Origin of the sequence: Hathewaya massiliensis, from assembly GCF_902143515.1 — a bacterium.
In the GTDB taxonomy this organism is placed as follows: Bacteria; Bacillota; Clostridia; order Clostridiales; family Clostridiaceae; genus Hathewaya; species Hathewaya massiliensis.
Map to the genome: position 1 here is coordinate 1 of NZ_CABFVD010000002.1, position 115343 is coordinate 115343.

At 28.7% G+C, this 115343-nt stretch carries 110 protein-coding genes, 1 tRNA gene, 1 rRNA gene and 1 riboswitch (1 of these 113 running past the window's edge); of the genes, 96 read left to right on the plus strand and 16 right to left on the minus strand.

Translation table 11 applies throughout. From position 1 onward, the window contains the following. Positions 1–8 precede the first annotated feature (8 nt). The 11 genes from rrf (at position 9) to FNZ64_RS05265 (ending at position 12306) form a co-directional block, all read left to right on the plus strand. A 5S ribosomal RNA gene (gene rrf, locus FNZ64_RS05215) occupies positions 9–125 on the plus strand. Between the two features lie 5 nt (positions 126–130). Further along, positions 131–206 (plus strand) — tRNA-Lys (locus tag FNZ64_RS05220). A 406-nt stretch (positions 207–612) separates the two neighbouring features. Continuing rightward, a complete protein-coding gene (locus tag FNZ64_RS05225) occupies positions 613–1509 on the plus strand; it encodes an ABC transporter ATP-binding protein (RefSeq protein WP_142413808.1) in 897 nt (298 codons plus the stop codon). Positions 1510–1520: 11 nt separating this feature from the next. Continuing rightward, positions 1521–3104, plus strand: coding sequence for a putative ABC exporter domain-containing protein (locus FNZ64_RS05230; RefSeq protein WP_142413809.1), 1584 nt, complete (start codon positions 1521–1523; stop codon positions 3102–3104). Between the two features lie 423 nt (positions 3105–3527). Further along, positions 3528–4382, plus strand: a complete 855-nt coding sequence (locus FNZ64_RS05235) for a DMT family transporter (protein ID WP_142413810.1) — start codon at positions 3528–3530, stop codon at positions 4380–4382. A gap of 74 nt (positions 4383–4456) precedes the next feature. Further along, entirely contained in the window at positions 4457–5644 is a 1188-nt protein-coding gene (locus tag FNZ64_RS05240; RefSeq protein ID WP_142413811.1) for a mechanosensitive ion channel family protein, read from the plus strand. Positions 5645–5991: 347 nt separating this feature from the next. Next, positions 5992–6088, plus strand: a riboswitch (glycine riboswitch). 290 nt (positions 6089–6378) lie between these two features. Then, positions 6379–7122: a trimeric intracellular cation channel family protein gene (locus FNZ64_RS05245; protein ID WP_142413812.1), complete on the plus strand. Its 744-nt coding sequence runs from the start codon at positions 6379–6381 to the stop codon at positions 7120–7122. A gap of 227 nt (positions 7123–7349) precedes the next feature. After that, entirely contained in the window at positions 7350–7787 is a 438-nt protein-coding gene (locus tag FNZ64_RS05250) for a hypothetical protein (protein ID WP_142413813.1), read from the plus strand. Positions 7788–8116: 329 nt separating this feature from the next. Beyond that, the gene (locus FNZ64_RS05255; RefSeq protein ID WP_142413814.1) at positions 8117–9775 is read left to right on the plus strand and encodes a LytS/YhcK type 5TM receptor domain-containing protein; all 1659 of its coding nucleotides are present in this window, start codon (positions 8117–8119) and stop codon (positions 9773–9775) included. A 27-nt stretch (positions 9776–9802) separates the two neighbouring features. Then, the gene (locus tag FNZ64_RS05260; protein WP_142413815.1) at positions 9803–10720 is read left to right on the plus strand and encodes a LytR/AlgR family response regulator transcription factor; all 918 of its coding nucleotides are present in this window, start codon (positions 9803–9805) and stop codon (positions 10718–10720) included. A 155-nt stretch (positions 10721–10875) separates the two neighbouring features. Continuing rightward, positions 10876–12306 carry a carbon starvation CstA family protein gene (locus FNZ64_RS05265; protein ID WP_142413816.1) on the plus strand — a complete coding sequence of 477 codons (1431 nt, stop codon included), beginning with the start codon at positions 10876–10878 and terminating at the stop codon, positions 12304–12306. A gap of 181 nt (positions 12307–12487) precedes the next feature. Here the strand turns inward: FNZ64_RS05265 and FNZ64_RS05270 are convergent, their stop codons facing one another. From FNZ64_RS05270 to FNZ64_RS05290, 5 genes are all read right to left on the minus strand, one after another. Next, on the minus strand, positions 12488–13876 hold the full coding sequence (locus FNZ64_RS05270; protein ID WP_185903686.1) for an ABC transporter permease: 1389 nt from the start codon (positions 13874–13876) through the stop codon (positions 12488–12490). Beyond that, the gene (locus FNZ64_RS05275; RefSeq protein ID WP_142413818.1) at positions 13866–14549 is read right to left on the minus strand and encodes an ABC transporter ATP-binding protein; all 684 of its coding nucleotides are present in this window, start codon (positions 14547–14549) and stop codon (positions 13866–13868) included. The genes FNZ64_RS05270 and FNZ64_RS05275 overlap by 11 nt, the downstream gene beginning before the upstream one ends. A gap of 760 nt (positions 14550–15309) precedes the next feature. Next, positions 15310–16167, minus strand: coding sequence for a DegV family protein (locus FNZ64_RS05280; protein ID WP_142413819.1), 858 nt, complete (start codon positions 16165–16167; stop codon positions 15310–15312). Between the two features lie 445 nt (positions 16168–16612). Next, the gene (locus tag FNZ64_RS05285) at positions 16613–17812 is read right to left on the minus strand and encodes an iron-containing alcohol dehydrogenase (protein WP_142413820.1); all 1200 of its coding nucleotides are present in this window, start codon (positions 17810–17812) and stop codon (positions 16613–16615) included. 257 nt (positions 17813–18069) lie between these two features. After that, positions 18070–18729: a DUF2971 domain-containing protein gene (locus FNZ64_RS05290; protein ID WP_142413821.1), complete on the minus strand. Its 660-nt coding sequence runs from the start codon at positions 18727–18729 to the stop codon at positions 18070–18072. Positions 18730–19297: 568 nt separating this feature from the next. On the opposite strand from FNZ64_RS05290, the gene adhE reads away from it, so the two are divergent. The 5 genes from adhE to FNZ64_RS05315 all read left to right on the plus strand — a co-directional run bounded on the left by adhE (position 19298) and on the right by FNZ64_RS05315 (position 26586). Continuing rightward, positions 19298–21856, plus strand: coding sequence for a bifunctional acetaldehyde-CoA/alcohol dehydrogenase (gene adhE, locus FNZ64_RS05295; protein ID WP_142413822.1), 2559 nt, complete (start codon positions 19298–19300; stop codon positions 21854–21856). A gap of 370 nt (positions 21857–22226) precedes the next feature. After that, positions 22227–23111, plus strand: a complete 885-nt coding sequence (locus FNZ64_RS05300; protein WP_142413823.1) for a hypothetical protein — start codon at positions 22227–22229, stop codon at positions 23109–23111. Between the two features lie 127 nt (positions 23112–23238). Beyond that, positions 23239–24291: a uroporphyrinogen decarboxylase family protein gene (locus FNZ64_RS05305; RefSeq protein ID WP_142413824.1), complete on the plus strand. Its 1053-nt coding sequence runs from the start codon at positions 23239–23241 to the stop codon at positions 24289–24291. Positions 24292–24483: 192 nt separating this feature from the next. After that, positions 24484–25224, plus strand: coding sequence for a LytR/AlgR family response regulator transcription factor (locus FNZ64_RS05310; RefSeq protein ID WP_142413825.1), 741 nt, complete (start codon positions 24484–24486; stop codon positions 25222–25224). 18 nt (positions 25225–25242) lie between these two features. Next, complete coding sequence (locus FNZ64_RS05315) at positions 25243–26586, plus strand: sensor histidine kinase (protein ID WP_142413826.1); 1344 nt, start codon at positions 25243–25245, stop codon at positions 26584–26586. Positions 26587–26639: 53 nt separating this feature from the next. On the opposite strand, the gene FNZ64_RS05320 is transcribed toward FNZ64_RS05315, so the two are convergent. From FNZ64_RS05320 to FNZ64_RS05330, 3 genes are all read right to left on the minus strand, one after another. Continuing rightward, positions 26640–27206, minus strand: a complete 567-nt coding sequence (locus tag FNZ64_RS05320) for an accessory gene regulator ArgB-like protein (RefSeq protein WP_142413827.1) — start codon at positions 27204–27206, stop codon at positions 26640–26642. A gap of 880 nt (positions 27207–28086) precedes the next feature. After that, a complete protein-coding gene (locus tag FNZ64_RS05325) occupies positions 28087–28266 on the minus strand; it encodes a YjfB family protein (RefSeq protein WP_142413828.1) in 180 nt (59 codons plus the stop codon). A gap of 152 nt (positions 28267–28418) precedes the next feature. Then, positions 28419–28628 (minus strand): hypothetical protein, encoded by a 210-nt coding sequence (locus FNZ64_RS05330; RefSeq protein WP_142413829.1) that lies wholly within the window; start codon positions 28626–28628, stop codon positions 28419–28421. A 235-nt stretch (positions 28629–28863) separates the two neighbouring features. Here FNZ64_RS05330 and FNZ64_RS15010 point away from each other — a divergent pair, with 235 nt between their 5' ends. The 12 genes from FNZ64_RS15010 (at position 28864) to FNZ64_RS14885 (ending at position 41355) form a co-directional block, all read left to right on the plus strand. Next, positions 28864–29202, plus strand: coding sequence for an SPASM domain-containing protein (locus FNZ64_RS15010; RefSeq protein WP_185903687.1), 339 nt, complete (start codon positions 28864–28866; stop codon positions 29200–29202). Between the two features lie 38 nt (positions 29203–29240). Beyond that, a complete protein-coding gene (locus FNZ64_RS05340; protein WP_142413831.1) occupies positions 29241–29849 on the plus strand; it encodes a hypothetical protein in 609 nt (202 codons plus the stop codon). Between the two features lie 530 nt (positions 29850–30379). Then, positions 30380–31072, plus strand: coding sequence for an ABC transporter ATP-binding protein (locus FNZ64_RS05345; protein WP_142413832.1), 693 nt, complete (start codon positions 30380–30382; stop codon positions 31070–31072). Then, entirely contained in the window at positions 31056–33656 is a 2601-nt protein-coding gene (locus FNZ64_RS05350) for an ABC transporter permease (RefSeq protein ID WP_243129202.1), read from the plus strand. Before FNZ64_RS05345 ends, FNZ64_RS05350 begins: the two co-directional genes overlap by 17 nt. Positions 33657–34175: 519 nt before the next feature. Beyond that, entirely contained in the window at positions 34176–35288 is a 1113-nt protein-coding gene (locus tag FNZ64_RS05355) for a hypothetical protein (protein ID WP_142413833.1), read from the plus strand. Further along, positions 35288–36082: a hypothetical protein gene (locus FNZ64_RS05360; protein WP_142413834.1), complete on the plus strand. Its 795-nt coding sequence runs from the start codon at positions 35288–35290 to the stop codon at positions 36080–36082. The genes FNZ64_RS05355 and FNZ64_RS05360 overlap by 1 nt, the downstream gene beginning before the upstream one ends. Next, on the plus strand, positions 36075–36938 hold the full coding sequence (locus FNZ64_RS05365) for a hypothetical protein (protein ID WP_142413835.1): 864 nt from the start codon (positions 36075–36077) through the stop codon (positions 36936–36938). The genes FNZ64_RS05360 and FNZ64_RS05365 overlap by 8 nt, the downstream gene beginning before the upstream one ends. Further along, positions 36938–37621, plus strand: coding sequence for an ATP-binding cassette domain-containing protein (locus tag FNZ64_RS05370; protein ID WP_142413836.1), 684 nt, complete (start codon positions 36938–36940; stop codon positions 37619–37621). Before FNZ64_RS05365 ends, FNZ64_RS05370 begins: the two co-directional genes overlap by 1 nt. A 116-nt stretch (positions 37622–37737) precedes the next feature. Beyond that, on the plus strand, positions 37738–37884 hold the full coding sequence (locus tag FNZ64_RS14625) for a hypothetical protein (protein WP_185903688.1): 147 nt from the start codon (positions 37738–37740) through the stop codon (positions 37882–37884). Between the two features lie 557 nt (positions 37885–38441). Beyond that, the gene (locus FNZ64_RS05375; protein WP_142413837.1) at positions 38442–39149 is read left to right on the plus strand and encodes a response regulator transcription factor; all 708 of its coding nucleotides are present in this window, start codon (positions 38442–38444) and stop codon (positions 39147–39149) included. A 139-nt stretch (positions 39150–39288) separates the two neighbouring features. Beyond that, entirely contained in the window at positions 39289–40527 is a 1239-nt protein-coding gene (locus FNZ64_RS05380; protein WP_142413838.1) for a sensor histidine kinase, read from the plus strand. Positions 40528–40713: 186 nt separating this feature from the next. Beyond that, positions 40714–41355 (plus strand): hypothetical protein, encoded by a 642-nt coding sequence (locus FNZ64_RS14885; protein ID WP_142413839.1) that lies wholly within the window; start codon positions 40714–40716, stop codon positions 41353–41355. A 205-nt stretch (positions 41356–41560) separates the two neighbouring features. Here the strand turns inward: FNZ64_RS14885 and FNZ64_RS05390 are convergent, their stop codons facing one another. Next, entirely contained in the window at positions 41561–41992 is a 432-nt protein-coding gene (locus tag FNZ64_RS05390) for a hypothetical protein (RefSeq protein WP_142413840.1), read from the minus strand. Between the two features lie 515 nt (positions 41993–42507). Between FNZ64_RS05390 and FNZ64_RS05395 the strand changes: the two genes are divergently transcribed. The 6 genes from FNZ64_RS05395 to FNZ64_RS05420 all read left to right on the plus strand — a co-directional run bounded on the left by FNZ64_RS05395 (position 42508) and on the right by FNZ64_RS05420 (position 49143). Further along, positions 42508–43638, plus strand: a complete 1131-nt coding sequence (locus tag FNZ64_RS05395) for a zinc metalloprotease (protein ID WP_142413841.1) — start codon at positions 42508–42510, stop codon at positions 43636–43638. Positions 43639–43712: 74 nt separating this feature from the next. Then, positions 43713–44915: a hypothetical protein gene (locus tag FNZ64_RS05400; RefSeq protein ID WP_142413842.1), complete on the plus strand. Its 1203-nt coding sequence runs from the start codon at positions 43713–43715 to the stop codon at positions 44913–44915. Continuing rightward, a complete protein-coding gene (locus FNZ64_RS05405; protein WP_142413843.1) occupies positions 44869–45696 on the plus strand; it encodes an ATP-binding protein in 828 nt (275 codons plus the stop codon). Before FNZ64_RS05400 ends, FNZ64_RS05405 begins: the two co-directional genes overlap by 47 nt. Before the next feature lie 183 nt (positions 45697–45879). Next, the gene (locus FNZ64_RS05410) at positions 45880–46341 is read left to right on the plus strand and encodes a helix-turn-helix transcriptional regulator (protein ID WP_142413844.1); all 462 of its coding nucleotides are present in this window, start codon (positions 45880–45882) and stop codon (positions 46339–46341) included. A gap of 134 nt (positions 46342–46475) precedes the next feature. Next, a complete protein-coding gene (locus FNZ64_RS05415) occupies positions 46476–46862 on the plus strand; it encodes a hypothetical protein (RefSeq protein ID WP_142413845.1) in 387 nt (128 codons plus the stop codon). Between the two features lie 208 nt (positions 46863–47070). Further along, the gene (locus FNZ64_RS05420) at positions 47071–49143 is read left to right on the plus strand and encodes a methyl-accepting chemotaxis protein (protein ID WP_142413846.1); all 2073 of its coding nucleotides are present in this window, start codon (positions 47071–47073) and stop codon (positions 49141–49143) included. A gap of 235 nt (positions 49144–49378) precedes the next feature. Here the strand turns inward: FNZ64_RS05420 and hcp are convergent, their stop codons facing one another. Then, positions 49379–51031 (minus strand): hydroxylamine reductase, encoded by a 1653-nt coding sequence (gene hcp, locus FNZ64_RS05425; protein WP_142413847.1) that lies wholly within the window; start codon positions 51029–51031, stop codon positions 49379–49381. 375 nt (positions 51032–51406) lie between these two features. Here hcp and FNZ64_RS05430 point away from each other — a divergent pair, with 375 nt between their 5' ends. The 20 genes from FNZ64_RS05430 (at position 51407) to FNZ64_RS05525 (ending at position 72327) form a co-directional block, all read left to right on the plus strand. Beyond that, the gene (locus tag FNZ64_RS05430) at positions 51407–53101 is read left to right on the plus strand and encodes an ATP-binding protein (RefSeq protein WP_142413848.1); all 1695 of its coding nucleotides are present in this window, start codon (positions 51407–51409) and stop codon (positions 53099–53101) included. A 33-nt stretch (positions 53102–53134) separates the two neighbouring features. Further along, positions 53135–53776: a lactate utilization protein gene (locus FNZ64_RS05435; protein WP_142413849.1), complete on the plus strand. Its 642-nt coding sequence runs from the start codon at positions 53135–53137 to the stop codon at positions 53774–53776. A 360-nt stretch (positions 53777–54136) separates the two neighbouring features. After that, positions 54137–55210, plus strand: coding sequence for an ABC transporter ATP-binding protein (locus FNZ64_RS05440; protein ID WP_142413850.1), 1074 nt, complete (start codon positions 54137–54139; stop codon positions 55208–55210). Positions 55211–55303: 93 nt separating this feature from the next. Further along, complete coding sequence (locus FNZ64_RS05445; RefSeq protein ID WP_243129203.1) at positions 55304–56083, plus strand: carbohydrate ABC transporter permease; 780 nt, start codon at positions 55304–55306, stop codon at positions 56081–56083. A gap of 11 nt (positions 56084–56094) precedes the next feature. After that, positions 56095–56919, plus strand: coding sequence for a carbohydrate ABC transporter permease (locus FNZ64_RS05450; RefSeq protein ID WP_142413852.1), 825 nt, complete (start codon positions 56095–56097; stop codon positions 56917–56919). A gap of 209 nt (positions 56920–57128) precedes the next feature. After that, a complete protein-coding gene (locus FNZ64_RS05455; protein WP_142413853.1) occupies positions 57129–58487 on the plus strand; it encodes an ABC transporter substrate-binding protein in 1359 nt (452 codons plus the stop codon). 28 nt (positions 58488–58515) lie between these two features. Beyond that, on the plus strand, positions 58516–59067 hold the full coding sequence (locus FNZ64_RS05460; RefSeq protein ID WP_142413854.1) for a CD3072 family TudS-related putative desulfidase: 552 nt from the start codon (positions 58516–58518) through the stop codon (positions 59065–59067). 324 nt (positions 59068–59391) lie between these two features. Continuing rightward, a complete protein-coding gene (locus tag FNZ64_RS05465) occupies positions 59392–59829 on the plus strand; it encodes a MarR family winged helix-turn-helix transcriptional regulator (protein WP_142413855.1) in 438 nt (145 codons plus the stop codon). Next, positions 59829–60308, plus strand: a complete 480-nt coding sequence (locus tag FNZ64_RS05470) for a glutathione peroxidase (protein WP_142413856.1) — start codon at positions 59829–59831, stop codon at positions 60306–60308. The genes FNZ64_RS05465 and FNZ64_RS05470 overlap by 1 nt, the downstream gene beginning before the upstream one ends. A gap of 396 nt (positions 60309–60704) precedes the next feature. Then, positions 60705–61148, plus strand: coding sequence for a hypothetical protein (locus FNZ64_RS05475; protein ID WP_142413857.1), 444 nt, complete (start codon positions 60705–60707; stop codon positions 61146–61148). Between the two features lie 81 nt (positions 61149–61229). Next, a complete protein-coding gene (locus FNZ64_RS05480; protein WP_142413858.1) occupies positions 61230–61559 on the plus strand; it encodes a hypothetical protein in 330 nt (109 codons plus the stop codon). Beyond that, the gene (locus tag FNZ64_RS05485) at positions 61523–61843 is read left to right on the plus strand and encodes a DUF3267 domain-containing protein (RefSeq protein WP_142413859.1); all 321 of its coding nucleotides are present in this window, start codon (positions 61523–61525) and stop codon (positions 61841–61843) included. The genes FNZ64_RS05480 and FNZ64_RS05485 overlap by 37 nt, the downstream gene beginning before the upstream one ends. Before the next feature lie 179 nt (positions 61844–62022). Then, positions 62023–62544, plus strand: a complete 522-nt coding sequence (locus FNZ64_RS05490; RefSeq protein WP_243129204.1) for a hypothetical protein — start codon at positions 62023–62025, stop codon at positions 62542–62544. 98 nt (positions 62545–62642) lie between these two features. Then, positions 62643–63563, plus strand: coding sequence for a YobI family P-loop NTPase (locus FNZ64_RS05495; RefSeq protein ID WP_142413860.1), 921 nt, complete (start codon positions 62643–62645; stop codon positions 63561–63563). Positions 63564–63677: 114 nt separating this feature from the next. Beyond that, positions 63678–64895, plus strand: a complete 1218-nt coding sequence (locus tag FNZ64_RS05500; RefSeq protein WP_142413083.1) for a transposase — start codon at positions 63678–63680, stop codon at positions 64893–64895. Positions 64896–65021: 126 nt separating this feature from the next. Then, positions 65022–68015, plus strand: a complete 2994-nt coding sequence (locus FNZ64_RS05505; protein WP_341472629.1) for a YobI family P-loop NTPase — start codon at positions 65022–65024, stop codon at positions 68013–68015. A gap of 233 nt (positions 68016–68248) precedes the next feature. Further along, a complete protein-coding gene (locus FNZ64_RS05510; protein ID WP_142413862.1) occupies positions 68249–69736 on the plus strand; it encodes a type I restriction-modification system subunit M in 1488 nt (495 codons plus the stop codon). An 8-nt stretch (positions 69737–69744) separates the two neighbouring features. After that, positions 69745–70935, plus strand: a complete 1191-nt coding sequence (locus tag FNZ64_RS05515) for a restriction endonuclease subunit S (protein ID WP_142413863.1) — start codon at positions 69745–69747, stop codon at positions 70933–70935. 192 nt (positions 70936–71127) lie between these two features. Next, positions 71128–71841, plus strand: a complete 714-nt coding sequence (locus FNZ64_RS05520; protein ID WP_185903689.1) for a DUF3800 domain-containing protein — start codon at positions 71128–71130, stop codon at positions 71839–71841. Next, a complete protein-coding gene (locus FNZ64_RS05525) occupies positions 71842–72327 on the plus strand; it encodes a hypothetical protein (protein WP_142413865.1) in 486 nt (161 codons plus the stop codon). A 189-nt stretch (positions 72328–72516) separates the two neighbouring features. Here FNZ64_RS05525 and FNZ64_RS15095 read toward each other — a convergent pair whose 3' ends face one another. Further along, the gene (locus tag FNZ64_RS15095; RefSeq protein ID WP_142414127.1) at positions 72517–72594 is read right to left on the minus strand and encodes a helix-turn-helix domain-containing protein; all 78 of its coding nucleotides are present in this window, start codon (positions 72592–72594) and stop codon (positions 72517–72519) included. 167 nt (positions 72595–72761) lie between these two features. Between FNZ64_RS15095 and FNZ64_RS05535 the strand changes: the two genes are divergently transcribed. From FNZ64_RS05535 to FNZ64_RS05605, 15 genes are all read left to right on the plus strand, one after another. Then, complete coding sequence (locus FNZ64_RS05535) at positions 72762–75857, plus strand: type I restriction endonuclease subunit R (RefSeq protein ID WP_142413866.1); 3096 nt, start codon at positions 72762–72764, stop codon at positions 75855–75857. A gap of 73 nt (positions 75858–75930) precedes the next feature. Continuing rightward, entirely contained in the window at positions 75931–76596 is a 666-nt protein-coding gene (locus FNZ64_RS05540) for a M48 family metallopeptidase (protein ID WP_142413867.1), read from the plus strand. Between the two features lie 204 nt (positions 76597–76800). Continuing rightward, positions 76801–77127: a PadR family transcriptional regulator gene (locus tag FNZ64_RS05545; RefSeq protein ID WP_142413868.1), complete on the plus strand. Its 327-nt coding sequence runs from the start codon at positions 76801–76803 to the stop codon at positions 77125–77127. After that, on the plus strand, positions 77127–78359 hold the full coding sequence (locus FNZ64_RS05550; RefSeq protein WP_142413869.1) for a DUF2812 domain-containing protein: 1233 nt from the start codon (positions 77127–77129) through the stop codon (positions 78357–78359). The genes FNZ64_RS05545 and FNZ64_RS05550 overlap by 1 nt, the downstream gene beginning before the upstream one ends. A gap of 353 nt (positions 78360–78712) precedes the next feature. Further along, positions 78713–79237, plus strand: a complete 525-nt coding sequence (locus FNZ64_RS05555) for an ABC transporter transmembrane domain-containing protein (protein WP_142413870.1) — start codon at positions 78713–78715, stop codon at positions 79235–79237. Further along, positions 79215–79646 carry an ATP-binding cassette domain-containing protein gene (locus tag FNZ64_RS05560; RefSeq protein ID WP_142413871.1) on the plus strand — a complete coding sequence of 144 codons (432 nt, stop codon included), beginning with the start codon at positions 79215–79217 and terminating at the stop codon, positions 79644–79646. The genes FNZ64_RS05555 and FNZ64_RS05560 overlap by 23 nt, the downstream gene beginning before the upstream one ends. A gap of 1 nt (position 79647) precedes the next feature. Next, positions 79648–80754, plus strand: coding sequence for an ABC transporter transmembrane domain-containing protein (locus tag FNZ64_RS05565; protein WP_142413872.1), 1107 nt, complete (start codon positions 79648–79650; stop codon positions 80752–80754). Further along, positions 80751–80933 (plus strand): ATP-binding cassette domain-containing protein, encoded by a 183-nt coding sequence (locus FNZ64_RS05570; RefSeq protein WP_142413873.1) that lies wholly within the window; start codon positions 80751–80753, stop codon positions 80931–80933. Before FNZ64_RS05565 ends, FNZ64_RS05570 begins: the two co-directional genes overlap by 4 nt. 160 nt (positions 80934–81093) lie before the next feature. Then, entirely contained in the window at positions 81094–82239 is a 1146-nt protein-coding gene (locus FNZ64_RS05575) for a 4Fe-4S binding protein (RefSeq protein WP_142413874.1), read from the plus strand. A 182-nt stretch (positions 82240–82421) separates the two neighbouring features. After that, positions 82422–82781: a type VII toxin-antitoxin system MntA family adenylyltransferase antitoxin gene (gene mntA, locus FNZ64_RS05580; RefSeq protein WP_142413875.1), complete on the plus strand. Its 360-nt coding sequence runs from the start codon at positions 82422–82424 to the stop codon at positions 82779–82781. A gap of 10 nt (positions 82782–82791) precedes the next feature. Continuing rightward, positions 82792–83256 carry a hypothetical protein gene (locus FNZ64_RS05585; protein ID WP_243129205.1) on the plus strand — a complete coding sequence of 155 codons (465 nt, stop codon included), beginning with the start codon at positions 82792–82794 and terminating at the stop codon, positions 83254–83256. Positions 83257–83284: 28 nt separating this feature from the next. Further along, entirely contained in the window at positions 83285–83689 is a 405-nt protein-coding gene (locus FNZ64_RS05590) for a VOC family protein (protein ID WP_142413877.1), read from the plus strand. A 140-nt stretch (positions 83690–83829) separates the two neighbouring features. Further along, the gene (locus FNZ64_RS05595) at positions 83830–84393 is read left to right on the plus strand and encodes a histidine phosphatase family protein (protein WP_142413878.1); all 564 of its coding nucleotides are present in this window, start codon (positions 83830–83832) and stop codon (positions 84391–84393) included. 16 nt (positions 84394–84409) lie between these two features. Further along, the gene (locus tag FNZ64_RS05600; protein WP_142413879.1) at positions 84410–84988 is read left to right on the plus strand and encodes a GrpB family protein; all 579 of its coding nucleotides are present in this window, start codon (positions 84410–84412) and stop codon (positions 84986–84988) included. A gap of 180 nt (positions 84989–85168) precedes the next feature. Next, complete coding sequence (locus FNZ64_RS05605; protein WP_142413880.1) at positions 85169–85786, plus strand: NUDIX hydrolase N-terminal domain-containing protein; 618 nt, start codon at positions 85169–85171, stop codon at positions 85784–85786. 189 nt (positions 85787–85975) lie between these two features. Here the strand turns inward: FNZ64_RS05605 and tnpA are convergent, their stop codons facing one another. Together tnpA and FNZ64_RS14630 are read right to left on the minus strand one after the other, a co-directional pair. Then, on the minus strand, positions 85976–86308 hold the full coding sequence (tnpA, locus tag FNZ64_RS05610; protein ID WP_243129206.1) for an IS200/IS605 family transposase: 333 nt from the start codon (positions 86306–86308) through the stop codon (positions 85976–85978). Next, positions 86265–86423 (minus strand): hypothetical protein, encoded by a 159-nt coding sequence (locus FNZ64_RS14630; RefSeq protein ID WP_185903690.1) that lies wholly within the window; start codon positions 86421–86423, stop codon positions 86265–86267. Before FNZ64_RS14630 ends, tnpA begins: the two co-directional genes overlap by 44 nt. 102 nt (positions 86424–86525) lie before the next feature. On the opposite strand from FNZ64_RS14630, the gene FNZ64_RS05615 reads away from it, so the two are divergent. The 7 genes from FNZ64_RS05615 to FNZ64_RS05645 all read left to right on the plus strand — a co-directional run bounded on the left by FNZ64_RS05615 (position 86526) and on the right by FNZ64_RS05645 (position 92447). Further along, on the plus strand, positions 86526–87770 hold the full coding sequence (locus tag FNZ64_RS05615) for an RNA-guided endonuclease InsQ/TnpB family protein (protein ID WP_142413881.1): 1245 nt from the start codon (positions 86526–86528) through the stop codon (positions 87768–87770). A 323-nt stretch (positions 87771–88093) separates the two neighbouring features. Further along, the gene (locus FNZ64_RS05620) at positions 88094–88804 is read left to right on the plus strand and encodes an HAD family hydrolase (protein WP_142413882.1); all 711 of its coding nucleotides are present in this window, start codon (positions 88094–88096) and stop codon (positions 88802–88804) included. Positions 88805–89087: 283 nt separating this feature from the next. After that, a complete protein-coding gene (locus FNZ64_RS05625; RefSeq protein ID WP_142413883.1) occupies positions 89088–89945 on the plus strand; it encodes a hypothetical protein in 858 nt (285 codons plus the stop codon). Positions 89946–90089: 144 nt separating this feature from the next. Further along, positions 90090–90563: an HIT family protein gene (locus FNZ64_RS05630; RefSeq protein ID WP_142413884.1), complete on the plus strand. Its 474-nt coding sequence runs from the start codon at positions 90090–90092 to the stop codon at positions 90561–90563. Positions 90564–90645: 82 nt separating this feature from the next. Further along, the gene (locus FNZ64_RS05635; protein WP_142413885.1) at positions 90646–90885 is read left to right on the plus strand and encodes a hypothetical protein; all 240 of its coding nucleotides are present in this window, start codon (positions 90646–90648) and stop codon (positions 90883–90885) included. A 73-nt stretch (positions 90886–90958) separates the two neighbouring features. Beyond that, positions 90959–91417, plus strand: coding sequence for a hypothetical protein (locus tag FNZ64_RS05640; protein ID WP_142413886.1), 459 nt, complete (start codon positions 90959–90961; stop codon positions 91415–91417). A gap of 496 nt (positions 91418–91913) precedes the next feature. After that, positions 91914–92447, plus strand: coding sequence for a GNAT family N-acetyltransferase (locus FNZ64_RS05645; RefSeq protein WP_142413887.1), 534 nt, complete (start codon positions 91914–91916; stop codon positions 92445–92447). Positions 92448–92680: 233 nt separating this feature from the next. Here the strand turns inward: FNZ64_RS05645 and FNZ64_RS05650 are convergent. After that, a protein-coding gene (locus tag FNZ64_RS05650) for an IS3 family transposase (RefSeq protein ID WP_142413290.1) occupies positions 92681–93906 on the minus strand; the annotation gives its coding sequence in 2 pieces (ribosomal slippage) (positions 92681–93615 and positions 93615–93906; 1227 coding nt in all). Positions 93907–94001: 95 nt separating this feature from the next. Here FNZ64_RS05650 and FNZ64_RS05655 point away from each other — a divergent pair. From FNZ64_RS05655 to FNZ64_RS05735, 15 genes are all read left to right on the plus strand, one after another. Beyond that, positions 94002–94463, plus strand: a complete 462-nt coding sequence (locus FNZ64_RS05655; RefSeq protein ID WP_142413888.1) for a P-loop NTPase family protein — start codon at positions 94002–94004, stop codon at positions 94461–94463. A 53-nt stretch (positions 94464–94516) separates the two neighbouring features. Beyond that, complete coding sequence (locus FNZ64_RS05660) at positions 94517–94969, plus strand: NUDIX hydrolase (RefSeq protein ID WP_142413889.1); 453 nt, start codon at positions 94517–94519, stop codon at positions 94967–94969. 714 nt (positions 94970–95683) lie between these two features. Then, the gene (locus FNZ64_RS05665) at positions 95684–96556 is read left to right on the plus strand and encodes an aminoglycoside 6-adenylyltransferase (protein ID WP_142413890.1); all 873 of its coding nucleotides are present in this window, start codon (positions 95684–95686) and stop codon (positions 96554–96556) included. Between the two features lie 295 nt (positions 96557–96851). After that, on the plus strand, positions 96852–97589 hold the full coding sequence (locus tag FNZ64_RS05675; protein WP_142413891.1) for a hypothetical protein: 738 nt from the start codon (positions 96852–96854) through the stop codon (positions 97587–97589). Between the two features lie 385 nt (positions 97590–97974). After that, entirely contained in the window at positions 97975–98655 is a 681-nt protein-coding gene (locus tag FNZ64_RS05680; protein ID WP_142413892.1) for a zinc dependent phospholipase C family protein, read from the plus strand. 134 nt (positions 98656–98789) lie between these two features. Beyond that, positions 98790–99191, plus strand: coding sequence for a GNAT family N-acetyltransferase (locus FNZ64_RS05685; protein WP_142413893.1), 402 nt, complete (start codon positions 98790–98792; stop codon positions 99189–99191). Positions 99192–99294: 103 nt separating this feature from the next. After that, a complete protein-coding gene (locus tag FNZ64_RS05690; protein ID WP_142413894.1) occupies positions 99295–100089 on the plus strand; it encodes an NAD-dependent epimerase/dehydratase family protein in 795 nt (264 codons plus the stop codon). Positions 100090–100175: 86 nt separating this feature from the next. Further along, positions 100176–100985: a class I SAM-dependent methyltransferase gene (locus tag FNZ64_RS05695; protein ID WP_243129207.1), complete on the plus strand. Its 810-nt coding sequence runs from the start codon at positions 100176–100178 to the stop codon at positions 100983–100985. A gap of 246 nt (positions 100986–101231) precedes the next feature. Beyond that, on the plus strand, positions 101232–101696 hold the full coding sequence (locus tag FNZ64_RS05700) for a helix-turn-helix domain-containing protein (protein ID WP_142413895.1): 465 nt from the start codon (positions 101232–101234) through the stop codon (positions 101694–101696). Between the two features lie 200 nt (positions 101697–101896). Beyond that, positions 101897–102928 carry a YeiH family protein gene (locus FNZ64_RS05705; RefSeq protein ID WP_185903691.1) on the plus strand — a complete coding sequence of 344 codons (1032 nt, stop codon included), beginning with the start codon at positions 101897–101899 and terminating at the stop codon, positions 102926–102928. A 294-nt stretch (positions 102929–103222) separates the two neighbouring features. Next, positions 103223–104065 carry a hypothetical protein gene (locus FNZ64_RS05710; protein WP_142413896.1) on the plus strand — a complete coding sequence of 281 codons (843 nt, stop codon included), beginning with the start codon at positions 103223–103225 and terminating at the stop codon, positions 104063–104065. A 1812-nt stretch (positions 104066–105877) separates the two neighbouring features. Beyond that, positions 105878–106081: a hypothetical protein gene (locus FNZ64_RS05720; RefSeq protein WP_142413898.1), complete on the plus strand. Its 204-nt coding sequence runs from the start codon at positions 105878–105880 to the stop codon at positions 106079–106081. Positions 106082–106267: 186 nt separating this feature from the next. Then, on the plus strand, positions 106268–107182 hold the full coding sequence (locus FNZ64_RS05725; protein WP_142413899.1) for an ABC transporter ATP-binding protein: 915 nt from the start codon (positions 106268–106270) through the stop codon (positions 107180–107182). 9 nt (positions 107183–107191) lie between these two features. Continuing rightward, positions 107192–108172, plus strand: a complete 981-nt coding sequence (locus FNZ64_RS05730; protein ID WP_142413900.1) for an ABC transporter permease — start codon at positions 107192–107194, stop codon at positions 108170–108172. Positions 108173–108334: 162 nt separating this feature from the next. Next, the gene (locus FNZ64_RS05735; protein WP_142413901.1) at positions 108335–108688 is read left to right on the plus strand and encodes a hypothetical protein; all 354 of its coding nucleotides are present in this window, start codon (positions 108335–108337) and stop codon (positions 108686–108688) included. A 129-nt stretch (positions 108689–108817) separates the two neighbouring features. Here the strand turns inward: FNZ64_RS05735 and FNZ64_RS05740 are convergent, their stop codons facing one another. Both FNZ64_RS05740 and FNZ64_RS05745 read right to left on the minus strand, forming a co-directional pair. Continuing rightward, positions 108818–109336 (minus strand): GNAT family N-acetyltransferase, encoded by a 519-nt coding sequence (locus FNZ64_RS05740; protein ID WP_142413902.1) that lies wholly within the window; start codon positions 109334–109336, stop codon positions 108818–108820. 169 nt (positions 109337–109505) lie between these two features. After that, positions 109506–110063, minus strand: coding sequence for a Uma2 family endonuclease (locus FNZ64_RS05745; protein ID WP_142413903.1), 558 nt, complete (start codon positions 110061–110063; stop codon positions 109506–109508). Positions 110064–110416: 353 nt separating this feature from the next. Here FNZ64_RS05745 and FNZ64_RS05750 point away from each other — a divergent pair, with 353 nt between their 5' ends. The 5 genes from FNZ64_RS05750 to FNZ64_RS05770 all read left to right on the plus strand — a co-directional run. Further along, entirely contained in the window at positions 110417–111469 is a 1053-nt protein-coding gene (locus FNZ64_RS05750) for a M42 family metallopeptidase (RefSeq protein ID WP_142413904.1), read from the plus strand. Then, positions 111460–112458, plus strand: coding sequence for a M42 family metallopeptidase (locus FNZ64_RS05755; RefSeq protein ID WP_142413905.1), 999 nt, complete (start codon positions 111460–111462; stop codon positions 112456–112458). Before FNZ64_RS05750 ends, FNZ64_RS05755 begins: the two co-directional genes overlap by 10 nt. A 186-nt stretch (positions 112459–112644) precedes the next feature. Continuing rightward, complete coding sequence (locus FNZ64_RS05760; RefSeq protein ID WP_142413906.1) at positions 112645–113568, plus strand: zinc-binding metallopeptidase family protein; 924 nt, start codon at positions 112645–112647, stop codon at positions 113566–113568. A gap of 729 nt (positions 113569–114297) precedes the next feature. Continuing rightward, positions 114298–114717 (plus strand): hypothetical protein, encoded by a 420-nt coding sequence (locus FNZ64_RS05765; RefSeq protein ID WP_142413907.1) that lies wholly within the window; start codon positions 114298–114300, stop codon positions 114715–114717. A gap of 299 nt (positions 114718–115016) precedes the next feature. Continuing rightward, positions 115017–115343 carry the 5' end (the start) of a helix-turn-helix transcriptional regulator gene (locus tag FNZ64_RS05770; RefSeq protein ID WP_142413908.1) on the plus strand. It continues 636 nt past the right edge of the window, so the window shows 327 of its 963 coding nt (coding positions 1–327); its start codon is at positions 115017–115019; its stop codon lies beyond the right edge, outside the window.

Consider the following 115343-nt stretch of genomic DNA (forward strand, 5'->3'; position numbering starts at 1 on the left):
AATCAGCATCTGGTGGCAATGGCGTAAAGGTAACACTCCTTCCCATACCGAACAGGCAAGTTAAGCTTTATAGCGCTGATGGTACTGCAGGGGAAGCCCTGTGGGAGAGTAAGACGTCGCCAGGTAATATGATCTACTAGCTCAGTCGGTAGAGCACATGACTTTTAATCATGGTGTCCGGGGTTCGATTCCCCGGTAGATCACCAAAAAGCATCTTACATAGGTAAGGTGCTTTTTTATTTTTTGTTTTTTAAACTTTTATCACAATTACTTAATTATATTATTTTTACTCATAATATTAAGGTTACAATGTTTAATTATGGCGTTTTCAGGTATATATTATAAGTTATAATGGTAACCTCTGATGGTATAAAAGATTTTTTAATTCTACGTTTTCAGTTATATATTTAAGGTAAACATAAGGGAAACTGTATTGAATTTCTTAAATAGTTTGATATACTGTATAATATAGAACTGCATAATACTTATGTCAATATAATTTTTATATCAACATAACCCTTATATTAGGAGGTTGATGTTTATTTTTATTAAAAAACCATCACTCAAACTTCAGTAAGTGGTGGGATATTTTATTATTAGGGGGCCTTAAATATGAGTATTTTAAAGGTAAAAAATCTTTCGAAAAAGTATAGTAAAACCCTTGCTGTTGATAATTTAAGTTTTACCCTAGAGGAAGGGAAGATTACTATTTTAGCAGGACCGAATGGAGCAGGAAAGACTACTACTATTAAATGTATCTTAGGATTAATTAAAAAGAATAGTGGGACAGTTTTAATTGATGAAAATGACATTAAGGAGAAGAAGGGAAAGGTTGCTTATATTCCAGAAACTCCTGATATATATCCTTATTTAACTGTTTGGGAGGGAATGAAGTTTATTTCTCTAGCTTATGGGTTAAAGGACTGGGAGGGGAGAGCAAAAGAGATTTTATCCATGTTTAATATATTTGATAAGAGAAATGAAATAGGAAAAAGCTTATCTAAGGGAATGAAACAAAAGCTTTCCATTTCTATGGCACTTTTACATGAACCAGATATATTTTTAATTGATGAACCTTTTGTTGGGCTTGATCCTCTTGGAATTAAAGAGTTTAAGCAAGCTTTAAAAATCTTAAGGGATAATGGTAAAAGTGTTTTAATTAGTACTCATATGCTAGGTACTGTAGAGGAGTTAGGGGATAATATTATAATTATGAAGAATGGTAAACTTATCTTTGAAGGTTCTATGGACAAGTTAAGAGGTAGTATTGAAGACAGCACCATGAAGCTTGAAGATATATTTATTGATGTAACTACTAGAGAGGAAGGAAAAGCTATACAGGATAAGAAAAATATAGGGAATGACATTGAGAGCAAGTACGAAGGTAATTATAATAATATAGATGGAGAAAATAAGAATAATATTGAAAAATACACTAAAGAGAATATAAATGAGGAAGATGAATATAGAATAAATAGAGATGAAGGCAAAGAGAGTGAGAGGAAATAAGGGGGATATGTATGATTAATGATTTTAAAAACTTAATAGGAATAGAATTTTTACATTTTAAATCATATAAAAGATATTTACTTAGTAATCCCTTATCTGCAATAAAGGAATTTATGAGTACTGCAGGTAACATATTATTTTTCTCTATGTATATAGCTATGATTGTGATTTTCAAAGATAATAGTGAGATTGGTAAGTTTTTGGGGTATATTGGCAAGGACTATGTTGCTCTAGATTATATAGTAATGAGTATATTGCTTATAATTTTTTTATATAACTTGTTTAAATCTGAAAATACGTATTCTTCTTTTATTTTTAGCAGTCATGATGTTCATTATTTATTTCCTAGTTCTATTGGAGAGCGTTCTGTATTTTTATTTTACCTTATTAAAGAAGCTTTAAAATTTTTCTTTCAATATATAATGATTGGGATATTTTTTATTTATACAACAAAGGTAATGCCTTATAAGATTTTCTTAGGGGCTCTAGGTTTTATATTGGTGTATTTATTTATAAAAGGATTTAACTTTTTAATATTTTCTTTAAGAACTAGGATTCAATGTAGAAAGCAAATTAGAATTTTTACTATTATATATTTAATTATATCTTTAGGCTATGGTTTATATAGTTTAATAATTAAGAGTGAGCCATTTAAAGTTTTAGGGCTTTGGCAATTAACAAAATTTATAGTTTATCCTATTAAGAGTACAGGTCTACTGTTTATTGATTTTGGCATTATGGCAATTTTAGTATCGCTTATCATGTTCTTTGCTATTACTTATGCTGTAGATTATTATGGAGAAATTGGAGAAGCAGTAAGTGGTATGGAAGAGGTTTCTGCTAAGCTTAAAGATGTGGATAATATTGCTATGGAGGAATCTATAAAAAAGGATGCTAAAATAGTAAGTTATAAGGAGAATTTTTTAACTAAGATAAATGGGTCAGGAGCTTTTTTGTATAAAGCTTATATTTTTAATAAAAGAAATAATGCTCATAAACGTGTTGTTATAGCATCTATAATAGGGCTTATTTTGTCTACCACCTTTGTAGTTTTTGCAACTATGAAAAGTTTTCAAAGTAAAATCATTTGGTCTATTTTATTTGGAATAGGGTATCTTTTTATGAATTTTTCTTATAATTCTAGGGATAATTTAAAATATGAACTGTCTAAGATGTATTTTACTTTGATTCCTGATAAGATATATAAAAAGCTTATATATATAGGAATATACGATTTAATTTTAAGAAGTATACCTATGATTATTTTAATATTGCCATGTTATTTTTTAAATAGTATTAATAGAGCACAATTGCTACTTTATCATGTATCTATTCCTTTAGTAGGATTATTTATTCTTTCTGTTAATAACATTTTTGCAATTTTTACTCCCTTAGATATAAAAACATCTGAGTCAATTTTAAAGGGAATTGGAGCTATAGTAATGGTTTTAATTTTAGGTATACCTGTTGCGGGTATAAGCTTTTTATTTGGTGAGAGTAATTTAAGCTTTTTACTGATATTTTTAAGTTTTATTTTATTAAACCTTATTATGATTTTTATAAGCGATAAATTATTTAGTACAATTGAAAAATAAAAAATTAAAATTGTTATCCGGGAATGTAGCCGTTCTTTTCTCCACTTTAAAGAATTAGAGCGGATAATCAGGGGATAAATTTTATGTATATGGTTAGTTAATACCTGTTTTAATGCTTAAATTTTTAAGATATTAAAGCAGGTATTATTTTTAAAAATGCAAAAACATACGAACTTGCATAATCAAGCAACTGTATATATGTACATTTGTGCATGTTTTCAGTAGCAGTGAAATAGAAATATAAAGTATATATGCATAACCAGATTTTAATTTCAGATACTAACTAGTAGAGTATATAAACTTGAATTGAGTCAGTGATATATTAAAGTGATATATTAATTAGAAGATATATATAAGAAAAAGGTTTTAAAGTCCAATGTATGCCAATTATATATTAGTTAATTAGAGAGAGGTAATTTTGTTATGAAATACTATATTCAGTTTATTTTAATATTAGTTAGTATGATTTGGGGCATAAAGCCTATTGTTATAAAGGGGAGTTTAGGAGTGGTTACTCCAAATGAATATACTTTACTTAGAATATTATTTGGAGCAGTTTTCTCTTGGATATTTCTATTTTTTAAAAGGGATTATATTTCTGTAGAAAAGAAGGATATTAAAGGGATTTTATTTATATCTATAATAGGGTTTTTCAATTTTCAATTTTTGTACGGCATAGGAATAAGTATGACTACAGCTGGAAATACAGCTATTATAATGGGGAGTTTACCTATTTTAGTTTCTATAATAAATCATTTTTTTGGAATTGAAAAAATTAATAGGAGATCTATGACAGCTATTTTAATATCATTTATTGGCATAATCTTAGTTATATTTTCCCCGGGAAATATTAACTTTTCTAAAAAGAGCATTTTAGGAGGCTTAATTGTATTATTTAGCGCCTTAGGTTATGCGATTTACACAGTTTTTTCTAAGGAACTTATGAAAAAATACCCTCCAAGTCAAATTACTACTTTTGCTATAAGTATAACTGCCTTAGTAATGCTTTTTATATCGGGCTTTAGGGTTAATATTAAAGCTATTAATTTTAAACTTTTTTTAAGTCTTATTTATTCAGGAGTTATTGCTATGTTTATAGCTAATTTTCTTTGGACTTGGGCTATTAGCAAAAGTGAGAGTAGTACTGATGTGTCCTTATATAATAATTTAAATCCTGTGTTTACTTTAATATTTGCTTATTTCTTCTTAGGGGAAAAAGTTACCATAATTGCTTTTATAGGAGTGGTTGCCATACTATGTGGTTTAATATTAAAATAGTATGTGAGAGGTTTATACATTTATAAATTTTACGTATCTGTTTATAATTTAATGAGGGAGAGGAGAGGGCCAGATTGAGCTTTTCACAACTATTGATTTCAAGTACCTTTAATATTTTAGGGGATTTTAAAAAGTTTTTAGGATTTTTCACTAAAAATGATTATGAAAATATAAAAAGATTTGTTTTTTCTATAGCTATATTTCTTGTATTTTTATTGTTAAGAAAGGTATTTACAAAATACGTATTTTCACTATTTAAAAGATTACTTAGGAGGATAAAAGTTTTTTCTAGTTTTAAGATAGTTACTGCCTTTGAAAAACCTATAAACGGCTTATTTATATTATTTGGCACTTTTTTTGCTTTAAGAGTTTTAGGAATAAATTATTTTTCTGATATGACTTTTATTACAAGGATGTTTAGAAGTATTTTTGTAGTTTTAGTTTCTTCAGGATTTTATAACTTAAGTGAAGAGGTTTCTGTTTTGCCAGATAATATTAAAGAAAAGTTTGGTTTAAACGGGGATAAAATTTTATTTCCTTTTATATCTAAATGCTTAAAATTTATAATTATAGCTCTTGCTGCTACTATAATTTTATCTGAATGGAATATAAATATTCAAATGTTTATAACAGGTCTAGGACTTGGAGGATTAGCTATTTCTCTTGCAGCTAAGGATGCAGCATCTAATATAATAGCAGGATTTATTTTGATTTTAGAAAAACCATTTAATATAGGAGATTCCATATTAACAGGAACCATAGAGGGTGTAGTTGAGGATATTTCATTTAGAAGTACAAAAATAAGAACCTTTACTCAAGAAGTGGTTATAGTACCAAATTCAGAGGTAGCTAATAAACCTATTATTAATTTTACAAGAAGAAATAAAAGAAAATGTACCTTTACTATTAGTATAAGTTATGAAACTTCTAGGGCTAAAATTGAAAAAGCTATGGAAAGAATTAAGTATATGATAGAGAGTCATAAGAAGGTTGTTAAAGAAGATGTTATGGTGAACTTAGAGAAGGTTGGTGCCTTTAGTTTGGATATAGGCGTGTATTTTTATACTAATGTTACGGATTTAAAAACTTTTTCAGAAGTTAGAGAAGAAATAAATCTTAATATTTTAGATATATTAGGTGAAGAAGGCATAGAAATACCTTATCCAACTAACACAATTCATATAGATTCTTCTGTTAAAAGTAAGGATATTATAGAAGAAGACGTACTTATGGAGGAAATTGCTAATAAGGATATAAGTTAGATGGTAGTGGTACAGTGGGGAGTTATGGTATAAAAGCTTAAATTGCTTTTTAATTAAGAAGATTTATTAAAAAAATATATTAAAGAAAATTAACAATAAAAAACTCTTATAATACTTGATTTATTACTTAAGTTAATGTAAATTATACATGGTAGAAAAATTAATATAGGTGAATGATAGTTATTGGAGATATTCTAAAGAAGTTGAGTTTAGGATGGAGAAGTGTTCTTGGAGATATCAAGTTTCCAAGCAGTATTCTAAAGGGAGTTAATTTAGAATAACCGTAGGAGAAAGATAGAATTTTGCTTTAGGATTCTATTGAAGCTTTCAGGTTAAGTACAATAACTGGACACGTCCCTGGAGAGTCTCTATTTTAGAGCATCCAAGAAGCAACTTATTGAATACAATAAGGAATCTTTCAGATAAAAGGACAGGGGGTAAAAAGCGCAGAGGTGGACTATATGCTTTTTGCCCTCTTTTTATGTGCCTTTTTATATGAGTATATCTGTGCTATATGTGAAAATTTACTCTAGAAAGAAGAGCTCAATGATATCACTACACATATCATATAAGGTATGATGCTATGTTCTGTTATTGTAAATCTTGGCTAACCATCAGTCTTTTAGCTTCAAAAACTAAGTATAATCATAAATTCTATTATTGTAAATCTCCTTGTCCTAAAGGGAAGACATAAATTAAAAATTAAATTTAAAGGCATTAAAGGAGGGGTTTTTTTGTTAATATTAAACATTTTCGAAATTATAGGTACAATAGCTTTTGCTATATCTGGTGCTTTGGTTGGTATGCAGAAGAAACTTGATCTCTTTGGTATAACATTTTTAGGGATTATAACAGCAGTAGGAGGGGGAATTTTTAGAGATATGATTCTAGGAAACTTTCCACCAACTACCTTTAGAAAGCCAACATATTGCATTATTAGCATAGTATCTTCCATAGCTACATTTTACTTATATCCCGTATTTATAAATAGGTATGAAGAAGGTAAAAAGAGAACATTAACTCAAGAGGATATAAAAAATAATAAATATATGACTAAAGAACAACTTTTAAATATAATCACTAAATATGATCAAATGAGAATTTTAAAAAATGTAATAGTTTTATTTGATGCTATTGGACTTGGAGCTTTTACAGCTGTTGGGGCAAACCTTGCATATTATCATAAAAGTAGCAACATGTTTTTAGTTGCTTGCATGGGGCTTATAACAGGAGTAGGAGGAGGAATTTTAAGAGATACTTTTGTGCAAGATACACCTATGGTATTTAAAAAAGATATATATGCAGTAGCTTCAATTTTAGGGGCAGTGGTTTTATACTTATGCAATTACTATGGAAATTCTTCAATAAATTCTCTTTATATATGTGCTATATTAACAGTAGGATTAAGGCTTCTATCAATTAAACTTAAATTAAATCTTCCTATATTTAATTCAGATAAATATAATATAAGTTTATAAATTTGGACAAGTTAAAAACTTAGTAGCGTAAATGGTTACTAAGTTTTTAATTTTAAATAAAAAAGGTTAATGAATAATAAGGTTCTATTACTAAAATATCCATGGTATAATTTATCTAAAGAGAGAATATTCTTAATTTTATTTAATATTATTTTTAAAGAGGAGTGGGGAAGGGAGTTGAAGAATTTCATTAAAAATGAAATTTATAAATGTTTGGGGGAGATGCTATGAAAAAGAAAGTAATTATTTTTATTTCAATTTTAGCTATAATAGGCATTTTTATAGCGGTGAAAGTTCAGCAGAATTCTTCAAGAAGTGATTTAGAAAAGGCATTAGGAGTAGATTTTAAGAAGGTAGATAAAGTAACAATAAGCTGTGGCACTACAGGAAAGAAATCAGATATAGTTGGGAAGGAAAAGATAGAAGTGTTTATTAAGAATTTTGATGGAGCAAAATTAACTAAAGATCAAGATCAAGAAAGAAGAGCTGGTTTTATATTATCTGTTACTTTATATAAGTCAAATAAAGATATTGGTGGATTTTCTTTTGGATATAATAAAATGATAGTGTACAAGGGTGATAACTTTACAAGATATACTTCTAGTATAAATATAGATGATGATAAAATTGAGAATATGAGATTGAAGTATGGTTTAACAAAGTAAAGTATACGTTTTTTCAATAGCATTGAAGAGTTAATTTTATATAAGAGAAAAATATAATTTAGAGTAAGTTTAATAGTATAGTTAATAATAAAGTTCGAATAAGGTTATGAATCCTATGATTAACAAAAGGTTTATCATAGGATTTATTTTTTTAATAAGTTTCACGCCTTAAAGGAAATGTAATGAGGAACATGAATATTGTGGTTAATTATATAAAAATAGCACAATATAAGTTGTAGAGAGATTTCATAAAGATACTTTTCAAGTGGTATAATTAAAATAACACATAATTAGAATAAAACACAAATCGTAAAAGTAGGTGAATTCTTATGGGCTATCTTTTGCAGCGATTAATTAATAATTTAGGATATATTATAGTAATTGTTTTTATTGTAACGAGGATGTCTAGTTTTAAGAAAATTGCTAGAAGGGCTAATTATAGAAAGCTTGATTTAATTTTATTATCTGTGATTTTTGGTGCTTTTGGTATATTAGGTACATATGTTGGCACAGAGGTAAATGGTGCTATAGCTAATACTAGGATAATAAGCATAGTTACAGGGGGAATTTTGTGTGGTCCTTTTGTAGGGGTGGTATCTGGGATTATAGCGGGAGTTCATAGGTATTTTGTGCATTTTGGTAATGATACGGCTGTTCCATGTGCTATTGCTACTGTATTAGCAGGGATTATAAGTTCTAGGTTATATAATATTGAGAAAAAAGAGTTAAAGTGGGTTTATGGATTTATTTTTGGAATCATATTAGAGAGTATGGAAATGCTTCTTATATTATTAATAACAAAACCTTTTAATGTGGCTAAGGAAATTGTAAAAAGTATATATCTTCCAATGAGTTTGGCTAATGCTTTGGGAATTGCACTTCTAATTATTTTAGTTCAAAATATATTAAGGGAAGAGGAAGATATTGCTGCTAATGAGGCACAGATTGCCTTGGAAATAGCAAATAAAACTTTACCTTATTTTAGGGATATAGACGGTGATTCTTTAGAAAAAATATGTACTATAATAAAGGATTCTGTAGGGGCTGATGCTGTGGCTATTACGGATAGAGAGTACATTTTAGCTCATGTTGGAAAGGGTGAAGATCATCATATAAAGGGAAGAGAAATAATAACTAATGCCACAAAACAGGTAATTAAAGATGGAAAGATTAAAACAATTTCAGATAAAGGTTGTATAGAATGTTCCTTCAAAGGATGTCCATTAAGGTCTGCAATTATTGTCCCTCTAAGGGAAAGGGATGAAATCATAGGAACTTTAAAGATATACTATACTCGTGAAGATGCTGTAACCATGAGAACTAAAAATTTGGCTATAGGGCTTTCACAGATAATATCTACACAATTTGAAATAAGTAAGCTTGAAAAATTAAGAATCATGGCAAGTAAGGCGGAGATAAAAGCACTTCAAGCTCAAATTAATCCTCATTTTTTATTTAATGCTTTAAATACCATAACTTCTTTTGTAAGGATAAATCCAAGTAGGGCAAGGGAGCTTATAATTGATCTTTCTACTTATTTAAGATATAACTTGGATATTGGAGAAAACCCAGTGGATATTTATAGGGAGTTAGAGCAGGTTAAGGCTTATGTAGATATAGAAAAGGCTAGGTTTGACCAGAAGTTAAATGTGATATATGATGTAGATGATGGAATAGATAAAAAAATACCTAGTCTCCTAATTCAACCTTTAGTTGAGAATTCTATTAAGCATGGAATTTTGGAAGGAAAGGGACATGGAACTGTAATTATTCGGGTAAATAAAGTAAAAGATAATAAGGTTAAAGTGATTATAGAGGATGATGGTATAGGGATTTCTGAAGAGATTATAAATAAGGTTTATGCTGGGGAGCTATTAGAAAATAAAATAGGCTTATTAAATGTGCATCAAAGACTTTTAAACATATACGGCAAGGGCTTATTTATAGAAAAATTACAAAGAGGAACAAGGATTAGTTTTGAAGTTTAGAATTTTTACATTCAGGTGGTGATATAGATGGATTGCATTATTGTAGATGATGAGTATCCTGCAAGAGAAGAACTTAAATATTTTATTAAGAATTTTAGTAATATTAAGGTTGTAAATGAGTTTGATGATTCAGTAAAAGCACTTGAATATATAGAAAATAATAAACCTGATATTGTATTTTTAGATATAAATATGCCTAAATTAGATGGTGTTACTTTAAGTAGAGTTTTAAGTAAGAGGGAACATGAGATTATTATAGTATTTATTACAGCGTATAAAGAGTATGCAGTAGAGGCCTTTGAAGTAGAAGCTTTTGACTATATATTAAAACCTTTTTCAGAAGAGAGAATACTAAGAACCTTAAATAAACTAAAGAAGAGAGAACATAATAAAAAATTGGAAAAGGTGAACGAATTACAAAATATAGAGAACTTAGAGATACTAGAAAAATTAAGTAAGTTAGAGGAATTAGAAAGACTAGGAGAGTTAGGGGGATTAGAGAAATTAGAAAAACTAAATAAACTAGATAAGTTAGGAGAACTAGAACGACTAGAAAAGTTTGAGAAACTACAAAAGCTAGATAAATCAGAACAATTAAAAAATTTAAAAGTAGCTACTAACAGAATTACCTTATTAAAAGGCAATAAAATGGTGGTTATAGATGTAGAGGATATATGCTTTTGTGAGGCTAGAGAGAGAGAAACCTTAGTGTATACAGAAGAAGAGGTCTACATTTTTAATAATAGCATTTCAGAGTTTTATAAGAGGTTACCACAGGATTCTTTCTTTAAAAGTCATAGATCTTACATAGTTAATATAGATAAAATAGTTGAAATAATACCTTGGTTTAACAGTACTTATCAAATAAAAGTTAAAAATAGAGAAGAGGTAATTCCTGTAAGCAGAAACAACACAAGTGAATTTAAAGCACTTATGGGGATTTAATATTATAATTAATATAATAGACATTCACGTAAATATAAAAGCACTTCATGTGCTTTTTTTGTTATTTCATGCTCAATTGAAAACAGTCTGTCCATTTAATTGTATAATGAATTATGAAAATATTATGAAATTACAGTAAACGGGAGGTAAAATTAATGATTTCATTTTTCTTATCTTTAATTGCACTTATTGTTGGATATTTTATATATGGCTCTATAGTAGAAAAATTCTTTGGGGCAGATGAAACTAAGGAAACACCAGCTGTTAGGTTAGAAGATGGTGTAGACTTTGTTCCAATGCCTATTTGGAAGATATTCCTAATTCAATTTTTAAACATTGCAGGGCTAGGACCTATATTTGGTGCTATTGCTGGAGCTTTATGGGGACCTGCTGCATTTTTATGGATAGTTTTAGGATCTATATTTGCAGGTGGTGTTCATGACTATTTTTCAGGAATGCTTTCTCTAAGACATGATGGAGCTAGTATACCTGAAATAGTAGGTAATTACCTAGGAAATGGTTTTAGACAATTTATGAGAGCATTCTCAATTGTATTATTAGTTCTTTTAGGAGTTGTATTTATAACAGGGCCTGCAGGGCTTTTAGAGAGTATAACTCCAAAGGCACTAGATAAAACTTTTTGGATATATGCTATATTTATATATTATTTATTAGCTACTATGCTACCTATAGACAAGCTTATAGGTAAAATTTATCCTATATTCGGTGTTTGTCTTTTATTAATGGCAGTTGGTGTAAGTGGAGGTATTATACTTAAAGGATATAAGATTCCTGAGATTACTCTAACAAACTTACATCCAAAGGGATTACCAATATGGCCACTTATGTTTATAACAATTGCTTGTGGTGCTATTTCTGGATTCCACTCAACTCAATCACCACTTATGGCAAGATGTATTACTAATGAAAAGCAAGGAAGATTTGTATTCTATGGTTCAATGATAGCTGAAGGTATAGTTGCTTTAATATGGGCAGCAGCTGCTATGGCTTTCTTTGGTAGCACTGGAGAATTACAAAAACAAATGGCTGCACATGGAGGACAAGCATGGGTGGTTAATACAATCTCAACTTCTCTTCTTGGAAAAGTAGGAGGGGTTATGGCTATACTAGGTGTTGTTGCATGTCCTGTAACTTCAGGAGATACAGCATTTAGAAGTGCTAGACTTACAATTGCAGACTTTTTAAATTTTAAGCAAGAGAAGATTAAAAATAGATTAGTTATCAGTATTCCATTATTTTTAGTAGCTTTTGTTTTAACAAAGGTTGATTTTAATATAATTTGGAGATATTTTGCTTGGTCAAACCAAACTTTAGCTACTATAGTTTTATGGACAGCTGCTATGTATCTGGCTATAAAAGGGCAATTTCATTGGATGGCTACAATACCAGCTACTTTTATGACAGCTGTTGCATCAACTTATATATTAATAGCTCCAGAAGGATTTAAAATTAGCACAAAAATAGGTTACCCAGTAGGAATATTATGTGCAGTAATTTCACTTGCTATATTCTTAGTAGCAGCTAAGAAAAAAGAAAGTAAGGAAACAGCTAGCAAAGTTTTATAAAAGGTTGTATTAGATAAAAATGATTAAGAAAGCTTTATAAAAAAAGTAGTACGTTTATATAAATAAAAAAGACACTTAGAATGCGGAAAGTATTGTGCATTTTAAGTGTCTTTTTATTTTACTTTATTTTTTTATTTTATTTTATTGGATTAGGTTTAAGGTATCTTTAGGAAATACTTATTTATTCATATTTTAAAGATTCTATAGGGTCTAATTTTGAAGCTCTAAAGGATGGGATTAGACCAGCAATTATAGAAATTAGCATAGAAAAACCAATACAACTTAATATAAGCCAAATAGGTGTTGAGAATATATTTACAGTTTCAGTTACACCTTGTTTTTTAATATAGGCATTTAAAAATACTAATAATATTTTAGAGTTAATTAGTGATAATATTATACCTATAAGTCCTCCTAAGAAGCCTAGTGCAGCAGATTCTGTTACAAATAATCCAAGAATGTTTTTCTTTGAAGCACCTAAGGCTTTCATTATACCTATGGATCTTGTTCTCTCGTAGATGGACATAGTCATGGTATTTATAACTCCAATGGCAGCAACAAAAATTACTATAATAGCACCAATTAAAAGCAATCCTTCAATTATGGCAAAACCAGTTTTAATTTGCTTTATAGCACCTTGTATACTTTCAGTTTTAAATTTCATACCTTCAACTTTCTTAGAAACTTCGTCTACTTTATTCATATCTTTAGTGTTTATAGAAAGTAGAGGGCCATTATTTTTAAAGTAATCTTTATTTCCATTTAAATAATTTAACATTTCTCCAGCTTCATTTATTTCACATAATGCATAAGGAGTATCTTCAAAATCCTTATTTATTATACCTTTTATTTTATAGGTTTTATAAATAGGATCAGGGGTTTTATAACCAGGTATTTTAGGTAGGGAAATAGTTAATTTAACTTCCTTTCCTAAAAGAGATTTAAAATCTTTAAAGCCTAAAGTTTCTAAGGTTTTTTCATGTATTAATATTTCATTTTTATTACTTATATTTTCACCGTATTTTATAGGATTTAAATCTTTTTTATCTTTTTTAAGTCTTGCTTTTTCTATTTGTGCATCTGAAAAGATTGTATACTTTGTATTAACACCTAAGATAGCTATTCCATTAGGATTCTCGTTACTATTAAAAGACATTAAAGTCTTCTCAGAATCTTTTTTAGAGTTATCTTTTTTCTTTGAAGAACTTAACTTTTTGCCATCTATTTCAATATCTTGAGCTAATGTATTTACAGAAACACTTACATCTTTTACTTCAGGCATAGCCTTAATTTTTTCTATATCTTTTTCTTCAATAGTCTTTTTTAGATTTTTATCAGCATCAGTTTTGTAAGGCAAGTTATTATAGGACATAACTTGAATTTCTGTTAAAGGCATTGGTACACTCTTTTTTACATTTTCTATAACATATTTTTCAGTACCAATACCAAGTCCCATAATAAGAACAATTAGCATAGTTCCTATGGAGATAGCAAAGGCAGTTAAAAAGGTTCTAAATTTTCTTCGTTTTAAATTTAAGAATGCATTTTTTATATAATCACTAAATTTCATGGTTAATCTCCTCCCCTTCAATGACACCATCTCTGATTTTTATAATTCTCTTTGCTTTAGCTGCATCTTCAGGGTTATGAGTTACCATTATAATAGTATAACCTTGCTTGTTTAAATCCCCGAGAAGGTTCATTATGGTATGACCAGTTTTAGTATCTAAGTTTCCAGTAGGCTCATCTGCTAAAATTATATTAGGCTTATTTACTAAAGCTCTTGCAATACTAACTCTTTGACGTTGACCTCCAGACATTTCAGTAGGTTTATGGTTAAGCCTATCTCCAAGACCAACAGCATTTAAAGCTTCTGTTGCAAGTTTTTTTCTTTCCTTTGTACTAATACCTGCAAACATTAGTGGAAGCATAACGTTTTCAAGAGCTGTTAGGGTAGATTCTAGGTTAAAACTTTGGAATACAAAGCCTATTTCCTTATTTCTAAACTTAGACATTTTATTATCTTTAAAGGTACTAATATTTTCACCATTAATACTAATAGTTCCACAAGAAGGCTTATCTAGGCAGCCAATAAGATTCATTAAAGTTGATTTACCTGAACCAGAAGGCCCTACTATGGCTACAAACTCACCTTTATTAATTGTGAGATTTACATTATTTAAGACAGAGAGTGACTCTTTGCCCATTTTGTATATTCTGCTAACACCTTTTATTTCTATCATTTTTCCCCTCCATATTTAAGTTAATTTAATAAGTATAATTAATTTATCCCATGACTATCTGCTCTAATACTTCCATCGCACTCTGTGAAAGCGATTCCTACCAAATCGAAGATTTGTACTTTCTGCTTTTCTTCAAAGTGAGAGAAAAGAGCGGCTACAAAAAATTAAGATTATTAATGTTATAGTTACATAGTACACTATAATTATTATAAAAACATTAAGCTAATCTTAAATTTACCTTAAATGATTTATTAATATTTAATTAAAAAGGGATTACTTATGGACGGAATTTGAGAGAGAATTCATTAGGTATAAACTTTATGATTAAGATGAGATTATAAGGGTAATTAACATGGAATGTGGACAACTCTGTGGATAACACATGAAAAATGTGGATAAGCTCTTGAAAAACTTGTTAATAATGCAATGAAATTAGATTAGCCTGTGGAAAACTATTTATATATCTTTAATGTATAACCTAAGAAAAACAAATTTTACAAAAAAGTAAAAAGGCTAATTGCAGTTTATTTTTGTATGGGCATTTTAATACTGCAAAAGCCTTAAATGATTTAGGTATAATTAAATTATACTATAGGAACATTATAGAGTGTAGTTACAACATGGTTACATTATAGAGAATTTATCACCTTCAATAGAATAAGAACTAACAAGGCGTAGTTATAACATTATTACATCATAGAGTAATATAATTGCCCTCCTATTTTAGTGAGAAGTCCTGTGTAGCTACAATATTACTATATCATAGGGGATTCTCTGTATAATACACAATGCCTATGGCACCAGGTCCTACATGAAGACCAATAACAGGGCCTATGTCACATATATTTATGTTTATATTTATTTTTTCCTTTATTTTTTCAGAAAGTTCTAGGGCTTCATCTAGACAATTTATATGATGAATAATCATATCACCCAGTCCACCACAATTTTCTATGTCTTCTAACATCTTATCAACCATGGTGTTTATTGCTCTTTTCTTTGTTCTTATCTTAGTTAAAACCGTGGTTTCACCATTTTCTACAGTTAAAATAGGTATTATTTTTAGGAAATTACCTATTAAAGCACCTGCATCACCGATTCTTCCGCCTTTTTGAAGATATGTAAGATTATCTGGTATAAATAAGAATCTACTTCTTTTAAGATTTTCTTCAGCTATGTTTTTAACTTCTTCTAAAGACTTTCCTTTCTTAGCAGCTTTTGCAGCTAAAATGGAAGCAAAACCTAGTTGCATACAGTTAGACTTAGAATCTATTATTTCGATTTTAGCATTTTCATTTTTTTCTAATATCATATTTTTTACTAAATGGGCTGTAGAATAAGTGCCACTCATTTTAGAAGATAAAAATATGCAGAGGAGTTCATCTCCATTGTTAACTATATTGTTCATTTTTTCTTCCATTTCTGCAATTGAAGGTTGGGAAGATATTGGTATACCTTTTTCATCCATCTTTTCATAAAATACTTCATTGGATATTTCAGTTTCTTTAAAACTTTCATTATCAAAGGTTACGTTTAAACAAACCCTTTCTATATCTAGTTCTTGTCTTAAATTTTCATCTATATAACTTGTGCTATCTGTTAAAATTTTTACTGACATATTCGATTTCTCCATTTATGTTTTTTCAGGTATACATTTATATTAAAGCTCTTAAATAGTATTAAAAATTTTAATAAAATGTATTTATTATATATATTATAACACATAATAATTCCAATGTTAGTATTAGTAAAAAAGATATTGACATAAAATCCAACAGGGAGATTTTAGATTAAAGGTTTAAATTAAAAAGCTACTCCATATTAGGGTAGCCTTTTAACTTAAACTAATTATATTATTGAAAATTAGTTAGATAAAATTAAAAGGAAACATTGAGGGGTCAATGTTTCCAGGCATTTGGGGAAATGCCGTTGAGGTTAAAATCATCAAAACTTTATAATGTTTTAATTTAATCATATTACACGGGGATTAAAAATCCATTATCATGGTTATATTAATATTTAAAACAACCTTTTAAAGGAGTTGTTTTATATCTATAACAAATTTATAGAGATTCTCTATAAATATTGCTAACTAATTCTTCGGTGGCCTTAGCAGGAGAACAGCTTAATAATAAATCTAAGCTTGGTGTATTAAATGCAAGATGAGTTAATTCATCTATTTGTTCTTCTTTAAAGCCTTCAGTGGTTAAGGTTTCATTAACTCCGATTTCTTTAAGCCATGCTCTTAAACCGTCACAAGCAGTTTGAGCTTCTGATTTATCACCAGTTAACTTTGGAACTATTGGAGCTAATACTTCAGCTAAAACTTCAGGTTTAACTTCATAAGTGTATTTAACTACAGCAGGAACTAACATTGCAAGACCTAAGCCATGAGCTAAATCAGGTTTTACAGCACTTAATGGATGCTCAAGAGCATGAGTTAAGTGTAGTAATCCATTATCAAAGGCAATACCTGCAATTAAGGATGCGTATGTTAAATAATATCTTGCTTCTAAGTTTGATCCATCTTCTAAAGCTATTGGTAGGTATTTTGCTACTAATCTTACGGTTTCTTTTGCAAGTAATATAGAATATGGGCTTGCAACTGTAGTTGTACATGCTTCTATTACGTGATTAATAGCATCAACTGAGGTAAATATAGTTTGATTTCTTGGTAATCCTATCATTAATTGTGGATCATCGATTGAATATAATGGATAGGATAAATCATAAGCTATACATGGTTTATACTTTTTCTCAAGAACACTTACTACAGCAAATCTGTCAGCTTCTGTTCCTGTTCCATGTGTTGAGTTAATAGCAATCACAGGGATAGCTTCCTCAGGAGTAAATTTATATTCATACAAGTCTGAACAAGTGTTTTCAGGATATTTAATCATTATAGCCACACTTTTAGCAGCATCAATAACACTTCCACCACCAATTGCTATAACAGCTTCTGCTTTAATTTCTAAAGCCATTTTGGTAGCTTCATCTACATGCTCCGTAGTTGGATTAGCTGTTACTTTGTTATATAGAGCAAATTCCATATTGTTATCTTTTAGAGCTTTTTCTACATGATCAAAAGCTCCTGTTCTCTTGTAGGAAGATGTTCCTGTGACAACTATGATTTTGTTTATATTTTTACCTTTTAGCTCTTTTATTATGTCGTGGATTTTTTTTATTGCCCCTACTCCTAAGTATACTGTTGATTTACATCTTATTTCAGAAATTTGATCAATAGGCATAGTCTTTTCCCACATAATATTCCCTCCATAGCTATAAATTTAACTTTTATTTGTTAATAGTTTAACACTAATTTTTTTAAAGTTCAATATACATAATGATAATTTTAAAGATTTAAAGAATTCTCATAATAATAAGAGAAAAAGCTTAACAATTACCCATATTTACAGTTTTTCTTTGTTTAAAGACAAATTTAACATATATGGGCTGAATTTGTGAAAGAAGAAAGTGTTCAAGTGAATGAACATAGGACAAAGGGGGCTTATAATACAGTCTAAAATAAGTCAGATTTTTTAGGAGTTATATGTAGATTAAGTCTTTTGCAATATATTTTAATAGTATCTACAAACCAATTACTAGCACGGGGGTCTATAAAAATATCCTCTATGAAATCAAATGTATCTACCTTTACTAAGAGTGTTGAGTCATGCTTTTTACAATTATTATCTATACAAGTTTCTGTGTTTAAGGTTATAAGCCTAACTTCTTTTTCATGTTCAAAGGCTTTTCTTTTTAAAAGTCCATGGTAAAAAATTCTATCTATTCCTTCCATGGAGTTTGATTTACTTAGGGCTAAATCTAAGTCTTCGTAGTACATAACGGGGGAAAGTTTTCCTAGTTTTATTCCTTGTAGATTATAGAATTTTTCTACAGAGCTCTGTATTAGTATGCCTTCTTTATCCTTAGCATATATTTTCCAAAGCGCATCGGATATACCCTGAAGACTCCAACATTGGCCGTAGTACATATCTTTAAATTCTTCAGGCATTTTATTTTTTGCAGGGAGTTCCCAAAGGTCATCCCAAGAATTTAAGTTTGTAAGGTACATGCTGTGGGTTTCCATAAGCTCAAGAAAACAACTAAGTTTTATATATCTATATAGCTTCGTTTTAGAATTTAAACTTTTATCTATAATTAACTTTGTATTTTTCATAATTTATAGTTGGTGAGAAAATTTTTATGAGTGTTAAACCTCACCTTAGATTCCTTTCTTAATATTTACTTATAACTTTAAAAATGCGCTATATATAAGTGGATTATGTTTAATTTCCTTTGTTAGTAGGTACATTATAACTTTCATTTCTAATATATCTAGGTTTTTAAAAGTGAGGGTAAATAGTGGTGGTGTTTTTTATTTTTCAATTTTCTTTTAGGAATTCCTTAGTTATTTTTGACTTAAAAGTGGGGTTTTATACTTTCATAGGATTAAATTAATTATTTTTATATATGATTTAAAAAGTTATATTTTAAGAAGTAATGGGAAAGTTATATATAAATAATATTTTAAATAGTATAAAGAAGCTTAGAGATTTAGAAGTATTTTTGTAAGATTAAAATGAAAAACAAAAGTATATATGAATTTAATAAGATTTTATAAAAGTAAAATAAAAAAACGTTAAAAATGATAAAAAAATAACAAATATATGGAATATTATTTTAAAAGGTGTTAAAATAAAAAAAAATATAGTTAAAAAATTAACAAACAGTGAAAGGGGATTAATATGGCTTCAGTTAAAGAAAATATCGATAGTTTAGTAGAAAAGGCTAGGGTTGCATACAAGGAGTTTTTAAATTTAAATAGTGATCAAGTAGATGAAATTGTTAAAAAAATGACAATAGCTGCCCTAGGTGAACATAGAAAACTAGCTAAAATGGCTGTTGAAGAGACAGGTATGGGTGTTTATGAGGATAAAATAACTAAAAATATATTTGCTTCAGAATATGTATACCATAGTATTAAGAAATTAAAAACCGTTGGTGTAATTGGAGAAAATGAAGAGGAAAATTATATGGAAGTTGCAGAACCGGTAGGAGTTATAGCTGGGGTTACTCCAACTACAAATCCAACTTCTACAACTATATTTAAATCTTTAATTTCTATGAAGACAAGAAATCCTATAATTTTTAGCTTTCATCCAAGAGCACAAAAATGTAGCGTGGAAGCAGCTAGAATAATTAGAGATGCTGCTATTAAAGCAGGAGCACCAGAAAATTGTATTCAATGGATTGAGGAACCTTCAGTGGAAGCTTCTAAAGAGCTTATGTTTCACCCAGGTGTTGATATGATTCTTGCAACTGGTGGACCTGGCATGGTAAAAAGTGCTTATTCCACAGGAAAACCTGCCTTAGGTGTTGGTGCAGGAAATGTACCTTGTTATATAGAAAAGTCTGCAGATTTAAAAAGGGCTGTAAATGACTTAATTATGAGTAAGACTTTTGACAATGGCACAATTTGTGCATCAGAGCAGGGTGTTATTTTAGATAGAGAAATTGCTGATGAAGCTATAAAGCTTTTACAAGAAAATGGATGCTATTTATTAAATGAAGAAGAGATTAAAAAGGTTGAATCCTTTGCTATAGATAAAGAAAGATGTGCTATGAGTCCAGATATAGTAGGGCAAAGTGCGGTTAAAATAGCTGAAATGGTGGGCATAGAAGTTCCTAAGGAGACTAAGATTTTAGTTGCTCATATAAATGGAGTTGGAACTGAATATCCTCTATCAAGGGAAAAACTTAGTCCGATTTTAGCCTTATATATAGGAGAGAGTACAGATGAGAGCATAAAAATTTGTGAAGATATGATCGAATTTGGAGGTCTTGGACACTCAGCTGTAATTCATTCAAAGGATTCAAAGGTTATAGAAGAATTTTCAATGAAAGTAAAGGTAGGTAGAATAATTGTTAATTCACCATCTTCACAAGGGGCTATTGGAGATGTTTACAATACTAACATGCCTTCATTAACCTTAGGCTGTGGAACTATGGGTAAAAATTCTACAACTCAAAATGTAAGTGCTTTAAATCTTATAAATGTTAAGAAAGTAGTAAAGAGGAGAGTTAACATGCAATGGTTTAGAATACCTGAGAGGATTTATTTTGAAGCTGGTTCACTTCAATATTTAGAAAAGCTAGGAGCTAAAAAGGCATTTATAGTTACAGATAGAGCTATGGATAAGTTAGGATATGTAAGTAAAGTTCTATACCATTTGCAAAAGGTAAATGTTAAGGTAAACATATTTATGGATGTAGAACCAGACCCATCACTAGACACAGTAATGAAAGGTGCAGAGCAAATTAGAGATTTTGAGCCTGATGTAATCATAGCCTTAGGTGGAGGATCTGCTATGGATGCTGCTAAGGGAATGTGGTTATTCTATGAAAATCCAGAGGTAGACTTTGATGGATTAAAGTTAAGATTTATGGATATTAGGAAAAGAGCATTTAAGTATCCAAAGCTAGGTAAAAAGGCGAGAATGGTTGCAATTCCTACAACTTCAGGTACAGGTTCAGAAGTTACAGCTTTTGCAGTTATAACAGATAAGAAAAATAATATAAAATATCCACTTGCAGATTATGAATTGACACCAGATGTTGCAATTATAGATCCAGAGCTTGTAATGACAGTGCCAAAGGCAATTACGGCAGATACTGGTCTTGATGTTTTGACCCATGCTATAGAAGCTTATGTTTCAGTTATGGCATCAGATTATACAGATGCTATAGCCCTTGGAGCTATTGAAATGGTGTTTAAATATCTTCCAAGAGCATATAAAGATGGCTCAGATAGAGAGGCTAGAGAAAAAATGCATAATGCATCTTGTATGGCTGGTATGGCATTTACCAATGCATTTTTAGGTGTGAATCATAGTATAGCACACAAATTAGGATCAGCTTTCCACATACCTCATGGAAGAGCAAATGCAATTTTACTTCCACATGTAATAGAATACAATGGGGTTAAAAATCCAAGTAAGTTTACAATATTCCCTAAGTATGAGCATTATATAGCACCAGAAAAATATCAAAAAATAGCAAAATACTTAGGACTTTCAGCTTCAACACCAGAAGAAGGGGTAAAAAGTTTAGTAGAGGCTGTTAAAAACTTAATGGCAGAATTAGATATGCCAAAGAGTTTATCAGAATGTGGAATATCAAAAGAGCAATTTGAATCTATGATAGATATAGTAGCAGATGAAGCTTTTGAAGATCAATGCACTACAGCAAACCCAAGACAGCCAATGGTTGAAGAGATAAAGGATATATTGAGAAAAATATATTAGTAAGATATATTAGTATAACGCTAGTAAGGATAATCATAAATAATACTAATATATAAAATAAGTTAAATAGTGTTAATAAGTATAGATACTATTAATAAACATATACACTGTTAATAGATATAGATACTATTAATAAAGATAGACCTTCTTAATAAAATAAGCACTATTAGTAAAAGTAATTAATAATAAAAATAACCATTCTATTAATTTAGGTGGTTATTTTTAAATTGTACGGATTAGTTACCAAAATGTTAAGAAAAATTTAATGTAATCCTCAAATTTTTGTGGTTTAATAGATAATAGGGCAATTATATAGTTTTTAAGGAATAATATTATAAGAAATTAGTGAGAATATAATTGGGGTGATTTAATGAAAAAGGTTATTTTTACTATATGTTTAATTTACAGCATATCATTTTTAGGATGTAGCGTCCCCAAAAATGATAAGGCAAAAGTAGAAGAGAGTAAAATTCAAAATTCAAAGGGGAAAGAAGAGATTACAAATCTTAAATCTTCTTTAAAAACAGAAAACATTAAGGAGATTTCCATAGCTAAAATGCCTTCGCCTCCAAAGGAGAAAATCATAGATAAGAAGGAAGACATAGAAAAGATACTGAAGTTTTTAGATTCTATAAAGGTAGAAGAAAAAATCGAAGGGACATTTAAGGGATGGTCATATACCATAAATATAAACAGTAAAGAAAAATACAACATAAGCTTTTTAGGGGATAAAATAGGCTATAAAAATCAGTTTTATAAAATAGATAAAAAAAACATAGAAGAATTGGATAAACTATATGAAGAACTTAAATACATAGAGACAGATTTAAGCAAAAATAGTTCTTCTCAAAAAGGAAGTTATCTAGGAGAAAAGGACAATATTAATGTAGATTTAAGTAATTTTACTCTTAATAAAGGGGACGATAATTATTGCACTGTAACTTTAATAAACTCTCCTTTAGATAAAGATAATCTAAAGGTTAGCTTTAAAAAACTACAAGGTGTTTATACCATGGGAGTTTTTCAGCTTAATAAGGGGGAAAAATTATACTTAGATTATAAGGGTAAAATGGAACAAGGTAAGCTTAATATGGTTATTCAAGATGATAGTTATAATATTTTAAAGATAGTAGAAGTAAATAAGGAAGAACTTATTGAAGTAGAAGGCAATAAGGATGGTAAATACATAATTAGATTAGTTGGAGACATGGCTAGTAATGGAGAAATAAGTTTAAAGGTAAAACCTACAGTATAATGATATGCGCAAAAATTCATGCAGGTCAGTATATAAGGTTGAATAGTTTGTATAGTATGAATCTCAGTAACATGTGACTTTTAGAAATACTTAGTTCTAACATAAGAAATCCTTAGGAGGAAGGAACTTGGATAAATTAACTATAGATGAAAGAATGAAAAAACTAATTAAAGGAGAAAAAATAGATAGGGTTCCTGTTATACCTCATATGGAGGCTTATGCAGCGCAACTTTTAAATATGACTTCCAAAGAGTATTATCTAAATCCTGAAAAGGCCTTTTATGCTCAAATGTGGGCAAGGGATTTACATCAACATGATGGAGGAGTTGGATATGGATTTCCAGAATCTTATGTATGGGAATTTGGTGGGGAAATGGAACTACTAGAAAAGCCAAAACTAGCTTTTCCAAGGGTAATTAAAAGACCTGTAAATTCTATAGAAGATATTAAAAAAATAAAAATGCCAGACTTAGATAATGCACCAATATCTTCAAGGGTAATGAGATTTAATAAACTAAGTTATGAACATGGTATGGGAGTTGCAATTAGTGCTGGTTCTCCTATGAACATAGTTTATGCTTTAGCTGGCGACTTAATATTTAGATGGTTTATAAAAGAGCCAAATGCCATTCATGAACTTTTAAGGATTTCCACAGACTATATAATAGCTACAGGAGAAAGATATATAGAGGAATTTGGAGCTGAAAACATAGGAGCAGGAATATCTTGTCCTATGGAGTGTCATGCACTTATGTCACCTAAAAACTTTGAAAAGTTTAGTCTTCCTTATATAAAGGAAATATATAAAAAATATAAAGACTTAGGCATTAGAATAGGTTCCCTTCACTTGTGCGGAGACCATACTAAAAATTTAAAATACTGGAAAGAAGAAATTCCAATGGAGAAGAGAACCCTAGTAACCACAGGATACGAAATGGATCTTCAATATCTTGGAGATTATTTAGGAGAAGAGCATATAATTGGAGGAAATTTAAGAAATACAATTTTGCAAAAAGGAACCCCAGAAGAAGTCTATGAAGAGGGAAGAATAATCCTAGAAAAAATGAAGTATAGAAAAGGTGGATTTGTGTTAACACCAGATTGTACCCTAGCATCAGAAACACCACCAATAAACCTTCATGCTATGATAAAAAGTGCTAGAGATTTTGGGGCTTATTAGGAACTTAACTGTATAAAATTTAATAATTTTCTATAAATAAAACATCTATTACACAGAGTTAACTATATAATAGATGTTTTAATTATATTTTTATTATATTTTACTTATATAATTTCCTTATGTATAATTAATAGATAAAGGGGCAACGAATTTTTTAGATGGGAAGCTTTAGTATTAAGGGGGACGAGTTTAATGAAAAATATTCTTATAGTAGAGGATGAGAGACTTCAAAGAAAAAACCTAAGAAATATACTTATAGAAGCTTACGGAGATTTAAATATATATGAAGCAGAAGATAAAAAGGGAGCTTTAGAAATTTGCAATAGAATATCCATAGACGTATTTTTTATAGATATTTCTCTAAAAAAATCCTCTGGATTAGACTTTGCATTGGAAATGAGAAAAATTCCAGGTTATGAACTTACTTGGGTAGTATTTTTAACCACTCACATAGAATACATAACACAAGCCTTTAAACAAGTTCATTGCTATGACTACATTTTAAAACCTTACGATAAACAAGAAGTTTTAGAGATGACTAGAAAGCTGATTTTTAACATACCTAGAAATAATGTTCCGTTAAAGGATAGAAAATCAATAGTTTTAGAATTACGTACAGGAATTAATATAAAAATATATATTGATGAGATAATATTTATAGAAACAAACCTTAGAACAAGTTATATACATACAGTAAATGGGGTTTATACAGCAAACAATCTATCCTTAAAAAGAATCCTTGAACTCACAGATAGCAACAATATAATGCAGAGTCATAAATCCTTTGCAGTAAATCTAGATTTTATACGTAAAATAGAAAGCCTTAACAGTAAATTAGGGGAAATATATTTTGAAAATTATGATAAAAAGGCGCTTTTAGGATATAAGTTTAAAAATGAAGTATTAGAAAAGTTTTCAGAAATATTTCAGTAGAGGATAGAGGTGAGGGGGATGTTAGATTTTTTACAGCAGTTTGCAATTTTTTTTGTTGAACTTATAAGTTATATGTTTATTTGGTCAAAGTTCATTTATAAAGAGCATGATACAAGTATAGGTAAGAATTTTATTATTGTAGTAGTTGCTTCTGTATTATCATCAATTAATATGATTTATTTTTATAATAAGTATTCAATGTTTACAAATTATATAATTATTATTTTATTAACAAAGTTTTTTTATAAAAAATCTTTAATTAAATTAATTTTAGAATTTCTTATAGTGCTTGTTATAAGTATGTTACTTCAATTAGGGGTTGTTTTAGTGGGTAAATTTATGGGATTTAATTATTCCAGTACTTTTCAATACCATATAACTGGTCTTACAATAGAGCTAATTTTAGTAATAATTATTTATCGTGCATTCTTTTTTACAAAAAATTTCAAGATATTTAGTTTAGATTCTAAGATAATTTTTTATTTTTTAATAAATTTTGGATTCTATTTTATGATGTTTAGAATAATTTGGTCATATAACAAGTTTTTTATAGTAAATAATTTAATTTTAACTTTATTTACTTTATTAGTTATTTTAACGCTAAATTTATTTTTATACGAATATATTTTTAAGATTACAGAAGAAAAAAAGGTATTAGAAGTTCAAAATAAGTACAATCCAATACTAGGTGATATTATAGAAGAGACTAGAAGAAGACAACATGATTTTAAAAACTATTTAAACATTATAAATGGGATAGTGGAAGTTTGTGAGGAGAAAGAGTTAAAAGGAGAACTTAAGAAGTATATTAAATCTTTAGGTGTTTTAAATAAAAATATAGAGGATATAACCTATATTGATAATGTTATAATAAAATCTTTAGTATATAGCAAATTATGTGAGGCTGAAAGAAACGATATAGGGTTTTCTTTTAATATTAGAAATGGGGTAATAGAGCAGTATTTAAATGATTATGAGATATCCGATATATTAGGTAATTTTTTAAACAATGCCTTTGAAGCCGTTCAGTATGAAGAGGATAAAAGGGTTATATTAAATATATTTTTAGAGGGTGAAGAATCTATTGTAGAAGTTAGAAATGCTGGAAAGACCATAGCACCAGAGAATATAGAAAGTATATTTAAAAAGGGTTTTTCAACTAAAGCTAATAAGGGAAGAGGATATGGCCTTTACAACATAAAAAGAATAGTAGAACAACATAATGGAAAGGTTCAACTATTCTTTGAAGATGATTATACAGTTTTTAGGATATTATTCATCCAAAAGACATTTAGGGGGGTCAGGCTCTCCAAAAAAAACATAGCATTCGCTTGGACGAGCCAAAAGAGCAACACCCATTAAAAATAGTCCTAAGGAATTTAAAGAAAGTTTATGTTTTTTAAAGAATTTCATAATTATACACCTTCCTTTATAAAAAATATTTGAACTGTCTGAAAAATAAGAGTAAGAAAACCACAGTTTAAGTAAACCGCTTTATTTATAAAAAATAATAATATAATAAACCAGGATATAACTGAGAAGAGGGCTCTTTTTCTAGAAGCTTGTCTTCTCTTTTCGTTTTTCCTAGGTCTTATTCTATTTGGAAAGGGTGCTTTCACATATACTATTAAAAGTAAGATTACTGAAATAATATAATAAACCCATAAAGGGAATAAGGGAATTCTAGGACCTAGTATTGTATTAATTGCAAAGTAAGCGGTGGATGCAATTAAACAACGAGTAAAGTTTTTAGAATGGTATCCCCCCATAAAAGGTCTTGTGGTAAATAGTATACACATAGAAAATAATAAGTGTTTTAAAGAACCTAGTAATGAAAATATAGCAATAATTATAATCATTTTAAGAGTTTCTCCAAATATCACTTGAAAGCCATAGTTAATTTTTGCTAGATCATCCTCATCTCTAAAGGAGCTATTATTCTTAATAAGTAAGGTTACTTTATCTGCTATAGTATCTATCATTTTATCACCCTTTTATGTATGTTATAGATATTATACTATAAATTTTCAGAATTTAGTATACAAAGGCTTTAAAAAGGAAAGTTAAGAACATGAAAATGAAAAAAAACAACATGAAAAGATTTTGGAAATATTTTATGCTTATATTAGGATATGAAGTTCTGTTTATCAGATGACTATCTGTTCTAATACATAGATTATTCAGAGTGGGAGTAAAAAACTCTCTTTCAAGAGTATGATGTATTTTTATTCAAAAAATATTGTTTCCTCATAAAGAGAAAACAATATTTTTTAAAATGTTGGATTATAAATTTTATTTATATAGGTTTACTTCAGAGGGGTTTAGCTTAAGGCGTTTGTATATAATTTATCAGTAAAGACTATATAAGTAAATATTAAATTAATAAAACATAATAATAGAAGCATAATCAGAATATTTATTCAATTACATACAACTTATGATTTACACAAGGTCTTTGAGGCATTTTATGTTGAATTATAGTATATAAGAAGTATAATTTACTTAACGACTTAGAAATAAATAGATTAACAATGAACTTAAAGGGTTATTTAAAAATTATTTAAAAGGGTTATTTAAAAATATTTAAAAAGAAGGGGGGTATTGATTTGAAAAAATTAGAGATAATGCATCTAACAATACCAAGAAGGAAATTTTATAATGCTACATATGATCAAAATATACGGGTAAAAACCCGGGATTAAATTTCGTCGAAAAGAAGAAGCTAAATATATGGGTAACGATTTTATTCTCTAAATAAGGATTTTAATTATCCTTATTTAGAGAAATTTTTTTATCCTAAATAACTACTTTATAACCTTTAAAGTATGAGTAGAGATTTGGTACATATATGAATAAATATTCTTATGCTTTTACATCTAGACTATGACCAAGGTTAGGGTCTACTGCCATGTTCTCCATCATTTTAATCATTTCTGAAGAGTTTTCTTTAGCATTACCCATAACCATCCTTATTAAGCTTATGCCTACTGCATCTTGAGTTTTTTGCTGACTCATTGCAATAGAAAGTCCTGCTATATCCATAGTAACACCTCCTTTATTGATGTGTTAGATACAGTGTTGATATGAAAATTATTTCATCACTAATCCATTGCTTACTATGTTATCGAGATAATAAAGATTTACTAAAGTAAAACAACTTAGAGTATAGTTTTAGTAGGAAAGGATAGCAGTAATTAATGTTTAGAAAAATTAAAAAGATATATGCTGGCATGCTGTATTGGATAGTGATTACATTTTTTCATCTTTTTATTCATATTAGCTGCTGTTAATGTAATCGTTTCTGTTATTATTTTTAATTTATCCTCTAAAATAATCCCAGAGCAAAATTTATCTATTACATTGTATATTCTTTTACTTACTTTTTCTGCTAATATCTTAACCAAATTATTGGCACAACTAATAAACCAACTAATTTTTCTTCCTTTAATTTGATTTTTGAGCTAGTATATGGCAAACATTATGCTTTATTGTACCTGAATTCCTGTATACTAAGTCTTTTGAGGTCTTGGCATATTTATATCTCCCCGTATTTAATTTTTATGTAAGGTATTTACAATACAGAAAAAATAAATATGATATATTTATTTTTTAACATTTTTACCAATTAGACTTTTTATTTTGCAGGAGTTAAGTTATAATATAGATAATATATTTGTTAATTATACAAACTTTGAAACGCTTAAAAATTTTAATCCATGTATTAAAAACTTTATATTTATAGGGTGTAATGGTAATATTCAAGTATGTCAGAAGATGAGCAATAAGGCGTTTGTATTAGGAAATGTAAGTGATGCACTATATAAATCGTTAATGAATGATGAAATGTTTTCCATATGGGAAAAAAATAATTATGAAGATCCGAAGTGTTATAAGTGTAGTAAAAAATTAATGTGCGTTAATTGTAAAGCTTCTTTTATATCTGGAGGAGTTAATTTTGGTTGTATAAGTGAGGAGTAATATGTAATAGAGTTTAATAATATAATGGGAGGATGTATATGTTAGGTTTAGTAAAATCTTCTATTATGGCAAATAAGAGAAATATTGGGATAATGTTAGCTGTATTTATAAGTGTGACAATATTTAAGTTAGAGATGGGATTAGTAGTAGCGTTATATATTATAATAAAAATTGGGAAAAGTATATCGGATTATAATTATTTTTGTGATATTAGAAAAATGTTTAGTCAATTTCCACGTTCAAAGACATCATATTCAATATATTGCTTGTTAAATAACAATTTAGTGAATTTTGTTGTACTTATTTTTTGGATATCAGTTGGGATAGCAAAGTCAAACTATGATATTTCAGAATTAATATATTTTTCTGTGTTAATATATATAATAGTATCAATGTATAGTTATATTTACGATTTATCAGAAATAAAAGGTAGATCAAATGCAATTGAGAATACAAGGAAAATTATATTTATAGGAATTGCAGCAATGTTTATATGTATTTCAAGAATACCAAATTTATATAAACAAGTTAATGATATAGTATTTAATTATTCAGCCATTAAATTAATTATTAGTGTAAGTATTGCTATATTGATAAATTTTTCGTTTTATATGTTATTTTTTAAAGAACTAAAAAATAATAGCTAAAAAATTATAAAACAAATGATATATAAACTAAAAATATAATTTCAAAAGGAAATTCTCATTAGGATAGATTATAGATAAGTTTTTATTATACAAAATCTGTTTATGGCATATTTCCTTAATGGGTTATCTAGTTATATCAAGTATTTTACTTGTAGGTTTGATTTCTCTTTTTGCTGTAAGCTTTGCAAGGAGGAAAAGGAAAGTTAATAAATAAGAAATATAGTAATATAAAAGAAATCCTTCAGGGGGAGACATGACCCCTGAGGGATTTCTTTTATAAAATTTACTTTATTACAAAATTGTAATAAAGAAATTTATGAATTTGTAATAATACTCCTTTATTATTAAAGTATAGGGAAGATACATATATGATATATAAGTTTTCTGCTAGTTAAATAGTATGAGATTTTACTCCTATATATTAAGGAGGAAATTTCTTATTAATTTAGACTTGCCAGTTATAAAATCAGAATTAAGAACTAAGTGTTGAGGGTTAAAATTAAGAATTAAGAATATAGGGAGGAATGGAAATGGAGTTATTAAAGATAGAAAATCTTTGCAAGAGTTATGGAAAGGGAGATATTAAGGTGGATGCCTTAAGGGATATAAATTTGACTATAAATAAAGGGGAGTTTGTGGCTATTGTGGGGCCTTCTGGTTCGGGAAAGAGTACTTTATTACATCTTATAGGGGGAGTGGATAGGCCTACTTCTGGTAAGGTGATTTTAGATGGAACTGATATTTATGGGTTAAAGGAAAAGGAGCTTGCTATATTAAGAAGAAGAAAAATAGGTTTTATATTTCAGTTCTATAATTTAATTCCTGTGCTTACTGCGGAGGAAAATATAGAAATGCCTATATTACTGGATAATAAAAAGCCGGATAAAGCTTATATGGAGGAGCTTTTAGATATACTAGGCATTAAGGAGAGAAAAGATCATCTTCCTTCAGAGTTATCTGGGGGGCAACAACAAAGGGTTTCTATTGGAAGAGCTCTTGCGAATAAACCATCTTTAATTTTGGCAGATGAGCCTACAGGAAATCTTGATTCTAAGAATTCAAAGGAAATTATAGAGCTTTTAAGATATTCAATTAAGAGATATAATCAGACTTTAGTTTTAATTACTCATGATTTAAATATAGCTAAAATGGCAGATAGGGTTATAACCATAACAGATGGTAAAGTTAAGGGAGATGAGGTGATGAATGGTGAGAACCTATAGTGAGATTACTGGGAGATATTTAAAGCAAAATAAAAAGAGAACTATTTTAACCATTGTAGGGATTATTCTTGCTGTATCACTTTTTTCGGGAATTTCAACTTTTTTCTTTAGCTTAAGGGATGGACTTATAGCACATGAAAGGAAATCAAGTGGTAATTATGAAGTTATGTATAGAAAGGTGCCTGGAGATAAAATAGATAGAATAACTAAGAATTTTGAAGTTCTAAACTCTGGGGTTTCTGTTGAAGATGAAAGTAATGTTATGAAAGTTAAGGGTCAGGATAAGTTTAAAATAGGAATAGATATTTTAGATAGTAGTATGCTAGATAATGTAATTCATTTTAATTTGACAGAGGGCAAGAAACCTTCAGCTAAGGGAGAGATTTTATTAGAAAAAAAGGCTAAGGCTAAGCTTAAAAAGGATATAGGAGACTACATCGAATTAGAAAGTCTTAATAAGGACGAAAAGCAGAAAGATATTGAAGGAAAATATAAAATAGTAGGTTTTTATGATTCTAAAATATATTTTGGAGATGCAGAAGTGCCAATTGCAGGATATACCTTTTTATCACTGGATAGCATTAAAAAAGATAAAAATTATTCAGTATATGTAAATCTTAAAGAGAAGAAAAACAAAAGAGAAATAGGAAAAAAGCTAGGAGAGAGCATAGGATTAAGTTCTAAAACTAATGAAAATCCTAAGGAAGATGAAATAAGTTTTAATGATAGTGTTTTAAGACTTATGGCAGAGGGGAATAATACTCTTTTAAATGCTGGTATGAAAAATGTATTATTATTTGTTGCAATTCTTATTATTATTTGTACTGTAGCTGTTATATATAATGCATTTAATATTTCTGTAGCTGAAAGGATAAATCAATTTGGAATTTTAAGAAGTATTGGTGCAACACCTAATAAGATAAGAAAATTAGTATTTAAAGAAGCCTTTATTATGGGAGCTATAGCAATACCATTAGGTATTCTATCAGGATATTTAGGAATATATACTACCATAAAAATATTAAGTAGTTCAAAATTCTTTATATTTGAAGGAATGAAGGTAGGCTTTTATCCAGAAATTATATTAATAAGTTTGGTTCTAACTTCAATTACCATAGTTCTTTCCGTATTGGGGCCTTCAAGGACTGCAGCTAGAGTTTCACCCATAGAAGCTATTAGAAATTCAAGTAGTCTTAAAAAAGAAAAGATTAAAAAGAGAAGAACAGGTCTTATAAAACTTATATTTGGAGTTGAAGGGGCTGTTGCTTATAAAAACATAAGAAGAAACAATAAAAGATTTTTAATTACTATATTTTCACTTATGATTTCCCTTATAATGTTTGTAGTATTTACATCTATAGGAAAAGTGGGTAATGATGCAAGTGAAGAATTAATGTTTTCTTATCCCTTTGATGCAACGTTGAACTCACCAGGTAGAGACCCTAAGCTTAATATAGATAAAAAGATTATAGAAGAAATTAAAGGTAAAGAAGGTATAGAAAAGATTTATATGCCACGTATAGTAGAAGGAAAATTTCATTTTGATAGCAAGTATTTAAATGGAGAGTACTATGAAAAGAGTGGTAGACAAAAACCGGAAATAGAGAAGATTAAAGGGAAAGATTATTCTCTTATAGAGAATGCTTTTTATGCTTCCTATGATAAAAATTCCTTTGAACTTGCAAAAGTAGAATTAGGGGAAGGAAAAATAGATATAGATGAACTAAATAAGGGTGGAGTTTTATTAATAAATAGAAATCAAGTTTCAAATAGTAAAGGACAAAAAGTTATATCTAATATAACTAAATATAAAGTAGGAGACAAAATTAGAATTCCAAATACTAAAGAAATATTTTATGAGGATATAGGTAACTATGGAAGAGAAAAAGATGCTAAAACTGCTATTGAAAAAGAAGAATTTACAGAAGTAACAGTGGTAGGAGTTTTAAACAAGGATCCATTTAACGGAAGTCTTCAAAATAGTAATATAGGATTAGTTTTTAGTGAAGAATACTTTAAAAAAGAATTTGGTAAGTTATCAGTTAATAATTTAGCTATTAAATTTAAAGATGAAAAAGCAAGAGAAAGTCTTCAAAGCTATTTAGAAGAAAAAGCAGCAGAAGTAGATGCTTCCTATATGGATATACACAATATGAAAAAAGAAATGGACAATATTAGAGTACAGGTAGCCGTGTTTATCTATGGGTTTATAACCTTAATAACCATTATAGGCGTTGTAAATATTATAAATACCATAACCATAGGATTACTTCTTAGAAAGTCAGAATTTGCAACATTAACAGCCATCGGAATGACAAAGGGACAATTAGGAAAGATGGTTGTCTTAGAAGGTACTCTTCATGGAATAATCACAGGAATACTAGGCAGCGGAGTTTCATTCTTCTTATATAAAGCTTTACTAAAAACATCTAGTGGTTATCTGCAATATGAACCTAAATTCCCTATAGAAGTTTTTGCAATTGGGTTTATAGGAGCAATAGTATTAACCTTAGTAGCATCTTTAATACCACTTAGAAAACTTAAAAATATGAGCATAGTAGAGAATATAAGAGCTAAAGAATAGATTGTTTATAGACTTAGAATTCATTATCTAATTTTTGAAATTAGAATGAAGGCTAGGTCTATTTTTTTTATGTAGAAAATTGTAGAAATAGAAGTTCTTTATATTTCTTATGATAAAGTAAATAGTCGTTAAGCACTGTTACTTTGTTGCAGTTAGACTCAACTATATAGCATGTTCTTAAACACGAAGATTATCGTATATTGTTATTTTGCGTATTATTTTGTATAAAAATATAAAAAAACCATGAACGATATAAATTAAAAAACACAACAAAATATGGTAAACTTTATATATACAATATGTAAACTAAAATATAAAATAATATAAGTTAATTTATAAAGTATTACCAAAAATTATAAAAAAATAACTGAAAATTATTAAAATTCAATCAGTAAATTAATATATAAATTTATATATTAATAAATATAACAAATGTTCAATGAGGAGATGCAAAAATAATAGACAAGCTATAAATCTTTGAATTAAGAACCATAAAAATATAAATAGGAGAACAAATAAATGAAAAAAATAAAATTCATTTCTATTTTATTAATTTGTAGTATGCTTACAGCATGCAGTGCTAAGGAACCTTCTGCAGGATCTGAAGATGGAGGGAAGGCTATAGAAGTTACTAAGATGACTAATTATAATAAAACCTTTGATAATGTTGAGTTTCAAACAGAAATTATAATTGATAGACAGGATAAGAATAAACCATTTGTGCAAACAACAGCTACATTACAAGATATTAATAAGGATAAAGCAGTTGAAACTTTAATATCAAATCTTAAGGTTGTAGAAAAGCAAGAAAGCCATGAGGAAAATGAGAGAAAACAATCAATTAAGTGCACAAATTACCAGATGCAAAATGAAGGATTTTTGTCCATGGGACCTATATCATCTATGCTTTCGTTTACAAGAGACAAATTTGTTAGGCATGTTATGAGTGCTTTTCGTATGGATGAAAGATATGAAGACTACAATGTAAAGAAATATTCTGCTGATAAGGAATTTTCTTTTGCTAAGAAAAAAGATGCTTTTAAAGATATTAAAGAAAAACTATCTTTCATAGGGATAGATTTAGGGGATAACTATAAAGCCTATGCCCTAGATTATGAAACTATGAAAAAAGAAGAAGTTGTTATGGATATGGATGGTAAAGAAGATAAGAAAGCGTACAAGGAGTCTTGGGGTGAAGAGGATAACTGTTATTATTTTATAATGTGGCAAAGGTATGATGATTTACCTGTGTACCATGTTTTTGCAGATACATTTAAAAAAGTTTCGGAAGAAAACTTGCCTGTTAAAGTTATATACTCTAAAAGAGGTGTAGAGTATATGGAAATAGAAAAGGTATTTAATTTTTCTAAAGATACTAAAGAAGTTTCCCTAGCAAGTTTTGATAAAGTAGCAAAAACAGTAGCTGACAAGTACGGAATGGTTTTAGGCAAGTCATCTTATAAAGTTACAAAAGCACAACTATATTATATGGTAGATACTTCTGTTGGAAATGGAACCTATGAAGTTAATCCTGTTTGGATATTTAATGTACAGGAAATGGACAAAAATAAAAAAATAATAGGGAACTTGCAAACAGTAGTAAATGCTGTAACAGCAAAGGAGATACCGTAATGAGTAGTAAATTTAAAATAACTTTTAGATATATAAAGATGGATTTATATCGTTCCATATGTTCACCACAATTTTTGGTAGCAATTTTAGGTGTGTTTTTAACAATGTGGTTTGGAGTAGCCAAACGTCATGCAGAGCGTAGTGTTTTTGATACCTATCGTATGATTATGTATGGAATGCCCTTTATGTTAACAATTGTTTTTTGTGCATTTCCTTATGCAGGAAGCATATGCGAGGATTATGAAAATAAATATATTAACCTTGAAGTCATAAGAGGAGGTCTAGGAGCTTATGTATTATCAAAAGTGGTTGTAATCTTTTTATCTGCTGTAATTACTATTGTAATTGGAACTATTCTTCATAGCCTAGCCAGACGTTGTAATTTACCTTGGATTGACCCTAATGGATTTTATAAGAATGAAATTATTTACGGAGGACTTAAAGGAATTCTCAAAAATGGTAACTATCTACTTTATTTCACTTTAGCTAGTATGCAGTTTGGTATAATAGCAGGTGTTTTTTCTGTATTTTCATCCTACATATCTTTATATATATCAAACAAGTTATTGTTATTTTCAGTTCCAATTATGACTTATTACTTCATAGATTATTTTATAGGAGCGATTTTTGGAGAGAATGCTTATAATCTTCATGTTATTTTTGGGGTTAATACTCCTATATGCAAAAGTGATTTACTATCATTTTTACTTCCTGTAGGAATTGGAGCTTTATGTATATTTATTCTATATTGGGCTATGTATATAAAAATAAAAAGGAGAATGCAAAATGAATAAGGGTATATCTAGGACAAAGTATATAGGACAAGTATTTATGCAAGATTTTTTTCGTACTAAACTAGTGGTACTTATGATTTTGCAATTTTTTGTTTTGCATATAGTTTTATCTCCGATAAGAAAGTTTACACAGACTGCTAACTATCCAATTTCACCTTGGGTAATTCCTATTGTATTTATAAACCTCTACTTTCATTTTTTATTTATGGCATGTGTTATTTATCATTATTCCAATGTTCCTTTTATGCAAAGGTCGCAGATGTATCAAATTATAAGAAGTGGGAAAAGAAAATGGGCTCTAGGTAAAATTGTAGGAATTATTTTAGGTGGTTTTGGATTAGCTATTATGGAAAGTTTATTAAGCTTGCTACCTTTAATTGGGAGGTTGCGATTTGAAACTAATTGGGGAAAAGTTATTTATTCCTTAGCCATGACCAATGCCGCAGAAGAATATAAAATACCTTTTTATTTTCCTTATGAGCTTTTAAACTCTTACAGTCCTTTAAAAGCTATGTTAATTTTTATTTTAGTAAGTGGATTAGTTATTTCTTTTATTGGAGTTACTATGTTTGCAGTTAGCATATTATTTTCAAGGTTAGCTGCTATAGTTACAGCTATGATATTAATTATTTTACCATTTGTAGAAATGAATTTAAAGAGAATGTATGATTGGCTTATATATGTTTCTCCAGTATCTTGGATGAATATGACTAAGATTGGGGTCAGAAGCGAAGGAAAATTACCTACACTTAGTTATATTATTCCTGTGCTTTTAACTATGATTATAATTTTAAGCTTAGTAATAATATGGAGAATTAAGACTATTGATTTTCAATGGAATAAGGAGGAACAGTAATGGAAGTAAAAACTAATGCAAATTTAGAAAAGAAAAATGAAAATAATTACATAATTAAAGTAGAAAATGCTATGAAGAGTTTTAATAAAAATAAGGTATTAGACGATGTTAGTTTTGCATGTGGGAAAGGACAAATCTGCGGAATAGTAGGACGAAATGGCTCTGGTAAAACTGTTCTTTTTAAATCAATTTGTGGGTTTTTAAAATTAGATAGTGGGAAAATATATATTAAAGGAAAAGAGATGCATAAGGATATAGACCTGTTAACCACAGCAGGAATTATTATTGAAGAGCCAGCATTTTTAAGAAATAAAAGTGCTATGAAAAACTTAGAATTTTTATACATGATAAGAAATAAAAGAAATACAGAACATATAAGCAAGGTAATTAAAAAGGTGGGGTTAGACCCATCATCCAAGAAGAAAGTTGGAAACTACTCCATGGGTATGCGTCAAAGATTAGCAATAGCCCAAGCAATCATGGAGGATCAGGAAATATTAATCCTAGATGAACCTATGAATGGCTTAGACAATCAAGGGGTTAAAGAGATGAGAGAATTATTTTTAAGTCTAAAAGAACAGGGGAAGACCATTTTACTAGCAAGTCATAATAAAGAAGATATTGATGTGCTTTGTGATGAAGTATATGAAATGGATAGAGGGATAATAAGTAAGGTTAGGTAAAAAGATTAAAAGATTATAGAATTTCCTATGATGTTTTATTAATGAATTAAATATCATGGTATAATTTAATTATAAATTAAAGAAATTTTAAGCTTCATTATAAGGGGGTTAATGCAATGAAAACTATTATGTTTTGTTTATTTGGGCTAGTATCTATAATACTAACAATTTTAGGTTTTAAAAAAGAAAATATTGTTCTAAAAGTTGTAGGTATTGTTATGGTGGTTTTATTCATGATCATGATTGCATCCATACTTAAGTAAGTTTCATAGAATTATGTTTATTATTAAAGCAAAATAAACATAGTTCTAAGCTTTAGAGGTGATAGTTACGGAGTAGACAGTGATGTTGTTTTTATAAAAATAATAATATAACATACATACAAATAGAAGGTTTTTGAAGTACATATATTATAATCTAAGAAAAGCACTTAGGGGGATTTGGTATGAAGGAGGAAAAGCCAGAAGTAGGCGATTGGATTATAATATGTGCGGCTATATGTGCAGCTATATATTTATTGGTTACTAGGTAGAAAAGGGCTAGTCTTTAGACAGAGGTTCTATTTAGATAAATATTAGAGAAGACTAGAGGATATTATTGTATTTAAGAGTTATATATTTTATAGTATCCTATAATATAGAGATATTATGAAACTAGAGCACTTATTTGAACAAGCTAGGGGGAAAATAGCTTGAAAATAGGTGCTCTTTTTCTGTTAGGAAATAGCTTTAAATTAAGGTATAATTTAAATTAAAGGTTTAAACTTAAGAAAGGGGTAGGTTAAGTATACATTAATTTTCTTAACCAGAGATGAGAGTATATGAAAAAAATTTTACTTGTGGAAGATGATTCAGCTTTAGCTATTGGCATAGAATACACTTTAAATGGAGAAGGTTTTCAAGTAACAAGGGCAAAAAATTTAAAAGAAGCTCGCATCATATTTAATGAAAAGGATTTAGATCTTATACTTTTAGATTTAATGTTACCAGATGGCAGTGGGTATGATTTTTGTAAGGAGATTAGGGGGAAGAGTAGCATACCTATAATATTTATAACTGCCTGTGATGAAGAAGCTAATGTTATCCTAGGTTTAGATATTGGTGGAGATGATTATATCACAAAACCTATTAGAATAAGGGAACTTATATCTAGAATAAATGCAGTTTTAAGAAGAAGAGAGGCTTATGGTGAAAAATCACAGGATAAAAGTACAAACAAAGAGGAGAATAGTGAAATTATTGAGGGTGATTTAAGGATAGAGTTATTAAAAGCTAAGGTATATAAGAAAAATGAGGAGATTGTTTTAACTCCTGCAGAATATAGACTTTTATTGATTTTAATGAAAAATAAGGGCAATGTCTTAGAGAGAGGTGTTCTTCTTGAAAAGCTTTGGGATGTAGAGGGAAATTTTGTAGATGGTAATACTTTAAATGTTTATATTAAAAGACTTAGAGAAAAAATAGAGGACAACCCCAAAGAGCCTAAATACATAGAAACCGTAAGGGGGATTGGGTATAGGTGGAGCTAAAATGAAGAAAAAGAGAATAATAAAGAAAAGGAAATATAGAAAAATAATTAATAGAAAAGAAATAAGGATATAGAAAGAAAAAATGAAGGTTAGATTAAGAGGAATAGAATCTAAGATAAGATAATGGAGGTGAATTTTCATGAGATATTTTAGAAATCCAGAGTTAAAAAGGCTTACTGCTATTTTTACTTTTATGTTTATAGTTGTTGTGGCTCTTAGCAGTTTACTATTAAATTCAGAGATTGAAAGACTTAATAGGAATTATATAAAGCAAAATACAATTATGGTTGGGAATATAGTTAAGGAACATCCAGAGCTTCAGGGGGAAATAATTGATGCTATATTTAGTAAGGATCAGTCGAATTATTCCCTAGGAAATAAGCTTTTATCACAATACTCTTATAATGAAGATTTAGCTATATACAAAAATCCTGTAATGTATAAATTTTATAAAAGCATATTTATAAAGCTTATAATATTTATAGCTATTTTTATACTTTTGGTATATGGAATATCAATTTTTATGTCTTTCCAGTTTTATAGAAAAGCTGAAAGGCTATCTGAAGCCTCAGAAAAGATTATGGATGGAACTTTTGAGAAGTTTACAGAGGAAAATAAAGAGGGCGAATTCTACATATTAGCATCAAAGTTTAATTTAATGAGCAATAGGTTAAAAGAATCCATGAACAACTTAAAAAATGAGAAGATATTTCTAAAGAATATAATATCAGATATATCTCATCAACTAAAAACCCCCTTATCTTCCCTTATAATGTTTAATGACATTATGAAAAAGGATATCCCAAAGGAACATAGGGACAATTTTTTAAACCTAGCTGATGAACAGCTTAAGAGAATGGAATGGCTTATTATAAACCTTTTAAAAATAGGAAGGTTAGAAGGCGGTGTGGTGGAATTTCATGTTAAGGAAAACCCTCTTTTAATTACAGTAAATAAAGCCTTAGGTGCACTTAAGGAAAGGGCTAAAGAAAAAGGACAAAATATAATAATGGATATAAAAGAAGATGTCTATTTTAAACATGATATGGAATGGACAGCAGAGGCTTTATCTAATATTATAAAAAACTCCATAGAACATACAGGAAGAGAAGGAGAGATAATAATCTCTTGCGAAGAAACTCCTATATCCTTAACCATAAGTATAAAAGATAATGGAGAAGGTATTCCTAAAAACTTGCAGAGCAAAATCTTTGAAAGGTTTTACAAAGGGGAAAACTCCACAAATCCTACCAGTGTGGGCATAGGACTATCCTTAAGCAAATCCATAATAGAGTCTCAAAATGGAACCATTAGGGTGGATAGTGAAGAAGGCATAGGAACAGAATTTATAATAACTTTTTTAAAGACTGTAATATAGTACTCTATTAATAATTCATATGGAAAAATAAATATATAAAGCATATAATATAATTACATTAGTAAATACTGGTGTAATTATTTTTATTTTACACAGTCTTAAATTAAAAATAAGGCTTTGTTAGGTAATTTTGTTATATTTATATCTAATATAGTCTTAAATTAAAATAAATATGGGGTGAAGAGTATGAAAATGAAGAAGCGATTATTAACTTTTCTAATTTGTAGTACTTTCATGATTATTCCAACAGGATGTAACAAGTCAAAATCAGAGCCACCTTGCGATAAAAAGCCAGTAATTTATTTATATCCAAAAGAAGAGATGGATGTTGAGGTTAGTCTAGATTACGCAGGAAAATTAACTACTACTTATCCTAAGTATGAAAATGGTTGGAGTGTAAAAGCTATGCCAGATGGAAGGCTTTATAACAAAAAAGATGGACGAGAATACTCTTATCTATTTTGGGAAGGGGAGTCAGACATAAACTATAACATGTCAGAAGGCTTTGTAGTTAAGGGAGAGGACACTTATGAGTTTTTACAGAAAACTTTAGAAAAACTTGGGTTAACTCCAAAAGAATATAATGAATTCATTGTATTTTGGCTACCACATATGGAGGGGAACCCCTATAACCTTATAACCTTCCAACAAGAAGCTTATACCGATAATGCAAAGCTCTCAATTTCACCTAAAGAGGATTCACTTCTTAGAGTATTTATGGTCTATAAACCTCTTGAAAAACCAGTAGAAGTAAAAACACCTAAGTTACCACAGTTTAAACGTGAAGGGTTTACTGTAGTAGAATGGGGTGGCAAGGAACTAAAATAGATTAAGTTTCAAGAGCTACGTTTAAATCATAAAGAGATAGCTAAAGGTGGAAAGGAACTAAAATAAATTAGATTTCTTATTAAAAAAGAGTAAAGCATAGTTTTATTTTTAGATAAGATTGTTTAAGCTTCAGTGAGAGTAAAAATTTTAACTGAAGCTTAAATTTTGTTATTATGAGAAAACTGGTTTAAGTATTCCACATGTATTAATAAACACCATTATATAAATCAGATAATGGCTGTAGATGTTGAAATTTCTTTAAGAGAATTTCTCTATATTTTAAATCAGTTAAATAGCTTTTCTTATAAGATGTTGTCCATAAGATATCGCTAAAATATACTGCGAAATTTTCTAAATCTATAGGATTATATATGTCATGTTCCTTTAAGTACCTAATGGGATATTTTTTTATGCTATCAAATAAAATATCATCTATCCAATTAACTTCAACAAACCCTGTGTTAATATGAACAGAATAAAATGCTCCTATTAAATAACAATCAACTTCAGAAAATAAGAAATTTTCGGGGAGGTTACACTCAAGTAGAAACTGTGCCCCTTTATTTAAGTATTTTTTGGCCATTTCATCCTTTATGTTTTTAAAATAAGCATCACCAAATTGAAACATTATACCCATACAATCACTTCCATTATAAAATTAGTTATATATATTAAGCTATTTTCGAAAGAAAAATAAATAACTTTATCCTCAATATTTTAAAGTATATGTTAAATTATACCATAAAATTCTATATAATAAACTTTTAAACAAATATTTATTTGATTACTGGCCTTTCTAATGCTCTTATTTTCTTCAAAATTACAGGAAATAACTTGCAGATATATTTAAATTGGTTAAGATAAATAATATAAGCTCAAATTAATATTTAACAAGTCACAGGACATAAACTTAAAGTTACTTACTAACTAAATATAGGGTATACTAGTATATATACGGAACCATACCATTAAGTTGATTTAGGTAACTAATCGTATATAAATATAAATATAAATGATATATTAAGAATTCTGGTTTAATTAGGTATGCACCCTATAATTTTTTTATAAGACCTAGAAGATTTGGGAAAAGAGCGGGTACATTCCTATAATAAATATGGGGTTACAATTATACTAGTTGGAGGTGGTATATATATGAAAAAAGAATCAACAGTAAATAAAACTAAAGACTCATTAAAACAAATAATTGGAGTTGTGGGTCAGTTAATTTTAGGAGGGGTAATTGGAGCTATTATTGGTATACTCTTGGTTAAAGAAGCTAAAAATCCAGTTATAGCTTTAGTATATTTAATTCTTTTTGTACTTATATATATTTTGCAAATTATATTACATGAAGCAGGACATTTAATTTTCGGATTATTATCGGGATATGAATTTGTATCTTTTAGAGTTGGAAGCCTAACCTTTATAAGGGAAGGTGGGAAAATAGCTATTAAAAAGTTTAAAGTTATAGGTACTGGGGGACAGTGTCTTATGATGCCACCAGAAGGAAATGGGTACGATTGTCCTTACGTTCTTTATAACCTGGGCGGTGTACTTATGAATGCCATAATATCTTGTCTATGTATAGTTATTTCTATGTTATTGCCCTATAATACTGTAATGGGGGATATCTGTAGGTTATTTTTTATTACTGGATTAATTGCAATAGCTTTAAATGGTATACCTATAAAATCTTTAGGAAATGACGGATATAATCTTCTTTCTATTAAGAGGAGTAAAAGTGAAAGATATTCATTCTATATGATACTTAAAATTAACGGTCTTCTTCATAAGGGTGTAAGATTAAAAGATATGCCAATTCAGTGGTTTAACCTTTCTAGGGAGGATTATTTAGAAGGAAGGCTGGCAAGTAATTTAAGAACTATAGAAGCAGGTTACTATGAAGATAAAAAAGAATTTAATAAGGTAAGAGAAATTTTAGAGGATCTTATAGATAACTCTAATAACTTAGGAAAATTATTAAAAAATGAACTTAAATGCGAACTTTTATTTTGTGAAATTCTAGGTGAGTGCAGGGAAGAAGTTATTAATGAATTATATACTAAAGAATTAAAAAAATATATAAAAGCAACTGATTGTTTTATATCAAGAAAAAGGTTAATGTATGCATACTATCTTATAATTGAGAAAGATAATGATAAAGCTAATAAGGTATTAGCTGAAGTAGAAAAAGTTAAAAAAACCTATCCGGTTAAAGCTGAAATTGAAAGTGAATTAGAAATAATAGATTTTATAAAAGAGAAATACGTTTTAAATAACTAAAAATAATTTCATAAATAGTGTCCCCAAAATAATTTCATATGCATATATACACTCTAGGAAGGAGTGTATTTTTTATGCAAAATTTATATGTTTTATTAAGACAATTTGAGGTTATAGGTGGTGTTGAAAGAATTGGGCAACCTGGTTTTTGCCTTCTTATGGCTTTATGGAGAAGGTCTAATGAGTTAGGGTGGAGAAATACTTTCACCATGAGTAATACGGAACTTAAGTGTAAGGGTGGTTTTAGTAGCGATAAAACCTTAATTGGAGCAAGGGGTAAACTTATGGAACAGGGCTTTATTAAATATGCTAGACCAAATAAATCAGGAAAATGTGGTATGTATATATTAAATTTTGATTTGCTATCTTTAAGTGGATTACAGGGGAGTAATGATGGGGAATATTACCTAGAAGAGGAAGAGGATTTATCAGAAGCACCTTGGGAGAATTGTGGTGAAGAGGAAGAGAATTCACCAAACCATTTACCAAAGTATGAACCAGAGTACTTACCAAACCATATACCAAATGACTTACCAGACCATGCACCAGAGTACTTACCAGGTCACTTACCAAAGTACTTACCAAACCACTTACCAAAGGATGATAAAAAGGTAAGCATTAATATACTAGACTATACTAGACCAGAAAAGACTATAACAGACAATAACAATAACAATATTACAGATAGCAATAACTATAATAACAGTTATAACATAGATGACTATAAAATTAATAATACCAATTCTAGTGATAATATAAATTCAAATGGCAAAGTTAATAGCGATAAGAATAGCGAGAGCAATAGTGACAGCCATAGCAATAACAAGAGGGAGAAGAATAGCAAGGGCAATAATACTAGCAATAGCAAGAACAATAACGATAACAATAGTACCAGCAATAGCATAGTGAGTAAACTTAAGAAACATGAGGATGAGGTATTTATAAAAACTATGGAGCATTATTGCAAGAGGGCGAAAAAGATTGAAACTAGCCTTAAGCCAAAGGAAAGACAAGCTATGTATGAAATCTCTAAGAAAATGCCTTTAGAGGTGATTTTAACAGGAATAGATATGGCCTTTGATAATTTTAAAAAGAGTGGTGAAGCAGAGCGTATAAATAGTTTTATCTATTGTGAAAAAGTTATAAATGCTCTTTGGATCAATAAGGAACAAGGCTTAAAGGGGGAGAGGCCTAATGGAAAGTCTAAAGGAGGTTTTGCAGGGGGAGAAAATGGGGAAATTAAAATCCACTCATCAGGAATCGGACTTAGCTTATGATATACCTACTTGTCCTATTTGTGGGGAGAATAAAAGACTTATGGTGGATATGTGTGATAAAAAATGGCTCATGCCTAGAATGTGCAAGTGTAGGCGTGAAGAGATAGAAAAGAGAGATAGGGTGGATAAGGTTAGGGAAAAGCAGATTAGACTTCAACAAATTTTCACAAATAGCCTAATGACTAAGGAATTCAGAAGTCTTAGCTTTTCATCATGGGATCATAATATTGGCAGCGAGTTTTTATATGGTATTGGACATAAGTATGTGAAAAATTTTAAGAGCATTAAGGAGAAAAACATAGGGCTCTTAATATATGGAGCACCAGGCAGTGGAAAGACTTTTTTATCTGGATGCATTGCTAATGCTCTAATAGAGGACTATACCACTGTAATTTGTATAAGTGCTATAGGTATACTAGAGAGGATTAAAAGCAGCTTTACTAATTATGGGGATAACGGAGTTTCGGATATATTAAATTCCTTATCCAATGCGGATTTACTTATATTAGACGATTTAGGCACAGAAAATAACACTAGTTGGTCAAGGTCAACTATGTATCAAATTATAGATGCAAGGTATAGAAGCAAGAAACCCCTTATAGTTACCACAAATTTAAGCCTAAAAGAACTTCAAGGACGTTATGATGAAGAGGGTGATATGGGACGTACATATGATAGGTTGGTTAATGAGATGTGTACTCCTATAGAAAGCAAATGGCACAGTATAAGAAGGGAAAAGGGAAGAGAGAAGGCAAATATTTTAAGAGAAATAATACTATAACTAGCTGCTTCAGAGGGAATAAAAACTCTCTCTGAAGCTAAGAAATCTGTTTATTCAGTAAAGAATAAAGTTGTTATAGTTGTTTAGGGAAAAAAATATTTTTCAGAAATTTTTTATTTACTTTTTTATTATTATAGTGTAATATTACACCATAATAATAAAATTACAAGGGAAGAGAAGAAAATGGATAAAGAAGGGTTTATTAAAAAAATTGATTCTAAATTAAAACTTATAAGAAATGAAAAAGAGTATTCCCAGGATAAGATGTGTGAAATAATAGGCATGTCAAAAAAGACTTTGGTGCAAATAGAAAAAGGAAGGGCAACCTTAGGATGGAGTGGTGCAGTTGTAGTCTGTTCATTATTTAAGCATAGTGAGATACTCCAAATGACTTTAGGAGGCGATATAGAGGATATAGTGAGAACACTAGCTTTTGGCGAGGTTGAAGGAAATTATAATAAAACAATGGGTGGCAAAGTATGGTGGAGAAATATTCGGGAATCTGGAGAATATGTGCTTCAGCAAAATATAGTGTCAGGTCATTATAGAATATTAGATGGAGAGCATAGAAGAATTATATCCTCCTTTGATGAAAAATATATGGAACTAAAATTAAACATTTTAAGTGGATTGAAATTGAAATAAGCTAAATAAAATAAAAGGTATATGGTTTAACGAAATAAAAAATAACGTATTAGGTGCTAAAAAGTGAAGAGCAAGAAAGGAGATTTTAGTAAGAGTCATCTGCTTATTAGTTATACTCTTACTAAATAAAATATATGGAAACTTTAAAAAAAGTTATTTATATTACATTAAATATAATTATGTTTTTAGCAGCATCATTTTCACTATGGATTTATTTATCTCATAATGAATGGGTATCTTGGCATGAAAATTCAGGAACACAATTTTTAGCTTTATTGTTAATAACTTTACCTATTTTATTGTTTGTTGCTCTTGGTTTTAAAATCTTAAGTAAAAAAAGTACTAATATAACAAAAGAAAATGTAAGACTTCCTTTATATATAATAGTAGGAATTGTGTTGCCAGTAGTTATTGATGGTAGCTTAAGTAATATAACCATATTTATAGGAACAATTTGTTGTGTTGTAGCCTGTGTTGTATCTCTTGTAGAAGTAGTATTTAGTGTTACTGATAGTTTTTAAAAATTTTTCATAAATTTCAAAAATCACAGGAAATATCAAATAATCCTTATGCAAAAATACATGAGATTATTTTTTAGTAATATAAGTTTATTATATTTTTATAGAATACTAATTATTTTTAAAAATACTGTTAATGATTTGTTAAAGTATTCGAAAATTAATAATATGCTAAATATAATTTAACTTAAATTACGAGGAGTGAAATGTAATGAAAAACATTAAGGGGAACAAAGAACAGGATAATTCCAGTTTGGAAAAACAACATAAAAAAAATAAAAAGGTTAGAATGTCAATTAAGAAAAAGTTGGTATCTTCAATAACTTTAACGTCAATAATAAGCTTAATTTTATTAGCAGTTTTTTTATATCAAATGTCTAGTACAATTTTAAAGAATAAGACTATGGATACATCTTATCAGTTTGTGAATCAGGTTAATTATAATATAGAAACATTTTTGGATGGTATGGAAAACAATTTAAAAATTGTAAGTGAAAATTCTAATATAACTAATCTTGATGTTAACAACAAAGTAAGTGTAGATCATTTAAAGAATTTTTTGAAAACTGTTAAAGATAGTAATTCAGATATAATCTATACTTATTTTGCAGATATGAATGGTGTTATGATTCAATCAGATGGACAGGTTAGAAAACCTTCTAGCACATACGATGCAAGAACTAGAGAGTGGTACAAGGAGTCCTTAAGGAATCCAGATAAAATTTATTGGACAGATTGTTATGAGGATGCCCAAAAGAAAATTCTTGTTATCTCATTATCTAAGGCAGTTAAAAGAGGGGATAAAATTATAGGTGTTGCCAGTATTGATATAGGTTTAAATGAATTAGTAACTGGATTATCACAAATTAAGTTAGGTGAAAAAGGTTATTTAGTTGTAACTAGCAAAGAAGGCATGACTTTAGTACATCCAGATAAGAGTCTTATAGGTAAAAAAACCTTAACTGAAGAAAGTTTTTGGAAAGATTTAAGCTCAAAAGAAAGCGGAAATTTCGAATATAAGTATAGTGGAAAAGCAAAATTTGCAGGGTTCACCACTAATAAGATTACCGTATGGAAACTTATGGTTACATTAGGGGAAGATGAAATAGCAAAGGATTTATCTTCAATAAAATATTTTTCAATAATTGCTGTTATAGTTGGAGGATTACTATCTTTAGTTTTAGCTTATTACATAGGAAAAGTTTTATCAGTAGCTGTTAATAGACTTAAAGATATTATAGAAAAGTTTGGTAGTGGAGATCTTACAGTTGCAGTGCCACAAGATCTTAAAGAAAAAGCTAATGAAATTGGAGATATAGCAAGTTCCTTAGATTTATCTATTGGTAATATAAGAAATATGATGATTTCCTTTAAGGAACATGCATCTAGTATTAGTGGAGAATCTGAAAACCTAAGTTCTGTTTCAGAAGAAATGGCATCTTCTGCTGAAAATGTTTCAGTAGCTATTCAAGATGTGGCTAAAGGTTCTCAAGGGCAATCAGAGGACTTAGTTGAGATAACAGAAATAACCCAAGACTTTTCTAATAAAATAGATAGTGTAGTTACAAATATGGCAGAGGTAATGGAGAATGCTCAAAACATAGATAACATGGCTGCAGAGGGAAGCAATGGGATGAAGGAACTTGTACAATCAACACAAACAGTAAAAGGTTCTTTCAATGACTTTTCCAAGGAAATAGTGGACTTAGGTTCAGGTATAAATGAGGTAAATGAAATAATAGGACTTATAAATAGCATAGCAGAGCAAACAAATTTACTTGCATTAAATGCAGCTATAGAATCAGCAAGAGCAGGAGAAGCAGGACGTGGATTTGCAGTGGTTGCAGATGAAATAAGAAAATTATCAGAGCAGACAAAGAATTCTTCAGAGAGCATAACTTCTATAATTAAATCTATTTCTAATAAAACAGGAAAGATAATAGATGATACAAAGGTGATAGTTAAGGAAATGGATAGCGAAGTGGAAACTATAAATAATTCTATGGAGCAGTTTACATCCATAGTAATTGGGGTTCAAGAGATATTACCAAGAATAGATTCTGCAAACTATATTGTATCAGAATTAAATGAAAGTAAAAGCGAAATAGTAAATAAAATAGAAAATGCATCTTCTGTATCACAAGAAGTTTCAGCTTCATCAGAAGAAATAGCGGCATCCTCAGAAGAAATGTGTGCATCCACAGAAGAAGTGGCATCTACAGCTGAAAAGTTAAATAAAATGACTAATGATATGGAAGAGCAGATAAATAAATTTAAGTTTTAAGTTAAATATGAATAGGCGGTAATTGATCAGTGGTCAGTAGTTAGTAAGTAGTGGTCGGTGGTCAGTAAGAGATAAAGATAAGGAAACCATATTTTATTTTTAAATTGTAAAGTTATAAAAAGCACCAAGTTTAAGTACTTGATGCTTTTTATTTTATAAGAATACAAGGAAATGAGTTTTTAATAATAGTCAATAAAACTTTTTACTTATAAAAATATATTTTGTTAATATAAAACTAATTTAATTGTTTCAATGAAGTTTTTAGGTCTTCTTCTGGTGTGCTTATTGGTTTTAAATCAAAAGTATCCACTAGATATTGTAGAACATTAGGAGATATAAAAGCTGGAAGAGTAGGACCTAGAAACATTCCCTTTATTCCGAGGGATAGAAGAGCTAATAAATCAGCTACAGCTTTTTGTTCATACCAAGAGAGTACAATAGTAAGTGGTAGAGAATTTACGTCTGTGTCAAAGGCATCTGCTAGAGCTGTTGCTATTCTAACAGCGGAATAAGCATCATTGCATTGCCCTACATCTAACAATCTTGGAAGTCCTGCTACGGTTCCAAAGTCTAATTTATTAAATCTATATTTACCACAGGCTAAAGTGAGTATTACACAATCTTCTGGCACCATTTTAGCAAAATCAGTATAATAATTTCTTCCTGGTCTAGCACCATCACATCCACCAATTAAAAAGAAGTGTCTTATTTTTCCTTCCTTAACTGCATTAACAATAGTATCAGCATGGGATAGGGTTGCATGATGACCAAAACCTACCATGATTTCGTGTTCTTTTTCATCTTCTTTAAAACCACCAAGCTCTAAGGCTTTGTTAATTATTTCAGTAAAATCTCTAGTTCCATCTTCAGAGGTTTCTATATATTTAACTCCTTCCCAACCAACAACGCTTGTGGTAAAGATTCTATCTTTATAAGTTTCTCTAGGTCTCATTAAACAATTTGTGGTCATTAATATACAACCAGGTATATTATCAAATTCTTTTTGTTGATCTTGCCACGCTCCGCCGAAGTTTCCAACTAAATGTTCATATTTTTTTAAAGATGGATAACCATGAGCAGGTAGCATTTCCCCATGAGTATAAATATTTATCCCTTTGTCTTTAGTTTGTTCTAAGAGCATTTCTAAATCTCTTAAATCATGTCCTGAAACTATAATAAATGGGCCTTTTTTTATCTTAACATTAACCTTATGAGGGGATGGATTTTTATATCTAGTAGTATTAGCTTCATCTAATAGCCTCATAACTTCTACACTTATTTCTCCAGTTCTCATAGTCATACGTATCATATCTTCCAAAGTTAAATTATCATTTGTTGTAGATTCTAAACCTATAAAATAAAATTTATCTACTTGGTCACTGTGATAACCTATAAATCTAGCTTGATGAGCATAGGCACTTACACCTTTTAGACCATAAAGTATGGTGGATCTTAGGGAACGAATATCAGGATCTAAGGTTTCATCATACATAATTCCAGCCTGAGCAGAATCTTTTAACATATCTTCCTTAGTATCACTTAGATTATATGTGGCAGCTTTAGGATATTCACCTTCAGGTGCTTCATCTCTCAAGAGTTGCTTTATTTCTTGGGATTCTTTTAAACGCTTTATATGAACATCAGCATCAAAATTTACATTAGTTAGGGTTGTAAATAAACAATCCTCAACAAACTTTACTACCTTTTTATCTATGATATGACCTGCATCCATTAAAGCTTTAGCATAACAAGAGATACCTTTTAACTGGTATATTAATAAATCTTGCAGATTCGCAATCTCTGGTGTTTTTCCACATACACCACTTTTGGTACAACCCTTGCCACCCATGGTTTGTTCACATTGATAACAAAACATTGAATTTTCCATATGTAACTCTCCTTTATAAAAATTTTAGTTAAAAATAGTCTTTGTATAATGCTTTTAGATTATTCTAGAAGATGTAATTTTCCCTATAAGAGAAGTGGTTTTATGTACTTTAAATTTCTTAATAAAAGTTACTTACTAGCTTAATATAGGGTATACTATTATATATAGAGTAGCCATATGATTAAGTTGGTTTAATGGACTAATCGTATATAAATGTTACATTAAGAACTCTGGTTTACTTTCTATAGTGTTCTTAATGTTAATAGAATTGTGGTACGGAAAGGACTATTGCTTGTCTCCGAGTAATTGGCTTGTAAGTATAAATGGTGTATTAAGGATTTTGGTTCAATAAGTTTAAATTAGGAGTGAGAATAGATGAAGAGAATACCCTATGGGATTTCTAATTTCCAAGTTTTAAGAGAGGAAGATTATCTTTATGTAGATAAAACCTCTTATATAGAATTATTAGACAGATATGCACCCTATAATTTTTTTATAAGACCTAGAAGGTTTGGGAAGAGTCTTTTTATATCCATGCTTGAAAATTATTATGATATAAATAAAAAAGATAAGTTTGAAGAATTATTTGGGGATTTATATATAGGTAAAAACCCTACAAAAAATAAAAATAAGTTTTTAGTGTGGAAAATGAGCTTTGCAGGGGTAGATGCAGGACATGGAGAGGAAGAGCTAAGAAATAGTTTTAATTCAAAAATTCTTTTATCCGCTATAAAATTCGTAAATCAATACTCAAATTTATTTGGGGAGAGCACTATTCCAAAGGAAATAAACAGTGCTGAAATGATAGTGCAATATATATCCCTTTTAGCTAGTAAGATAAATAAACCTGTTTTTGTTCTAATAGATGAATACGATAATTTTGCTAATGAGTTAATTACAGGGGGAAAACAAAGTACTTATAGCGGCATACTTCATGGAGAAGGCTTTGTTAAGGTATTTTATAAGGCTATAAAAGATGCTACCATGGACAACTTTAATAGGATATTTATGACAGGGGTAAGTCCTATAATGCTAGATGATTTAACAAGCGGATTTAATATAACTATGAATTATACCTTGGATCAAGATCTTAATGCTATGATGGGATTTACAAGAAGTGAACTTTCATGGATTATGGATGAGGTTAATATAGTAGATACAGAACTTAGAACAAAGATATGCACTGATATGACTAAATATTATAATGGGTATAAATTTAATAAAAATTCCAAGTCTGTTTTTAATCCAGATATGTCTATGTATTTTCTTAATAAATATTTAGCTTATAATGAATATCCAGAAGAAATGATAGATAATAATGTAAAAACTGATTATGGAAAAGTTAATCAATTAGCCTATAACTTTAACGATAGGGAAGCTCTAGAGGAAATAATGACCACAGGAGAAACTTCTACTATGTTAGTGGATAGATTCAATATCCATACCATGTATAGTGTAAAAGAGAACTTTAAATCCTTATTATTTTACCTTGGAATGCTTACTATAAAAGAACAAGGACCTCTTGGGACAGTACTTAAAGTGCCTAACTATGTTATAAAGACAATATATTGGGAACAACATTTCCAAAGGTTAAATGAAGAATATAATATTCAACTACAGAACATAAGAGTAGCTATTAATGAAATGAGATTATATGGAAATATACAACCCTTAATAGAACTTTTAGGTGGTATATTAGAAGATTTATCTAATAGAGATTTAATAAAAATGGATGAAAAAAACATAAAAATGATGCTTCTTACCCTTTTAGGAGTGGACAGCACTTATTTTATTCAAAGTGAAGCTGAAAATAGCAGTGGTTATGTAGATATAATGTTAAAGAGAAAAATTCAGTTTAAGAGCATAACTAAATTCCAATGGATTATAGAACTAAAATATATAAAAGAAAGTGAAAGAAACACCTTAGAAAAAGTAAAAGAAGAAGGGTTAAAACAGCTTAAATCATATGCCGAAAGTAAAATGGCTGAAGAAGAACTTGGCACAGATGACTTAAAGAAAGCATTGATTATTGTGGTAGGTAAGAAAGATATTTATACTGTGAATTTGTAAAATGAATTTTTATTACTGGAGGGATATTTGTTTATGGATAATAATTTAAAATGGGTGAAAGATGAAAAGCTTAAAAGAACTATAGAAGCTCTTAAGAAAAATAATATGAATGGGTATATGGTAAATAGTAGAGAAGAACTTATAGATAAAATAAAGGAAATTGTACATGAGGGGGCCGTAGTTGCCTGTGGAGGTTCTATGAGCTTAGCTGAAGCTGGGGTTATGGAACATTTAAGAAGTGGAAGATATAAATTCTTAGACAGAGAAAAAGAAGGTTTAACTAAGGAAGAAATAAATAACATATATAGAGCTGCATTTTCAGCAGATGCCTATTTTTCTAGCACCAATGCTATTACTGAAAATGGGGAATTATACAACGTAGATGGCAATGGAAACAGGGTAGCAGCCATGCTTTATGGTCCTGACAAAGTAATTCTAGTTGTAGGAATAAACAAAATAGTTAAAAATGTAGAAGAAGCTATTAATAGAAATAAATTTATAGCAGCACCAGCAAATACAAAGAGATTAAATAAAAAGACTCCTTGTGCAAAGGTAGGTTATTGCATGGATTGTAATAGCGAAGAGAGAATTTGTAATGAATATACCCTAATTAAAAGACAAAGAGTTTCAGATAGAATACATGTAATATTTTTAAATGAAGAATTGGGATATTAATGAACTAATAGTTATAAAGATTGCTCACTGAATTTAAGATAAAATAATATAAATTATATAATCATAAAAAGCAACAAGTTCAAATTTGAATACCCCTATGTCAAGTAGATATTGGGGTATTCAATTACTTGTTGCTTTTTATTGTTCTAAGCATAATGTAGAAATTAAATTTTATTTTCTGGATTTATGAGTTTTATAAGATTTTTAGGTTATTCAAAGAAGTCATTAAGAAATACTATAGAAATACAAAGTTTTATAAATAATATCTATTGGTAAAATTGAAACATATATGTTAAGTTAAAATTTGGCGAATTAATATATGTATGGTAGTAGAGAAGAAATTATATATGGGTGATTAAAATGAAAGTTGATATAAGAGGACTAACAAAAAGGTATGATAAAGTTATTGCCGTGGATAATTTAAATTTAGATATAAAAGATGGAGAATTTGTTTCCATATTGGGACCTAGCGGTTGTGGGAAAAGTACATTTCTATATATGCTTACAGGTATTACGGAACCAACTGATGGAGAGATATTTTTTAATGATAAGAAAATAAATAATGTACATATTGAAAATAGGAATATAGGTTTAGTTTTTCAAGATTATTCTCTATACCCCCATTTAACTGTTAAGGATAATTTAATGTTTCCTTTAAAAATGAATAAAGTGGATAAAAAAACAGCTTTAGAAAAGGTAGAGGATATAAGCAGAATACTTAAAATAGAAGATTTACTTAGTAGAAAGCCAAAAGAGTTATCTGGAGGACAACAACAAAGGGTAGCTATTGGTAGGGCTATTATAAAAAGTCCTAATTTACTTTTGATGGATGAGCCCTTTTCAAATTTAGATGCATCACTTCGTATTGAAATGAGGGAAGAGATAAAGAATATTCAAGACAAATTTAAGATAACAACTTTATTTGTTACTCACGATCAAGAAGAGGCTTTATCTATATCGGATAGGGTAATTTTAATGAATAAGGGTAAGATTATACAATATTCCACACCAAGAGAGTTATATAAATATCCTAATTCTATATATTCAGCTAGTTTTATAGGTAGACCTAAAATAAATATTATTTTAAGGGATAAGCTAAATTCACTAGGACTAGACTATAAGGAATTTCAAGAGGAATATAAATATATAGCTATTGGCATTAGACCAGAAGATATATTTTTAGGGAAAAATCAAAATACCCTTAATGCTAAAATAATAAAGGGTATGGGAGAAGAAAAAGTTATAGAGACTGAGTGTAGGTTAAATAGTATAAAAGGAGTTATTAAAAGTTTGCTTCTTTTAGGTAAGGATACATATATTACTGTAGGTGTTGATGAACAAGAGTTAAGGGTTGTTATAACAGGAAATTATGATTTTATTGTGGGACAGGCTGTATATATAAATTTTAATAGAATTTATATGTTTAAGGAATAGAAAATGAAGAGTAAAAAAGGTTATTTATATTTATTACCTAGTTTAATTATAATTCTTGTGTTTCAACTTTACCCAGTAATAAAGGTTTTGTGTATGAGTTTTTATACTAAGTTTGACTATATTAAGGATACGGTATACGAAAGAGGACTAGCCAATTATAAGTATGTTTTAAGAGATGAAAATTTTTATATAGCTTTGAAAAATACCTTTACATATGTTTTAATATCCGTACCCTTGACTATTTGTATTGCACTATTTATAGCTACTTTATTGAATAGCAATATAAGGTTTAAAAATTTTTTTAGAAGTGTATATTTTTTACCCTTTGTTACCAGCACCATAGCCATAAGTGTAGGATGGAGATGGATTTTTCATGGTGATGGAGGACTTTTAAATATAATACTTAATTCCATGGGAATTAGTTCAAAGGAGTTTTTAAGAGAGAGTAGATACACTATGCCCCTTTTAGTTTTACTAAATGTTTGGAAAAGCTTGGGGTATAATATCATAATAATTCTTGCAGGAATGCAATCTATAGATGAGAGGTATTATTATGCGGCTAGAGTAGATGGAGCTACACCATGGAAGATATTTCAGAAGATTACCTTACCCTTGCTATCACCTATAATAGTGTTTTTATCTATAACTTCTGTAATAAGAGGATTTAAGTTGTTTGATTCTATATTTATTTTATATGATAAAAAACCAGGACCTTTAAACAGTGCTATGACTATAGTTTATTATATATTCGACAAGTTCTATGTTAATTGGCAATTTGCAGTAGCAGCTGCTGCTTCATTTATTCTGTTTATAATAATACTAATCTTCACATTGGTACAGTTTAAAATTACAAAGAAAAAGTTTAATTATTAGGAGATATAAAAATGGGAAAAGAAACTATTAAAAAAGTAATGAAGTATTTTATTCTTATAGTTATAGCTATTTTTATACTAACTCCTTTTGTGTGGATACTTCTAACAGCATTAAAAAGTCCAGAAGAAGTTTTTAGTAATCCTGCAGTTATAATACCAAAAAAATTGAGATGGGATAATTTTTTGGAGGTTTTTAAACTAGAAGGCTTTAAAAGATATGTATTTAATAGTGTGATTATTACCATGGGAATAACTATAGGAGAGCTTATAACTACTATATTAGCAGCCTTTGCTTTTTCACATTTTGATTTTAAGGGTAAAGATTTATTATTTACTTTGCTTATTGGAACAATGATGGTACCAGGAGAAGTGCTTTTGATTCCTAACTTTGTTACCTTAAGCAAGTTAAAATGGATAAATACATATAAAGCTTTGATAATACCGTGGTGCACAAGCATTTCAACTATATTTTTTTTAAGACAGTATTTCTTAAGTATACCAAAACAATTATATTATGCAGCAAAGGTAGATAATTGTAGTGATTTTAAATACTTAATTTATATTATGATTCCTATTACAAAACCAGCCATAATGACTATGGCAATTTTAAAAGTAATTAATAGTTGGAATTCTTTTATGTGGCCACTTATAATGACTAATTCAGAAGAGATGAGAACCCTTCCAATAGTTTTATCGAAGTTCTCTAGTGAAGTTGGCATGGATTATCATATACTAATGGCTGCATCCTTAATTATAATAGCGCCTATGGTTATTTTGTTTATTCTACTATCAAAACAAATAATAAGTGGAATTAGTAATTCTGGCATAAAAGGATAGTAAATAGGGATTTAAAATTGCTCTATGACTATTTGCTCTAATACTATGATCTTATTCAAAGTGGAGTAAAAGAATATCTATGTCTCTAGATAGTGGATTCTAAGCTTTAGCTAGAGTAAAAACTCACCTTAGAGCCAAGAACTTTGATTATAGGACAAAATATAAAAATATATAAACATAAAATTCTTAAATTAAATGGGGGGAAGAAAATGAGAAAAAAACTTATTTCAGCATTACTTGCAGGCATAATGGTACTATCATTTACGGCTTGTGGAGGAAAAGATTCAAAGGATTCTTCTAAAAAGGAAGAAACTAAAACTGAAAGCAAAGAAGCTAAAGGTGATATTCCAACAGAAATTAAGGATAATGTGGAAATTGAATTTTGGCATTCTATGAAAGGTGTTAATGAAGAAAGTATTAAAAAAATAACAAAAGAGTTTGAAGAGAAAAATCCAAAAATAAAAGTGAAACTAGTTAACCAAGGGGGCTATAGGGAGTTATTCGAGAAGCTTATGGGAGCTGCAAAGAGTAATACATTGCCTACTATAACTCAAATATATAATAATAGATTAACTTGGTATATGGAAAAGGATCTTGTACAAGATTTAAAACCATATGAAAAAGATGAGAAGTTTGGAATGAAAGAAGATGAGATTAAAGATATTCCAGAGATCTTCTATAAAGATGGTACTTTTAAGGACAAGCAATTTACCTTACCTTTTAATAAAAGTCAAATGGTTATGTATTATAATGAAGATATGTTAAAGGAAAAAGGGGTGCAAGTACCTAAGACTTGGGATGAACTTAAAGAAGTAAGTAAAAAATTAAGTGAAGATAAAAATAAAGATGGTAAACCAGATGTTTATGGTATAGCATTTGAAAATAATATTTCTACAGATATTGGTATATGGGTAAAACAATCAGGTGGAGAAGTTGTTGATGAAGATAAGGACAAAATTAATTTTAACACACCAGAAACTAAGGAAGCAGTTAGTTTTATAAGTGGAATGATAAAGGACAAAACAGCTACATTAGCAGGAGAAGATAAACATTCTAATAATACATTTATAAAGAAAAAAGCAGCTATGTGTGTAGCTTCAACATCAGCACTGCCTTATATTAAAAAAGGATTTAAAGGGAATTGGTCTTTAGCTCCATTACCAGTTAATAAATCTGATGACCAATTATATTATGGTACTAACATAGCTATGTTTAATAAAGGAACTCCAGAACAAAAATTAGCAGCTTGGTTATATATGAAGCATCTTATAAATACTGAAAATACAGCTTATTTCTCAATGCAAACAGGATATATTCCAGTTAGAAAATCAGCTATGGAAAGCAAAGAGTATAAAGAATTCTTAAAAGAAAATCCTGCAAAAGAGATACCTTTAAAATCCTTAGACAAAGGATGGACAGGTGCTAGAAATATAGGTTCTATTCCAGCTTTAGATGCCCTAGGAAAAGAACTTGAACAAGTATTTGAAGGTAAAAAATCAGTAGATGAAGCATTAAAAGATGCGCAAACCAATGGTGAAAAAGCAATGAAAGAAGCTAGAAGTAACTAGATTATTATATTAAATCAGGTGATTATTTATGGATAAAAGTAGAAAAATGTGTATAGTGTCGCATTGTTATTTAAATGCTAATTCAAAGGTAGAATCCCCTTGCCATAAATATAGTTCTGTATTAAAGAAGTTAATCTACGAACTAATAGAAAGAGATTATGGCATAATTCAATTGCCTTGTCCTGAGCTTATGCACTATGGCATGAGAAGGTGGGGTCATGTAAAAGAGCAATTTGACAATCCCTTTTATAGAAAAACCTGTAGAGAACTTCTAACTCCTATAGTGGAGCAGGCAAAGGAATATATACAAAATGGTTATAGAATAGATTATGTTATAGGAGTCAATGGTAGTCCAAGCTGTGGTGTTGATGGTACTTGTAAATCAAAGGCATACATAGGGGAATTATCAGGCATTGAAGAAGTTAAGGCGATAACTGAAACTGTAACATATGAAAAGGAATATGGAGTATATATGGAAGAATTAAAAAATCTACTTCAGGAAGAAAATTTAGATATTAAATTTTTAGGAATTAGTGAAAGGGATATTGATAAGTACGATTTTAATGAGATATTAAGTTAGTAAAAAATGGGGGTAAGCACTAGATGCTTATCCTTATTTTTATGCCAGTAATATGATTCATATGACAATAGTTATGGAATATATATTTAATATACACCTAATATCTGCAACTAGTAATATAAGATTTATACACAGGAGTGTTTGATTATCAATGAAAGTGGATTGTATATCTCAACTGGTAATAAAAGATTTATACAGCAAAGCCTAATATATTTTGAATAAATGAATACCCCTACCACTTGACATTTAAACTCAATATGGTATTATAGATATAAATTCAATCGTATAAGATTAAAATTACAAAAGTTTTTAGGGGTATTTTATATGGACACTTTAAAGTTAAAGAATCAAATTTGTTTTCCATTATATATTGCATCAAAGGAAATTATAAAAAAATATAAACCATATTTAGATCCCTTGGATTTAACTTATACCCAATACATTGTGATGCTAGTATTATGGGAAGAAAAAGAGATTCTTATGAAAGATTTATGTAAAAAATTATATTTAGACTCCAATACATTAACTCCTGTTATAAATAAATTAATTTGTAAAGGATATGCTCTAAAAGAGAAAAGTGTTGAAGATGAACGGGTTATGTTAATCTCACTTACAGATAAGGGAATATTATTAAAAAAAGAAGCAGAACATATTCCAGAATGTATATTTAATTTAACAGATATGAATTATGAGGAAGCGAAAGCTCTATATGATGCATTATATTTGGTGATTGGACGTCTAACGAAAGGTGATGAAGAGTAATGTCAATTTATGATTACAAAGTTAAAGGAATTTTTGGAGATGAAATCAGCATGTCCGATTATGCTGGTAAAGTAATGTTAATTGTTAATACAGCTAGTAAATGTGGCTTCACACCACAGTTTGAAGGCTTAGAAAAGTTATATAAAGATCATGATAAAGAAGGCCTTGTAGTTCTAGGTTTCCCTTGCAACCAATTTAAAGAGCAAGACCCTGGTAGCAATAACGCAATACAAAATTTTTGTAGTTTAAATTATGGAGTAACTTTCCCTATGTTTTCTAAAATAGATGTAAACGGTAAAAATGAAGATCCGCTATACACTTTCTTAAAAAAAGAAAAAGGTGGACTTATGGGAAGTAAAATTAAATGGAACTTTACAAAGTTTTTAGTAGATAGACAAGGGAATGTAGTTAAAAGATATTCACCTACAACAAAGCCAGAAGCTATCGAGGAAGATATTGTTGAATTATTAAAGAAATAAGTTATCTAAGAAATATAAGAAAAAAAGTTTATTTTGAATAAAAAAGTTCTAGGCTTTAGTAGGAGTTTTTACTCTTACTAAAGCCTAGAAATACTTATCCTATGGGACTGTCGCATTAAGAATAAATACTACAATATATTGTGCTAATTTTAAATTTGCAAATCAATATATTATACGTAAATTTATTAGTGGAACAGCCACATATTGAACTCAATTTACTAATAGGGTTCATTTTTTTTATCCTTTATAAAATATTTTTATATAGGATAAGAATTATTTTAATATCAGAAGTAATAATTTCATTGTAAATAATGTTATAATTAACATATAATAAATTAAACTGTGAAGAGTTACTAAATAATTAAAAGTAAAATGCATTTAGGGGGAAGGGCGAGGATGAATAAAAGAAAAAGTATTGTAATTATCATAGTTATATCATTAATTCTTATACTAGCATATTTTTTATATCCTAAGACAGGCTCTTTTGACGATTTGATATTAAGCAAATATACTAAAGATAATTTTACAAATATTATGTTTCAAAGTTCAAGTCATAATGAAGATAGAACTATTAAGGATAAGAAGAAAATAAATGAATTTTTAACCTACATGTCTCAATTAAATTTGAAAGAATATAAAAAAGATATACCTGAGGAAAATAAAGAAACTTACTATATTAATATTTATGGAAAGGATAACAATGGCATGTCCATTGCTGTAAATCATAAGAATTATATTAGCATATATGAGAGCTTCAATAATAAAAGAACCAAAATAAAAACATATAAAATTACAAACAAGGATATTGATATGGAATATATAAAAAAGGTGTTAAATTAAGTGTAGAAAAGCTATTTAAAAAGTTGGATTTAATAGAGTTTCAGAAAATATTGTTGAACTAAGCAAGGGGATAGTATGAAAATGAAAAATAAAGAATCTAAGGAAAAGATGAATTTAAGCCCTATTCAAAAAAAACGTTTAGAAGAATTTACTAGGGTTCGTGAGGAACTGCTTGAACAAGGATATAAAGAAAAAAAATTAAATGTAAGCGCTTTAAAAGCAAATATTATGGTATTGGTAAGTGCGGCACCAATTTCATTAATTTGTTGGTTATTGTTTCTGGGGATTCACAAATCCTATGGTCCATTAAATACGGAATTTTGGTTAATTGTATTTCTAGGAGCTATACCTCATGAATTAATTCATGGATTTACATGGGGGATTTTTGTGAAAAAAAGTGGAAGGCTATAGGGTTTGGAGTAGATTGGTCAACATTTTCACCTTATTGTTGTTGTAATGAAGGGCTTAAATTTAAAGAATATGTTGCAGGTTGTGCCATGCCAACTATTATTTTAGGGGTATTACCGTATATTATTGGATTAATATCAGGAAGTTATTTTTTAGCTATATTTGGGATATTCCACATTTTAGCTGGAGGCGGAGATCTATATATTTTATGGTTGATTCGTAAGGAAAAGAATGCAGTATTAGTTGATCATCCTTACTTAGTAGGATGTGTTGCTTTTGAAAGATGAGTTGCACTTTAAAGAAAGCAGATCTAGGCATGATTCCAATAAATGAGATAGTTAATATTCAGGCTTTAATGGTTAAAGAAATTAATAGAGTTCTAAGCCTCAGAGAAACCCTTTAGCTTGCTTCTTATGAGGCTGTTGCATTAAGAAATTTAATAGTTTAAAATTTGGGGGCTAGTTACATGGAGAAAGGAAAATTTCTTATTAAAATATTAGATCTATATTGGTTAAATGGTGAAAAAGATGATCCAGATGATTTATGTCTTCATGGTGATGTATCTGTAAAAATAGGAGAAGAAGTAGTTGCAGATAGTTATTCCTGCACAGTAAGTTCTACTGCAATATATTTATTAAAATCAATTGAAGAAGATCATATATTAGAAGAAAGTTCGAATCAGATGTTACCTTGCTGTGGTTTTTTTGTTATCCCACATGATACTGAGGATACCGTTGAAATATGTGGGTGTCCTAATGGAATAGATTGGTCAGTGCTACATAGGAATGGAAAGGTGAAATTAATTACAGAAAAAGGTCATGAGGTAGAAATAGAACTTAATGCATATAAAAAGGTAGTTTTTGATTTTGTAGATGAAATTAAAAGTTTCTATGATAAATGCTCACCCAAGAATATACCAACAGAGGAATTTGATTATAATGGATATATTAAATTTTGGAAAGAATGGAGTGGTAGAAGAAGCAGGTAAATTAAAACAAAAATTCATGTTTTTATTTACACTTAAAATGAATTAAATACAGTTTATTGGAATTTTAAGTTAATAATATCAGGGGATGATTGGTTATAATGGGATTAAGAAAGCTTTTATATAATACTAAATTTAAAAATTTTGCACATAAGAAATTGGTTAGTTTAATACAAAAAGTTAATATTATGGACTACAAATTAATAAAAGATACTAAAATCAATGATGATGAAAAACAACATACCTACAATTATGAAGATTTAACACCTAGAGTAGAATGTGATAAAAATAAAAGTTATTGTGAAACACTTCAATGGGCTTTACAAAATAACAATATAAAAAACATTGCTTTAACTGGTGTTTACGGATCAGGGAAAAGTTCGATATTGAGGACATTTGAAGCACTACATAAGGAATATAAATATTTAAATATATCCTTAGCTGATTTTAAGAATGATGTAAAAGATAATTCACAAGAAAATGGTGATGAATGCATTGAAAAACAAATATTACAGCAAATTTTTTATAAAGTTAAATATAAAGATATACCTTATTCAAGATTTAAGAGAATTAATAATATAAAAACATTCCCTATATTAATTAGGGTATTTATTATTTCAATTACTATAGTAATAACAGCTATATTTTTAAATCCAAATTTAATAAATACTGTTTCTAATAAAATACTATTTGTAAGTCAAAAATTAAAAATATCAAAAATTTATGTGTGTGGTTTACTATTATTTAGTGTAGTATTTTATATATGTTTATTAACTATGTTAGTTAAATACTTAGCTAAGAGTTTGGATATAAGTAAGTTTAAAGTAAAAATAAAAAATACAGAAGCAGAATTTCAGGAGTCACAAGAATCTGTATTTAATAAGTATATAGATGAAATTATATATTTTTTTGAAGTAACTAAACATAATGTTGTTATTTTTGAGGATTTGGATAGGTTTAACAACTTAGAAATTTTCTCTAAGTTAAGGCAACTCAATTTATTAATTGAGCAAATTTCATAATTTTTAATTGTTGATACAGCTAAATTTTTCTCAACACAAAAAGGAGATTCACCCCCAAATGTTGAATATATTAAGTACGACCAAAATAACCAACGAAAGGAGTGAACCTCACTTATGTATATTCAACAACAATGTTTATTATCCTTTGAGGAAATTATAAAATATCAACCAAAAACAAAATTAGAGATGATTCTTGCTCAATTAAATTTTACTAATATCTTAAATTTTTTATCTTCTAAAAGCGCTGTGCGCGGCCCGAAAGGGTGGGATTCTTTAACTTTGTTATATTCATTAATTGCAATGCAATTAGAGCAAATTAAAACAATAAAAAAATTAGTCGATAGACTTGAAACAGATCCTGTTTTTAGATATACCTGCGGTATTAATGTTTTGGATCGTGCACCTTCTGCTTCAACATTTAGCAGATTTTTAGATAAAATTTCTAGCTCTAATGAGCTTGAAAGAGACTTTGAATCTCTTATATTGAAAGCAAAGGAATTAAATATTATTGAAGGTACAAATATTGCCATAGATTCTACTAAGTTAAATGCTTATGAAAAATCCAAACCATCATCTAAACTTAAAAAGGATGGAGTCTCTCCTAACTGGGGAGCTAAAAATGATACAGATGGCAATAAAATAAAGTGGTTTGGATTTAAATTACACATACTTGCTGACTGCAAAAGTGAATTGCCATTAAGTATATTACTTAGCCCTGCTAGTTATAATGATGGAGATATGGCTTTACCACTAATAGCTAAATTCAAAAATACCTATGGTTCAACATTTAAATCAGTAAATTACATTATGGATTCAGGCTATGATTATAAAAAAGTCTATGATTACATCACTCATATTATTAAAGCTCAACCTATAATAGCATTAAATACTAGAGGAGCATATGCTCCTCCAGAAGGCATGAATGAAAATTTTCATCCAATATGTTCTCTTGGATATCCATTAACATATTGGGGAAAGGACGGAAACTATTTAAAGTTTAGATGTCCTCATGCAGTTAGTAAAGTAAACTGTCCGTACGGGATGAGTTGGTGTAGTAATTCTAACTATGGTTTATGCCATAAAGTAAATTATAAAAAAAATAACAGATTTTATAGTTATCCTTTAAGAGATTCAAAGGAATGGCAATATCTGTACAATAAAAGAAGCTCTGTTGAGAGATGTAACTCTCTCTTAAAGGAATATCTGAGTACTGATAATATCCGTTCCGCAGGAATACGTAAGGCTAAAATATTTGCTTTATTAAATTGTATTACATTAGTAGCAGGTACTATTGCAGTCAATCAGCCTCACGACTTAAAGAAAGTAGCATAAAATAACTTTCAAAAAATAATAAGTTATCCACAGGCACGGTAGTGCTTAGCTTTGCTATTATCTTTTTTAGTGTTTTTAGTAACTCATTTTCACAAATATTAAAAATCTAATTGTGCAATTTGCTCAATTAATAATTGTGAACAAATATCTCAAAAAGTTGTTTTTATTTATGCTCTAAAGGATAGCATGTTTGGTAGTGAGCAAAAAGAGAATGAGAGCATGTTATATATGGATGACAAAATAAGTCATAAAAACAGAACTAAATTTTTTGATTTTATTATACCAGTGCTTCAAGTAGCTAATTCATCTAATACATGTGAAATCTTACTTAATAAATTTAAAAAAACTAATGAACTAAAAGGTATAAAAGAAGATTTGATAACTGATTTAACTTATTTAATAAATGATATGAGGGTAATTAAAAATATATATAATGAATTCATAATATATAAAAATAACTTGGAGATAAATGAAAAATTGGATTTAAATGAAGAATCAAAAAAAAATAAAAAAGAAAACGAATCCAAACAAGAAGAGGGAGATAAAAAAAGTAGCAAAGAGGAAACTAAAAACAACAAAGATGAAAAAAAATGGGATAGTGAATTTTATGAAAAGTTATTAGCTATAATTGTATATAAAAATTTATATCCAGTTGATTTTTCTAAATTGCAAAATGATGAGGGTATGGTATATGAAATCTTCAATAATAGGCATGAATTAATAAAAGAAAGTGTTGATAAGATTGAAAAAGAATGTGTTGAAATAAAAGAAAAAATAGATATAGCCAAAAAAGAACATTTACATGACCTAGAGGAGTTAAGGATAGTATATAACTATAAGCTTACGCAAAAACATGGTACAGGAAGTATGTATATACACTCTATTGGTTATCATGTTGATATAAATAGGTTACTGGATGAACATAATTTAGAGCATATAAAAAAAGATATAGATGCATCATTACTACCAATTATAGAAGAATATGAAGGAAGAAAAAAGATACTAGATTTAAAAGAAGATACTATGAATGAGTTAATACATAAATTAAAAGAAAAGTTATACAAATTAAATAAGCAAAAAAGAATCATCAATTCATTACCCTTGAAGGAAATTATTAATAACTATGAATTAGGGAAAACAAAAGACTATAAAATATTCAAAGAAGAATTATTAATGTTATTTATTAAAAAAGGATATATTGAAGAAGATTACTATGAGTATACTTCATATTTTTATGAAGGAACATTAACAACACAGGATAGAAATTTCTTGAAAAACATAGCTTTTGAAAAAACTACAGAACATAGTTATAAATTAGTTAAATATGAATCTGTATTAAAAAAATTAAAAGCTTATCAGTTTGAAAAAGAATATATTTTAAATTATGGCTTAGTTGATTATATTATAAAAAATAAAAATGGTGTATCTCAATATGAAGAATATTACAAAATATTAATAACGCAATTAACCAATGAAAGTGATAGCAGTTTCAATTTTATAAACCAATATATAGATATAACAGAATATAATGAAATTTTTATGAAAGATCTTTGTAAAAATTGGGATAATATGTGGATGTATATATGTGAAAAATCCGAAGCAGAATTAGATGATTATTTAAGAAAAATACTTAAGTTTGGAGATATAGATGATATTATTAAAATGAATAAAAATAATGTTTTAACAAATTATATCTCAGATATGCCTGGATTTTTAAATCTAATTGAAGAGGATAATTATTTAGATAAGGTTAAGCAATTAATTATTAAATTAGATGTTAAGTTCAAGTATATAGATAAGCATAGTTACAAGGGTGAATTACTAGAATTTGTATATAATGAAGATAGATATGAAATTAATGAAAAAAACATTCAGCTATTTATTGAACAATACTCCAGTAATGTAAAGTTACTTGAAACCTTGGAAACATCAAATTATTCAACCATAAAAAGTAGTGAATGTAAGGAGTTAATTAAATATATAGACCAAAATATTGATTGTTATGTTGAAGAAGTATTTTTAGTTTTAAAATCTAATACTAAAGAATCAGAAGAAATAATTGTTGAGTTGTTTAATAATGACGATATTTCAGATGAAAATAAATTGAAAATTTTAGAAAAGGAAAATATTAAAATTAAATCTATCGAAAAAATACCTAGGGATTTATGGAGTAAAGCTTTAAATCAGTCTAAATTTGAAGTTAATTGGAATAACATAATAAGTTATTATGAAAGTTTTGAAATAGATGAAACATTAATTAAGTTATTTAACAATGGAGGTATTTACAAAGAATTAGGAAAGATTCAAGTAGAAGACTTTGAGGACGATACAGTTTATAATCTTGGAAAGAGCTTAATATTATGTGATGAAATAGAAGAAGTTTATTTTGAAGTATTAATAAAATTAATAGAATTTAAAGAAAGTAATATAAAAGAATTTATAAATGTATCTAAGGATAGAATGGAAATTTTAATAAATAACAAATGTATATTATTAAATGTGAAAAATTATAATTTATTAAAGAAAAACTTATTAGATGCTCACATGTTGCTCTTAAAAAACAACTTTGAACAATATTTAGAAGATAAAGAAAGTTATAAAGTTGACTTAAATGATATACAATTATTATTAAAATTAAATCCTGTTATAGATGATCAGATAATTTGTTTAATTGAAAATATAGATATAGAGGATATTTCAATAGATGAAGAAGTATTAAAGGATATTAGTTCTTTTATAATGAATCATAAACATCTAGAAGAATTAGATAATAAACTAATTTCCATAGTTTCACAATATGAATTAGATAAAGAGTTAGATAAGAATTTATTAAAATATATAATGGAAATTAGTAATGCAACAGAAAATAAAGTTCAAATTTTAAGTAGTCAAGTGAAACATTTGAATTCAAATAAAATTTCTTTATTTCTTAAACAACTAGGACAACCATATGCTAATATAGTAAATAAAAAAACAAGGGTTACTATAGAAAATAGTGAAGTTAATAAGAATCTTGCCTGTGTTTTAAAAGATAATGAATACATAAAAAAGCTTGAAGAAGATGGAAATAATATTAGATTATATTTAAATAATAGAAATAGTAATAAGTTTATAAGATAATATTAATATTTATTAATTTTTAAGAATTCAGAGGAGAAAAGATGAAAAATCTATTCTCCTTTTTCATTATGTAAAGTGCAAAAAAACTAAATAGGCGGTTATTTTGTGACTATTTTTCTTATATTAAATTAATGTTATAATTATAAGTATTAACTAGTTATACAAGATTTAATTGCAACTGTAGTTGCTTAATTTAATAAAGAATATAATTAAACGTAAGGGGAAATTATCTTATGAGTAAAACGACATCACAAGACGTTATAAAAGTAGTATGGAAGGCATGCGATACCTTTAGAGGTACTATGGATAGTTCAAAATATAAAGATTACATATTAACAATGTTATTCGTAAAGTATGTATCTGATTTTTATAAAGAAAAATTAGAAGAGTTAAAAGCAAGATTTGGAGATAATGAAGAAAGAATTCAAAAGAGTTTAAAGAGAGAAAAGTTTCAATTAGATCCTTCTTGTACTTTTGACGTTATATATGAAAATAGAACAGCAGAAAACATTGGTGAAATCATAAATAAAATATTAATGAAAATTGAAGATGATAACAAGGAAAAACTTGAAGGTATATTTAGGAATATAGACTTTAATTCAGAATCAGAACTTGGAAGAACTAAAGAAAGAAATGCAGCACTAAAGAATTTAATAGAGGATTTTGCAGATGACTCACTAGATTTAAGACCTAGTAAGCTAGATGGAAGTGATGTTATAGGAGATGCATATGAATTTCTAATAGCTAACTTTGCATCAGATGCAGGTAAGAAAGGGGGAGAGTTTTATACCCCCGGTGAAGTTTCAACATTACTTGCAAAGCTTGTTCACGCCAAAGATGGAGATAGAATATATGACCCAACATGTGGTTCAGGATCACTACTTATAAAAGCAGCTAAAGAAGTAGGAACACAAAACTTTAGATTATATGGTCAAGAAAGAAACGGTCAAACACAAGCCTTAGCTAAAATGAATATGTTCTTACATGAAATAAATGATGCAGTTATAGAATGGGGAGATACTTTAAGAAACCCTCTTCATTTAGAAAATGAAAGACTAATGAAATTTGATAAAATAGTTTCAAATCCACCATTCTCATTGGATAAATGGGGAGCAGAAGATTTAACTTCAGACATATATGGAAGATTTGAAATGGGATTACCTCCAAAATCAAAAGGCGATTATGCATTTATATCTCATATGATAGCTTCACTAAATGAAAATGGAACGGCAGGAATAATACTTCCTCATGGAGTGTTATTTAGAGCAGCAAGTGAAGGTAAAATAAGAAAGCAAATAATAGAAAACAATTGGTTAGATGCAGTAGTAGGACTACCAGAAAACTTATTCTTTGGAACAGGAATACCTGCTTGTATATTAATATTTAAGAAGAATAAAACTGATAACAATGTAGTATTTATAGATGCTAGTAATGATTATGAAAAAAGTAAAAATCAAAATGTTTTAAGAGATGAAGATATAGAAAAGATAGTAGAAGCTTATAAGAATAGAAAAGAAATGGAAAAGTATTGTCATATTGCTAGATTTGATGAGATAAAAGAGAATGATTTTAATTTAAATATTCCAAGGTATGTTGATACTTTTGAAGAAGAAGAAAAAGTTGATATGGGTTTAGTTAAAGAAGAAATTAAAGAACTAGAATATGATTTAACTGAAATAAAAAGTACAATAAATAAATACTTGGATGAACTTGGAATGTAGGTGAAAGTATGGGTAATGGTATTGTTTATAAAAAATTTGGAGAGTGTTGCTTAGGAAAAGGAACATATGGTATAGGAGCACCAGCAGTAGAATTTAAAGAATATTTACCTAAGTATATTCGAATAACTGATATTGATGAATTAGGGAGGTATTCAACTCAAAACGTTGCAAGTGTGGATGATAAGGATTCAGAAAATTATATATTAAGAGAAGGCGATATTGTTTTTGCCAGAACTGGAAATACAACAGGAAAATCATATGTATATAGAAAATCGGATGGAAAATTGGTTTATGCTGGCTTCTTAATCAAATTTACACCAGATCCAAAGATCTTGGATGTTTGTTTTTTAAAACATTATTTAGAAACTGAACAATATATTAAATGGGTTTCAATTACATCACAAAGAAGTGGTCAACCAGGTATAAATGCAGATGAATATTATAACATGATTATTCCGATATTTTTAATTATTGAACAAGAAAAAATAGCAGAAATTCTTTCAACTTGGGATTTAGCTATAGAAAAGCAAGCACAACTTATAGAGAAGAAAAAAGAGTTTAAAAAAGGATTAATGCAAAGGCTTTTAAGTGGAGAAGTTAGATTTAAAGAATTTAAGGATGAATGGAATAATAAAACCTTAGAAAATTATATTTTGCCTGTTAGTAGAGAATGTGACAAACCCAATGAAGGATATTGGAGACTGGGGTTAAGAAGTCACGGTAAAGGAACTTTTCATGAATTTGTAGAAGATCCATCAACAGTATCTATGGATAAATTATATAAAGTAAAATGTAATGATTTAATTGTTAATATTACTTTTGCATGGGAACATGCAATAGCAGTTGCAAATACTATGGATGAAGATAAATTGGTATCTCATAGGTTTCCGACTTATGAATTTAAAGGGAATGCATATCCGATATTTTTTAAATATTATATTTTGCAACCTAATTTTAAGCATATGTTAGTTAACATTTCTCCAGGCGGAGCTGGAAGAAATAGAGTTATGAATAAAAAAGATTTTTTAAAGCTAATGGTAAAAGTGCCAAGTTATAATGAACAAGTTAGAATAGCAGAAGTTTTAATATCTGCAGATGAAGAAATAGAACTATTACAAAAAGAATTAGAAGCATTAAAACTTCAAAAGAAAGGCTTAATGCAAAGATTACTAACCGGAGAAGTTAGAGTTAAAATATAATAATAAATATAGCTCAAAGATAAATATAAGTTAACCTTTGGGCTTATTGCTAATTTAATATCTTATTTATACGTATTTCATTCAAATATAATGGCTAAATTTAAGATATTTTCATAGAAATGTATGCAGAATAGCGATATATGTATGTTATAATTTTCAACGTAGAATTTTAATGTTATTGGAGGTGGAATATTGGATATTGAAATATATTGTGATGAAAGTAGACAAGATTTATTTTGTAATAGAAACAGTATTAAAATTAACAATAGATATATATGTATTGGCGGGGTATTGATTAATAAATCTATAAGAGAAGAATTAAAAAATAGTATAAAGGAGCTTCAAAAAAAGCATAATGTATTTAATGAATTTAAGTGGAAGACTGTTACACCATCAAAGTATGATTTTTATGAAGAGCTAATTGATCTGTTTTTTAGTTATGATGAAAAATTAAAATTTAGATGCATAGTAATTGATGCTGAACAAATAGATATGAAAACTTATAACAATGATGATTCAGAGTTAGGATTTTATAAATTTTATTATCAATTGCTTGTGTATTGGATAGATAAACATAATCAATATAATGTTTATACAGATTATAAAATTAATAGAAAAAATACCAGGTTAAAAGAACTTAAGGAAATATTAAATGCTAAATCAGGAGATAGAGTAAATCTCATACAGGCAATTAACTCAAAAGAATCATTAATTCTTCAATTGGAAGATGTATTAATGGGGGCAGTAGGTTACAAATATAATTATAAAAATCATGGAACTGCTATAGCTAAGAATAAACTTATAAGTAAATTAGAACATAGACTTAATACGGAATTAGATTCATCCAATAATAGATACAATAAAAAGTTTAATGTATTTAAAATGGATTTAAGGGGGAGAAGATAATTGAGACCCCCTTTAGTAATTTATAAAACATCACATGAATACAAGAAACACTTTATTAATAAATATTGTAGTTTACAAATAGAAACCTTTGATGGATATCAAGTTAAGTTTTATGAGGATATGTTTGAGCATGCTTTTTATGAAAGCAGTAACAGAAGAGGGATTAAAGATGTATTTTCGCAAAAGAGAGCTGAAAGAATTGATTGGATAGAAAGTGTTTTAAAGGATGAAAATGCAGAACTTTATATGGGATATGATAACAAAAATAAGACTAATGACAATAATAGAAGAGTTGCAATTATAAGTGAAGATGATTATGTTGTAATAATTAAAATAATAAAAGATTTAAAAGCTAAGTTTATAACTGCATATGTTGCAGATAGCCCCCATACAGCATTAGCTATAAGAAAAAATCCAAAATGGGTAAAAAATAAGGCCACTGATTCTGGTTCAGTAGCCGAAACCTCTATACATCCCAAACTTTAAGTAAAGGATTATCTAATATTATGATAGCATATAGGATTTCAGATTTCAATATTTATTGAAAGAGAAATACGACTAATTATACTATACATTAATAATATATTATTCACCAATTAATATATTACTAATATTTTTAACAAATATAAAATTTTTATTCATTTTATATTGATATTTTAATTTTAACAAAGTCCATTAGTTGTTAATAGACGGGATTTCATTAATAGTTTTTACTGACATTCCAATTCTTTCTGCTAGTTCTCTTTGAGTCATATTAAATTACAAGAAAAAGGGCTTAAGGGATTTAGCTTTCAAGTAGAGATTCCTGATGAAGTTGGAACATACTTAGATAGTATATAATTTTATTGGTAGAGGTATTTAATCTCTACCTTTTCTTTTGTATAATAGAAGTATAAATGTAGAAATCAGGGGGAAGAGGGATGGATAATCCATATTTAGAGGGATATGATCAAGATAATGTGATAGAGTTACTTAAGAACATGGGGTATAAGTATATTGAACCGGAAGAATGTGTTGCTCTTAGGGGTGGTAGACTTAAAGAGGTTATATTAAAAGATATAACAAGAAAAAAATTAATGGATATTAATAGTTTTGAATATAAGGGTACTGAAAGAAAGTTCTCTGAGAGTAATATTAATAAAGCTATTGATAGTCTTGATATGTCCTTAACAGAAGGCTTAATTAAGGCTAATGAAAAAATATATTATGAACTTGTTATGACTAAGAGTTTAGAAGAATTTCTAGAAGACGGAAATAAGAAGTCATTTTCTTTAAAATATATAGATTGGGATAATCCTAAAAATAATGATTTTCATTTTACTCAAGAGTTTGTGGTTGAAAAACAAGACTTATCTGGTGAGGAAAAAACTAAGAGGCCAGATATAGTTTTATTTATCAATGGCATTCCTTTTTGTGCTATTGAGCTTAAAGCAAGTGCTATTTCATTAAAGCAAGGAATATCACAAATGATTGGTAATCAGAAAAAAGATAACATACCACATCTTTTTAAATATGTTCAATTGGTGTTAGCAGGAAATACTAGAGAAGCTAGATATGCTACAACAGGAACACCAGCTAAGTTTTGGTCTGTATGGCAGGAAGAAGATGATGTAAAGGTTGAAAACTATGTTAAAGGAAGATTAGCTACGGAATTAGATAGAAGCATCGTTTCATTATTAAATTTAGATAGGGTTCTTGAGATTATAAGAGAGTATACACTATTTGATAACAATATTAAGAAGGTAGCTAGATATCAACAATACTTTGGAATTAAAAGAACACTAGAAAGAATAGAGACTTTTGATAACTCAGGTAGAAGAAATGGTGGTCTTATATGGCACACCCAAGGGAGTGGTAAATCTTTAACCATGGTTATGCTTGCAAGAGCTTTAAGAAGAAGGGTAAATAATGCAAAGATAATTATAGTTACAGATAGAAAAGAATTAGACTCTCAAATTAAGAAAACTTTTGAACATAGTGGATTTAGCAAAGATATAATTAAAGCTTCTAGTGGAAGTCATTTAAATAGTCAGCTTAAAAGTAAGAAAAGTAAGATAATAACTACTATTATTAATAAATTTGATAAGGTATTTAATATAGGCTCAAAGATAGATGACCCTAATATATTTGTTCTTGTAGATGAATCTCATAGAACACAAAATGGACAACTTCATGCAAAGATGCGAAAAGTATTCCCAAGTGGTTGTTATATTGGTTTTACAGGAACGCCCCTTATGAAGAAGGATAAAAACTCCTTTACTCAGTTTGGGAAGGAGATTCATAGGTATACAATAAATCAAGCCGTAGATGATAAGGCTGTGCTACCTTTATTATATGAAGGAAGGTTAGTTGATCAATGGATTAATGATGAATTAGGTCTTGAAAGAAAGTTTGAAATGATATCAAGAAATCTTAATGAAGAGCAAAAGGAAGACTTAAAGATAAAATGGGGAAGATTCCAAAAGGTTGCATCTAGTGAAAGAAGACTAGAAATGATAGCTCTAGATATTAATGAACATTATAAAAACACATGGCAAGGAACAGGGTTTAAAGCAATGCTTGCAACTTCATCTAAGTTTGAGGCTATAAGATATCATCAAATTTTTCAACAGTATGGAGATGTAAAAACAGCCTTTGTAATATCCTCAGCAGATAACAGAGAAGGTAATGATGATATACATGATGAAAATAAACTTCTTGTACAAAAGGAATTAGAAAGAATAGTTAGGGAACATGGCAATTTAGATGACTATGAAACTAAAATAAAAGATGAATTTTGTTATGGTGAAGATGTAGAAATTCTAATAGTAGTGGATAAATTATTAACAGGATTTGATGCACCGCCTGCAATTGGATTATATGTAGATAAGGAATTAAAAGAGCATAAGTTACTTCAAGCTATAGCGAGAGTTAATAGATTATATGAAGGGAAAGACTATGGATATATAATTGACTACAGAGGTCTTTTAGGTAATCTAGATAAAGCCTTAACTTCATATAGCTCATTAGAGGGTTTTGAAGAAGATGATATTAAAGGTGCAGTTATAGATATAAAGAAGCATTTAGCTGAATTAAAATCAAACTATTCATATTTAAAGGATATATTTAATTCTATTAAGAACAAAACTGACAAGGAAGAATATGAAGTATATCTAGCTGATGAAAGTAAAAGGCTAGACTTTTATGACAGATTAAAGAATTATGCTAAAAGCTTAAATATATGTTTAGCTTCTCAAGGAATATTAGATTTACTATCAAAAGAGGAATTAGAGAACTACAAAAAAGAGCTTAAATTCTTTAGTAATCTAAGAAAAAGTGTAAGATTAAGATACCATGAAGAAGTTGACTTTGGCGAATATGAAGAGCAAATGCAAAAGCTACTAGACACTTATATAAGTGCAAATGAAGTAAATAGACTTACTAAATTAGTTAATATATTTGATGACAAAAACTTTGATGAAGAAATTCAAAGAGTAGAAGGTAAAAGAGCTAAAGCTGATACCATAAGAAATGCATTAGATAAAGTTATTACTATGAAGTATGATGAAAACCCTGCATACTATGAAGCTTTAAAGGATAGGATCAAAAGAGTTCTTGAAGAATATAGAAGACATAGGATTTCTGAAGAAGAATACCTAAGCAGTATGAATGATGTAATGACTGATGTTAGAAATGGATCAGTAGAAGAAACATACCCTTGCTCTATTTCTAGTAATAAACCAGCTCAAGTCATATATGACAACATTAAAAAAGATATATATGAAACAATTTCAGCTAAAGCACCAGAAGAGCAATTAGAGCATATTGTGGCAAATACCTCCTTACAATTTGATGAAATAATAAAGACATATGCAGCAAAACCAGATTGGACTACAAATACGGATATTCATAACCAAATAAGTCAAGACTTAGAAGAGAAACTATGGGATTTGGAAGATGAATATGAAGTATCACTAGATACAGACAAGATACTAGAAAAAACAATAACTATATCAATTAGAAAATACGGAAGATAAACAAAAGATTAAGGCTTACATAGAAATATGTAAGTTTTATGTTAAGATGAAAATATCATCTAGGAGAAAAACTATGAAAGAAAATATACAAATCTATAAAAAGAAAGTAAAGAATGTAACGTTAAAAGTAAAAAGAGATGGATCAGTACACTTAACAGTACCAGAAGCTGCTACAAATGATTATGTTGAAAGGGTCATAGATAATAGAAAAGAGTGGATAGAAGCTCAATTAAAACACTTTGACGAAAATTATAATAAACCGGAAGTAAAAGAAATGGTAAGTGGAGAGAACTTCAGATATTTAGGAAAGAACTATAGATTAAAAGTAATTGAAGCTAAAGAAGAAGGAGTAAGGTTATATAGAGGGTATATAGAGATTTACGTTAAAGATAAAGGCAACTTAAAAAGAAAAGAAGAATTACTAAAGAAGTGGTATATGGATAAAGCTAAAAAGAAGTTTACAGAATTAGTACATCAATATGAAGAGGTAGTTAAAGAAGAAGTTAAAAGCATTAGAGTAATAACTATGAAAACAAGATGGGGTAGCTGTAACGTTGAAAGTAGAAAAATCAATCTTAATCTAGAGCTAATTAAGAAACCTAGATATTGTATTGAGTATGTTATACTTCATGAGTTAGCTCATTTAAAGTATCCTAATCATAGCAAGGAATTTTGGGAATATATGAGTGTGCATATGCCTAATTGGAAGTGGAGAAAGGATAAATTGGAGGAGAGATAACAAAAAATTAAAGTGAGGTTAATTCTAACTTCTCTTTAATTTTTATTTTTTTTGAGTAAAATCCTATTTACAACTATGTCACGGTGTGATATAGTTTAACCATGATATGTCACATCATGATATATTACAAATTTATTCATAAGGAAGGGGGATGGATTTGGTGAGGATGTGGTGCTTACAGTACACTCTCACTAAAGAGAATTAATGAGTATTGATAAAGTTTTAAAAGCTTATATGCCCATGACTGAAACAGCTTTTTATATTCTTCTTTCCCTAACAGAGCCAAGGCATGGTTATGGAATAATACAACATGTTGAGAAGATAACCAGTGGAAGAATAAAATTAGGATCTGGAACGGTTTACGGAACATTAAGCAAGATGGAAAAGAGCCAGGTTATTTCTGTTTACTCTGATGAACAGAGAAAAACTGTATATGAAATAACGGATTTAGGGAGAACTTTGATAAAGGCTGAAATTGGTAGAATTAAAGAAGTATACAATAATGCCATAAGGTATGAGGAGGAGTTTTAATGAGAGTTTTTAAACCCTTTTGGAGTTTTAAAATCAAGGCTATAGAAAACTGGTTAAAAGAAAAAGCCCTGCAAGGGTATATCTTAAAAGATGTTAATCCCCATTTAAAAATATTTACCTTTGAAAAATCTGATGCCCTCTCTCTTAATTACAGAATATCTTATGAAAATAAGGGGGTTACAGAGCTTCAGCCTTATTTAATAAGGAATGGGTGGCATAAGGTTTGCAATAAAGGGAGATGGTTTTTTCTAGCTAATGAAAAACCTATGGAAGACATAAAAGCTACACCATCAAGGGAACCTTTATTAAATAGGTATAAAATAGCCTCTATTCTTTTATCTATAATTCCAACTTATTTTACTGTAATCACAGGTATAATGTTAATCTTTTTATTACCTATGATAATTGCTTATCTTTTTGGCATTGGCGATATTAAATTTATAAATGAAGTATCCTTAAATAGAATACCTGATATAAAAACCTCTCATTTTACAACTAAGGACCTTTTAGATGTAGGAAAATCATTTTTTATAATAAGTCTTTTTATATATCCAATTATTAAATTAGGGAAAAATCAAAAAGAATTAAAAGCAGATTTAGATCCTAGTTATTTAGAGCTAGAAGAAGAATTTAAACCTGAGAACTTAGATAAATCTAAGGATAATTTTAATTTAATAGAAAAAGTAGGACCTACCCTTTTAGAACCAGACAAGCTAGAAATTTGGTTAGAGAATATGGAGAGTCAAGGCTTTAACCTTGAAAAAGTAAAAAGACTAGGAGATAATAAATTTTACTTTAAAAAAGGAACTCCTAGAAAGATTAGATATATATTAGATTTTCAAAATGACACTAAGGCTTCTTATTATGAAATATTAAAGCAAGATAATTGGAATTTAGTATACACTGGAGGGGGACTACCTGTTAAGTGGAGCTTGTGGAGCAAGGAATATGCAGATGAAAGACCTAATATATACACAGAGGAAGAAGTTATATCTAATGCAAAGAAAATGCTTTTAACTCATTCAATTTTTTATATACCTATGATAGGTATTTTAGGTCATGGTGTTATAAAAATAGTACTTCTTTTACTTACAGACATTTCAAGAACAATGGAAATGTTGCCTGCTATGGTAGGACTTACGTTAACTATATTAGTGCCGTTAATAATCTTTATGTATAAATACTCTAAGATATTAAGATTTTATTTTAGAACTAAAAAGAGACCTATATAATTAGACCTAGTCTAATTATATAGGTCTTGTTTAATAAGTGGATATACTAAGATTCCGAAGAAATTTTTACTATAAGTAAGGATTAAAAATTGTTATCTAGATATTTAGTGGCTCTTTCTGTCATTTAAAAGATTAAAGTATTAGAGCGGATAGTCATTGGATAAATAATATTAGAGTTTGGAAGTAAAATAATGTATAATACTATTAAATATTACATTTTAGGAGGGGAGCAGAGAAAGGTATTAGGCTTTGTTGGAAATTTTTAATATAGTAAACTCGAGATGAAGTGACTTTCATATCAACATTTTCATTTAGCACAATTAAATATTAAAGTTCATAGTAAAGGGGAAAATATGAAGAAAAACTTTTATAAAATTTACGGTTCAGTATTTAGTAGTAGCATATTATATGGATACATTAATACCTTGATTCAGATTTATATTGCATCAACACTGGGTGGATTTTTTAATAAGGCAACAGAGGGAAAAACAAAGGACATAATTAATGTAGGGATTAAGTTTATCTTAATACTTTTACTTATTACAGTTGTGAAGTATTTGGTAGACTTATATATAAATTTAAAAAGACAGAAAAACAAAGAGAAATTTAAAAAATCCATATATGAAAAACTATTAAACAATTCCTTTGAAGAGGTTGAAAAAAGAACCTTTGGCGAGATACTAACAAGGCTAGATAAAGATGTAAATAAGATTATAGATAATTTAGATGATAACTTAAGTTTCGTAATTGTAGGCATACTATCTTTTATTACATATTTCATTTATATATTTAGAATAAATATATTATTTGCAGTTATTGTTGTAATATTGGGAGCAATTACATTAATACCACCATATGTTCTTAAAGAAAAGTTATGATGAGCAAATATGTTATGCCTATCAAAATCAATTCTTTTTAGGGAATTCTCCCTTAGAAAATTTACTATTATTTAATAAGGATGAGGGCAAGGCAATAGATTATTTAAGTGAGTTAAATTTGCCTATTGAACATATTAGGGAAGAAAATTGTTGTAATCTATCAGGTGGACAAAAACAAAAAATATCTCTTGTTAGATCTATGATAAGAGATGCAAGTTTAATAATTTTAGATGAACCTACTAATTACTTGGATAAGGAAGGAATTGAAGGCTTAAAACACATTATAAAAGAAAGCGAAAAAACAATATTGGTTATAAGCCATGATCCTTCTTTAACAGATATATTCCAAAAGATATTTAAAATAGAAGATGGAATTTTAGAGTCTATGGAATTAGGAGGCGTTAGATAAAATGAAAAAAAATAGCAAAGAACTTCAACTTTTCTTAAAGTTTATAAAGAAATTTTATGCCATTATTATTATATATATAATTTCCGAAATATTTAGAAAATATATAGAAATTTATACCGTTCAAGTTATAGGAAACGCTTCCGACTCCATATTAAATAAGAATATGCTTTCAATAAAAGAAAATATGGGACAGCTTATTATTGCACTAGGTATAGCTATATTTGTTGTACCATGGATTACCTTTATTGCATATAGGCTGTACACAAAGGTAGGAGTGAAATTTGATACATATGTATACAATAAATTTTTAAGACAGAGGAAGAGCTTAGTGGATTCATATGATTCAGGTGATCTTATTTATAGAATAGAAGCCGATCCTGTTGCATATAGAGGAAACTTACTAACAGTAGTAGGTGATGGATTCGTAGTTTTATTTATTATAATTCAAGTCTTATTTATAATGCTTAAAATTCACAGGAATTTTGCTTTTATATGCTTTGCTTTAAGTATGATTCCAATATTTATAACAACATTTCTTAGTGATAAAATTGAAAAATTATATGAAAAAGAACAAGAAGAATTGGCAAATATATTAAATGAAGAAAAATCAATGATTGAAAACTTTGCATTTATTAAAGTCCATCACCTTAAAAAGCAAGTTTTAAAAATCTTCCATAAGGTATATAGTAACTATTATAAAATCTATAAGAAAAAAACCTTTATGGGTAAGGCAATAGATAATTTCAATGATTTTTTTAATATAGTATGTCAAGTTCTTATATATATAATAGGAAGTTACTATATATCAATAAAAGGAATTAGCATAGGTGAAGGGATTAAGTTTTTTGGATTATCCCTTATTTTAAAGGAAAACTCTCAACTTTTAAGAAAGGTTTTAGAAAGATATTTTGAGTTTAAAGTTTCTTCTAAAAGAATTATTGATTGGACTGAGCAAAATGAGCATAGCGGCACCATAGATATTGATGATATTTGTAGTATAAAAGGAAACAATATAAGCTTTGGTTATAATGATAAAAATGTATTTAATAATTTATCATTTTCCATAGAAAAAGGTGATCATGAAAAATATCCATTGCAAGGGCTATGATTAAAAATGCTCCTTTAACTATTTTGGATGAACCTGATACAGCCCTAGATAAAGAAACAAAAGACTACACAATAGATTTTTTTAGGGAAAGCAAAAATACTGTTATAGTTATTTCTCATAATAGTCAATGGGAAGGTAAGTTTGAAAATAAAACTATAAATATAAACATTGAAAAATAATTTTCACAAATTCTTTGCAATTACATCGAAATTTCATCAAATTATTCCTTTATCATATAAATATAAAGATTATAAAAGGAGAGACGTTTTAATAAAAACGAAAATCTAAGGATAATCCGCATATTAAAGAAAATTAAAGACTATAAAAAGGAGTGATTTTATGAAGAAAAGAAATTATTTTAAGTGGATTATAGCTACATTTTTTCTAATCTTTGCACCAGTCGTGGGCTATATGCACCAAATAAAAGGGGGAGGCCCTAGTGGTGCACCTTCTGTAGATGCACTTTGTCCTTTTGGAGGAGTGGAAACACTATTTTCATTAATAAAGGATGGAACTTATATTAAAAAAATAGCACCTTCATCTTTAATAATTTTAATATGCGTAATAGTGCTTACGATTTTATTGGGAAGAGTATTTTGTGGATATATATGTCCTTTGGGAACTATTCAGACCCTTATAAATAAGTTAGCTAGGAGATTTAAAATAAAACAAATTAAAGTAAATGAAAAAATGGACAAGATTTTACGATATGCTAAGTATGTTGTTTTAGTTATAGTTCTATTTACAACATATAAAGCAGGAGAGCTAATATTAAGACCACTAGATCCTTGGGCTACATTTATGCACTTAGGTGCAGGAAGTGAAATATTTAGTGAATTTTTAATAGGATTTATAATATTAATGCTAATTTTTATATCTTCTTTGTTTATAGAAAGAGCTTGGTGCAGATATTTTTGTCCATTAGGAGCGTTTCTTGCAATAATATCACCTTTAAGAGTATTTAAAGTAAAAAGGAACTCCTCAACATGTGTAAATTGTAAAAAGTGTACTAAAAGTTGTCCTATGGGTATAGAAGTAAATAACTGTGATACAGTTAATAGTATGGAATGTATAAGTTGTGGAGAATGTTTGGAAGTATGTCCGAAAATAGAAACTTTAGAGATGAAAAAGGGTCAAAATAATCTTTCTTTAAGTGCTATGGGAATTATTGTTATGTTGGTTTTAGTTACAGTAATAGGTGGTACTATGGCTTTTGGAAAATTTGAAGTGGCTCAAGGAAATAAGGAAACCCTAACTCAAAATGGAGTGTTAAATCCAGATAATATAAGAGGGTATATGACTTTAAATGATATATGTAAAGAATTTAAAATAGAACCTTCAGTATTATTAAAAGAATGTAATCTACCAGAAGACACAGATTTAAATAAACCTATTAAAGAATTGAAGGTAGATTTGCAGAAAAAAGATATTCAGTTTGAAACAGAGAATTTAAGAGAAGCTATTAAAAAAATATTAGGGAAATAAAGTGTTCTTAGAAAGATTGCATTTATTTTTAAAGCCTTAGGAAATTTACCTAGGGCTTTTGTTCATTATTATTATGGGGAATATGTCACAGAAACAAAAAATCATAGAGTATAAATTAAAGTGCACTTATATTATAATTAATATAAGTAGTGAAATAATAAACTTTAGGGTGATAATTTATTATGAGAAATAAAGTTAAGGATATATTAGATACTAAAGGCATTGATGTATGTTTTTTGTTTGGAAGTTATGGAACATCAAGTTTTAATGAAAGCTCCGATATAGATATAGCGATTTTGGGAGATATAGATTTTATTGATACCTTACCGTTAATAGAAAAGTTGGAAAGTGAATTAAATAGAGAAGTGGATCTAGTAAAAGCTGATGAGGTCTATCCAATTATTCAATTAGCAATAGCTCATAGAGGTGATGTGGTTTTTTGCAAAGATCATAGAAAATTAGAAGAATTTTTAGCTAAAGCTCAAAAGTGGTATGAAGAGGAATACAGGTTTTGGAAAAAGTGGTATGAGGAAGAGTATTAGGAGGGGTATAGTGGTAACATTAAATAATAGAAAATTAAAAGTGATATTGCAAAATACAGAACAAGTTATAGTGGATTTAAAATTTGACTTAGAACAATACGATAACTTACAGGGCAGACAAAAGGAAATGTGTTCTAGGGCAATAAGAAATGATATAGCAGATATATTTAAAAACTTAGAGGACTATTTAGCTTTAGTATTAAAAAAGGTAGGTATATGTGTAAGTGATAAAAGTTTTAAGGAATGTATAAATGTTGCCTTGGAAAAAGATTTGTTGCATGAGGAATTTGGTAAATATATAATAGATAAAATTAAAATAAGAAACTTTTTCTCACATAGATATAATTATCCTAAAACTGAAGAATTAATAAAGCTATATAAGGATCATGAAGAATTATTTGAGGGACATATAAATTTTATGAAAGAACTTTCAAATAGAATTAAGGATTCATCAACAGAGACGGATATATTTTAATTTGGAAGTTACTTAAGGAGAGACTATTATGGCAATAAAAACCATGCATCATGTATGCATTCAAACAGATAAATACAAAGAATCACTTGAATTTTATACTAAAATTTTAGGTTTTGAATTAGTTAAAGAAACAGTAGGTTTTCATGGACGAGATTTTAACACATGGTTAAGATTAGGAACATTCATGATTGAATTACAGACTCCTAAAAAGGGAGAGAGGTTAAAAAGTTGGAGTTCATTAAATGAAGGTATAGTACATATGTGTTTTTTAGTGGATGATGTTCAAGAAGAACTTCATAGGATAAAAAAGTTAGGCTATACAAACTTTAAGAATAAAAATGGGGAAATATTATATAAAGTTGAGGATGGATATTTATTTAAAATAAAGGCACCAGAAGGTACGGAGATTGAAATAAGGGATTTAGATATTTAAAGAATATATATTGGCTAAATTAAATTGTGTAAATGAGTATAAGTAGGGTGAAAATTTAAAGTTATTTATGATTATATTAGAGTTTAAGAATATTAGTATAGAGTTTTATGAGATTTTAGAAAAGGGGATGAAGAGATATTATGACAAAAGTATATTTTGTAAGACACGCTAAACCAGACTTTTCAGTTAAAGATGATTTAATACGCCCCCTTACTGAAGAGGCTATAAATGATTGTAGAAAGGTAACAGAATTTTTATCAGATAAGAATATTACCAAAGTGTTTTCAAGCCCATACAAAAGATCCCTTGATACAATAAAAGATTTTGCAGAAAGTTTAAAGTTAAAGATTAATATTATTGAGGACTTTAGGGAAAGAAAAATATCTAATGAATGGATTGAGGATTTTAATAAATTCGCAAAAGAACAGTGGAATAATTATGACTATAAATTGCCTGAAGGTGAAAGCTTAAGCGAGGTTCAAAAGAGAAATATAAAGGCTCTTATGAACATACTTAAAGAAAATATTGACGAGAATATTGTTATAGGTTCCCATGGCACTGCTTTAAGTACAATAATAAACTATTTTAATAAAGAATTCGATTATATTGAATTTGAAAGAATTAAGAATCTTATGCCTTTTATTGTTTGCTTTACTTTTGATGGACAAGGCATTGTAAATATAGAGGAATTTATAATAATGTAAGTTAATGGAGGTATATATGGGAAAAGAATTATCCGAAATGACCTTGGAAGAATTGTGGGAACTGTTCCCTATTATTTTAAAAGAACATAATATAGAGTATAGACAGTGGTACAAAATTGAAGAAGAAAAGCTTTTAAATTATCTTAATGAAAGGGATGTTATACGAATTAATCACATAGGAAGTACTGCGGTTAAAGGATTGATTGCTAAGCCAACAGTTGATATTTTACTAGAAATTAATAATGAAAGTAATGTTGAACAGGTAAAAAGCAATTTGTTACACAGTGGTTGGGGGCTAATGTCATTTGAAAATAACCCATCTATGAAAATAGTATTTAATAAAGGATATACGAAAGAAGGATTTGCAGAGAAGGTATATCATTTACATGTTCGCTACAAGGATAACTGGAATGAATTATACTTTAGAGACTACCTTATTGAACATCATGAGGTTGCAGAAGAATATGGTAAGCTAAAATTAAAACTTATAAAGAGCTATGAACATAATAGAGATGCTTATACAGAAGCTAAATCTGACTTTATTTTAAAATATACAGAAAAAGCAAAAGAGGAATATGGTGATAAATATAGTTAAAGGAAATAAGTAGAAGTCATAGTGAGTTTACGATATATTTAATATATCAGTTAAATTATGTGAATTTAAAATTATTTGTATTACATACAGGTAAATAGGAATTTAAGTGACGCTTTAAATCACAGTTTGTTGAGATGATGATATAAAGTGAAAATACAGAATCTGGAGGAAATACATATCATGAATGATTTTGATACAATAACGAATCTGGCAATGGAATTACAATCAATAGCTCAAATTGGTCTCACTTATACGAAAGATGTTTATGATAAAGAGCGTTTTGAGAGAATAAGAGAAATATCCGCAGAATTAATGGCAATAAAGGCAGAATTTCCCATAGAAAAGGTGAAAGAATTATTTTGTAATGAAACAGGATATCAAACTCCTAAAATAGAAACAAGAGCAGTAATCTTTAAAGAAAATAGAATATTGCTTGTAAAAGAAAAGGGAAAATGGTCTCTTCCTGGTGGATGGATTGACTATAATGAGTCAATTACTTCAAACACAATTAAAGAAGCTAAAGAGGAATCAGGATTAGATGTGAAACCAATAAGGATTATTGCCATACAAGATAGAAATAAACACAATGTTCCCCAATATGCTTATGGGATAGTTAAGGTCTTTGTTCTGTGTGAGGTATTGGGTGGAAGTTTCCAACAAAACAATGAAACAACAGAAAGCAATTATTTTTCTCTTGAGAATTTACCTATTTTAGATGAGGATAAAAATGTTTACGAACAAATAAAAATGTGTTTTGACGCAATAAAAGATAATAAATGGCAAGTTGTTTTTGATTAAGAATTTTGCTAAATTGCAATTTATAAGATTTGGCACAAGAAAACCTCCGTTGTTTATCTCGGAGGATGAATTGTACATTTAATTTTTAGGTTAAATGCCTAAAAATTAAATGTTCTTTTGGTTTTGTATATACTTTTGAATGGTTTCAGAAGATACAGTTCAAGCAGTACCAATATAATATCCTCTACTCTATAAACCACTACTCCTAAATTTAGATTGTTTTAACTTAGGGAATCCTTTAAATATATCATTTGCAGATATACTTTTCAGTTTTCTAACTATATCTACTGGAGCAACAGTTGGTGGGGCAGATATGAAAAGATGAACATGGTCAGGTATTATCTCTTGTTCAATAAGTTCATAACCATAGGAATGACATATTACTTTAAAACATTTAGATAACTCATATTCCAATTCATCTTTAAAAATATTATGGCGATATTTGGGACAGAAAACAATGTGGTAATTGATATTATATTTACTGTGGCTTGTTTTCTTGGTTTGTGTATTTTTCAATGACATATTTCATGCCTTCTTCAATTAAGTCATTAGCATTGGTTTTTTGTTTGATAGCCAATATTTTGATTTCAGTATATAAATCTTCGTCTATTGTAGTATTAATATTTTTTCTTGCCATTTTAAGCACCTCCTATACAAGTTAATTTTAGCACATAGTTGACTATGTATCAATGAAATGTTAAAATAAATACATAGATAGCAATGCGAAGGAGGTAAAAAAATGAAATTATCTTTTAAATTTAAACCAAGTCTTACTGTAGAACAATTAAATATCATAGAAGAATTATCTTTCCATACAACAAAACTTTATAACATTGTCAACTATGAATTGAGAGAAAATGGTTTTAAATCTTATATAGAGATAGAAAATATGTTTAAAGCTAATTGGCATTGTGATTTTCTTCATAGTCATACAAGACAACACACTTTTAAAGTATTAGAGCAAAATTGGAAATCATATTTTGCAAGTATTAAAGATTTTAAAGTAAATGCACATAAGTATAATGGATTACCCAAACCACCTAAATTTAAGAATATGGAAGATAGAAAAAATGAAATTATATTTACTAATTTGGCTATTAGGTTCAAAAACAATAAATTAATATTATCTCTTTCTAAAGCAATGCAAAAAATATTTGAGGTAAATAGTTTAAATTTTGAGGTTTCAGGTAAACTTCAAAGCCTTATAAATTGGAATGCATTGCAACAAGTTAGAATAAAGTGGGATAACTCTTTAAAGCAATGGTACTTAATTGTAATCTACAATAAACAAGAATTAGGGCCAGTAAACAATACTAATATTATGGCTATTGATTTAGGTTTGGATAATCTTGCTACACTAACTTTTAAAGATGGAAATGAAACTTATCTTTTTTGTGGTAAAAAACTTAAAGGTATTAATGCTTTTGTAAATAAAAAAATTGCTTATTATCAAAGCATTGAAATGAAGAAAGTAGGTTCTGATAAGTTCAAGAATACTAAAATGATTAATTCATTAAGAAGATATAGAAATAACTATGTTAATGATTACCTTCATAAAACAAGTAAAAATATTATAGATAAGGTAATAGAGCATAAAGTAAAGAAGATAGTTATAGGCAAAATTAAAGGTATCAAGCAAGATATGAATTATAATAAATCTTTTGTTCAAATACCAATTCAAAGACTTGCAGAGCAAATTAAATATAAGGCAGAATTAAAAGGTATTGAAGTTAAATTCAAAGAAGAAAGTTATACAAGTGGTTGTAGTGCTTTTGATTTAGAACCAATAGATAAAAAATATTATGACAAAACTCGTAGAGTAGTTAGAGGGCTGTTTAAATCCAATTTTGGGTTAGTTAATAGTGATGTGAATGGCTCACTTAATATACTTCGTAAAGAAGAAAAATGTATTCCTGAAATAGTGCAAACTATGAGGGATAAAGGGAGAGTGTCCTCCCCGTTGAGAGTAAGGGTTGCCTGTTAAGGTGGAAACTTAAATATCAAACCTCTCACGAAGCCACCGTTGCTTGTCTCGGTGGTAGTTCACAATCAACTCTAGCATATCCAATACCACCCACTAATTAGAGAACCCAAATCCTTGATTTGGTGTGAATCACTTACTCAACAAAGGTAGTGAGTCGAGTTTCCTTTTGAAAAACTAGCCTTAATCATTGATATTACTTGATTAAGGCTAGTTTTATAAGTAAAAATACCGTATCAGAAGTAATAGCATATTTACAAAATATGTTATAATAAAATTAGGAACAAATCTGAGCATAGGTAAATGGTGATTTATGGAGGGGTATTATGGGAAAAGTTAGAGTTATTATATTTGATTTATTTGATACATTGCTTCATGATATTAAATTTGATTTTAATTCAGGGTTATGTTATCTACATGATAATATTTTATCAGAAGATACTGATAAGGTTGAATTTCTAGAGTATGCAGCTACATATTGGAAAGAACTTTATGATAAAAGAAGCGAGGATAATTCAGAATTGGCCTTTGAAGATGAACTTTTAGATTTCAAAAATAAATATGGTTTTAAAGCGAATCATCCACTAGAAGAAATTATATATAATTGCGCACTGGAAATAAATACCACTGAATTATTTGATGACACGATTTATACCTTAGAGCAACTTAAGTTGTTAGGAATTCCAGTTTATTTATTAAGTAATTCCATATTTAAAAAGAATGTAATGAAAAAGTTCATTAACCAATATGATTTAGAAAAATATTTTGTTAATGTACATTTTAGTGCGGATTATAAGATAAGGAAGCCACATAAAGATTTGTTTAAAATTGTGTTTGATGATATTAAGGAGTATGATGCTAGCATTGAAATGGAACAAGTTTACTTCATTGGCGATAATTTTAAAGCTGATGTTCTTGGGGCTGAAAGTTTTGGTTTTACACCAGTTTTTATAAACCGTAAACAAGATACTGATATTAATAATAAAAATTTCATTGAGATTAAATCGCTAAATGAATTATTAGAAGTAATTAGATAAATTTCAATTTGTAACTTAATATAAGGTAATATAATAAGTAATAAAATCTAATAAGTTTAGCAGTAAGAGTTTCTAAAATATGTTATAATTGAAAGAAGTTAAATAAGAAATAATTAAACTTTTAAGTATAATGTAAATAGTAATTTAAGTGAGACTCCAAATTTTATATTTGGCCAGTCGAACTTACACCTACGTAATGAAATTGAGTAGGTGTTTCATTTATAAATATTTAAAAAAAATAAGCTAAAAGAAATTAAAAACTTAATAATAATGGGGATTAAAAATGATAAAAACAATTTGTAATGTTGAGGAAATAATTGATTTTGCGTGGGAATTGAGTCAGGATAATCTGAATGCTAGTTATCCAAGAAAAGAATCAATTATAGAGCTTAAAGAATATATTGAAAAATTTATCCATGATCATAGCAAGGACGTAATAGCTTGCTATGATCATGGCGTATTATGTGGAGTTTGTCTTTATTTTTGGATAACTGATGAAAAATATGCTCAAACAAAGGTACTTTTAATGAAGGGTGATTATGATCAAATTGCAGAAGAATTTATTAATTATATAAGTAATAAATTAGCTGGATATCAATTCCTTATAACAGGAATACCTTTTACCAATAAAAATGCAAATGAATATTTTAATAAAAAGAATATTGAGTGTATTGAAGCCAGTATTGTTACAAGAATATGTAATTTGAAACCACATACAAATCAAAGGAATGATTGTGTAGAGGAAATCAACAAAGACAATTTTGAGGAATATGCTAGGTTTCATGACAAACACGCTATTCCTTTAGAAATGTATTATAATGCTATAAATTTAAAAAGGGATATAGAACGCTTTAGAATATTTGCTTTTTGGCAAGATAAAGAGATACACGGAAGTATTTTTGCAAAAGCAAATAAAGAAGATGCAGAAGTATTTGGCTTATTTGTTGATGAGAAATATAAAAATAAGGATATTGAAAGTATCTTAATTAATGAAATGCTAACCAAATTATATAATGAGTTTGGTGCAATAAAGGAAATTGTATATTTTATTGATGAAAATTCCACGGATGAATTAAATTTAGCATTAGCTGCAGGTTTTGAGGTTCAAGCTAAATATAGATGTTACAAGTGTATACTTTAGCTTGGTTTATAGAATAGTTAAGAACTAAAGGAATTAAGTGAAGAGTATATCATAGAGCAAATAGCGAAATTTGATTTCCATGATATAGAAAAGGCTGTACTTCAATTTTTGAAAAATAATACATAGTAATCGGGAGGGGAAAGTATGTACAATCATGCACCTAAAGGCTATACTTGTCCATTTTGTTTAATTGTTAAAGGGGTTGAAAATGAACATGTACTTACTAAACAAGGTGATATAGTCTATAAAGATGATTATGTAACTGCTTTTATTGGAGCAGGTTGGTGGAAAAATAATAAAGGACATGTAATAATTATTCCAAATAAGCATTTTGAGAATATTTATGAGCTACCTAATGAGTTTTCTGCAAGAACTCATGAACTTGAAAAAGAAATTGCTATGGCTTTTAAAAAAGTTTATAAATGTGATGGCGTTTCATCAAGACAACATAATGAGCCTTCTGGTGACCAAGATGTGTGGCACTACCATTTGCATGTATTTCCAAGATATAAAGATGATAACCTATATTTAACCTGTAGGGAACTTTCAAGACCTGAAGAGCGTTTAGAGTATGCAGAAAAACTGAGAAACTATTTAAATAAAAAAACTAAAAAGTAATATAAATATAACTAAAGAAAATGAGTAAAATTTATAGTGAGTATTCTTGTAATAATACATAAAAAAGTAGGTGGAGTATATTATGATAAATAATTTTTCAATTGCAGGGCCAAACTCAAAATATAAGTTACCAGGTGCTCAAGCTGCTGGATTTTTGGCAGGGGTATGGCATGGGTTAATTGCACCAATTACATTTATAGTTAGCATGTTTAATCCTAATATAAGAATTTATGAAACTAATAATGTAGGTAGATTATATGATCTTGGTTTTGTTATAGGAATTTCAACTTCATTTGGGGGAAGTGGGTCAAGGGTTAAATAAACTAATCAATCTTAATGTGTAGTATTAGAGCGGATAGCCATCGGATAAATTTACTTATAAAGGAGACTTTTTAATGAGTGTTTTTAACATTGTTGTCCCATTATTTTTTATTGTGATTATATTAAAGCAGTTAAGATATATGAAGCAGTTAATAATACCAACAAGAAAAAGTTATGTAGAAATTATTATTTTACTGCTTTGTGTAATTATTTTCAGCTGTATTATATATTTTTATGCTAATACCTGGATTCATTATGTAACAGGGGTACTAGGAATTTTAATGTTTTTAAGCATTTGGATTAAACAAGGAATTAGCTCAAAAGGTTTTATATCAATGTATAAATATAAAGAAATTATATTATGGAATGAAATTGAAAAGGCTGTAATAACTAATTCAAATGATATAAAGATTAAGGTATTAGGTGGATTCATGGAACAAACATTTCATTTTAGAAAGAGTGACTATGATAAAGTTATTACTATTTTGAAAGAAAATTTACCTAAGCAATCTAAGTTACAGATAAATGCTTAATAAATATATGTATAATTGTGAAATATATACTGAATCTATTGAAGTGATTTTTAGAAATAAAGAAGAAGTATATAAGTATAAACCAGATGTATTTGTAATGTGTGAATAATAAATGTTTTTAATAATAATTATATAAGTACAGTTTTCCCTGATGTGTCTATAAATTTAGAAGATATATTTAAGTTTACCTATTAGTTATATATTGTTAATCTCAGAAAAAGTGCTAATCTTGGTTGGATGGAGCACTTTTTTCTTTGTTTTTAACTTTTATATAAAGACTAAGGGACTTAACCTTGATTTTTAAATGATGTATAAAAAGATTATGCTTTAGAACTAGTCTAATAAGTTTAACAGTAAAAGTTTCTAAAATATGTTATAATTGAAAAAACTTAAATGAACAATAATCGAACTTTTAAGTATAAGGTAAATAGTAATTTTATCGTTAAGTTAATTCGCAATTGTATAATATTATGAAAGAAAGTTAAAGGGTGATGAAATGAGTGTTACTGTTAAATTGGCAGATAAAAATGATTTTTTTATAATTAAAAATTTTATTCCACTTTTTAGACACTATATTGCAGAAGTATACAATGAACTTCCCAATAAGTATGGTGTGTTTTCATATGATGATTGCAAAACATTGCAGGAGTTATGTGATAAAAGAGAATCATGGACTGAAAAACCTAATGAACTATTCCCATTTATTATTTATGCATTTGATAGACCTGTTGGATATGCTTTAGTATCAAAGGTTCCACCAAATTCATTTGAAAAAAGTGACTTTTTTATTAATGCGTTATTTGTAGTACAACCAGTAAGGAGAAAGGGCATAGCTTCGGCTGCAATAAAAAATATCTTTGATATGTTTACTGGAGAATGGGAATTACATACAAATCCTACTGATAGGAATATACCAACACAAAAGTTTTGGAGAAAATTATTGGTGGGTTATACTAACGACAATTTTACTGAATTTATTAGCAAAGCACCAGATGGAGATGAAAAAATAATTTTTAGATTTAGCAATTAATCTTAAAGGTTATTCAAACTTTTCTTATATTGTGACTTATAGATAGTAATTTGTAGTGGAGATTATTTATATATTACAGGGAGGAAGATTGTTTGGAACGTATTTTAATTATAGGTGGTAATGCGGATTAACCCCTTTATTTTGGACAAACTCTATTAAATTCTCGCTATTACTTCAATTTTCATGCCATCATAAGTTATAGGCTTAATTCATTTACTATGTATTTTTATACACTATAACTTAACTGTCATCCATTCTAGAGTTTCTCCAGAATAAAGGTTATAAAATTCACTTGGAGTCTTATATCCTAAGCTTGAATGAATTCTACGGTTATTATATCTTTTCATAAATTCATCTACACTTATAAATGCTTCTTTATAATCATTAAATTCATTAACACTAAAACACTCATCCTCTAATATTCTGTGAAAAGATTCAATATGGGCATTCTTATTTGGTGTTCTAACAGGTATTCTCTCATGATGGATACCCAAAATTTCACAAGTCTCTTTGAAGGTATTACTAATAAACTGTGGACCATTATCAGTTCTTACCACAGGTAATTCAATATCCTTTTGAAATAAATTTCTTTTAATAAGACAGCGCCTAAGGGTAGCTGCGGTATCTTTAGCATCACAACTTAATCCCATATGATAGTCAATTAATGTTCTGTCAAATACATCAATTACATTTAGTAAGAAGAAAAATCTATCTTCTCCTTTTATATAGCCGTATTTAATATCTAGCTCCCAAACATTGTTTGAAGAGTTTACTTTTCTATTTATAGCAATACTCTTCTTAACTTTATCTTTAACTTTTCTCTGAGGCCTTAGTAAATCTAACTCTTTGCATAATCTATATGCTTTCTTATGGTTCAATACAAGCTTATATTCACGCTTGAGGTGTTCTTTTATCTTTCTATATCCATAAAACTCTGCATCTCCATTTATTGATTCTATTATCCATTCTTTTATTTGTTCATCACAAACTTTATCACCACTAAGATTAAATGAATATCCAGGAGCAGGTTTACCTACAGGTTTCTTTTTTATCTTATCTTTATTGGCAATATTATAGTAATAAGTTGATTTGCCTAACTTTATAATCTTAAGTACTAATAATGCACAATATCCTTGTGATATATATTTTTCACAAATTTCTACTTTATCTTTAATTGAGGGTTTACTTTTTTTAATAAGTCTCTAAGTATTGAAATTTCAAGATCTTTCTCACCTAACAGTTTCTTTAAATGATCATTTTCTTGCTCTTTTTCTTTAAGTTCTTTAGTTATTTCTTTTCCCTCAATTAAAGTTGATGATAAACCTTGTTTTTTTATCCATCCATTGACCGTTGATCTTGCAATTCCATGCTTACGTGCAACTATACCAATATCTTTTACATTATTAACTTCCTTAATGATTTGGGATTTAAACTCTTCTGTATAATTCTTCTTTTTCATGTATAATCACTCCTGACAATATTATTATATTTTACATAACAGATATTGTCCAATATCATTTAGGGGCTTAAGAGAATGGATGTGGAAAAACGACATTGGCGCAAACATTAGCTAGTAAATTGGAAATTCCTTTAATTCACCTTGATATGATATATTGGAGAGACAATTGGGAAAGTGTTTCCAAAGATGAATTTGATGACGTGTTACTAAAAGAACTTTCAAAACCAAAATGGATTATAGACGGAAATATGAATCGTACAATACCTCTTAGACTAAAGTATTGTGATACTGTAATTTATATGGATTTCTCACGGACTATATGCGTTTATGGTGCTATAAAGAGAGTTGTAAAAAATTATGGAAAAAGCCGCCTTGATATGGGTGGATATTGCCCTGAAAAATTTGATAAAGAAAAGATTGAGTTTATAAAGTCTATTTGGAAGAATGATAAGGCAAATAGAAAACGGTTTTATGATATGATCAATAATGAAAGCGCTGTAAATAAAATAGTTTTGAAAAATCGTAGGCAAGTAAATATGTTTTTGCTGAGATTATGAGAACACTACGAAGCAAAACAAATTCCAATTTGATGTAGATAAGGGGGATTATCTTGAGAGCACCTATGCAAGTATTAGTTATACCGTATAAAATAATAGAAGGAAAATCAGAATACTGCATTTTTAAGAGAAGTGACGCTCTTTATTGGCAATTTATTGCAGGAGGTGGAGAGGACAAAGAAACTCCATTTGAGGCGGCCAAAAGAGAAGCATTTGAGGAAGCAAGTCTTAAACTGACACTTCCTTACTATCAATTAACATCAACATTTTATGTACCAGCTGACTGCATTTCTGAAAAACATAGGCGTTATTGGCCAGCAGACACATTTGTTTTACCTGAATACTGTTTTGCAGTAAATGTGGATTCAAAACCTATAAAATTGTCATCAGAGCATACTGAATATAGTTGGGTTACTTATGAGAAAGCAATAGAGATGTTATATTGGCAAACCAATAAAATTGCTCTTTTTGAACTTGATAATAGAATAAAATTAAATATATTTTAATATGAAAATTAAATACTTTTCTATAATTTGCTTTAACTATGAAAAGTGCGAAGAACTTCCTACTTCGCACTTTTGTTATTTGAAATAAATTAGATATAACGCTTTCCTTTCCCATGGACATATACAAGAAATTTTTCAAGGATTGAGGCACTCCTTCGTATCTGATTAAAGTTAATCCAGAAATTGGTAGAGGGCAATAAGTTAAATATGATATAATTATATAAATATTACAAGGAATCTTTTGGAATATAACATTATAATTATAGGATGCGATTTTTCCCAAGATATAACTAGATGAATGGGTTATTTCGAGATTCATTAAGGGATATTAGAAAAATAATGGAGTATGCAAAACTAAATATGAAGAATGAAGAAAACATTAAAGAAGTCCTATCAACAGCTGATTTTTAGGGACTTAATGTAATGTTAAAATAGCATTAGGGTAGAATTTTAAATACAAAGATTTTGAGGAAAAAATAGGAGTTTCTATTTATAGTATTTTACTTAATGTAAAATAAACTATCTTTGCTTTTTAAAATTTATTTATAAAAAAGTTTTTGAAGATACGTCATAATTGAATATATTGTGAACTAGATAATGAAATTTGTTCTTTGAAAATTGAATAATACGGTATTTACAAAGTATGCTATAATTAACCTATAATTGTATTATGTTGTTAAGTAAAAAATTGATAATATTTTATGAGGTGATACTTTGCGTGATGAACAAGAAATACTTGATTTAATACTTAAGGTTGCTATGGAAGATGAACGTATTAGAGCAGTTTATATGGGTGGATCTCGTACTAATCCGAATGTAAGAAAAGATGTATACCAAGATTATGATATTGTATATGTTGTAACTGAAACTAAATCATTTTTAGATAACAGGAGTTGGATTTCTGTATTTGGCGATTTAGCTATGAGTCAAGAACCTGATTTAGTTGATATCGCTTTTGGAATAAAGCACGATTTTAACCTCCGTTATACATGGCTGATGCTTTTTAAAGATGGGGTTCGAATTGATTTGGGAATAGAGATAAAAGAAGAAATGTTGGAAAACTATACTAATAATAAACTCACTATCTCTCTTTTAGATAAGGATAATATTTTACCTAAAATACCTCCCTCAAGTGATGAAGATTATTGGATAAGAAAACCTACAGAACTACAGTACAGAGCTTGTTGTAATGAATTCTGGTGGTGCCTAAATAATGTTGCAAAAGGTATTGCAAGAGATGAACTAACTTATGCTATGTGGATGTTTAATGTAGTTGTTAGAGATATGCTTGTAAAAATGATAGAATGGTATATTGGTGTCAATACAGACTTTTCTGTGTCCGCTGGAAAGCAAGGTAAGTTTTTTAAAAATTATCTACCTAAGAACATTTATGAGATGTATTCAAAAACATATTCTGATTGCGATTATAATAACTTTTGGATGTCAACATTTAATACTTGCGAGTTATTCAGAACTATTGCATTAATTGTTTCTGAACATTTAGGATACATCTACAATCAAAGCGAAGATACTAATATGACAGAGTATTTAATCAAAGTAAAAAATAATTTTTTTAAATACAATTAAAGTAGAAGAATAATAAACAAATACACATTTTTCTTATATTGTTATGCACGAGATGGTGTAAAATAACCTGCTAAATTCCAATTGTGCAGAAGATATTTGGAGCATAATAGATAAAAGGGGAATTTCAAAGGAAAATTGGTTCTTAAGTGAGAACAGCATTAATGTTGTTATGAGTGAAGTTATAAAGATAGGGAAATACTTTGAAGACAAAATTTTAAAATGAGCTTAATATTTAAAAGGTAGCATTTGAAATACAAGTAATGTATGGCGGGTTTATATAGGGGGAGAATTGATTATGGAATGGCTTACAAATGAAAGTGATAATTATATATTTAACTATCATGTGGGGTCTGTTGCAGAAAAAGAAATAGAAGAAATAATGAATTTACAGGAAACTTGTTATGATTTTATTTGCACTTGTTTAGATGTAAATATTGGAATTAAAATCAAATATTATCTGTGTAATTCACCTGAAGAAGTAGGTGAATTGTATGGTGATAATGAGCCATGTAATGGCTTTGCAAGAAAGCCAAATGAAATATATGCTGTGTATAATGATAATGTGAAATGTGTAGGTTTCCATGAGGATGCCCATATAATTTCATATAACATAGCAATTCCACCTCAAACATTTATGAGGGAAGGGCTGGCAATGTTTTTTGATAAGGTATCATTAAAAATGCCTAATTATGCTTGGGTAAAATTTTTTATAAATACTAATATGTATATTAGTATTGAAGAATTGATAATTAACAAAAACTTTTATAAGTATAGTGATTTGATTACCTATCCTATTGCGGGAGCATTTACAGAATATCTTATTTCAACGTTTGGAATACATAAATACAAAACATTCTATTCTTCATTAAAAAAAGATAATTTTGAGTCAAGTTTTATTGAGGCTTTTAAAATGCCAATATCAATTACTAATACAAAATTTGTTAGATATATTAACAGTGTAGGAATTAACGATACTATTTTTAGCATTATAAGGAATGAGCTAGGAAAAAGAAATCTTTTAAAACAGCAGTAGAGTACTATAAGAAATTAGTTCAGAATTTTCTTACATTGTATATATGAGGGGGAGAAACAATTCATTAAATGATAAATTTATGGAGGAGAATGCTTTGATAGAATTAATAAATGTAGGTGAAAGAAATCTTAAATGTTTAATAGAGGTAAAAGGAAGTGTCATGCAATTTATCTAGATAAGCAAAGTGTGGTAGTACATTCAATTAAAGAATTAATAAACAAATAGTAATTTGTAAAGGAAATCATCTATATTAGTAGGTGGTGATGAAGATAATTATCAACTTTGGCAATGGTATTATTGATTCTTGTTTTTAGGTTTATAAATATTTATTAAGATAATAGAAGATTAAATTACTCAGTACTAAATGATTAGAAGGAGATATGAGATGGCATCAAGAATGATTCATTATACAATAGCTAAGATAATTGCAGACAATATAGAATTTAATAACAAAAATAAATTTTTAGTAGGTTCACTTGCACCAGATATGGCATGTTATGAGGTTGATAGTCATGTAAATGGAACCTACAAAAGAGTACATTTTCATGAAGAATTTAAAGAGTTAGGGCTAAAAGGTTTTAACTGGCTTACATTTTATCACAAATATCTAAAAGAAAATAATGATGACGAATTTGCATTAGGATGTTTTGTACATCTTATTTGTGACACTATTTGGTTGAGAGATATACAAGCAAAGTATGTTTATTCTATAGAACAGGAAACTCCCGAAGAAAAAATCATAAAAAGTTATGAGGATATACGAAGGTGTAATTATCATATAGCTCAAGATTATGATATATGTTATGATATTCAACCATTAGAAACATTTACCGTATACGAAGCTGATATATCATACCAGATAAATCTGTTAGATGATTTAAGACAAGATTTTCTACCTAATCTAGATGACTTTTATTTGGAAATACATAATTGGAATGCAATTAATGAGTATATTAAGAAGTGTATAAAGGTATGTTTAAGAGAGATTGAGTTGGTTATACATGGTAAGAAGCCAGATAGCCCAATACCATACATGACTCAAATAGATTTGAAATTAAACGAATAAGAATAATGTAATAATAGGTTAGCTTGCTAGGAAATAAATAGGAATGTGATACTTAGATTAATTAAAGTATTAAGCAATTGCAAATTATTGTGAATTATGCATATTAATAACTTGAAATGAGGTAAAGTAAGAAGATGAAGAATATTGTTATAATCGAAAAAGAACTAACAGTTGAAGAGTATATTCAATTAAGGAATTCCATTGGTTGGAAGATATTAAAACATGATAAAATAAAAAAAGGTCTAGATAATTCAATTTACTGTGTTTGTGCAGAAGACAAAGGCAATATAGTCGGGTTCGGAAGAATTATTGGAGATGGAGCTACAGTTTTTTATATACAGGATATAATGGTAAATCCATCATATCAAAAACAAAAAATTGGTACATTAATTATGGAAAAGATTATAGATTATATTAATAATAATTGTACAGAAGGGGCTATTATTGGACTGATTGCGATAAGTGGACTTGATAAGTTCTATAAAAAGTTCGGGTTTTCATATAATCAAAATAACCGTTTTTATAGATATGAGTAGCTCACAATATTCTTACATTGTTATAAGTGAAGTTGTAAAGATAGGGAAATACTTTGAAGACAAGATTTCAAAATGGGTTTAACCTTTAAAAGGAGCGATATTCATGAGGATATTAATAATAGGTGCTAGTGGATATTTGGGAAAGACAATATACAAAAAACTCAAGAAATGCACTAATCATGATGTTTATGGAACTTGCTATAAATCCAGTAATAAAGAACTTTTGCAGATTAATGTTTTAAATAGATTGGAAATAGATAAATTACTTTTACTTAAACCAGATATAATTATCTGGAGCATTATGGATCAAGAACAAGAAATGCTCTTTTCACAAATAGGAGTGAATTATATAGTTGATAATATTTCTAAAGATGTACGTCTGATTTATGTTTCTACAACAGTTGGAGAAGGAAAAGACCAGGATGAAAGTGTAATTCCTAAAAGACGTATGCCTGATGAATATTTATATAAATATATTAATGGAAAAATTGAAGGTGAAAATATTGTTCAGAAACATTTTAATCATGTGATTGTAAGGCCTGGGAGCATCTATGGCTATGACTATGACGGTAGAATGGATTCTAGAATGAAGGCACTTCGAGAGATTTCAAAGACAGGTAAATATTATTCAAGAACAGCAAATATGTATGCTAGCTTTGTTAATGTACAAGATCTTGCAAATGCAATAATTGAACTTGCATGTAGTAAATTTACCGGAATAATAAATATATCAGGAGAAAAACCTGTAAGTCATTATGATTTTAATATATATTTAGCAAATCTAATGAACATTGATAATAAATTTATAGTTCCTGATTATAAAAGAGAAGAAGTATATCATAATTTAAATAATGAAAAAAGAAAACTTTTGCTCAATACTATAATACAAGATATTTAATACCAAGAACAATATAATTTATAAATAAGTAAGACGTAAAAAGGAGTAGTTAAGAAGTATAAATGAAATTTATTAGGAGGGTAGGGATGTTTAGTAACTATTCATATAATAGTGGTGGTGAGAAAATGGATTTAAGATTAAAGTTCAATGAGGATGAAGTTAATTATGACAGATTTCGTCCAACTTATGTAACAGAAATGTTCAATGATATTATCAATTATTCTGAATTAAATAGCGGGAAAAAAGCACTGGAAATTGGAATAGGGACAGGTCAAGCAACTCTCCCAATTCTGAAAACAGGATGCGAAGTCACTGCTATTGAACTTGGTGAAAACTTGGCTCAATATGTAAAACAGAAGTTTTTAGATTTTAGTAACTTTGAAGTGAAGAATCTTGAATTTGAAAGTTTTATTACTGAAAACAATCAATATGATGTAATATACTCTGCAACTGCCTTTCATTGGATACCACAGGACTTAGGTTTAACTAAAGTTTATAATTTATTAAAGCCCGGTGGAACCATAGCTTTATTCTGGAATCATCCATTTGTTAATCGTGAGGATGATGCGGTTCATAGGGAAATTAGAAAGGCATATGCTAAATATAGACCATCAGGTAAATCACCTACTGAATTTGATGGAAGTACATGTAAGCAATATGCAGATATTTTGTCATCATACGGATTTACAGACGTTAGAACTAAGCCTTATCATCAAAGTAGGGAATTAAATTCACATGATTATGTTTCTTTGTTAAACACATATTCAGATCATAGAGCCTTGCAGAGTGATGTGAAAAATGGACTAGAGAATGAAATTGTACAAGCAATAGATAAGTTTGGTGGCAAGATTATTATTTATGATACAATTGATTTGTATTTAGGAAAGAAGATTTGATTTCTATAATCTGTAATTCATTTAGAGAGTTTATCTTGTTGGAAGTGGAAAAGAAAATTTAAAGTAACTTAATAAATAGTAATTTGACGCACATCATCAACAAGAAAAAACTGAAGATTTTTTCCAGTCTTGTATGTTAGAAAATCACAAGCTATAAGGATTCCACCTATATTCGCATAATAAGGGATAGACCTTTTGATACTTTGCAAGTATGATTTTAGTATCAAAAACAAAGGGGTGTTAAATATGAACCAATTATCTATAGGCAAATTTATTGCACAAAAGAGAAAAGAACACAATATGACACAGGAGCAACTTGGAGAAAAAATAGGCGTATCAAATAAGTCTGTTTCAAAATGGGAAACAGGAAAATGTATGCCTGATTACAGTGTGGTGCAAGAACTATGCAAAGAGCTTGAAATAACAGTTGCAGAACTAATGGACGGAGAAGAAATTGAAGAAAATAGTGTACGCATATACGATGAGAAACAGATTATGGATCTGTTAAAAAGGACGCAAGATTTAGAGCAACAAAAAAATACTATGTATGGGATTTTACTAATTGTAATGGGGATTGCTTCCTTGGCTATCTCTCATAGTATTGGTGGTTCTGATGTAAAAGATTTTTTTGCTGGATTACTTTTGGGGTTATCTGTGGGAGAAATGCTGGTTGGTGTTTATTGTCTGGGAAGAAGTTTAAGCAAAAGATAAATTTCCAATTTATATTATAAAGGTTAAAATTTCTAAATAGAAAAATTACATAGGCTTATTTTTATAAAACCTTGATATAATATCTCACATATTATCAACTTACTATAAGCTTAACTTATGAAAGTATAAATATATATAATTATATTTTATAGTTAATAAGTGCTAAAATTAAGAGGCAATATATTTAAGGAGTTGATTTTGTGAGATTTATAGAAAAATATTTAATAGGAATATTTACTACAGTGATACTTGCAGTTGTTTCAAACTTTTTAAGTGGATTAATTCCATATAAATTAATAAGTGGGGGAGTTTTTGCATTACTTATAGGCATGGCTCTAAATCCATTAATTACAAAGAACAATATGTTTAAAGATGGATTAAAGTTTACATCAAGTAAGGTTCTTAAAATTGGAATTATATTTATGGGAGCCTCTCTTAGTTTTTCACAGGTAGTAAGGGTTGGTAAGTTTTCTTTAATTGTTATGACATTTACACTTATAACAGCCTTTGTTGGCGGGTATTTATTGGGAAAACTCTTTAATATGGATTGGAAACTTTCATCTCTTATTGCTGCTGGTACAGGTATTTGTGGTGGCTCTGCCATTGCTGCTATTTCACCAGTTATAGAAGCAGAGGATAGTGATATTGCCTATGCTATATCTGCTACATTTATATTTGATATTGTTATGGTGGTCCTGTTTCCTATAATGGGCAAATATTTCGGAATGACTGATTTAGGTTATGGTCTGTGGGCTGGAACAGCGGTAAATGATACTTCATCTGTGGTAGCAGCTGGATATGCTTTTTCTGATGCGGCTGGTAAATTTTCTGTTATAGTTAAGCTTACACGTACCTTATCAATTGTTCCTGTGACTTTAATATTTGCATATATAAACGAAAAACTTAAGAATAAAAACGAAGAACAATTTTCTAGTTCACAAGGAAAAAATCCGAAGAAGGTTAGCATAAAAAGAATATTTCCTTGGTTTATTCTTATGTTTCTTGTAATGGTTGCAATTAAAAGCATAGGCATAATTCCAGAAGTAGCAAGCAATTATATCACTACGATAAGTAAGTTTTTTATGGTTATGGCTTTAGGGGCTATAGGGCTTCAAACAAACTATAATAAGCTTGCAAAATCAGGAGTTGCTCCTATGCTGCATGGATTTATAATTTCAGCTTTAGTCGTTATAGTTTCGTTTTTGGTACAAGTATTTATAGGACAAGTATAGATATTAAGCTATTTTGAGATGATTTTTAAATTTAAAGCTTAATTTAATAAGTTTTACATATGAAGATAACCATCTTATTTAAATTAGGATGGTTATTTTTAATTTGGTAGGAATCTTTTTCGCTGAGTGTTATGAGAATATTAGAGGGGATAGCCATTGAATAAATGCCTGGGAAATAATTTTAAAGTATATTTTTATCTTATTTTGAAGAAGAGGTTAATATTAGACCGGATATTATGGATAAAAATTATATGTTAGAATTAAAGTATAAGGTTTTACAGGGGGTGTAATTAAATGAAAAAGAAAACTCTAAGTAAGAGAGAAATATTTAAAATAGTTATACTATGTTGTGCTTTAATAATGATAATATTTAGGGTGTTTGTGGAATATGCTGCAAAAAAGAAGGGGTTATATCTTTTGCATGATTATATGTATAGAGTTATAAATTACTCCATTTTAATCTTGTTAGCTATAAGTGCACCGAGAAATAAGAAAATAAAAATACTAGAATATTCAATACTTGCAGTTCTTCTCGTATTAAACACCATAGGGCTTAAAAGTGATCCTAATAATCCAGTGTTTTTATCCTATTCTCCTAATAAAGAGAATGTAATTGTTATTAAGGAAACAACAGATCCTATTAAAGGAAGTTATGGACTAAAAAAGTCACATTATATTTTTTTTAGAGTAGTAGATAAATACTTTACTGATAATCAATATAGAACCTTTTCAAAGGGAACTTATAAAGTGAATTGGGTAAATAATCATATTGCAAAGGTTACTTATTTAAAAGGGGAAAGTAATAAAATAGTTCAGCATATTACTAATTTTAAACCTAATGGACAAGCGTATACCAATGTCCTTGGTACCCTTCAAGGAAAATGGACTAATAAAAATAACTGGCAAAATAAACTTGAAATTAAAGGTGGAATGATTACCCTTGAAAAGGGAGGAGAAACTTACTTTTATGATGCTATGAAAGCTGATGAACAAGGAAACTACGGTTCTGTTATTTATGGCAAGGATGAAAACCCTAGCTTTTCTATAATTAAAAATGAGGATGGAACTATATTAGTAGGTGATGTTACTTTAGATAAACCACAAGAACATACCTATGTTAGAGATGGGAAGAATTAATATCAGCCTTGTCACACAATTTTAATGGAGTAAAAGGGCTTTTTATTTTACTGCATTTTAAAGATATAAGAATTAGAGTGGGCATTGCATATATAAAAAGATTAACAAGATGTAAGTGCTAGGAAGGGGGAAGACATGAAGAAAAATAAGGAAAGCAAAATAATTACTATATTTTCCTTAATATTAGTAGCTTTTGTTTTAATTGGGGCAATTATTACTATGATAAGTGAAGACAAATATAATATTAGTTCAGAAATAAGCGGAAAAGAAAATAATAATATAATATCACCAGAGGAAAAGATGAAGAAAAAAGAAACAGAAATGCGTAATAAGGGATGCGAGTATTTTGTTTTTGATAAAAAAGTAAAAGTAACTTATGATAAAGGGAATAGTTGGATAGAAGTACCAGCAGATATAGAGACATTAACAGAAAGAGCAGAGGAAGTGAGAGATAAAAACAAGCTACAAGAAGGTAGCTATTATATTAGTCCTGATAAAATAGCTTTTGTTTATGGAGGTAATGAAGAAAAGCCTGTAACGGTATTAAGTTCTGATGATAAGGGACAAACATGGAAAAAACAAGCCATAGAGAATTCAACTAGGGGTAGCAGAATGGAGTTTATAGGGTTTTCATCTAAGGATAATGGATATATTGTTGTTTCAGGGGATCGAACCATGAGCTTTGAAATGACATATGTTTATTTAACTAAGGATGGCGGCAAAACCTGGGAAAAAATTGGAGACCCAAGTAAAGCAACCAGTGTTAGGATAACGGGAGCAGCGTTTTCAACGGATAAAATAGGATTCATTTCTTATAAATCAACAAGCAAATATCCAAGTGTTTATTTCACTAAAGATAGGGGAACAACATGGAACAAGCTGGAAATACCACTACCTAAAGAATATGAAGGAATATTTGTAACGCCCCTGTCACCAAAGTTTAATGGGGCCAAAGGTGTTTTAATTGTAGACCAAGGGGAAGATGGAGATTTTGGACAGGGGAAGAAAGCACGATTTATTANTAAAATAGGATTCATTTCTTATAAATCAACAAGCAAATATCCAAGTGTTTATTTCACTAAAGATAGGGGAACAACATGGAACAAGCTGGAAATACCACTACCTAAAGAATATGAAGGAATATTTGTAACGCCCCTGTCACCAAAGTTTAATGGGGCCAAAGGTGTTTTAATTGTAGACCAAGGGGAAGATGGAGATTTTGGACAGGGGAAGAAAGCACGATTTATTAGCGAAGATTACGGGTTAAGCTGGAGATTTGATAAGGTTATAGAAGAGAAAAAGGTAGAGTGAATTTAAATAAAACAAAAGGGCTGTAGCACTAATGAAATTACATATAATATATAATTTAAAAATTTTAGATTAGAACAATATATTATAGTATGTACTCTTAGTGTCACAGCCCTTTTTTATGTAATATATTAAAAGCACCATTCTTCTTTTAAAATTGACATAATAATTTTATCATGAAATTTCCCGTACCTATAAGATGCTTGTCTCATTATTCCTTCTGCTTTAAAGTTAATATGATATATGGGGCAAGTGAAAACTATGTATTATAATTTTTTCAACATATATAGCATTTAAAAGTATATATAGTCAATATATACCTAATAGTGATTATATGGTATAATGTATAATTATATCAAAAAACTGTGGTTAATTTTTATATTAAGAAAATTTATTAAGTTTATACGTGGACAAGGTAGGTATTATATGAGTAAGATCTTTAGATTACAATGAATATAAGTCAGTAGATAAAATATAATTATATATAAGAAAGGTGGAAATCTTATGGAGAAAAAATATTTTTGTTGTAACTCAGATATGGTACAGGCAGGATTAACAATTGGTTCAAACTCTCTTTTGCTTCAAAAAGAAACTGAGGGGGTTAAGAAATTCTTTTCTGAATACTCTAAAGTAAAGGTCTATGTATGTTCAAATTGTGGACATGTTGAATTTAATGCAATTAATCCAGAAATATTTAAAATTAAATAATATTATTTATAATTATGTGGAACACTTGTAAAGCTTTTTTCAGTATTGAGCTTTTTCTTAATTACTATAATGTTCTTTAGGTTTACAGTTAAAAAGTCTTTAGAAAAAAGTGAATCAGTATATCACGAAATAAACTAGACAATTAATATTTAAATTTATAAAGCAAAATGCTAGGAGATATTGGTAATGGATAATTCTATTGAGATTATAGGTGTTAGTAAAGAAGTCAATAAAAAAAGAATAATTGATAATGTATCACTAAAAGTAAAAAAAGGTGAAGTTTTTGGATTTCTTGGACCTAATGGTGCAGGTAAAACCACATTAATAAGAATAATTGTGGGTCTTATATCAATGACTGAAGGAAATGTAGTTATTAATGGAAAAAGTATAAAAGATGAATTTGAAGAGGCTATAAAGACCGTAGGGGCACTGGTAGAATCGCCAGCATTATATACACATTTATCAGGTTACAATAATCTGAAAATTTTTTCAAATATGCATGATAATATTACTGAAAAAGACATAGATGAAGTTCTAAAGCTAGTAAATTTAGACAAAGGAATAAAGCAAAAGGTTAAAAATTATTCACTTGGAATGAAACAAAGGCTTGGGATTGCAATAGCTCTTCTCCATAATCCCTCTATACTTATATTGGATGAACCCACTAATGGACTAGACCCAAAAGGAATATATGAGCTAAGAGTTTATCTAAGAGACTTGGCTGCTAAGAAACAAATTACAGTTATCGTTTCAAGTCATTTACTTTCCGAGATGGAGCTTATGTGTGATAGATTTGCTATTATAAATAATGGAAAGATTGTAGATATTACTTCTAAGGATATGTATAATAACAGGGAGGAAGGGGCATTAGAGTACTTAATAGATGTTAATGATGCAATAAAAGCCTTTAATATATTAAAGAATACTTACAATGTATCTTTATTTGAAAATAAATTAAAACTAAATGTTATTAGAGAACATATTCCTACAATTATTTCTGAACTTAGCTTAAAACAAGTAAAAATATACAGCGTAATTCCTAAAAATAATTCCCTTGAACAGTACTATTTTGATGTTATCGATGGAAAGGATATAAATTAGGTGAATAAAGTGAAAAGGATAATAAAGTTAATTAGAAATGAAAATTTAAAAAATATATCTCAAAGTAAGACCATGATTATCTTCATAATAGTTTTAGTTAGTATTTTAGGAACAGCCTTATTAAACAATAGTTCAGATTCAAGTAATAAAGGTTGGAGAGAGGAACAAGCTAAAGAAATTAAACGATTAGAAAAATCCATAGAAGAAAATAATAAAAAAATTCAGGAAATTAATGATGATAAAAAATCTCAAGTTTATAAAATTACAATAGATTCCTATAAAAAGAGAATATCGTTGCTTAAATATAGTCTAGAAAAGAACATACCTATAGATGTAGACACGCCTTGGAAATTTGTTTATGATGTTAAGCCTACGGTAAATATCCTAATATTATTTATTCTAATATTATCTATACATTGTATAACTAAGGAATATTCCTATGGAACAGTAAAACAAATATTTATAAGACCTTATAAAAGATGGAAGATAGTTTTGTGCAAGTATTGTTCCATAATTTATATAAGTTTTTTATCCTTAGTAGTCCATTTTATTATTTCTATTATAGTAGGATATTTATTTTTCAGTAAAAATGGAAATGGAGTAACAGAAATTTTAATGTCAGATGGCTTAATAATAGAGCGAAATGTTGTTAGCTACGTAATACAAAATTACTTGTTTATTTTTATCAAAACAGTAGTGCTAAGTTCTTTAGCAATTATGCTAGCAATCTTAATAAAGAAGTCAACTATTCCAATGATTCTTACACTGCTTTTGTGGATGGGGAGTGGAGTAATAACTGAATTTACCAAGAAATATTGGATATCTAAGTTTTTATTATTTCCACATTTAAACCTAACGCAATATATACCAGGTGAAAGTGTATCAATTAATGGAAATACAATGAGTATGTCTATTACTGTTTTGGTTTTATACTTTTTAACATTTAATTTTATTTCATACTTTTTAATAACAAAACAAGATATATATTAAACTTTAAAGCACCGTATTATTGAAAAATAAATTTTACGGTGTTTTTATTGCATATTTGAAGCATTTAAACAAGTTCACTCAAAGATATTTATATTGCAAAGGTTACTTATTTAAAAGGGGAAAGTAATAAAATAGTTCAGCATATTACTAACTTTAAGCCTAATGGTGAAGAGTATACCAATGTTCTTGGTAGCCTTCAAGGAAAATGGACTAATAAAAATAACTGGTAAAATAGGATTCATTTCTTATAAATCAACAAGCAAATATCCAAGTGTTTATTTCACTAAAGATAGGGGAACAACATGGAACAAGCTGGAAATACCACTACCTAAAGAATATGAAGGAATATTTGTAACGCCCCTGTCACCAAAGTTTAATGGGGCCAAAGGTGTTTTAATTGTAGACCAAGGGGAAGATGGAGATTTTGGACAGGGGAAGAAAGCACGATTTATTAGCGAAGATTACGGGTTAAGCTGGAAATTTGATAAGGTTATAGAAGAGAAAAAGGTAGAGTAAATTTAAATAAAACAAAAGGGCTGTTGCACTAATGAAATTACATATAATATATTAATTTGAAAATTTTAAATTAGAACAATATATTATAGTATGTACTCTTATTGTCACAGCCCTTTTTTATGTAATATATTAACAGCACCATTCTTCTTTTAAAATTGACATAATAATTTTATCATGAAATTTCCCGTCTCTATAAGATGCTTGTCTCATTATTCCTTCTGTTTTAAAGTTAGCATTAGTATATGCTTTAATAGCTCCTATGTTTTTTTCTGAAACAGTAAGCATAATTCTATTGAGATTTAGCTCTTGAAAACCATTTTTAACAATTTCTCTAGTTATAAAGGTGCCAATACCTTTTCCATGATAAGATTTATCACCAATGAATATAAAATATTCTCCTGATAGATTTGTTGTGCTTATGTCTGCTATTCCAGCATAGCCAATCAATTTATCTTTTGTAGTGTCTACTATTGCTTTATTGTAAGAGGATTTATCTAATAAAAGCATATTAAACCAATTTGATATTTCATTATTACCTTTCATTTTCTGAAATATAGATAAAGAATATCTTATAACATCCTTGTCCTTTATCCATGAAAAGAAATATTCTTTATCTGAGGGCTGCAAATCTCTCAATTTAATATTCATTGCAATTTTCTCCATTCAATAATATTAGTATTTATTTTTATCCTATAATTATTTGCTTTAATATTCTTATCTTCTTCAAAATGAGAAAAAATAGTGGTTAGGTCTTTGTATAAGGATTTTTAAGCTTTAGTGAGGTGAGTAAAAATCCTCTCTGAAGCAAGAATTCTATTTATTCAAATATATCCTTTAAATTTATCTTTAAATCAGGAAATACAGTACTTTTATATTTATCATGATTTTTATATACATCTGATATGGTGTAGTTGTCATCTTCAAGAGAATATTGAATAATTTTACCGCTTTGTTCGACTATATTATATTCAAGTACTCCATATTTTTGATAGACTGAAAGCTTAGTAATATAATCATGACTTGAAGTGCTTTTAGATATTACTTCAAATATTATTTTAGGTGGAGAGGTAAAGCTTTCTCCATTTTTTGTTGCATCTTCACACATAACAAATAAATCTGGTTTATATTTTCTTATATCATTATCAGATTTAAAAATCACTTCTATTTGCTCACTATAAGTTCTGCATTTATTGTTATTATGCTTTAAATACAAGGACAAGTACATATTTATGTTAGTAATTATTTGATTATGACGTATGGAAGGGTTTGAACTTAGGAATATTAATCCATTATCATATTCAGCTTTTCCATCATATTTAGCTTGGATTTCTTCGAGTTCTTCTTCGGTATATGAATGAATATAATCAATGTTCATTAGAGCCCTCCTTATTTTATCTTATAATTCTAAATAATATTATTACCCTTGTTATATGAAAATAGAAAATAAACTAGGAAATTTAATATATAAATTAAGGTTTCCAGATATCTTATTATATATTATATAACATTTACGGTATAAATACTAAATAGAAACATAGTAATAGCCTTAAATAAAGTAAATCTATGTAAAGTAAATTTTGAGGTAGGTATAAGACTTCTATAAAGATTTGAAAGTTTCAGAGAATTTCATGACTACTTAAAAAGTTTAGAGTATAATTGAATTAAGAATTATAATATAAATATATACCTAAATTTTAGTAATATAAATTGATAAAAGCGGGTGAGGATATGCATGAAAAAGAATTGTTAAAAAATTTATGTACAGCTCATGGGCCAAGTGGAAGGGAACATTGGATTTATCCTATTATAAAAGATGCTTTTGAACCACTTTGTAATGAGGTGAGACAGGGAAATTTAAATAATGTATATGGTATTAAAAAGGGAAATGGTAAGGCTAGTATAATGCTTATGGCTCATGCTGATGAGATTTTTATGTTGGTGGACAAGATCTGTGATAATGGATTTTTAAAGTTTACCACAGTAGGCATAGATCCTAAAACCTTAGTATCCCAAGAGGTTTTGATTCATGGGAAAGATGGAAAAGAGAAAGTTCATGGAATTATTGGAATAAAGCCACCTCATCTTATGAATGAGGCTGATAGAAGTGGTGCTGTAAAGGTGGAAGACCTTTTAATTGATACAGGAAGAAGTAAAGAGGAACTAGAAAAACTTGTAAATATTGGTGATTTTGTAACTTTAAAAAGGGATTTTTATGAGCTTTTAAATAATAATGTGGTTTGCAAGGCTACAGATGATAGGGCTAGTATTGTGGCTATGTACTCTTGTGCTCAAGAACTTCAAAATATAAATCATGATTTAGATGTTTATTTTGTATGCTCTTGCCAAGAGGAGGTTGGACATAGAGGAGCTAAAATGGCTTCATATGATTTAAATCCAACCTTGGGTATTGCTATAGACGTAACTTTCGATAGCGGAAAAATGGGGATTCCAGAGAAGGAAACTTATCTAGGTAAGGGTCCTGTTATTTGTGTTGGTCCTAATGTTCATCCTAAGTTTAGAAAAAAACTTCTAGAAGTTGCAGAGGAGTATGGAATTCCTTATCAAATAGAAGTTGAGCCAGGAAACACTGGTACAGATGCTTGGGATATTCAAATAGTTAGAAGTGGTATACCAACTCTACTAATTTCTATACCTCAAAAGTATATGCATACCACAGTGGAAATGGTGAACATGGAGGATATTAAAAACACAGGTAGAATCATAGCTAAGTTTATAGAGAAAATAAGTGCTGAGGAATTGGAGGAGTTGTTATGCTTTTAGAAAAATTGTGTAATGCTCATGGTCCTGTTGGCTATGAGGGACAAGTTCGAGAAATAATTAAAAAAGAAATAGAGCCTTATGTAGATGAAATTAAGGTAGATACCATGGGGAATATACTTGTCCATAAAAAGGGCAATGGAAAAAAGGTTTTAGTGGATGCTCATATGGATGAGGTTGGATTTATTATAATGGGATACAATGAGGATGGAACTTTAAGGTTTGCTCCCCTTGGAGGAGTTAATGCAAAGGTTGCTCCTTGTAAGGTTTTATATATTGGGGAAGAGAAGATAGTTGGAGTAATTGGACTTAAACCAATTCACCTTCAAAGCAAAGAAGAGAGAACAAAAGCATTATCTTATAGTGATTATTGTATAGATATTGGAGCAAATTCTAAGGAAGAGACTAAAAAACTAGTATCTCTTGGAGAATATGCGGTATTTTCTACGGAATTTTCAGAGTTTGGAGAAGGTCTTATAAAAGGGAAAGCCTTTGATGATAGAATGGGATGTGCTGTTTTAGTAGAAGTTTTAAAAGAAAATTATAATTGTGATCTATATGCCTCCTTTAGTGTTCAAGAAGAAATTGGAGATAGGGGAGCATTGGTTTCAGCTTATAATGTAGAACCTGAGATTGGACTTGCCCTTGAAGGAACTATTTGTGCTGATATGGCAAACATAGAAGAGCATTTAAGAGCTACAGAAGTAGGAAAGGGCCCTGCTATTTCCATGATGGATAGAACAAGCATCTTTGATTTTGAACTTACAAATAGCATATTAAAAGTTGCAGAGGATGAAAAAATACCATATCAAAGAAGAAAAGCTGCAGCTGGTGGAAATGATGCAGGAGCTATGGTATCCACAGGAGATGGAGCTCGTGTTGCTACAATTTCAGTACCTTGTAGATATATTCATTCCTCAATTTCCGTAGCTAGCATTGAGGATTTCAACAATACAACTAAATTAGTTAAAGCTTGGTTACACACTCTTTAGGAAACTTATGCTATGTTAGGACAAATGCTGATATGAGAGTCACTACATCACTGATTCACTAAGTTGTAAATGAAAATTTATAGCTGTATTAGAGCAAAAGTATTGAGAATACAAAAAACATATAGAAAGGAAGTGAACTTTTAGTGGGTAATTTGTTTTTGTGCAGGTTGCTCTCTAAAGATAATTATGGATATATTATTAGAAAAGCTTGTTTGTGCCTTTAAGGTAAGTGGACATGAAGAAGGGGTTAGGGAAGTTATAAAGGAAGAATTAAAAGAGATTGATTGCAAGATTAAGGAAGATAAGCTAGGTAATTTAATAGTTAAGCTTGGTGAAGGTGAAGAGAAGATTATGTTCTCGGCTCATATGGATGAAGTTGGGCTTATGATAACTCACATAGAAAAGGACGGAAGGCTTAGATTTACTAATGTGGGAGAGGTAGAACCTTGCAATATAATAAATAAAATAGCTATATTTAGAGATGGAACTTTAGGAAGAATAAGTGCTTCTAAGGAAAAGCCAGAAATTGAGGACATGTATATAGAGCTTGGATTAGAGTCAAGGGAAGAGATTCTAGAGATAATGTCAGAGGGTGATGTGGCTAAATTAGAAAGTGAAGTATTTAATCTTGGAGAAAATATAGTTGGGGCTTCTTTAAACAATATAGTAAATTGTTACGCTCTAATAAAAGCTATAAAGGATATTAAACAAACTTCAAGAGAGTGTTATTTTGTATTCTCTTCTCAAGGTAAGTTAGAAGGAAGAGGAGGAAGAGCTGCTGCAAATAAAATAGAGCCAGACTATGCTATAGTTCTTAGCACAGAGGAAATAGAACTTTCAAAGGGTGTTGCTATAGTTGCAAAGGATAGAAATCTTATAATGTGTCATGAAGTTAAGGAACTTATAGAAGATGCTGCAGAAGATAAAGAAATAAAGGTTCAATATGTTGTAAGTAAAAATGGAACTGAGGGAGGACCGATACATAAAGAGATCGGAGGCATAAAAACAGGAGTTATAGCACTTCCTATAAAATATAAAAACACACCACTAGAAATGGTATCATCAGAAGATTTAGAGGATATGGTAGAGCTTATAAAAGCTTTAGTTTAAGCTTTTAGAGACTTTATCTATTTAAATTAAGATATTTAAGATAAAAAGGTTCAAACAATAGAGATTATCTGTTGTTTAGAACCTTTTTTTATTTTAAGAATATATTAATATAAACAGGGGTTATTTATTGTTTATAATTTATAAATTATAAAGCAATATCCTAAAAATATTACAAGGAGCAACAAATAGTTTTATAAGATATAGACAATAGTAGTTAAATGTATATATTTTATTAAAAAGCTCCCTACATTTGTAAAGAGTGTAGAGTGATGTTTAAGAAAACATCCAAAACTCCTTTAACTGCTGGAAGTCCCTAAAGCTACATTAACCACAACGTAAGAATGAAATAAGTCTAAGCGTGAAGGTGACGAAAGTAGAAAAAATAATGTAGATAGTGCAAGGTTAAATCCTAAACACATTGACAATGGGTAATCAGCAACCAAGTTCCGAATAGGAAAAGGCTCAACGACTAGAGAGTAATCTCGTACCTTCAAGTGAGGGGAAATGGGGAGAACCCTAATTATTTAGGGTTGTGATATAGTCTGTGCTTATATGAAAGTATAAGAAGTTCATAAGAGAACTGCATAAGAGTAACGACCTTATGTGAACACTCTAAAAATATTACAAATGTACTGGTACATCCAAGACTTTAAGCCACCATAAGGTGTGATAAGTGCGAATTATCTAATTTGAGTACATTTGTACACATTTTTAGAACCAGGGAGTATTATGAGTGCTGGTGTTATTATAGCTATAGTTCTTCTTGCTTTAATTATTCTTTTAATTGGTACAGGATTTAATGAGGTTAATCCTTTTAAAAATATATTAGAATTTGATATAGAGGAAATGAATTTTAATAAACTTGATAGTAAGAAGGTTGTAAGTAGAAAAGATGATATATCAACTATTACAAAATATCTTAGAACCATAATTACTAGTAGGACAGATCCATGCAACTTAGAAGAACCTGTTTACCACATAAATATAATTACTACAAAGGGGAAAGAATTAGATATTGGCTTTTTCTACACTAAATTTCACTATGTAGTAAGGGATACTTCCACAGGGGAGGTTGAAATCGATAAGTGGTATAGTTGTAACAATGGTATAATTGAGCAGTTAGACAAGTTTTATGATTATGTAGTATAAAAGATAGGTTGGGGTTTAAATCTTTAAATATGATAAATACTATATTAGATGACTTTTTATAATCATATAATGCAATATAAGAATTTATAATAGGTGGTGAAAAGGCATGGTGGAACTGAATTCCAATATGCCTTACATAGGAAATGTCTTTAGAAAAGTGCAAAATTGCCGATAAGTATTACTAAGAGAGCACTTTTTTAAACAATATTTAGGAATAATATATCTATTTTTGTATTTAATATACAACATGGTATAATATACGAGTGTTCTTAATTAAAACCGTTTATAAGGAGAAAAGTATGAGCAAGTTTTCTAATCTTTTAAAAATGCTTCTTCTAATTAATAGTGAAAAAACTATTAAGGCAAAGGAGCTTTCAGAAGTACTTGGAGTAGATGTCAGGATGATAAGAAAGTATAAATCAGACTTAGAAGAGGCAGGATTTCATGTGGAATCTATAAGAGGCAAGGATGGAGGATATTTTATATCTCAAGTGTCAAAGGAGTTATTTCAAAACTTTACAGAACATGATGGTGAAGTATTGAGCTTAGCTAATGAAAATCTTAAGAAATCTAATTTTATATATTCTAAGGAATTTGAAGAGATAGTAGAGAGAATAAATAAAATT

What these genes read in the sequence shown, in the direction of transcription:
- FNZ64_RS05225 (WP_142413808.1), top strand. Translation starts at nt 613, where the DNA reads ATGAGTATTTTAAAGGTAAAAAATCTTTCGAAAAAGTATAGTAAAACC.
- FNZ64_RS05555 (WP_142413870.1), top strand. Translation starts at nt 78,713, where the DNA reads ATGAAGAAAAACTTTTATAAAATTTACGGTTCAGTATTTAGTAGTAGC.
- FNZ64_RS05340 (WP_142413831.1), top strand. Translation starts at nt 29,241, where the DNA reads ATGTTAGGTTTAGTAAAATCTTCTATTATGGCAAATAAGAGAAATATT.
- FNZ64_RS05545 (WP_142413868.1), top strand. Translation starts at nt 76,801, where the DNA reads ATGAGTATTGATAAAGTTTTAAAAGCTTATATGCCCATGACTGAAACA.
- FNZ64_RS05345 (WP_142413832.1), top strand. Translation starts at nt 30,380, where the DNA reads ATGGAGTTATTAAAGATAGAAAATCTTTGCAAGAGTTATGGAAAGGGA.
- FNZ64_RS05570 (WP_142413873.1), top strand. Translation starts at nt 80,751, where the DNA reads ATGATTAAAAATGCTCCTTTAACTATTTTGGATGAACCTGATACAGCC.
- FNZ64_RS05365 (WP_142413835.1), top strand. Translation starts at nt 36,075, where the DNA reads ATGAATAAGGGTATATCTAGGACAAAGTATATAGGACAAGTATTTATG.
- FNZ64_RS05420 (WP_142413846.1), top strand. Translation starts at nt 47,071, where the DNA reads ATGAAAAACATTAAGGGGAACAAAGAACAGGATAATTCCAGTTTGGAA.
- FNZ64_RS05400 (WP_142413842.1), top strand. Translation starts at nt 43,713, where the DNA reads ATGCAAAATTTATATGTTTTATTAAGACAATTTGAGGTTATAGGTGGT.
- FNZ64_RS05455 (WP_142413853.1), top strand. Translation starts at nt 57,129, where the DNA reads ATGAGAAAAAAACTTATTTCAGCATTACTTGCAGGCATAATGGTACTA.
- FNZ64_RS05675 (WP_142413891.1), top strand. Translation starts at nt 96,852, where the DNA reads ATGGAATGGCTTACAAATGAAAGTGATAATTATATATTTAACTATCAT.
- FNZ64_RS05350 (WP_243129202.1), top strand. Translation starts at nt 31,056, where the DNA reads ATGGTGAGAACCTATAGTGAGATTACTGGGAGATATTTAAAGCAAAAT.
- FNZ64_RS05410 (WP_142413844.1), top strand. Translation starts at nt 45,880, where the DNA reads ATGGATAAAGAAGGGTTTATTAAAAAAATTGATTCTAAATTAAAACTT.
- FNZ64_RS05230 (WP_142413809.1), top strand. Translation starts at nt 1,521, where the DNA reads ATGATTAATGATTTTAAAAACTTAATAGGAATAGAATTTTTACATTTT.
- FNZ64_RS05735 (WP_142413901.1), top strand. Translation starts at nt 108,335, where the DNA reads ATGGTGAAGAGTATACCAATGTTCTTGGTAGCCTTCAAGGAAAATGGA.
- hcp (WP_142413847.1), bottom strand. Translation starts at nt 51,031, where the DNA reads ATGGAAAATTCAATGTTTTGTTATCAATGTGAACAAACCATGGGTGGC.
- FNZ64_RS05470 (WP_142413856.1), top strand. Translation starts at nt 59,829, where the DNA reads ATGTCAATTTATGATTACAAAGTTAAAGGAATTTTTGGAGATGAAATC.
- FNZ64_RS14630 (WP_185903690.1), bottom strand. Translation starts at nt 86,423, where the DNA reads ATGGCAAGAAAAAATATTAATACTACAATAGACGAAGATTTATATACT.
- FNZ64_RS05625 (WP_142413883.1), top strand. Translation starts at nt 89,088, where the DNA reads ATGATAAAAACAATTTGTAATGTTGAGGAAATAATTGATTTTGCGTGG.
- FNZ64_RS05315 (WP_142413826.1), top strand. Translation starts at nt 25,243, where the DNA reads ATGTTAGATTTTTTACAGCAGTTTGCAATTTTTTTTGTTGAACTTATA.
- FNZ64_RS05605 (WP_142413880.1), top strand. Translation starts at nt 85,169, where the DNA reads ATGAATGATTTTGATACAATAACGAATCTGGCAATGGAATTACAATCA.
- FNZ64_RS05290 (WP_142413821.1), bottom strand. Translation starts at nt 18,729, where the DNA reads ATGAAAAATACAAAGTTAATTATAGATAAAAGTTTAAATTCTAAAACG.
- FNZ64_RS05765 (WP_142413907.1), top strand. Translation starts at nt 114,298, where the DNA reads ATGAGTGCTGGTGTTATTATAGCTATAGTTCTTCTTGCTTTAATTATT.
- adhE (WP_142413822.1), top strand. Translation starts at nt 19,298, where the DNA reads ATGGCTTCAGTTAAAGAAAATATCGATAGTTTAGTAGAAAAGGCTAGG.
- FNZ64_RS05260 (WP_142413815.1), top strand. Translation starts at nt 9,803, where the DNA reads ATGGATTGCATTATTGTAGATGATGAGTATCCTGCAAGAGAAGAACTT.
- FNZ64_RS15095 (WP_142414127.1), bottom strand. Translation starts at nt 72,594, where the DNA reads ATGACTCAAAGAGAACTAGCAGAAAGAATTGGAATGTCAGTAAAAACT.
- FNZ64_RS05395 (WP_142413841.1), top strand. Translation starts at nt 42,508, where the DNA reads ATGAAAAAAGAATCAACAGTAAATAAAACTAAAGACTCATTAAAACAA.
- FNZ64_RS05745 (WP_142413903.1), bottom strand. Translation starts at nt 110,063, where the DNA reads ATGAACATTGATTATATTCATTCATATACCGAAGAAGAACTCGAAGAA.
- FNZ64_RS05415 (WP_142413845.1), top strand. Translation starts at nt 46,476, where the DNA reads ATGGAAACTTTAAAAAAAGTTATTTATATTACATTAAATATAATTATG.
- FNZ64_RS05725 (WP_142413899.1), top strand. Translation starts at nt 106,268, where the DNA reads ATGGATAATTCTATTGAGATTATAGGTGTTAGTAAAGAAGTCAATAAA.
- FNZ64_RS05560 (WP_142413871.1), top strand. Translation starts at nt 79,215, where the DNA reads ATGTTCTTAAAGAAAAGTTATGATGAGCAAATATGTTATGCCTATCAA.
- FNZ64_RS05390 (WP_142413840.1), bottom strand. Translation starts at nt 41,992, where the DNA reads ATGGGTATAATGTTTCAATTTGGTGATGCTTATTTTAAAAACATAAAG.
- FNZ64_RS05680 (WP_142413892.1), top strand. Translation starts at nt 97,975, where the DNA reads ATGGCATCAAGAATGATTCATTATACAATAGCTAAGATAATTGCAGAC.
- FNZ64_RS05235 (WP_142413810.1), top strand. Translation starts at nt 3,528, where the DNA reads ATGAAATACTATATTCAGTTTATTTTAATATTAGTTAGTATGATTTGG.
- FNZ64_RS05460 (WP_142413854.1), top strand. Translation starts at nt 58,516, where the DNA reads ATGGATAAAAGTAGAAAAATGTGTATAGTGTCGCATTGTTATTTAAAT.
- FNZ64_RS05600 (WP_142413879.1), top strand. Translation starts at nt 84,410, where the DNA reads ATGGGAAAAGAATTATCCGAAATGACCTTGGAAGAATTGTGGGAACTG.
- FNZ64_RS05760 (WP_142413906.1), top strand. Translation starts at nt 112,645, where the DNA reads ATGGATATATTATTAGAAAAGCTTGTTTGTGCCTTTAAGGTAAGTGGA.
- FNZ64_RS05465 (WP_142413855.1), top strand. Translation starts at nt 59,392, where the DNA reads ATGGACACTTTAAAGTTAAAGAATCAAATTTGTTTTCCATTATATATT.
- FNZ64_RS05485 (WP_142413859.1), top strand. Translation starts at nt 61,523, where the DNA reads ATGGGGGATTTTTGTGAAAAAAAGTGGAAGGCTATAGGGTTTGGAGTA.
- FNZ64_RS05635 (WP_142413885.1), top strand. Translation starts at nt 90,646, where the DNA reads ATGATAAATAATTTTTCAATTGCAGGGCCAAACTCAAAATATAAGTTA.
- FNZ64_RS05500 (WP_142413083.1), top strand. Translation starts at nt 63,678, where the DNA reads ATGTATATTCAACAACAATGTTTATTATCCTTTGAGGAAATTATAAAA.
- FNZ64_RS05480 (WP_142413858.1), top strand. Translation starts at nt 61,230, where the DNA reads ATGAAAAATAAAGAATCTAAGGAAAAGATGAATTTAAGCCCTATTCAA.
- FNZ64_RS05690 (WP_142413894.1), top strand. Translation starts at nt 99,295, where the DNA reads ATGAGGATATTAATAATAGGTGCTAGTGGATATTTGGGAAAGACAATA.
- FNZ64_RS14885 (WP_142413839.1), top strand. Translation starts at nt 40,714, where the DNA reads ATGAAAATGAAGAAGCGATTATTAACTTTTCTAATTTGTAGTACTTTC.
- FNZ64_RS05750 (WP_142413904.1), top strand. Translation starts at nt 110,417, where the DNA reads ATGCATGAAAAAGAATTGTTAAAAAATTTATGTACAGCTCATGGGCCA.
- FNZ64_RS05540 (WP_142413867.1), top strand. Translation starts at nt 75,931, where the DNA reads ATGAAAGAAAATATACAAATCTATAAAAAGAAAGTAAAGAATGTAACG.
- FNZ64_RS05370 (WP_142413836.1), top strand. Translation starts at nt 36,938, where the DNA reads ATGGAAGTAAAAACTAATGCAAATTTAGAAAAGAAAAATGAAAATAAT.
- FNZ64_RS05640 (WP_142413886.1), top strand. Translation starts at nt 90,959, where the DNA reads ATGAGTGTTTTTAACATTGTTGTCCCATTATTTTTTATTGTGATTATA.
- FNZ64_RS05435 (WP_142413849.1), top strand. Translation starts at nt 53,135, where the DNA reads ATGGATAATAATTTAAAATGGGTGAAAGATGAAAAGCTTAAAAGAACT.
- FNZ64_RS05495 (WP_142413860.1), top strand. Translation starts at nt 62,643, where the DNA reads ATGGGATTAAGAAAGCTTTTATATAATACTAAATTTAAAAATTTTGCA.
- FNZ64_RS05510 (WP_142413862.1), top strand. Translation starts at nt 68,249, where the DNA reads ATGAGTAAAACGACATCACAAGACGTTATAAAAGTAGTATGGAAGGCA.
- tnpA (WP_243129206.1), bottom strand. Translation starts at nt 86,308, where the DNA reads ATGTCATTGAAAAATACACAAACCAAGAAAACAAGCCACAGTAAATAT.
- FNZ64_RS14625 (WP_185903688.1), top strand. Translation starts at nt 37,738, where the DNA reads ATGAAAACTATTATGTTTTGTTTATTTGGGCTAGTATCTATAATACTA.
- FNZ64_RS05615 (WP_142413881.1), top strand. Translation starts at nt 86,526, where the DNA reads ATGAAATTATCTTTTAAATTTAAACCAAGTCTTACTGTAGAACAATTA.
- FNZ64_RS05380 (WP_142413838.1), top strand. Translation starts at nt 39,289, where the DNA reads ATGAGATATTTTAGAAATCCAGAGTTAAAAAGGCTTACTGCTATTTTT.
- FNZ64_RS05740 (WP_142413902.1), bottom strand. Translation starts at nt 109,336, where the DNA reads ATGAATATTAAATTGAGAGATTTGCAGCCCTCAGATAAAGAATATTTC.
- FNZ64_RS05375 (WP_142413837.1), top strand. Translation starts at nt 38,442, where the DNA reads ATGAAAAAAATTTTACTTGTGGAAGATGATTCAGCTTTAGCTATTGGC.
- FNZ64_RS05565 (WP_142413872.1), top strand. Translation starts at nt 79,648, where the DNA reads ATGAAAAAAAATAGCAAAGAACTTCAACTTTTCTTAAAGTTTATAAAG.
- FNZ64_RS05450 (WP_142413852.1), top strand. Translation starts at nt 56,095, where the DNA reads ATGGGAAAAGAAACTATTAAAAAAGTAATGAAGTATTTTATTCTTATA.
- FNZ64_RS05630 (WP_142413884.1), top strand. Translation starts at nt 90,090, where the DNA reads ATGTACAATCATGCACCTAAAGGCTATACTTGTCCATTTTGTTTAATT.
- FNZ64_RS05550 (WP_142413869.1), top strand. Translation starts at nt 77,127, where the DNA reads ATGAGAGTTTTTAAACCCTTTTGGAGTTTTAAAATCAAGGCTATAGAA.
- FNZ64_RS05300 (WP_142413823.1), top strand. Translation starts at nt 22,227, where the DNA reads ATGAAAAAGGTTATTTTTACTATATGTTTAATTTACAGCATATCATTT.
- FNZ64_RS05700 (WP_142413895.1), top strand. Translation starts at nt 101,232, where the DNA reads ATGAACCAATTATCTATAGGCAAATTTATTGCACAAAAGAGAAAAGAA.
- FNZ64_RS05445 (WP_243129203.1), top strand. Translation starts at nt 55,304, where the DNA reads ATGAGTTTTTATACTAAGTTTGACTATATTAAGGATACGGTATACGAA.
- mntA (WP_142413875.1), top strand. Translation starts at nt 82,422, where the DNA reads ATGAGAAATAAAGTTAAGGATATATTAGATACTAAAGGCATTGATGTA.
- FNZ64_RS05755 (WP_142413905.1), top strand. Translation starts at nt 111,460, where the DNA reads ATGCTTTTAGAAAAATTGTGTAATGCTCATGGTCCTGTTGGCTATGAG.
- FNZ64_RS05265 (WP_142413816.1), top strand. Translation starts at nt 10,876, where the DNA reads ATGATTTCATTTTTCTTATCTTTAATTGCACTTATTGTTGGATATTTT.
- FNZ64_RS05325 (WP_142413828.1), bottom strand. Translation starts at nt 28,266, where the DNA reads ATGGATATAGCAGGACTTTCTATTGCAATGAGTCAGCAAAAAACTCAA.
- FNZ64_RS05575 (WP_142413874.1), top strand. Translation starts at nt 81,094, where the DNA reads ATGAAGAAAAGAAATTATTTTAAGTGGATTATAGCTACATTTTTTCTA.
- FNZ64_RS05270 (WP_185903686.1), bottom strand. Translation starts at nt 13,876, where the DNA reads ATGAAATTTAGTGATTATATAAAAAATGCATTCTTAAATTTAAAACGA.
- FNZ64_RS05620 (WP_142413882.1), top strand. Translation starts at nt 88,094, where the DNA reads ATGGGAAAAGTTAGAGTTATTATATTTGATTTATTTGATACATTGCTT.
- FNZ64_RS05310 (WP_142413825.1), top strand. Translation starts at nt 24,484, where the DNA reads ATGAAAAATATTCTTATAGTAGAGGATGAGAGACTTCAAAGAAAAAAC.
- FNZ64_RS05430 (WP_142413848.1), top strand. Translation starts at nt 51,407, where the DNA reads ATGAAGAGAATACCCTATGGGATTTCTAATTTCCAAGTTTTAAGAGAG.
- FNZ64_RS05475 (WP_142413857.1), top strand. Translation starts at nt 60,705, where the DNA reads ATGAATAAAAGAAAAAGTATTGTAATTATCATAGTTATATCATTAATT.
- FNZ64_RS05275 (WP_142413818.1), bottom strand. Translation starts at nt 14,549, where the DNA reads ATGATAGAAATAAAAGGTGTTAGCAGAATATACAAAATGGGCAAAGAG.
- FNZ64_RS05250 (WP_142413813.1), top strand. Translation starts at nt 7,350, where the DNA reads ATGAAAAAGAAAGTAATTATTTTTATTTCAATTTTAGCTATAATAGGC.
- FNZ64_RS05440 (WP_142413850.1), top strand. Translation starts at nt 54,137, where the DNA reads ATGAAAGTTGATATAAGAGGACTAACAAAAAGGTATGATAAAGTTATT.
- FNZ64_RS05645 (WP_142413887.1), top strand. Translation starts at nt 91,914, where the DNA reads ATGAGTGTTACTGTTAAATTGGCAGATAAAAATGATTTTTTTATAATT.
- FNZ64_RS05710 (WP_142413896.1), top strand. Translation starts at nt 103,223, where the DNA reads ATGAAAAAGAAAACTCTAAGTAAGAGAGAAATATTTAAAATAGTTATA.
- FNZ64_RS05535 (WP_142413866.1), top strand. Translation starts at nt 72,762, where the DNA reads ATGGATAATCCATATTTAGAGGGATATGATCAAGATAATGTGATAGAG.
- FNZ64_RS05720 (WP_142413898.1), top strand. Translation starts at nt 105,878, where the DNA reads ATGGAGAAAAAATATTTTTGTTGTAACTCAGATATGGTACAGGCAGGA.
- FNZ64_RS05685 (WP_142413893.1), top strand. Translation starts at nt 98,790, where the DNA reads ATGAAGAATATTGTTATAATCGAAAAAGAACTAACAGTTGAAGAGTAT.
- FNZ64_RS05360 (WP_142413834.1), top strand. Translation starts at nt 35,288, where the DNA reads ATGAGTAGTAAATTTAAAATAACTTTTAGATATATAAAGATGGATTTA.
- FNZ64_RS05285 (WP_142413820.1), bottom strand. Translation starts at nt 17,812, where the DNA reads ATGTGGGAAAAGACTATGCCTATTGATCAAATTTCTGAAATAAGATGT.
- FNZ64_RS05590 (WP_142413877.1), top strand. Translation starts at nt 83,285, where the DNA reads ATGGCAATAAAAACCATGCATCATGTATGCATTCAAACAGATAAATAC.
- FNZ64_RS05595 (WP_142413878.1), top strand. Translation starts at nt 83,830, where the DNA reads ATGACAAAAGTATATTTTGTAAGACACGCTAAACCAGACTTTTCAGTT.
- FNZ64_RS05255 (WP_142413814.1), top strand. Translation starts at nt 8,117, where the DNA reads ATGGGCTATCTTTTGCAGCGATTAATTAATAATTTAGGATATATTATA.
- FNZ64_RS05695 (WP_243129207.1), top strand. Translation starts at nt 100,176, where the DNA reads ATGTTTAGTAACTATTCATATAATAGTGGTGGTGAGAAAATGGATTTA.
- FNZ64_RS05405 (WP_142413843.1), top strand. Translation starts at nt 44,869, where the DNA reads ATGGGGAAATTAAAATCCACTCATCAGGAATCGGACTTAGCTTATGAT.
- FNZ64_RS05355 (WP_142413833.1), top strand. Translation starts at nt 34,176, where the DNA reads ATGAAAAAAATAAAATTCATTTCTATTTTATTAATTTGTAGTATGCTT.
- FNZ64_RS05320 (WP_142413827.1), bottom strand. Translation starts at nt 27,206, where the DNA reads ATGATAGATACTATAGCAGATAAAGTAACCTTACTTATTAAGAATAAT.
- FNZ64_RS05490 (WP_243129204.1), top strand. Translation starts at nt 62,023, where the DNA reads ATGGAGAAAGGAAAATTTCTTATTAAAATATTAGATCTATATTGGTTA.
- FNZ64_RS05515 (WP_142413863.1), top strand. Translation starts at nt 69,745, where the DNA reads ATGGGTAATGGTATTGTTTATAAAAAATTTGGAGAGTGTTGCTTAGGA.
- FNZ64_RS05280 (WP_142413819.1), bottom strand. Translation starts at nt 16,167, where the DNA reads ATGTCAGTAAAAATTTTAACAGATAGCACAAGTTATATAGATGAAAAT.